This is a genomic window from Solibacillus sp. FSL W8-0474 (genome assembly GCF_038004065.1).
Classification (GTDB): Bacteria; Bacillota; Bacilli; order Bacillales_A; family Planococcaceae; genus Solibacillus; species Solibacillus faecavium.
The window spans coordinates 2,476,004-2,591,346 of sequence record NZ_JBBOQJ010000001.1 but is presented as its reverse complement, the minus strand read 5'-3'; the positions used below and the strand labels follow the sequence as shown (position 1 = coordinate 2,591,346).

Annotated in this window: 124 protein-coding genes, 1 other RNA gene and 2 other annotated features (2 of these 127 running past the window's edge); of the genes, 99 read left to right on the top strand and 26 right to left on the bottom strand. The window is 37.0% G+C overall.

Annotated features, from left to right (window positions below; genetic code table 11):
• From greA to mtnN, 3 genes are all read left to right on the top strand, one after another.
• Nucleotides 1–27, top strand: partial view of a transcription elongation factor GreA gene (gene greA / locus NYE67_RS13085; RefSeq protein ID WP_191700314.1) — the final stretch only. Its footprint begins 459 nt before the window's first position; only the last 27 of its 486 coding nucleotides appear in the window; its start codon lies beyond the left edge, outside the window; it ends in the stop codon at nt 25–27.
• Between the two features lie 158 nt (nt 28–185).
• Nucleotides 186–848 (top strand): YrrS family protein, encoded by a 663-nt coding sequence (locus NYE67_RS13080; protein WP_340728518.1) that lies wholly within the window; start codon nt 186–188, stop codon nt 846–848.
• A gap of 41 nt (nt 849–889) precedes the next feature.
• A complete protein-coding gene (mtnN, locus tag NYE67_RS13075; protein WP_340728517.1) occupies nt 890–1,582 on the top strand; it encodes a 5'-methylthioadenosine/S-adenosylhomocysteine nucleosidase in 693 nt (230 codons plus the stop codon).
• Nucleotides 1,583–1,707: 125 nt separating this feature from the next.
• On the opposite strand, the gene sigK is transcribed toward mtnN, so the two are convergent.
• Nucleotides 1,708–2,409 carry an RNA polymerase sporulation sigma factor SigK gene (sigK, locus tag NYE67_RS13070; RefSeq protein ID WP_340730273.1) on the bottom strand — a complete coding sequence of 234 codons (702 nt, stop codon included), beginning with the start codon at nt 2,407–2,409 and terminating at the stop codon, nt 1,708–1,710.
• Nucleotides 2,410–2,494: 85 nt separating this feature from the next.
• Nucleotides 2,495–3,034 carry a CDP-diacylglycerol--serine O-phosphatidyltransferase gene (pssA, locus tag NYE67_RS13065; protein WP_340728515.1) on the bottom strand — a complete coding sequence of 180 codons (540 nt, stop codon included), beginning with the start codon at nt 3,032–3,034 and terminating at the stop codon, nt 2,495–2,497.
• A gap of 157 nt (nt 3,035–3,191) precedes the next feature.
• Here pssA and NYE67_RS13060 point away from each other — a divergent pair, with 157 nt between their 5' ends.
• The 12 genes from NYE67_RS13060 (at nt 3,192) to NYE67_RS13005 (ending at nt 12,991) form a co-directional block, all read left to right on the top strand.
• Nucleotides 3,192–3,974 carry a phosphatidylserine decarboxylase gene (locus tag NYE67_RS13060; RefSeq protein WP_340728514.1) on the top strand — a complete coding sequence of 261 codons (783 nt, stop codon included), beginning with the start codon at nt 3,192–3,194 and terminating at the stop codon, nt 3,972–3,974.
• A 33-nt stretch (nt 3,975–4,007) separates the two neighbouring features.
• Nucleotides 4,008–4,523 (top strand): YqeG family HAD IIIA-type phosphatase, encoded by a 516-nt coding sequence (locus NYE67_RS13055; protein ID WP_191700308.1) that lies wholly within the window; start codon nt 4,008–4,010, stop codon nt 4,521–4,523.
• A gap of 53 nt (nt 4,524–4,576) precedes the next feature.
• Nucleotides 4,577–5,680 carry a ribosome biogenesis GTPase YqeH gene (yqeH, locus tag NYE67_RS13050; RefSeq protein ID WP_191700307.1) on the top strand — a complete coding sequence of 368 codons (1,104 nt, stop codon included), beginning with the start codon at nt 4,577–4,579 and terminating at the stop codon, nt 5,678–5,680.
• Nucleotides 5,681–5,906: 226 nt separating this feature from the next.
• Nucleotides 5,907–6,737, top strand: a complete 831-nt coding sequence (gene aroE, locus NYE67_RS13045; protein WP_340728513.1) for a shikimate dehydrogenase — start codon at nt 5,907–5,909, stop codon at nt 6,735–6,737.
• A gap of 5 nt (nt 6,738–6,742) precedes the next feature.
• Entirely contained in the window at nt 6,743–7,048 is a 306-nt protein-coding gene (gene yhbY / locus NYE67_RS13040) for a ribosome assembly RNA-binding protein YhbY (RefSeq protein ID WP_191702673.1), read from the top strand.
• Between the two features lie 11 nt (nt 7,049–7,059).
• Nucleotides 7,060–7,653, top strand: a complete 594-nt coding sequence (locus tag NYE67_RS13035) for a nicotinate-nucleotide adenylyltransferase (RefSeq protein ID WP_340728512.1) — start codon at nt 7,060–7,062, stop codon at nt 7,651–7,653.
• On the top strand, nt 7,622–8,182 hold the full coding sequence (gene yqeK / locus NYE67_RS13030) for a bis(5'-nucleosyl)-tetraphosphatase (symmetrical) YqeK (protein WP_340728511.1): 561 nt from the start codon (nt 7,622–7,624) through the stop codon (nt 8,180–8,182). Before NYE67_RS13035 ends, yqeK begins: the two co-directional genes overlap by 32 nt.
• A 6-nt stretch (nt 8,183–8,188) precedes the next feature.
• Nucleotides 8,189–8,542: a ribosome silencing factor gene (gene rsfS, locus NYE67_RS13025; RefSeq protein ID WP_191700303.1), complete on the top strand. Its 354-nt coding sequence runs from the start codon at nt 8,189–8,191 to the stop codon at nt 8,540–8,542.
• Complete coding sequence (locus NYE67_RS13020; protein WP_340728510.1) at nt 8,535–9,272, top strand: class I SAM-dependent DNA methyltransferase; 738 nt, start codon at nt 8,535–8,537, stop codon at nt 9,270–9,272. The genes rsfS and NYE67_RS13020 overlap by 8 nt, the downstream gene beginning before the upstream one ends.
• Before the next feature lie 139 nt (nt 9,273–9,411).
• Nucleotides 9,412–10,047, top strand: a complete 636-nt coding sequence (locus NYE67_RS13015) for a helix-hairpin-helix domain-containing protein (RefSeq protein WP_340728509.1) — start codon at nt 9,412–9,414, stop codon at nt 10,045–10,047.
• Nucleotides 10,048–10,131: 84 nt separating this feature from the next.
• On the top strand, nt 10,132–10,707 hold the full coding sequence (locus tag NYE67_RS13010; RefSeq protein ID WP_340728508.1) for a ComE operon protein 2: 576 nt from the start codon (nt 10,132–10,134) through the stop codon (nt 10,705–10,707).
• 193 nt (nt 10,708–10,900) lie between these two features.
• Nucleotides 10,901–12,991 (top strand): DNA internalization-related competence protein ComEC/Rec2, encoded by a 2,091-nt coding sequence (locus NYE67_RS13005; RefSeq protein ID WP_340728507.1) that lies wholly within the window; start codon nt 10,901–10,903, stop codon nt 12,989–12,991.
• 589 nt (nt 12,992–13,580) lie between these two features.
• On the opposite strand, the gene NYE67_RS13000 is transcribed toward NYE67_RS13005, so the two are convergent.
• The gene (locus NYE67_RS13000; RefSeq protein WP_340728506.1) at nt 13,581–13,754 is read right to left on the bottom strand and encodes a YqzM family protein; all 174 of its coding nucleotides are present in this window, start codon (nt 13,752–13,754) and stop codon (nt 13,581–13,583) included.
• Nucleotides 13,755–13,988: 234 nt separating this feature from the next.
• Here NYE67_RS13000 and holA point away from each other — a divergent pair, with 234 nt between their 5' ends.
• The gene (holA, locus tag NYE67_RS12995; protein WP_340728505.1) at nt 13,989–14,999 is read left to right on the top strand and encodes a DNA polymerase III subunit delta; all 1,011 of its coding nucleotides are present in this window, start codon (nt 13,989–13,991) and stop codon (nt 14,997–14,999) included.
• A 140-nt stretch (nt 15,000–15,139) separates the two neighbouring features.
• On the opposite strand, the gene rpsT is transcribed toward holA, so the two are convergent.
• Complete coding sequence (gene rpsT, locus NYE67_RS12990) at nt 15,140–15,388, bottom strand: 30S ribosomal protein S20 (protein ID WP_191700296.1); 249 nt, start codon at nt 15,386–15,388, stop codon at nt 15,140–15,142.
• Between the two features lie 164 nt (nt 15,389–15,552).
• Here rpsT and gpr point away from each other — a divergent pair, with 164 nt between their 5' ends.
• From gpr to NYE67_RS12920, 14 genes are all read left to right on the top strand, one after another.
• The gene (gpr, locus tag NYE67_RS12985) at nt 15,553–16,581 is read left to right on the top strand and encodes a GPR endopeptidase (RefSeq protein WP_191700295.1); all 1,029 of its coding nucleotides are present in this window, start codon (nt 15,553–15,555) and stop codon (nt 16,579–16,581) included.
• Nucleotides 16,582–16,671: 90 nt separating this feature from the next.
• Nucleotides 16,672–17,493 (top strand): stage II sporulation protein P, encoded by an 822-nt coding sequence (spoIIP, locus tag NYE67_RS12980; RefSeq protein ID WP_340728504.1) that lies wholly within the window; start codon nt 16,672–16,674, stop codon nt 17,491–17,493.
• 336 nt (nt 17,494–17,829) lie between these two features.
• Entirely contained in the window at nt 17,830–19,659 is a 1,830-nt protein-coding gene (lepA, locus tag NYE67_RS12975; RefSeq protein WP_340728503.1) for a translation elongation factor 4, read from the top strand.
• A 121-nt stretch (nt 19,660–19,780) separates the two neighbouring features.
• On the top strand, nt 19,781–20,125 hold the full coding sequence (locus NYE67_RS12970; protein WP_340728502.1) for a hypothetical protein: 345 nt from the start codon (nt 19,781–19,783) through the stop codon (nt 20,123–20,125).
• Nucleotides 20,126–20,199: 74 nt separating this feature from the next.
• A complete protein-coding gene (gene miaB, locus NYE67_RS12965; RefSeq protein ID WP_340730272.1) occupies nt 20,200–21,729 on the top strand; it encodes a tRNA (N6-isopentenyl adenosine(37)-C2)-methylthiotransferase MiaB in 1,530 nt (509 codons plus the stop codon).
• Nucleotides 21,726–22,163 carry a RicAFT regulatory complex protein RicA family protein gene (locus tag NYE67_RS12960; RefSeq protein WP_191700290.1) on the top strand — a complete coding sequence of 146 codons (438 nt, stop codon included), beginning with the start codon at nt 21,726–21,728 and terminating at the stop codon, nt 22,161–22,163. The genes miaB and NYE67_RS12960 overlap by 4 nt, the downstream gene beginning before the upstream one ends.
• A gap of 178 nt (nt 22,164–22,341) precedes the next feature.
• Entirely contained in the window at nt 22,342–24,528 is a 2,187-nt protein-coding gene (locus NYE67_RS12955) for an EAL domain-containing protein (RefSeq protein WP_340730271.1), read from the top strand.
• 337 nt (nt 24,529–24,865) lie between these two features.
• Entirely contained in the window at nt 24,866–25,435 is a 570-nt protein-coding gene (gene cotE / locus NYE67_RS12950; RefSeq protein ID WP_191700288.1) for an outer spore coat protein CotE, read from the top strand.
• A gap of 180 nt (nt 25,436–25,615) precedes the next feature.
• On the top strand, nt 25,616–28,234 hold the full coding sequence (mutS, locus tag NYE67_RS12945) for a DNA mismatch repair protein MutS (RefSeq protein WP_340730270.1): 2,619 nt from the start codon (nt 25,616–25,618) through the stop codon (nt 28,232–28,234).
• A 13-nt stretch (nt 28,235–28,247) separates the two neighbouring features.
• Nucleotides 28,248–30,128: a DNA mismatch repair endonuclease MutL gene (gene mutL / locus NYE67_RS12940; protein WP_339213095.1), complete on the top strand. Its 1,881-nt coding sequence runs from the start codon at nt 28,248–28,250 to the stop codon at nt 30,126–30,128.
• Between the two features lie 22 nt (nt 30,129–30,150).
• Nucleotides 30,151–31,068 carry an alpha/beta fold hydrolase gene (locus NYE67_RS12935; protein ID WP_191700285.1) on the top strand — a complete coding sequence of 306 codons (918 nt, stop codon included), beginning with the start codon at nt 30,151–30,153 and terminating at the stop codon, nt 31,066–31,068.
• Nucleotides 31,061–31,960: a tRNA (adenosine(37)-N6)-dimethylallyltransferase MiaA gene (miaA, locus tag NYE67_RS12930; protein WP_191700284.1), complete on the top strand. Its 900-nt coding sequence runs from the start codon at nt 31,061–31,063 to the stop codon at nt 31,958–31,960. Before NYE67_RS12935 ends, miaA begins: the two co-directional genes overlap by 8 nt.
• An 85-nt stretch (nt 31,961–32,045) precedes the next feature.
• Nucleotides 32,046–32,276, top strand: coding sequence for an RNA chaperone Hfq (hfq, locus tag NYE67_RS12925; RefSeq protein WP_191700283.1), 231 nt, complete (start codon nt 32,046–32,048; stop codon nt 32,274–32,276).
• A gap of 75 nt (nt 32,277–32,351) precedes the next feature.
• Nucleotides 32,352–32,654, top strand: coding sequence for a rhodanese-like domain-containing protein (locus tag NYE67_RS12920; RefSeq protein ID WP_340730269.1), 303 nt, complete (start codon nt 32,352–32,354; stop codon nt 32,652–32,654).
• 125 nt (nt 32,655–32,779) lie between these two features.
• Here NYE67_RS12920 and NYE67_RS12915 read toward each other — a convergent pair whose 3' ends face one another.
• Nucleotides 32,780–33,388 (bottom strand): trimeric intracellular cation channel family protein, encoded by a 609-nt coding sequence (locus NYE67_RS12915; RefSeq protein ID WP_340730913.1) that lies wholly within the window; start codon nt 33,386–33,388, stop codon nt 32,780–32,782.
• A gap of 122 nt (nt 33,389–33,510) precedes the next feature.
• Here NYE67_RS12915 and NYE67_RS12910 point away from each other — a divergent pair, with 122 nt between their 5' ends.
• The 3 genes from NYE67_RS12910 (at nt 33,511) to glnA (ending at nt 36,788) form a co-directional block, all read left to right on the top strand.
• Nucleotides 33,511–34,758, top strand: a complete 1,248-nt coding sequence (locus NYE67_RS12910; protein WP_340730268.1) for a methionine gamma-lyase family protein — start codon at nt 33,511–33,513, stop codon at nt 34,756–34,758.
• 249 nt (nt 34,759–35,007) lie between these two features.
• Complete coding sequence (locus NYE67_RS12905; protein WP_191700280.1) at nt 35,008–35,391, top strand: MerR family transcriptional regulator; 384 nt, start codon at nt 35,008–35,010, stop codon at nt 35,389–35,391.
• 62 nt (nt 35,392–35,453) lie between these two features.
• A complete protein-coding gene (glnA, locus tag NYE67_RS12900; protein WP_191700279.1) occupies nt 35,454–36,788 on the top strand; it encodes a type I glutamate--ammonia ligase in 1,335 nt (444 codons plus the stop codon).
• Between the two features lie 93 nt (nt 36,789–36,881).
• Here the strand turns inward: glnA and NYE67_RS12895 are convergent, their stop codons facing one another.
• Nucleotides 36,882–37,280 carry a gamma-type small acid-soluble spore protein gene (locus tag NYE67_RS12895; protein WP_340730267.1) on the bottom strand — a complete coding sequence of 133 codons (399 nt, stop codon included), beginning with the start codon at nt 37,278–37,280 and terminating at the stop codon, nt 36,882–36,884.
• 225 nt (nt 37,281–37,505) lie between these two features.
• On the opposite strand from NYE67_RS12895, the gene NYE67_RS12890 reads away from it, so the two are divergent.
• The 3 genes from NYE67_RS12890 to NYE67_RS12880 all read left to right on the top strand — a co-directional run bounded on the left by NYE67_RS12890 (nt 37,506) and on the right by NYE67_RS12880 (nt 39,649).
• Nucleotides 37,506–38,213 carry a DNA alkylation repair protein gene (locus NYE67_RS12890; protein WP_340730266.1) on the top strand — a complete coding sequence of 236 codons (708 nt, stop codon included), beginning with the start codon at nt 37,506–37,508 and terminating at the stop codon, nt 38,211–38,213.
• A 76-nt stretch (nt 38,214–38,289) separates the two neighbouring features.
• Nucleotides 38,290–38,835, top strand: coding sequence for a 5' nucleotidase, NT5C type (locus NYE67_RS12885; protein ID WP_340730265.1), 546 nt, complete (start codon nt 38,290–38,292; stop codon nt 38,833–38,835).
• 118 nt (nt 38,836–38,953) lie between these two features.
• Nucleotides 38,954–39,649, top strand: coding sequence for a gamma-glutamyl-gamma-aminobutyrate hydrolase family protein (locus tag NYE67_RS12880; protein WP_340730264.1), 696 nt, complete (start codon nt 38,954–38,956; stop codon nt 39,647–39,649).
• 83 nt (nt 39,650–39,732) lie between these two features.
• Here the strand turns inward: NYE67_RS12880 and lexA are convergent, their stop codons facing one another.
• Complete coding sequence (lexA, locus tag NYE67_RS12875) at nt 39,733–40,356, bottom strand: transcriptional repressor LexA (RefSeq protein ID WP_340730263.1); 624 nt, start codon at nt 40,354–40,356, stop codon at nt 39,733–39,735.
• Nucleotides 40,357–40,518: 162 nt separating this feature from the next.
• On the opposite strand from lexA, the gene yneA reads away from it, so the two are divergent.
• From yneA to NYE67_RS12840, 7 genes are all read left to right on the top strand, one after another.
• Nucleotides 40,519–40,866 (top strand): cell division suppressor protein YneA, encoded by a 348-nt coding sequence (gene yneA, locus NYE67_RS12870; RefSeq protein WP_340728497.1) that lies wholly within the window; start codon nt 40,519–40,521, stop codon nt 40,864–40,866.
• Nucleotides 40,853–41,509, top strand: a complete 657-nt coding sequence (locus tag NYE67_RS12865) for a YneB family resolvase-like protein (protein WP_340730262.1) — start codon at nt 40,853–40,855, stop codon at nt 41,507–41,509. Before yneA ends, NYE67_RS12865 begins: the two co-directional genes overlap by 14 nt.
• Before the next feature lie 172 nt (nt 41,510–41,681).
• Nucleotides 41,682–41,909: a lactate dehydrogenase gene (locus tag NYE67_RS12860; RefSeq protein WP_340728495.1), complete on the top strand. Its 228-nt coding sequence runs from the start codon at nt 41,682–41,684 to the stop codon at nt 41,907–41,909.
• A gap of 414 nt (nt 41,910–42,323) precedes the next feature.
• Nucleotides 42,324–42,560, top strand: coding sequence for a DUF896 domain-containing protein (locus NYE67_RS12855; protein WP_191700270.1), 237 nt, complete (start codon nt 42,324–42,326; stop codon nt 42,558–42,560).
• Nucleotides 42,561–42,696: 136 nt separating this feature from the next.
• Nucleotides 42,697–44,691, top strand: a complete 1,995-nt coding sequence (tkt, locus tag NYE67_RS12850) for a transketolase (RefSeq protein WP_340730261.1) — start codon at nt 42,697–42,699, stop codon at nt 44,689–44,691.
• Nucleotides 44,692–44,906: 215 nt separating this feature from the next.
• Nucleotides 44,907–45,470 carry a DNA helicase gene (locus NYE67_RS12845; protein ID WP_340728493.1) on the top strand — a complete coding sequence of 188 codons (564 nt, stop codon included), beginning with the start codon at nt 44,907–44,909 and terminating at the stop codon, nt 45,468–45,470.
• 14 nt (nt 45,471–45,484) lie between these two features.
• The gene (locus NYE67_RS12840; protein WP_340730260.1) at nt 45,485–46,135 is read left to right on the top strand and encodes an alpha/beta hydrolase; all 651 of its coding nucleotides are present in this window, start codon (nt 45,485–45,487) and stop codon (nt 46,133–46,135) included.
• Between the two features lie 24 nt (nt 46,136–46,159).
• Here NYE67_RS12840 and NYE67_RS12835 read toward each other — a convergent pair whose 3' ends face one another.
• The 3 genes from NYE67_RS12835 to NYE67_RS12825 all read right to left on the bottom strand — a co-directional run bounded on the left by NYE67_RS12835 (nt 46,160) and on the right by NYE67_RS12825 (nt 49,288).
• Nucleotides 46,160–48,340 carry a sensor domain-containing protein gene (locus NYE67_RS12835; RefSeq protein WP_340730259.1) on the bottom strand — a complete coding sequence of 727 codons (2,181 nt, stop codon included), beginning with the start codon at nt 48,338–48,340 and terminating at the stop codon, nt 46,160–46,162.
• Nucleotides 48,341–48,530: 190 nt separating this feature from the next.
• Nucleotides 48,531–48,728, bottom strand: a complete 198-nt coding sequence (locus NYE67_RS12830) for a CsbD family protein (RefSeq protein WP_340730258.1) — start codon at nt 48,726–48,728, stop codon at nt 48,531–48,533.
• 65 nt (nt 48,729–48,793) lie between these two features.
• Nucleotides 48,794–49,288, bottom strand: coding sequence for a 23S rRNA methyltransferase (locus NYE67_RS12825; RefSeq protein ID WP_340730257.1), 495 nt, complete (start codon nt 49,286–49,288; stop codon nt 48,794–48,796).
• Between the two features lie 248 nt (nt 49,289–49,536).
• Between NYE67_RS12825 and NYE67_RS12820 the strand changes: the two genes are divergently transcribed.
• The 13 genes from NYE67_RS12820 to NYE67_RS12760 all read left to right on the top strand — a co-directional run bounded on the left by NYE67_RS12820 (nt 49,537) and on the right by NYE67_RS12760 (nt 62,248).
• The gene (locus NYE67_RS12820; protein WP_191705031.1) at nt 49,537–49,674 is read left to right on the top strand and encodes a hypothetical protein; all 138 of its coding nucleotides are present in this window, start codon (nt 49,537–49,539) and stop codon (nt 49,672–49,674) included.
• A gap of 168 nt (nt 49,675–49,842) precedes the next feature.
• Nucleotides 49,843–50,883: a P1 family peptidase gene (locus NYE67_RS12815; RefSeq protein WP_445683375.1), complete on the top strand. Its 1,041-nt coding sequence runs from the start codon at nt 49,843–49,845 to the stop codon at nt 50,881–50,883.
• 375 nt (nt 50,884–51,258) lie between these two features.
• Nucleotides 51,259–51,942: a M15 family metallopeptidase gene (locus NYE67_RS12810; protein WP_340730255.1), complete on the top strand. Its 684-nt coding sequence runs from the start codon at nt 51,259–51,261 to the stop codon at nt 51,940–51,942.
• The gene (locus NYE67_RS12805) at nt 51,939–52,733 is read left to right on the top strand and encodes a M55 family metallopeptidase (RefSeq protein WP_340730254.1); all 795 of its coding nucleotides are present in this window, start codon (nt 51,939–51,941) and stop codon (nt 52,731–52,733) included. The genes NYE67_RS12810 and NYE67_RS12805 overlap by 4 nt, the downstream gene beginning before the upstream one ends.
• Before the next feature lie 13 nt (nt 52,734–52,746).
• The gene (locus NYE67_RS12800; RefSeq protein ID WP_340730253.1) at nt 52,747–53,832 is read left to right on the top strand and encodes a mandelate racemase/muconate lactonizing enzyme family protein; all 1,086 of its coding nucleotides are present in this window, start codon (nt 52,747–52,749) and stop codon (nt 53,830–53,832) included.
• Nucleotides 53,833–53,856: 24 nt separating this feature from the next.
• Nucleotides 53,857–55,668, top strand: coding sequence for a peptide ABC transporter substrate-binding protein (locus NYE67_RS12795; RefSeq protein ID WP_340730252.1), 1,812 nt, complete (start codon nt 53,857–53,859; stop codon nt 55,666–55,668).
• A 103-nt stretch (nt 55,669–55,771) separates the two neighbouring features.
• Nucleotides 55,772–56,716, top strand: coding sequence for an ABC transporter permease (locus tag NYE67_RS12790; RefSeq protein ID WP_340728483.1), 945 nt, complete (start codon nt 55,772–55,774; stop codon nt 56,714–56,716).
• Nucleotides 56,716–57,702 (top strand): ABC transporter permease, encoded by a 987-nt coding sequence (locus NYE67_RS12785; protein WP_340728482.1) that lies wholly within the window; start codon nt 56,716–56,718, stop codon nt 57,700–57,702. Before NYE67_RS12790 ends, NYE67_RS12785 begins: the two co-directional genes overlap by 1 nt.
• Before the next feature lie 15 nt (nt 57,703–57,717).
• Entirely contained in the window at nt 57,718–58,749 is a 1,032-nt protein-coding gene (locus NYE67_RS12780) for an ABC transporter ATP-binding protein (RefSeq protein WP_340730251.1), read from the top strand.
• A gap of 5 nt (nt 58,750–58,754) precedes the next feature.
• Nucleotides 58,755–59,705: an oligopeptide/dipeptide ABC transporter ATP-binding protein gene (locus NYE67_RS12775; protein ID WP_340730250.1), complete on the top strand. Its 951-nt coding sequence runs from the start codon at nt 58,755–58,757 to the stop codon at nt 59,703–59,705.
• Nucleotides 59,706–59,712: 7 nt separating this feature from the next.
• A complete protein-coding gene (locus NYE67_RS12770) occupies nt 59,713–60,651 on the top strand; it encodes a S66 peptidase family protein (protein ID WP_340730249.1) in 939 nt (312 codons plus the stop codon).
• A gap of 1 nt (nt 60,652) precedes the next feature.
• On the top strand, nt 60,653–61,423 hold the full coding sequence (locus NYE67_RS12765; RefSeq protein ID WP_340728478.1) for a serine hydrolase: 771 nt from the start codon (nt 60,653–60,655) through the stop codon (nt 61,421–61,423).
• Nucleotides 61,424–61,438: 15 nt separating this feature from the next.
• A complete protein-coding gene (locus NYE67_RS12760; RefSeq protein ID WP_340728477.1) occupies nt 61,439–62,248 on the top strand; it encodes a C40 family peptidase in 810 nt (269 codons plus the stop codon).
• Between the two features lie 60 nt (nt 62,249–62,308).
• On the opposite strand, the gene NYE67_RS12755 is transcribed toward NYE67_RS12760, so the two are convergent.
• From NYE67_RS12755 to NYE67_RS12740, 4 genes are all read right to left on the bottom strand, one after another.
• Nucleotides 62,309–62,884, bottom strand: a complete 576-nt coding sequence (locus NYE67_RS12755; protein ID WP_340730248.1) for a hypothetical protein — start codon at nt 62,882–62,884, stop codon at nt 62,309–62,311.
• Nucleotides 62,885–62,902: 18 nt separating this feature from the next.
• Nucleotides 62,903–64,012 carry a flavodoxin-dependent (E)-4-hydroxy-3-methylbut-2-enyl-diphosphate synthase gene (gene ispG, locus NYE67_RS12750; RefSeq protein WP_340730247.1) on the bottom strand — a complete coding sequence of 370 codons (1,110 nt, stop codon included), beginning with the start codon at nt 64,010–64,012 and terminating at the stop codon, nt 62,903–62,905.
• A gap of 130 nt (nt 64,013–64,142) precedes the next feature.
• The gene (locus tag NYE67_RS12745; protein ID WP_340730246.1) at nt 64,143–64,481 is read right to left on the bottom strand and encodes a hypothetical protein; all 339 of its coding nucleotides are present in this window, start codon (nt 64,479–64,481) and stop codon (nt 64,143–64,145) included.
• Nucleotides 64,482–64,556: 75 nt separating this feature from the next.
• Complete coding sequence (locus NYE67_RS12740; RefSeq protein WP_340730245.1) at nt 64,557–65,063, bottom strand: DUF1189 family protein; 507 nt, start codon at nt 65,061–65,063, stop codon at nt 64,557–64,559.
• Between the two features lie 131 nt (nt 65,064–65,194).
• Between NYE67_RS12740 and NYE67_RS12735 the strand changes: the two genes are divergently transcribed.
• Nucleotides 65,195–65,674 carry a DUF456 domain-containing protein gene (locus NYE67_RS12735; RefSeq protein WP_191700255.1) on the top strand — a complete coding sequence of 160 codons (480 nt, stop codon included), beginning with the start codon at nt 65,195–65,197 and terminating at the stop codon, nt 65,672–65,674.
• A 210-nt stretch (nt 65,675–65,884) separates the two neighbouring features.
• Entirely contained in the window at nt 65,885–66,490 is a 606-nt protein-coding gene (locus tag NYE67_RS12730) for a superoxide dismutase (protein ID WP_191704983.1), read from the top strand.
• 131 nt (nt 66,491–66,621) lie between these two features.
• On the opposite strand, the gene NYE67_RS12725 is transcribed toward NYE67_RS12730, so the two are convergent.
• The gene (locus tag NYE67_RS12725; RefSeq protein ID WP_340730244.1) at nt 66,622–67,200 is read right to left on the bottom strand and encodes a TetR/AcrR family transcriptional regulator; all 579 of its coding nucleotides are present in this window, start codon (nt 67,198–67,200) and stop codon (nt 66,622–66,624) included.
• 150 nt (nt 67,201–67,350) lie between these two features.
• Here NYE67_RS12725 and NYE67_RS12720 point away from each other — a divergent pair, with 150 nt between their 5' ends.
• The 13 genes from NYE67_RS12720 to NYE67_RS12660 all read left to right on the top strand — a co-directional run bounded on the left by NYE67_RS12720 (nt 67,351) and on the right by NYE67_RS12660 (nt 79,202).
• Nucleotides 67,351–68,109 (top strand): SDR family oxidoreductase, encoded by a 759-nt coding sequence (locus NYE67_RS12720; protein ID WP_340728472.1) that lies wholly within the window; start codon nt 67,351–67,353, stop codon nt 68,107–68,109.
• A gap of 139 nt (nt 68,110–68,248) precedes the next feature.
• Nucleotides 68,249–68,686 (top strand): universal stress protein, encoded by a 438-nt coding sequence (locus NYE67_RS12715; protein WP_340730243.1) that lies wholly within the window; start codon nt 68,249–68,251, stop codon nt 68,684–68,686.
• 269 nt (nt 68,687–68,955) lie between these two features.
• The gene (locus NYE67_RS12710; protein WP_340730242.1) at nt 68,956–71,166 is read left to right on the top strand and encodes a peptidoglycan D,D-transpeptidase FtsI family protein; all 2,211 of its coding nucleotides are present in this window, start codon (nt 68,956–68,958) and stop codon (nt 71,164–71,166) included.
• Nucleotides 71,167–71,218: 52 nt separating this feature from the next.
• Complete coding sequence (locus NYE67_RS12705) at nt 71,219–71,632, top strand: response regulator (protein ID WP_340730241.1); 414 nt, start codon at nt 71,219–71,221, stop codon at nt 71,630–71,632.
• A 161-nt stretch (nt 71,633–71,793) separates the two neighbouring features.
• Nucleotides 71,794–72,759 (top strand): PstS family phosphate ABC transporter substrate-binding protein, encoded by a 966-nt coding sequence (locus tag NYE67_RS12700; RefSeq protein WP_340730240.1) that lies wholly within the window; start codon nt 71,794–71,796, stop codon nt 72,757–72,759.
• 104 nt (nt 72,760–72,863) lie between these two features.
• Nucleotides 72,864–73,808 (top strand): phosphate ABC transporter permease subunit PstC, encoded by a 945-nt coding sequence (gene pstC / locus NYE67_RS12695; protein ID WP_340730239.1) that lies wholly within the window; start codon nt 72,864–72,866, stop codon nt 73,806–73,808.
• 1 nt (nt 73,809) lies between these two features.
• A complete protein-coding gene (pstA, locus tag NYE67_RS12690; protein WP_340730238.1) occupies nt 73,810–74,688 on the top strand; it encodes a phosphate ABC transporter permease PstA in 879 nt (292 codons plus the stop codon).
• A gap of 84 nt (nt 74,689–74,772) precedes the next feature.
• Complete coding sequence (gene pstB / locus NYE67_RS12685; RefSeq protein WP_445683385.1) at nt 74,773–75,516, top strand: phosphate ABC transporter ATP-binding protein PstB; 744 nt, start codon at nt 74,773–74,775, stop codon at nt 75,514–75,516.
• Between the two features lie 21 nt (nt 75,517–75,537).
• Nucleotides 75,538–76,191: a phosphate signaling complex protein PhoU gene (gene phoU / locus NYE67_RS12680; protein WP_340730912.1), complete on the top strand. Its 654-nt coding sequence runs from the start codon at nt 75,538–75,540 to the stop codon at nt 76,189–76,191.
• A gap of 103 nt (nt 76,192–76,294) precedes the next feature.
• A complete protein-coding gene (locus NYE67_RS12675) occupies nt 76,295–76,792 on the top strand; it encodes a sigma-70 family RNA polymerase sigma factor (RefSeq protein WP_340730236.1) in 498 nt (165 codons plus the stop codon).
• Complete coding sequence (locus NYE67_RS12670; protein WP_340730235.1) at nt 76,785–78,008, top strand: hypothetical protein; 1,224 nt, start codon at nt 76,785–76,787, stop codon at nt 78,006–78,008. Before NYE67_RS12675 ends, NYE67_RS12670 begins: the two co-directional genes overlap by 8 nt.
• Nucleotides 78,009–78,093: 85 nt before the next feature.
• Complete coding sequence (locus NYE67_RS12665; protein WP_340728462.1) at nt 78,094–78,522, top strand: GatB/YqeY domain-containing protein; 429 nt, start codon at nt 78,094–78,096, stop codon at nt 78,520–78,522.
• Between the two features lie 116 nt (nt 78,523–78,638).
• Nucleotides 78,639–79,202, top strand: a complete 564-nt coding sequence (locus NYE67_RS12660; protein ID WP_340728461.1) for an NUDIX hydrolase — start codon at nt 78,639–78,641, stop codon at nt 79,200–79,202.
• A 58-nt stretch (nt 79,203–79,260) separates the two neighbouring features.
• On the opposite strand, the gene NYE67_RS12655 is transcribed toward NYE67_RS12660, so the two are convergent.
• Nucleotides 79,261–80,286: a hypothetical protein gene (locus NYE67_RS12655; protein WP_340730234.1), complete on the bottom strand. Its 1,026-nt coding sequence runs from the start codon at nt 80,284–80,286 to the stop codon at nt 79,261–79,263.
• Nucleotides 80,287–80,346: 60 nt separating this feature from the next.
• Here NYE67_RS12655 and NYE67_RS12650 point away from each other — a divergent pair, with 60 nt between their 5' ends.
• From NYE67_RS12650 to NYE67_RS12640, 3 genes are all read left to right on the top strand, one after another.
• Nucleotides 80,347–80,568 (top strand): phosphate-starvation-inducible protein PsiE, encoded by a 222-nt coding sequence (locus tag NYE67_RS12650; protein WP_191700240.1) that lies wholly within the window; start codon nt 80,347–80,349, stop codon nt 80,566–80,568.
• A gap of 176 nt (nt 80,569–80,744) precedes the next feature.
• Entirely contained in the window at nt 80,745–81,530 is a 786-nt protein-coding gene (locus NYE67_RS12645) for a vWA domain-containing protein (RefSeq protein ID WP_340730233.1), read from the top strand.
• 132 nt (nt 81,531–81,662) lie between these two features.
• Entirely contained in the window at nt 81,663–82,862 is a 1,200-nt protein-coding gene (locus NYE67_RS12640; RefSeq protein WP_340728458.1) for an iron-containing alcohol dehydrogenase, read from the top strand.
• A 262-nt stretch (nt 82,863–83,124) separates the two neighbouring features.
• Here the strand turns inward: NYE67_RS12640 and NYE67_RS12635 are convergent, their stop codons facing one another.
• The gene (locus NYE67_RS12635; RefSeq protein ID WP_340730232.1) at nt 83,125–84,729 is read right to left on the bottom strand and encodes an N-acetylmuramoyl-L-alanine amidase; all 1,605 of its coding nucleotides are present in this window, start codon (nt 84,727–84,729) and stop codon (nt 83,125–83,127) included.
• A gap of 155 nt (nt 84,730–84,884) precedes the next feature.
• Nucleotides 84,885–85,119: a binding site (T-box leader), on the top strand.
• Nucleotides 85,120–85,204: 85 nt separating this feature from the next.
• On the opposite strand from NYE67_RS12635, the gene hisS reads away from it, so the two are divergent.
• From hisS to NYE67_RS12615, 4 genes are all read left to right on the top strand, one after another.
• Nucleotides 85,205–86,473, top strand: a complete 1,269-nt coding sequence (gene hisS / locus NYE67_RS12630; RefSeq protein WP_340728456.1) for a histidine--tRNA ligase — start codon at nt 85,205–85,207, stop codon at nt 86,471–86,473.
• A 14-nt stretch (nt 86,474–86,487) separates the two neighbouring features.
• On the top strand, nt 86,488–88,254 hold the full coding sequence (gene aspS, locus NYE67_RS12625; RefSeq protein WP_340728455.1) for an aspartate--tRNA ligase: 1,767 nt from the start codon (nt 86,488–86,490) through the stop codon (nt 88,252–88,254).
• Nucleotides 88,255–88,401: 147 nt separating this feature from the next.
• Nucleotides 88,402–88,601: non-coding RNA, 6S RNA (gene ssrS, locus NYE67_RS12620), on the top strand.
• Between the two features lie 192 nt (nt 88,602–88,793).
• Entirely contained in the window at nt 88,794–89,555 is a 762-nt protein-coding gene (locus tag NYE67_RS12615; protein ID WP_340728454.1) for a tRNA threonylcarbamoyladenosine dehydratase, read from the top strand.
• Nucleotides 89,556–89,613: 58 nt separating this feature from the next.
• Here the strand turns inward: NYE67_RS12615 and NYE67_RS12610 are convergent, their stop codons facing one another.
• Nucleotides 89,614–91,071 (bottom strand): methyl-accepting chemotaxis protein, encoded by a 1,458-nt coding sequence (locus tag NYE67_RS12610; RefSeq protein ID WP_340728453.1) that lies wholly within the window; start codon nt 91,069–91,071, stop codon nt 89,614–89,616.
• A gap of 174 nt (nt 91,072–91,245) precedes the next feature.
• Between NYE67_RS12610 and NYE67_RS12605 the strand changes: the two genes are divergently transcribed.
• Together NYE67_RS12605 and NYE67_RS12600 are read left to right on the top strand one after the other, a co-directional pair.
• Nucleotides 91,246–91,650: an aminopeptidase gene (locus NYE67_RS12605; protein WP_340728452.1), complete on the top strand. Its 405-nt coding sequence runs from the start codon at nt 91,246–91,248 to the stop codon at nt 91,648–91,650.
• 147 nt (nt 91,651–91,797) lie between these two features.
• Nucleotides 91,798–92,292 carry a GTPase gene (locus NYE67_RS12600; RefSeq protein ID WP_340728450.1) on the top strand — a complete coding sequence of 165 codons (495 nt, stop codon included), beginning with the start codon at nt 91,798–91,800 and terminating at the stop codon, nt 92,290–92,292.
• A 46-nt stretch (nt 92,293–92,338) separates the two neighbouring features.
• Here the strand turns inward: NYE67_RS12600 and NYE67_RS12595 are convergent, their stop codons facing one another.
• A complete protein-coding gene (locus tag NYE67_RS12595) occupies nt 92,339–93,631 on the bottom strand; it encodes a replication-associated recombination protein A (RefSeq protein WP_340730231.1) in 1,293 nt (430 codons plus the stop codon).
• A gap of 131 nt (nt 93,632–93,762) precedes the next feature.
• Between NYE67_RS12595 and cymR the strand changes: the two genes are divergently transcribed.
• From cymR to NYE67_RS12540, 11 genes are all read left to right on the top strand, one after another.
• Nucleotides 93,763–94,182 carry a cysteine metabolism transcriptional regulator CymR gene (gene cymR / locus NYE67_RS12590; protein ID WP_340730230.1) on the top strand — a complete coding sequence of 140 codons (420 nt, stop codon included), beginning with the start codon at nt 93,763–93,765 and terminating at the stop codon, nt 94,180–94,182.
• Between the two features lie 24 nt (nt 94,183–94,206).
• On the top strand, nt 94,207–95,352 hold the full coding sequence (locus NYE67_RS12585; protein ID WP_340730229.1) for a cysteine desulfurase family protein: 1,146 nt from the start codon (nt 94,207–94,209) through the stop codon (nt 95,350–95,352).
• A 59-nt stretch (nt 95,353–95,411) separates the two neighbouring features.
• Nucleotides 95,412–96,530, top strand: a complete 1,119-nt coding sequence (gene mnmA, locus NYE67_RS12580) for a tRNA 2-thiouridine(34) synthase MnmA (RefSeq protein WP_340728444.1) — start codon at nt 95,412–95,414, stop codon at nt 96,528–96,530.
• A 63-nt stretch (nt 96,531–96,593) separates the two neighbouring features.
• Entirely contained in the window at nt 96,594–97,253 is a 660-nt protein-coding gene (locus NYE67_RS12575; RefSeq protein ID WP_340728785.1) for a tetratricopeptide repeat protein, read from the top strand.
• Nucleotides 97,254–97,660: 407 nt separating this feature from the next.
• Entirely contained in the window at nt 97,661–98,302 is a 642-nt protein-coding gene (locus NYE67_RS12570) for an ATPase (RefSeq protein ID WP_339213029.1), read from the top strand.
• Nucleotides 98,299–99,666, top strand: a complete 1,368-nt coding sequence (locus NYE67_RS12565; RefSeq protein ID WP_340728442.1) for a hypothetical protein — start codon at nt 98,299–98,301, stop codon at nt 99,664–99,666. Before NYE67_RS12570 ends, NYE67_RS12565 begins: the two co-directional genes overlap by 4 nt.
• A gap of 50 nt (nt 99,667–99,716) precedes the next feature.
• Nucleotides 99,717–99,920, top strand: a binding site (T-box leader).
• 53 nt (nt 99,921–99,973) lie between these two features.
• A complete protein-coding gene (trpE, locus tag NYE67_RS12560; RefSeq protein WP_340728441.1) occupies nt 99,974–101,362 on the top strand; it encodes an anthranilate synthase component I in 1,389 nt (462 codons plus the stop codon).
• Nucleotides 101,359–101,940, top strand: coding sequence for an anthranilate synthase component II (locus NYE67_RS12555; protein WP_340728440.1), 582 nt, complete (start codon nt 101,359–101,361; stop codon nt 101,938–101,940). The genes trpE and NYE67_RS12555 overlap by 4 nt, the downstream gene beginning before the upstream one ends.
• Complete coding sequence (locus tag NYE67_RS12550) at nt 101,937–102,308, top strand: DUF5071 domain-containing protein (protein WP_339213023.1); 372 nt, start codon at nt 101,937–101,939, stop codon at nt 102,306–102,308. The genes NYE67_RS12555 and NYE67_RS12550 overlap by 4 nt, the downstream gene beginning before the upstream one ends.
• A 111-nt stretch (nt 102,309–102,419) precedes the next feature.
• Complete coding sequence (locus NYE67_RS12545; protein ID WP_340730228.1) at nt 102,420–102,914, top strand: RNA polymerase sigma factor; 495 nt, start codon at nt 102,420–102,422, stop codon at nt 102,912–102,914.
• Complete coding sequence (locus NYE67_RS12540; protein WP_340728436.1) at nt 102,904–103,767, top strand: TIGR04104 family putative zinc finger protein; 864 nt, start codon at nt 102,904–102,906, stop codon at nt 103,765–103,767. The genes NYE67_RS12545 and NYE67_RS12540 overlap by 11 nt, the downstream gene beginning before the upstream one ends.
• A 384-nt stretch (nt 103,768–104,151) precedes the next feature.
• On the opposite strand, the gene NYE67_RS12535 is transcribed toward NYE67_RS12540, so the two are convergent.
• Nucleotides 104,152–104,622: a glutathione peroxidase gene (locus NYE67_RS12535; protein WP_340730227.1), complete on the bottom strand. Its 471-nt coding sequence runs from the start codon at nt 104,620–104,622 to the stop codon at nt 104,152–104,154.
• Between the two features lie 240 nt (nt 104,623–104,862).
• Here NYE67_RS12535 and NYE67_RS12530 point away from each other — a divergent pair, with 240 nt between their 5' ends.
• Entirely contained in the window at nt 104,863–105,714 is an 852-nt protein-coding gene (locus tag NYE67_RS12530) for a DegV family protein (protein WP_340730226.1), read from the top strand.
• Between the two features lie 20 nt (nt 105,715–105,734).
• Here the strand turns inward: NYE67_RS12530 and NYE67_RS12525 are convergent, their stop codons facing one another.
• The 3 genes from NYE67_RS12525 to NYE67_RS12515 are packed head-to-tail and all read right to left on the bottom strand — an operon-like array spanning nt 105,735 to nt 107,935.
• Nucleotides 105,735–106,940 (bottom strand): MFS transporter, encoded by a 1,206-nt coding sequence (locus NYE67_RS12525; RefSeq protein ID WP_340728430.1) that lies wholly within the window; start codon nt 106,938–106,940, stop codon nt 105,735–105,737.
• Between the two features lie 57 nt (nt 106,941–106,997).
• A complete protein-coding gene (locus NYE67_RS12520) occupies nt 106,998–107,489 on the bottom strand; it encodes a hypothetical protein (protein ID WP_340730225.1) in 492 nt (163 codons plus the stop codon).
• Nucleotides 107,486–107,935 (bottom strand): hypothetical protein, encoded by a 450-nt coding sequence (locus NYE67_RS12515; protein ID WP_340730224.1) that lies wholly within the window; start codon nt 107,933–107,935, stop codon nt 107,486–107,488. Before NYE67_RS12515 ends, NYE67_RS12520 begins: the two co-directional genes overlap by 4 nt.
• Nucleotides 107,936–108,159: 224 nt before the next feature.
• Between NYE67_RS12515 and rpmG the strand changes: the two genes are divergently transcribed.
• The 4 genes from rpmG (at nt 108,160) to NYE67_RS12495 (ending at nt 111,455) form a co-directional block, all read left to right on the top strand.
• Complete coding sequence (rpmG, locus tag NYE67_RS12510; protein ID WP_008408521.1) at nt 108,160–108,309, top strand: 50S ribosomal protein L33; 150 nt, start codon at nt 108,160–108,162, stop codon at nt 108,307–108,309.
• A 147-nt stretch (nt 108,310–108,456) separates the two neighbouring features.
• Entirely contained in the window at nt 108,457–109,020 is a 564-nt protein-coding gene (locus tag NYE67_RS12505; protein WP_340730223.1) for a 5-formyltetrahydrofolate cyclo-ligase, read from the top strand.
• 18 nt (nt 109,021–109,038) lie between these two features.
• Nucleotides 109,039–109,239 (top strand): YqgQ family protein, encoded by a 201-nt coding sequence (locus tag NYE67_RS12500; RefSeq protein WP_191700213.1) that lies wholly within the window; start codon nt 109,039–109,041, stop codon nt 109,237–109,239.
• A gap of 317 nt (nt 109,240–109,556) precedes the next feature.
• On the top strand, nt 109,557–111,455 hold the full coding sequence (locus tag NYE67_RS12495; protein ID WP_340730222.1) for an LTA synthase family protein: 1,899 nt from the start codon (nt 109,557–109,559) through the stop codon (nt 111,453–111,455).
• A 93-nt stretch (nt 111,456–111,548) separates the two neighbouring features.
• Here the strand turns inward: NYE67_RS12495 and NYE67_RS12490 are convergent, their stop codons facing one another.
• Nucleotides 111,549–111,725, bottom strand: a complete 177-nt coding sequence (locus NYE67_RS12490) for a DUF2759 domain-containing protein (RefSeq protein ID WP_191700211.1) — start codon at nt 111,723–111,725, stop codon at nt 111,549–111,551.
• A gap of 171 nt (nt 111,726–111,896) precedes the next feature.
• Between NYE67_RS12490 and NYE67_RS12485 the strand changes: the two genes are divergently transcribed.
• On the top strand, nt 111,897–112,541 hold the full coding sequence (locus NYE67_RS12485) for an MBL fold metallo-hydrolase (RefSeq protein ID WP_191700210.1): 645 nt from the start codon (nt 111,897–111,899) through the stop codon (nt 112,539–112,541).
• Nucleotides 112,542–112,618: 77 nt separating this feature from the next.
• Here the strand turns inward: NYE67_RS12485 and NYE67_RS12480 are convergent, their stop codons facing one another.
• Nucleotides 112,619–112,861 (bottom strand): DUF2626 family protein, encoded by a 243-nt coding sequence (locus NYE67_RS12480; RefSeq protein WP_008404362.1) that lies wholly within the window; start codon nt 112,859–112,861, stop codon nt 112,619–112,621.
• Nucleotides 112,862–112,978: 117 nt separating this feature from the next.
• Nucleotides 112,979–113,677 carry a helix-turn-helix transcriptional regulator gene (locus NYE67_RS12475; RefSeq protein ID WP_340728420.1) on the bottom strand — a complete coding sequence of 233 codons (699 nt, stop codon included), beginning with the start codon at nt 113,675–113,677 and terminating at the stop codon, nt 112,979–112,981.
• Between the two features lie 189 nt (nt 113,678–113,866).
• Here NYE67_RS12475 and comGA point away from each other — a divergent pair, with 189 nt between their 5' ends.
• Nucleotides 113,867–114,883: a competence type IV pilus ATPase ComGA gene (gene comGA / locus NYE67_RS12470; RefSeq protein WP_340730221.1), complete on the top strand. Its 1,017-nt coding sequence runs from the start codon at nt 113,867–113,869 to the stop codon at nt 114,881–114,883.
• Nucleotides 114,864–115,343: the start of a competence type IV pilus assembly protein ComGB gene (gene comGB, locus NYE67_RS12465; RefSeq protein WP_340728417.1), read on the top strand. It continues 594 nt past the right edge of the window; only the first 480 of its 1,074 coding nucleotides appear in the window; the start codon lies at nt 114,864–114,866; the stop codon falls past the right edge of the window. The genes comGA and comGB overlap by 20 nt, the downstream gene beginning before the upstream one ends.

Here is a 115,343-nt window from a genome sequence, read left to right as displayed (position 1 = left end):
GAAGTTGTTATTTTAGAAGTAAAATAATTTCTTAGCAGTTAGCATTGAAATCGCTAGCTGCTTTTCTTTTGTGGCAATGAATGGAAGGTATGTAAGGAATTCTGGAAATGATTTTCTTTCGTATGTTTTTAGTGCACAATCTGTTTTTCTAATGCTAAAATAATCTTGCATAGGAGGAGATTGGGATGGAACGTAAACGGCGATTTCAAACACGACAACAGTATGCGGAACAAAAAGCAAAACAGTCGAAATTTCAAAAAGCGGATAAAAGCTTAAACTACCTGATCGCAATTGTTGCTGTATTAATTGTTGCGACGTTGATTTTTATTATTTCTAGGGATCCAGCACCTGATAATGAAGCACAGCAAGACGAGCCCCCAGCTAATTCGGTTGCAGGTGGATCAGAAACAGCAGAAGATGGACAAGTAGATGAAGATGGGCAAGTTGTTAAAGAAGAGGATGAAGATACATCTAATGACGCGGACTCATTACCTGAAGAAACTGAGGATACAGTAAGTACTTCCGATAATCCAGCCGTACAAGAAGTAATTACAAATCCAAATTGGCCGGTGTATCCAACTGCACAAACAGGTGAACATGTATCCACATTCAAAAGTGGACATATTGACTATGAGGAAAAGCTAAAGGCAATCTTCAGTGTAATTGAATTGGAGCAGGACAACAGTATAGTATTACGTGTAAATAATAACGGAAATGCTAAAAGTGCAATTGCTGTTGTGACATCAATGGATAAGGAACAAAAATATCGGGTAAGTATTGAATGGATTGACAATGAAGGATGGAAGCCTACTCAAGTGGAAGTGTTGAACACGCTAGAAGGTATTTAACATTATAATTAAGATAATAGTTTTATTGGAGGAATTAACTAATGAAGATTGCAGTAATCGGCGCAATGGAGCAAGAAGTGGAATTATTACGAGGTGCTCTACAAAATACGAATACAGAAACAATTGCAAACAGTGAATACACAACAGGTACATACGAGGGAAAAGAAGTTATCCTGTTAAAAAGCGGTATTGGAAAAGTAAATGCAGCTATGTCAACAACGATTTTATTGGAGAAATTTAATCCGACGGTTGTAATCAATACAGGTTCTGCAGGTGGCTTTGATGCCGCTTTGAATGTAGGGGATATTGTCATTTCTGATGAAGTGCGCCATCATGATGTAGATGTAACTGCATTTGGTTATGAAATTGGTCAAATGGCTGGTATGCCGGCAGCGTATAAATCAGACGAAAGCTTAATGGAAATTGCAAAAGAGGCTGTAAAAGAAATAGGGGAACATCACTATAGTGTTGGTCTCATCTGTTCAGGCGATGTGTTTATGAGCAATCCTGAACGTGTTGAAGCAGTTCGAAAAGATTTTCCAACAATGAAAGCAGTGGAAATGGAAGCAGCAGCAGTAGCGCAAGTTTGCCATCAGTTCAATACCCCATTTGTTGTTATTCGTGCATTATCCGATATTGCTGGACAAGAATCGGGCATGTCATTTGATGAGTTTTTACCTGTTGCAGCAAAGCATTCGACAGAAGTAGTGTTAAATGCCATCACAAAATTATAAGTAATTAATCTAAACTACAGGGATATTTAAAAACTGCCTAATCGCTTTGATTGGGCAGTTTTCATTAGGGGTCAGTCAATAAAAAACGATGGTTTCCGTGTTCCTATATATTTGTAGAAAAGAACTTATTCTTTTTCACTATGTTTAAATTGCTGGTAAAGCTTAATAAGTGCACGCTTTTCAATGCGGGAAACATAGCTGCGGGAAATATTGAGACGTTTTGCAATTTCTTTTTGAGTGTGCGGGTCAAAGTTCTGTAAGCCATAGCGATAAGAAATAATCTCAAGCTCACGGGGGTCTAACGTATCTAAATATCGATATAGCTGTGCGAAATCTTCCCGTAACTCAATTTTTTCAACTGTTGAAGGTTCATCCAGCTGAAGTAAATCCCGTATTTGCAGCGACTGGCCATCTTTGTCAACCCCGATTGGTTCGAATAATGATACGTCTTTTTGCACTTTTTTCTGAGCTCGCAAATGCATTAAAATTTCATTTTCAATACAACGTGCTGCATAGGTAGCGAGGCGGGTCTTTTTTTCAGGTGTAAAGCTGCTTACTGCCTTCATAAGACCTATCGTTCCAATGGAAATATAATCGTCCAGTAAGTCATGAGGGGGATGGAATTTCTTTACGACATGGGCAACTAAACGCATATTACGTTCGATTAGTTCGACACGTGCATTTTCATCGCCATTAATAAAGCGATTAATGACTTCTTCTTCTTCCTCACGTGATAAAGGTTTATAAAATGTCTGCCCTTTTAAATAGCCCAATAGTGCGGGAAGCTCAAGCCAAAGTTGAAGCAATGCTGTCACAAAACCGCTCAAGCAATAAACATCCTTTCGTCTTTTCGACAGTATATGATAAATTTTGCGGAGAAATGAAAAAAAGTGTAAGAGCTAATTTTTGCTCTTACACTTTTTTTAATGTAAATGTACTTACCATCAGTAGTGCTAATACCGGGAATAAAATCAGGTAAAATGTTTCGGATAAAGAATTTGTAAAGAAATAAGAGAACGTTAGCAATGTACCAGCGGCTGTTATCGGTAACCCAACAAAATATCCAGTTGAATCCATTACATTGAAACGTGCCAATCTTAATGCACCAGCTGCTATAAATAGCACCGGCATCATCATACCTGCAATCCCCGCATCCATTAATACCATTTCATACATTAACAAGGCTGGGGCCACACCGAAGGATATAATATCAGCCATGGAATCAAGCTGTTTTCCTAATTCTGATTCCTGGTTAAATTTGCGGGCAACTTTCCCATCATAACGATCTAAAAAAGCAGCAATAAAAATTAATAAAACACTGTAGCTATAGTATTCATTTAATGTTGCCATAATAGCAGCACCACCAAATGACATATTTGTAATTGTAATAATATTTGCAGCATTTGCTTTTATCTTTTTTAATGTTGAATCCACTTTTTGAAGTAAAAACATTGGTAAAACACTCCCTTGCGCATCGGCTATACTCTATTATACTTCTTCTTTAGAAAAAAAGGTAATAGTTTAATTCTGCATAATACCTTTCCTTGAGCGCCTATACATTATATAATTTATCTTTATTCCATATTTATTATAAATGGGAGGACACAGAATGAAGGAAAAATTATACCGCAATTTGATAGAACTATCAAACGGTAAGCTCTCTTCGAAAGTATTACAACATGTTGCTCAATCACGTATAAGTAAAAATTTTATTCGTAGTTATAGTGAAATATACGGAATTAATATACAAGAAGTTTCAAAATCGCCAAAAGATTTTACAAGTTTACATGATTTTTTTGTTCGTGAGCTGAAAGGTGAGGTTCGCCCTGTAGATATACGGACAAATATATTTGCAAGTCCTGTTGATGCAAAATTAGAAGCATTTGGCGATATTACGGATGGTATGATGTTTTCAGTTAAAAATAAGCCGTATTCATTAGTCGATTTATTGGGAAATGAAACTCAGGCTACAAGGTATAGCAAAGGCAAATATATTGTCTTTTATTTAAGCCCTGCAGATTATCATCGTATTCATAGTCCAATTGATGGTGTCATTAAGCGTCAATACATTTTGGGTAAGAAATCATATCCAGTAAATCAAATGGGCTTACAATATGGGAAAAAACCAATCAGTCATAATTATCGTATGATAAGTGAAATTAACTATGAAAAAGATTTTTGTACAGCCTTTATTAAAGTAGGCGCAACATTTGTGAATTCCATTAAACTTACAAACAAATCAACAGAGTGGAAAAAAGGGGAAGAAGTCGGCTATTTTTCTTTCGGATCGACAGTCGTTATGCTGTTTGAACAGAATGCGATTGAATTTACTGAGAATGTTACTAGCGGTGCGAAGATAAAAATGGGAGAAGCATTTGCTACTATGTTATAATGAGTAAATAAATTTGAGTTAGGGGTAACGGCTTTGTACAACTTTTTATTACCAGATGAATTTATTCGTAGTGTATTTGAGATTACGCCAGAAAAATTAAATGAATTAGGCATTAAAGGAATTATTACGGATTTGGATAATACCCTAGTGGAATGGGATCGTGCGGATGCAACAGATGAGCTTGTGCAATGGTTTGAAATGATGCGTGAATCAGGGATCAAAATTATTATTGCATCAAATAATAATGAAGCACGCGTTCGACAATTTGCAGAACCTCATGGTATCCCTTTTATTTTCAGGGCAAAAAAACCTTTAGGTGCGGCATATTATGCGGCGCTTGTACAGTTACGTCTGCGTCGCCATGAAGTAGCGATGTTGGGAGACCAATTACTAACAGATGTAATGGGAGCGAAGCGTCAGAAGCTGTATACGTTTTTAGTACGTCCAGTAGCGAACTCAGACGGACTAGTTACAAAATTTAACCGTTTTGTGGAACGCCGTGTTTACAATGATTTAAGAAGAAAAGGAAAGTACCCTTGGGAAGACTAATAAGTAGCCCAAGTTGCATAGTTTTTGCAATACCAGTTAGGAGGAAATAGTTAATGAACGAAATGCCACAATGTATTGGCTGTGGAACAGTGATTCAAACAGAAGATAAAAATGGATTAGGGTATGCCCCAGCATCCTCTCTAGAAAAGGAAATGATTATTTGCCAACGCTGTTTCCGATTAAAAAATTACAATGAAATTCAGCCAGTCAGCTTAACAGATGACGACTTTTTACGTATTTTAAACGGTCTTGGACAACAGGAAGGTCTTATCGTAAAAATCGTCGATATCTTTGATTTTAATGGCAGCTGGTTACCTGGTTTGCACCGCTTTGTAGGAAATAACCCGGTACTTTTAGTGGCTAATAAAGCAGATCTTTTACCTAAATCGGTGAAGGAAAAGAAAGTAATTAATTGGCTAAAGCGTGAAGCAAAGGCATTAGGGCTTAAACCAATTGACGTAAAACTTGTATCGGCTCATAAAGGAATGGGCATGCAGGAAGTAGTCGAAGCGATAGAAGAATACCGCAACGGCAAGGATGTATATGTTGTTGGCTGTACAAATGTGGGGAAATCAACATTCATTAACCGTATAATTAAGCAGGCTACAGGGGAAGGTGAAATTATAACAACATCCCACTTCCCGGGAACAACTTTGGACATGATTGGAATTCCACTGGATGACGGTGCATCGTTATTTGATACACCAGGTATTATTAATCATCATCAAATGGCCCACCATATTGATTCAAGCGAATTGAAATATATTATGCCAAAAAAAGAAATTAAACCAAAAGTATATCAGCAAAATCCAGGACAAACTTTATTTATCGGTGCACTTGCCCGTTTTGATTTTATTCAGGGCGAACGTTCTGCATTTACAATACATGCAGCAAACGATTTACCGATTCACAGAACAAAGCTGGAACGTGCAGATAGCTTATATGAAGAACATAAAGGTGAATTATTGGCTCCACCAACTACAAAGCATATTGACCAACTACCACCGCTAGTACGCCACGAATTCTCAATTAAAGAAGCAAAAACAGATGTGGTCATCTCAGGATTAGGATGGGTAACGGTACAGCATGCAAATGTAGTTGTAGCCGCTCATGCGCCAAAAGGGGTAGAAGTATTCATCCGCCCATCGTTAATTTGATAGAATGGACTCTTCACCTAATTAAGGTTGATATTTTATTATTCAAAGTTAGTTGATTGGAATGAAGGGGAGGCGACTCCAGCGGGACAAGCACGATGTCTGAGACTACAGGCTCAGGCCGTGCCCGCGGAAAGCGTCCGACCCGTAATGGAAATCAACGGCATTTAATGACGGAAGCTGATACTTTGTGGTAAATGAAATGGTAGCTGGAAAGAAGGAAAAGATGATGAAAAAGTGGTTTGCGGTTATTGGGGATCCGATTGCACAGTCAAAATCTCCGGAAATGCATAATGCATGGTATGAAGAAGAGAATGTGGATGCGGCTTATATCCCGGTACACGTGAAGCCTGAACATTTACAACAATCTGTAGCATCATTCAAGCTGTTGGGCACAAGTGGCTGGAATGTAACAATACCGCATAAGCAAACGATTATTCCCTTTTTGGATGAACTTGATGAACTCGCTGCAAAGATGGGCGCGGTCAATACTGTCGTTCGTACAGCTGAAGGGAAACTAAAGGGCTATAATACAGATGGTCCGGGATTTGTGAAAGCATTAGAGCAAGTAATTGGCACAAATAAGCGTGATGCACCGGTTTTATTAATCGGCGCAGGTGGGGCAGCACGTGGCATCGCATTCGCCTTACAGCTTATAGGCTATTCAGACATTACTATTGCCAATCGTACAGTTGCAAATGCACAGCAAATTATAGATGAGATGTCTGAAGGCCGGGCTATTTCATTGGAACACGCAGAAAAGAACTTAGATGCTTTCCAAATTTTTATACAAACAACACCTGCAGGAATGTCTACGGGCGACTTTGCTTTGCCATTTTCGCTTGAAAAGTTCCCTGCAGGCGCAATTGCTGCAGATATTGTGTATAATCCATTAATGACGCCATTTTTGCAAGCGGCTGAGCAAAAAGGGGCGACAATTGTTAATGGTTTAGGCATGTTCGTGCATCAAGGGGCGATAGCCTACGAATATTGGTTAGGCCATTATCCAAATACAAATGCAATGATTGCCCGTTTGACGGCGCAATTAGGAGGAAATTAAATTTTATGTTAACAGGTAAACAAAAACGTTTTTTACGTGCTGAGGCACATCACTTAGATCCAATTTTCCAAGTTGGGAAAGGTGGCGTAAATGATGCAATGCTTGCACAATTACGCGATGTATTAGAAGTACGTGAGCTTATTAAAGTACGTATTTTAGATAACTGTGAAGAAGACAAAAATGTTGTGGCAGAAGAGCTTGCAGAAGGAACACGTGCTGAGCTGGTTCAACTAATTGGCTTAACAGTTGTTTTATATAAAGAATCACGCAATAACAAAAAAATCGTATTACCAAAAGTAGCTACGAAATAAGGTGAAGCGAAATGAAGAAAGTCGGTCTTTTTGGCGGTACATTTAATCCACCGCATATCGGACATTTAATGATGGCCAATGAAGTATATGCTGCCCTCGATTTAGCGGAAATACGTTTTATGCCCAATGCAAAGCCGCCACATAAGGATAAGTTGAGTTCTACAACTAATGCACAGCGTCTTCGAATGGTTGAGCTGGCAATTGAAGAAATCCCCTATTTTCATGTGGAGACCTTTGAGTTGGACCGTGGAGGTGTATCCTATACGTTCGATACGATGAAAGCTATGCGTGAGCGTGAGCCGCTAACGGAGTTTTATTTCATTATTGGTGGGGATATGATTGATTCATTACCTACATGGCATCGGATTGATGAGTTAATGGGGCTTGTAACATTTGTAGGAGTGAAGCGTCCAGGCAGTGAAGCGCAAACGTCTTATAATGTACACATGGTTGATGCGCCCCAAATAGACCTTTCTTCAACTTATATTCGAAACCGATTACAGCAACATAAGGCCAATTTGCATTTTATATTGCCTAAGGCTGTTGAACAGTATATTCGAGAGGAAGGTTTGTATGGATCGTCAGATGTTATTAGCAGCAATTAAAGAGCGAATGCCCGAAAAGCGGTATCTTCATACGATTGGTGTTATGGAAACGGCGATTCGTTTAGCCGAAAAATATCAGGAGGATCCGAAAAAAGCAGAAATTGCAGCCATTTTACATGATATTGCGAAATATGCAGATGTCGAATGGATGAAAAAAGTTGTGATTGAGCAGCAATTGGATCCTCGCTTACTTGATTGGGATGCTGAGATTTTACATGGTCCTATCGGGGCATGGATTGCAGAGACGGAATTTCATATTGACGATGAAGCAATTTTAAATGCAATTCGTTACCATACAACTGGGCGAGCGGATATGACAACTTTTGAAAAAATTATCTTTGTGGCAGATATGATTGAACCAAACCGTAAATTTCATGGTGTAGAAAAATTAAGAGCCGATGCAGACATTAATTTGGATGATGCATTCCGGGCATGTATAATTCATACCCTTAGCTTTTTAGTTTCATCACAACAGGCTATTTACCCTGTATCAATTGAATGCTATAACTTTTTAATGAGAGAGGAATAAACATACATGAATGAAACGTTATTAAATATTACGTACAAAGCAATAGATGACAAGCGCGGGGAAGATATTGTTGCCCTAAATATGCAGGGGATTTCTTTATTAGCTGACTACTTCATCATTGCAGAAGGTAGTTCAGAACGCCAAGTACAGGCTATTGCAAGAGAAATTAAAGAAAAAGCTGAAGAAGCGGGCTACACTGTTCGTAAATTGGAAGGCTTTGATACAGCTCGTTGGATTTTAGTTGATATGGGTGATGTTGTTGCGCATATTTTCCACAAAGATGAGCGTGCATACTATAACTTGGAGCGTTTATGGGGAGATGCAGCACAATTAGACGCACCACAAGCTGACAATGAATAGTTATGAGCGTTTTGCAGAAGTATACGATGAATTGATGACAGATATCCCGTACGCGGAATATGTGGAGTGGATTCAATCGCATGCCCCTGCACAGAACTATAAAAATTTATTGGATATTGGCTGTGGTACGGGAACACTTGCTTTATTATTGCATCAAGCAGGCTACAATGTATCAGGTATCGATTTATCTGAGGAAATGCTTTCGATTGCAAGTGCTCGTATGGATGTCAATGGGGTTACAATACCACTTTATGCAATGTCGATGGACGAACTAGACGGTTTCAGTGACTTGGATGTGGCAATCATTCCAATAGATTCGATTAATTACGTAAAAGAAGAACATCAAGTCATCGAAACATTAAAACGGATTTTTGAAAGTCTTCGTACTGGAGGACAATTATTTTTTGATGTGCACTCGTTATATAAGATGGACGCTATTTTCTTAGACGGTCCATTTACGTATGATGACGGAGATATTTCCTATGTATGGCATACAGAGCATGGGGAGTATCCACATTCAGTCTATCATCAAATGACATTTTTCTTACAGACAGAAAATGGTTTATATGAACGATTTGATGAAGAACACTTTCAAAGAACTTTTAACTATGAACAATATATTATTTGGCTAAAAGAAATTGGTTTCTCACATGTCGAGGTTTCGGCTGATTGGACAAAAGCCGAGCCGACTGAAGAAAGTGAACGTATTTTTATCCGTGCTGTAAAATAAATAAAATGCCCGAAAAAGAATGTTTCGGCAGTTTTAGATGAAATACCTTTTCATAAAGAAGTGAAATTTGTATAGTGGAAGTAAGCTCCATATATAAAACCTTCTTTATGAAAGGGTGTTTTTTAATTTGCAGCCATTTGTGGAGAAGTATAAAAAGCAAATCACTATTTTTGGTAGTGTACTTGCGGTAATAGTTGTCTATTTCTTTTTTATTCAAGATTCCTCGAACAGTGCTACAATTGAAACAATTGACCAAATGGCCTTGGCTACTATTGGCTCTACTCCAAATATTCCGGAAACAGAAATGGAAGACACTCCACAAACAATTATTGTTGATGTAAAAGGCGCAGTAAAATATCCGGGTGTTTATACCTTGACAGAAGAGCAGCGAATTGTCGATGCAATTCAAGCGGCAGGGGGCTATACGGATGATGCAAATCCAATACTTATTAACCATGCGCAGAAATTACATGATGAAATGGTTGTCTATATTCCTAATTCTAGTGAAGATGCATTGGAAGAAATGGAGCTGCTTCTGCAAATGACTGAAACAAATTCAACAAGCAGTGGTAACAGCTCTGGAAAAATTAACATAAATAAAGCGGCTGAATCAGAGTTAACCCAATTGCCGGGTATAGGACCTTCAAAAGCTAGCGCAATTATACAGCATCGATCAGAACACGGAAATTTCCAAACAGTAGATGATTTAAAACAGGTAACTGGCATCGGGGATAAAACATTTGAGCAGTTGAAGGACCTTATTGATGTAAAATAAAGTGAAATTTCAAAAAATCATACATTGCGAATGGTTCGAACTATGTATAAACTGATAAGTGATATAATTTTTGGGGGTTATCATATGGAGCGAATTACTTGGGATCAATTTTTTATGGCACAAAGCCATTTACTTGCATTAAGAAGTACATGTGCCCGTCTTGCAGTAGGGGCAACTATTGTGAGAGAGAAGCGTATTATTGCCGGTGGATACAATGGATCAATCTCCGGTGATGAACACTGTATTGAAGAAGGGTGCTATGTAGTGGACAATCATTGTGTCAGAACAGTCCATGCCGAAACGAATGCGCTGTTGCAGTGTGCGAAATATGGTACACCAGCAAATGGGGCGGACCTTTATGTGACGCATTTCCCATGCTTGCCTTGTTCGAAGACGATTATTCAAGCAGGAATTAAAAACGTGTACTATGCCAAAGATTATAAAAATAATGTATATGCTTTGGAACTATTTAAGAAGGCTGATGTCCATGTTCAGCACATCCCATTCGATGAAGCAAAAATAGATTTTCTGCAAGATGAAAAGTTTTCCTTAACATTTGAAATGCTCGAGAAGCTTCGTGAGTTAGGTGCAAGTAATGAACAGTTGCTCCCTTTAGAGGAGAAGATGCATGCTTTATTTGGTAAACTTGTTCAAGCATAAGTGGATATTTTATGCCTTGTCGATTTGTATTAGTGCAATTGCTGCATTTGAATCGATAAGGCTACTTGTATTATTAGTTATTTTGTTGTTATTTTGTCATTATAAGTGTTTCCTCAAAATACATCTCGTCTTTATTTTTTCTACGGGAATTGTGAGTTATCTTTTTTTCTCTCATGAGGTAAACAAGCTTTTAGTGCCGGTAGAACTTCCAGCAATTTTGACATGGTCAGATGAATACAGAATTAATGGCGTTATGCTGCGAGGTTTTATGACCAATGCAGAAGGCGAAAAGCTATATGTAACCTACGAAATAAAAAGTGAACAGGAAAAGCAACTCCTGGAAGCCCAGCAACTCGCTGGTTCGAATTTTTTTGTTGTCGGGGAGCAAGTATCCCCATCTATTCCCGCACACCGCTATGGCTTTTCTATGGCTCATTATTTACAAAGTAAAAATGCTCGGGGAATTATCGAAATTCGCCAACTAACATTTATGGATAAGGAGAACTCATTGTTACAGCCTTTATATGAACAGCGTTTTCAATTAAAACGCCATATAGAAGAGACATTTCCTCCTTCGCTTGTTGCTGAAGCACAGGCCCTTTTAATCGGTTTACAGCATAATGTCGATGATGAATTAAATAGAGCGTACCAAAAGCTAGGGATTACACATTTATTTGCGATATCCGGTCTGCATGTTGCCCTCGTTTCTTTCCTATTTTTTCAGTTATTATTACGCCTGGGCATTCGTAGAGAACCAGCCACAATTCTACTTCTTGCTATATTACCGATGTATGCGATTGTAGCAGGCGGTGCTCCATCAATATGGCGTGCAGTAAGTGTTGTGGAATTTATAATGCTAGCCCGGTATTTCCGGTGGAATATCCCAATGGATGATGCCCTGTCACTAAGTTTTATCTTCTTTGTCCTATTGGAGCCCGGTGTTATTTTTCAAGTAGGTTTCCAACTTTCCTATTTAGCTACATACAGTCTAGTCTATTCTAGTCGGATTTTAGCGCGGTATTCTAATTTTTTGGTTCAATCCTTTTTTATTACCTTTGTTTGTCAAATCCTCGTTTACCCATTGTTACTTTTTCACTTTTTTGAAATCAGTCTTTCTTCTTTAATAGCGAATATCTTTTTCGTGCCACTTTTTTCTTTTGTTATCCTGCCGATTAATCTTATCGTTTTAATTTTTACCTTTTTACCACTCCCGTTTGATTCTTTTATTTTTCTCCTATATGAACCATTGCGAACGGCACTTACAAACTTTATATTCCTCATTCAACAGCCAATTATTCAAATGTGGAACCCGGGAAAACCATCCATCTATTGGTTGATCTTCTTATACAGCTCCGTTTTCATTACCTTTTATTTGCTCGATAAACAAGCAACAGTAAAGGCAATGGTCCTATTGGTTCTACCTGCATTGGTTTTTCACTTCCAGTCCTATTGGCATAATGATTTGAAAATTGCCTTTGTAAATGTAGGGCAGGGGGACTGTATTGTTATTGAATTACCTTATCGGAAATCCGTTATAGTGATTGATGCGGGAGGATTATTGAGATTTGATCAGGAAAAATGGAAAGAGCGTCAAACGCCTTATGAGGTGGGGCGGCAAATAGTAGTACCTTATTTAAAAGGCCGCGGCATACAATCGATTGATACATTTGTATTATCTCATGCCGATGCCGACCATGTTGAAGGGGCTGAAGAAGTTCTGCGAGAGGTGCTTGTGAAAGAGGTACATGTGACACCAGGCTCGATTTCAAAGCCGGTAATGAATGATTTTTTAAAGGAACTGAAGCATACAAATACAAAACTAATTGAAAAGATGGCAGGAGATTACTGGAACGTTGGTACGACGACATTTGAGTATTTATGGCCTGCTGATATTGAATACGAAGGGAATAATGATTCGCTTGTTATTCTGGTAACGTATAATCAGTATAAGGCACTGTTTACAGGAGATCTTGAAAAAGAAGGTGAACAGCAATTAATTCAATTATATACAGAAAAGCTAAGGAATATTGATTTGTTAAAGGCCGGTCATCATGGGAGCAAAACTTCGAGCATTGAAGAGTTTGTTGCGCTGACAAAACCGAAATTTGCAGTGTTTATGGCTGGAGAAAACAATCGGTACAATCATCCGCATATTGATGTAGTAAATCGTTTTGAATCATACAATATCCCACACGCAACAACTGGAATGGACGGAACGATAGAAGTAACGATAAAAAAAGGTGAGATGGCAATAGAAAAATCGAATTCAATTTATTTGCAATAAAAATGGCTCATCACCATAAAATAGGGTTGCTTTCTAATAAAATTTCACTTGAATGATTGCCGTTTGCGAGGCCCACCAACCCCAAAATTTTGCCCACGTTATAAAGTGAAGTAAAAAACACCCAATCAAGCCGCTTGCGCTATCGCGAGGCGGAAGAGAGCGGAAATGCTATGTTTTATATCTTCATTTTTTGCAGAAATTTACTTTATCCCAAGTAGAGTGACACGGAGCGGAAGGTGAGCCGCCAAAATACTCGCTTCAACGAAAAGAGTTGTGCGAAGTGTAGGGGCGGACTCCTTGGCGATTAAGCGTGCGCGGAAAATAGTTGCTCCTGTCGCTGCCGCTTTCGTCGCAAAGCCTTTTTACAAAAGTTTTGGAGCCACGCCGCCCGGAAAGCCTGCCCCGGAACGAAGTACAACGGACGCGAGCTTCAAAAACACTTGCTTCAACGCGTTTTCCCCGTAGCGTAGCAGAACGGACTTAATTAGAAAATATTATTTTTTCAATTTTGCCATCCCCAACTTATGGTGATGAACCATAAAAATGGAGTGATTTCTATTATTTACATAGAAATCACTCCATTTTAGGATTACATACGTGTAGCTGCTTCTACAATAATTGCAATGATAAACATTGTAATAAAGAAACCGCCACCAACTACGAAACCGTAACCAGCATCTGGGAAGTCGTTACCATTCATCGCACGGCCACGACCTTCAAATGGGTTTTCAGTTACATAGTTTGGATCTTGATGTCCTGCCATAAGTATCCCTCCTAATCTCCAATCATTATAGAATAATCTAATTAAAAATGCTATATGAAATGCTAATTATTCCTTTTATTGGTGATAATGATAAGTGTAAATTTCAAGAAAAGTCCACAAAGTAATTAGCTTGTTATTTTATCCAGTTCTTCGGGATTGTAAGTGAATCTGTACATTCTCAATTAATTAAAAAATGTTATACTAAGAAATACGAAAGTAAAGGAGGTTCCCCAGATGATAACAAAAATATGGCAGGATTTTAAAAAAGGGAATTTCGCACCGGTTTACTTGCTTGTAGGAGAAGAATCTTATTTTATAGATGAAACAATAAAGCAATTGAAATCTGTACTTCAAAAAGAGGAAGAAGCAGAAGTGATGACCTTTGATTTAAATGAACAACCGATAGATTATGTCATTGATGAAGCGGACACAATCCCGTTTTTTTCAGAACGCAAACTGATAATCGCCAAAAATACATCTTTTTTAAAAGCCACTGAAAAAGGAAAAGAAAAGATCGAACATGACTTAAAACGTCTTGAAAGCTGGCTCGAGCATCCTACCGATACTGCAATTACGGTATTTATAGCTCCCTACGAAAAATTGGATGAACGAAAAAAAATCACGAAGCTTATGAAGGATAAATGTACGGTTATCCTTGCGCAAACACCTCAAAATAATGATTTAAATGTTTGGGTGCAAAATGAAGCGAGTATTCATGGGAAAGCCATTACGGATGAAGCGATAGGAAAGTTGCTTGAAATGGTTGGACCTAATATGCTTCAACTTCAAATGGAAATAGAAAAGATGGCACTGTATTTAGGGGAAGAGTTAGAAATTACACATGAGCTTGTGGAAGATTTAGTAGCGAAGACACTTGAACATGACGCTTTCAAAATGCTAAATGCCTATTTGGAGCATAATCAGGAAGAGGCACTTAAAATATATCATGATTTATTGCGTCAAAAAGAAGAACCGATCAAGCTTGTTGGGTTACTTGCAAATAATATCCGAACAATGACACAGGTTTTTTATTTACAAAAAAAAGGCTATCATCAGCAACAAATTGCAAAGCAACTTAAAATTCATCCTTACCGTGTTCAAATTATTTCGAATCAAAGAAGCCGTCCAACGGATCAACGATTACTTCAAGCACTGTATAGTCTGGCGGAAGTGGATCTTCAACTAAAAACTACAGGTGGCAATCGCGAACGCCACTTGGAACTATTTTTATTGAAGAAGCTATAGGAAAAGTTTTTTATATATTTTTTGAAGTGGGATATCCCTGTCTTATTATGTATCATAATAGTAGCGTTTTATAAATCTAGTTATATTATACGAAAAAAGCCAACTGCACAAAATGCGCAGTTGGCTTTATAAGTTTACAATTAAGCTTTTTTCGCTAAACGAGACTTTTTACGAGAAGCCGCGTTTTTGTGAATAAGACCTTTAGAAGCAGCTTTATCTAATGCTTTAGAAGCAGCAACTACTAATTCTTGAGTGTTTTCAGCACCTGTAGCGATCGCTTGTTCAGCTTTTTTAACTGTAGTACGCATAGCAGATTTTGCTTGTACGTTAGCAGCGTTTGCTTTTTCGTTAACTTTTACACGTTTAATAGCAGATTTAATGTTTGGCATTTCTTTCACCTCCTAGATTTAGGTACGAGATGAGTATTTTCTCACTGTTTCATGTGTCAATACAACAAAAATCATTCTACCAAAGGATTGAAAGAATTGCAATACATAAACGCAAAGAATATTTACTTGACAGTTTGAACAAACTGGAATGTGGAGGTGCAATTATGAAAAAAGTAGATTGGAATCGCACAGATTTAATTGATGAAACAGCTGGAGTACTGCTTCAACAAACGCCTGCGGATAAGGAAAAATTAAAGCATGAACGTGGCGTTCATATGGAGGAGTCGCAACAAAACCGAGTAAAAATTACAAAGGTTGAAGTAAATGCGGCTGGGCAAGAGCAAATTAGTAAAAAACAAGGAGTGTATATTACATTATCGATACCTACGTTGACTTCGGAAGACCAACATGGCTTTTCGCAACTACAGGAATCACTAATCCATTATTTACATGACTTGCATAAAGATTTAAAAATTACTGCAGAATCAAAAATTTTAGTCATAGGCTTAGGAAATAAGACGATTACACCAGATGCAATTGGTCCATATACTATTGATGCAATGCATAAAAAGCAATCGGAACTGCAGGAGCCTAAATTTATTTTATATGCGCCAGGCGTAACGGGACAAACCGGATTTGAAACGAGTGATTATATTCATGCTTTAACAGAAAAAATAAAGCCATCGCTAGTAATTATAATTGATGCACTTGCAACAAGTGGCAGTGCACGTTTATGTAGGACTATTCAATTAACGGATACTGGTATTCATCCAGGTGGGGGTGTAGGTAACCACCGAAAGGAAATTTCCAAGGAAGTTCTAGGTGTACCTGTTACAGCTATCGGGATTCCAACGGTCGTAGAGGCACCGATATTAATTGCAGATGCAATTGATGTTGCTTTCAGGTCAATCGCAGCAAAAATACAAGAAAAGGGGAAACCTTCCGGGAAGTTATCTGTAACAAATTGGACACCTGTAAATGAAGAAGTGGATTTATCGAAAGTGGAGCCGATTTTCGGACAATGGGCGACTTGGCCGACAGAAGATCGTAGACAATTATTTGAAGAAGTATTTAGTACCCATCCTGAACGACTTATGGTTACACCAAAAGAAGTTGATTTTTGGTTGAGTCAATATGCATTTTTGTTAGGGGAAAGTTTGTTTAAATGGATAGAGCAAAAACAATCTACTTAAAATTAGAAAAGAATAAATTTTAGATACACTAAAAACTAGTTATACGTTCTAAGTTTTGCTCTTTCCCCATATTGTATTGGAGAAAGGGTGATGTGTTTGCGGAAACTAAAACGCTTCTCATTATTGTTCTTATTTTTATTTTCACTGCCTATCATTATTGGGCAATTCCCTTTTCCAAATAATGAAATGTCCACAAAAAAACCTGAAAATACACACGTCGTCTATGCTGCAGCAGAACCGCTACCAATAGTAGTCGAAGAACCGCCGTATAATCCAGATCCATTTAATGTATTACTGATGTTTACACATTCTCACGAGTCGTATAAGCCGATTGTTAAACAAACTAAAGGGATGCAGGCAGTATATGATGAGGAAATGAATATTTTCTCATTACAGCAAATGATGCAGTATTATTTCGAATTAAACGAAATCACACCACATGTTGTTGATGTTGATGTAATGAACGAAATGAAGTTAGTGGATGCAAGATTACCTCAAGCCTACAAAGTTGCTCGCCCTATATTAAAACAATATTTGGAAGAGCGTGAATACGGACTGGTAATTGATTTTCATCGTGATGCAGTTCCGAAAAAGGCTACTACACATACAGTGAATGAGGAAAGCTATGCAAAAGTGGCATTTGTCGTGGGGGCGGAACACCCTGCATATGAAGCAAATTTAGCGTATGCAACTATGCTGGATAAACAGTTAAATAACATGTTACCTGGTATTTCACGCGGCATATTAAAACAACAAGGGGATCATGTGAATGGCGTTTATAACCAGGATCTTGCACCGAATATGTTGCTGATTGAACTTGGCGGTATTGACAATACGGAAGAAGAACTTCACCGAACAATGGCTGTATTAGCGCAGGCCATCCGACTCGCATTTGTTGAAGCGGCGGTGTAATTATTTTAGAGGGAATTTTATAAAATGAAAGTGAGTAGTGCATTCTTAAAAGGAACTTAAACACTACTCCTTACTCAAATATGTAAAAGCGCATTTCGCAGGAGTCTGAGCGAAATGCGTTTTTCCTATGGCAGTTGAAGGTTCGCTGTTGTCGTTTTACTACGATTCATAGTATAATTTAAATTAAGAAAGCCTCTATTGTTCCATTACTTTCAAATTTGATGGATATAGAGGCTGTATTTTAGTAGAAAAGTAAATGGATGATAATCTACATACGTAGTGACACCAACCCATAATGGGCTCAGGTGTTTTTTCTAATTAGGAGAGGAATTATACATGAACCGAGAACAACGTTTAAAACGTCAAGAAAATATCCGAAATTTCTCGATTATTGCACATATCGACCACGGGAAATCAACTTTAGCAGACCGTCTTTTAGAATCAACACAAACAGTTACACAGCGTGAAATGAAATCACAGCTATTAGACTCAATGGATTTGGAGCGCGAGCGCGGAATTACGATTAAATTAAATGCCGTACAGTTAAAATATAATGCTAAAAATGGAGAGATCTATACATTCCATTTAATCGATACACCTGGTCACGTCGATTTCACATATGAAGTATCGCGATCGTTAGCGGCTTGTGAAGGTGCCATTTTAGTTGTGGATGCAGCACAGGGAATTGAAGCACAAACATTGGCAAACGTATATTTAGCATTGGATAATGATCTGGAAATCTTACCGGTAATCAATAAAATCGATTTACCAGCTGCAGATCCTGAGCGTGTTCGCCAGGAAGTGGAGGATGTTATTGGTCTTGATGCATCTGAAGCAGTACTTGCATCTGCAAAAGCTGGTATTGGGATCCAAGATATTTTAGAGCAAATTGTTGAAAAAGTACCAGCACCACAGGGAGATCCTGATGCACCATTACAAGCATTAATTTTTGACTCAGTTTATGATGCTTATAAAGGGGTTATTATCAGCATTCGTATCGTAAATGGAACAGTAAAAGCAGGCGATACAATTAAAATGATGGCAACTGGTGCCGAGTTTGAAGTTATCGAGGTGGGCATTCATACACCTAAAGCAATACCTCAAGCTGAATTAACTGTTGGCGATGTAGGCTATTTAACTGCATCAATTAAAAATGTACAGGACACACGCGTTGGTGATACGGTAACTTATGCCGGCAGTCGTGCAGCGACAGAGCCGCTACCAGGGTATCGTAAGTTAAACCCGATGGTATATTGTGGTCTTTATCCTATTGATACAGCGAGATATAATGATTTACGCGAAGCGTTGGAAAAATTGGAATTAAACGACTCAGCACTTCAATATGAAGCAGAAACTTCTCAAGCATTGGGCTTCGGTTTCCGTTGCGGATTCTTAGGTCTTCTTCATATGGAAATTATCCAGGAGCGTATTGAACGTGAATTTAATATTGATTTAATTACGACAGCTCCTTCTGTTATTTATGAAGTAACAAAAACGGATGGTACAGTATTGAAAGTCGATAACCCTTCAATGATGCCGGATCCACAAAAGATTGACGAAATTGAAGAGCCATATGTTAAAGCAACAATAATGGTACCTAACGATTACGTAGGGGCAGTTATGGAGCTTTGCCAGAAAAAACGCGGAAACTTCTCAGGTATGGATTACATTGATGATAGTCGAGTTAAAATCGTTTATGAAATGCCATTAGCTGAAATAGTTTACGACTTCTTCGATTTCTTAAAATCCAATACAAAAGGCTATGCATCATTCGATTATGAGTTAATTGGATACAAACCATCGAAATTAAACAAGATGGATATTTTATTAAATGGTGAACAAGTCGATGCACTAAGTTTCATCGTGCACAAAGACTTCGCATACGAGCGTGGAAAAGTGATTGTAGAGAAATTAAAAGAACTAATTCCTCGTCAACAGTTTGAAGTACCCGTGCAAGCAGCAATCGGTCAAAAAATTATTGCCCGTTCTACAATTAAGTCAATGGGTAAAAACGTACTTGCAAAATGTTACGGTGGTGACATCTCACGTAAACGTAAACTACTTGAAAAGCAAAAAGCAGGTAAAAAACGTATGAAACAAGTAGGTTCAGTAGAAGTCCCACAGGAAGCATTTATGGCAGTACTGAAAATGGATGATAGTAAATAATGTTTTTAAAAAGGCAGATGGAGCAATCTTTCTGCCTTTTGCTTTTTGGGTGAGAAATATTTACTAATCTGCTACAGTAAGAAGGAAATGAAATCCAATTTTTAAAATGGGGCTATATGCTATGACGGACATTTTAAACTTTCTACAATATAAAAACGAAAAACTTGAGAGCGAACTGACGAAACTGTTCGAGCGTGCCAATTCACCTGCAGGCAGAGTGGATGCTCTAATAGAAAATAAAGAATTACAATTAGAGGATCATAAGCTGTTTTTGGCTTTCCTGGCATATTTAGCACAGCATGAGCTTGATGCAAAAACAGTGTTTCAAGATGTTTTACGTTTGCCAAAACACCAATTTGAAGCAAATTATGAAATGGAATGGACACAAGTAATAAAATTAAGTGTCACATTTCTTACAATTTTGCGGACGAATGATGTAAATAGTTATAAACAATTCATGGACTAACTTGTCGGAACTACTAACAATTCGCTATAATGATGAAATGAGTAAATGTAATAAATGAGAGGGGCTCTGGGTCGATGAATGAGGAACAACGACTAGCTAGTCAGCAGATTAAGCAAGAAGAAAAAGACTATAGTAAATATTTTGAAAAAGTATTTACTGCTCCTTCACTTAAAGATGCAAAAAAACGCGGTAAAGAAGAAGTGAAATATCATAAAGATTTTGATATTGATGAAAAGTATATAGGTATGGGACAAGACCGTAAGTTTTATATCCGCACTTACGGCTGTCAAATGAATGAGCATGATACTGAAGTAATGGCCGGTATTTTCATGCAGCTTGGCTATACACCGACTGAATTAATCGAAGAGGCTGATGTTGTATTGCTAAATACTTGCGCTATTCGTGAAAATGCAGAAAATAAAGTATTCGGTGAGCTTGGCTTCCTGTTAAAATATAAGCGTAAAAATCCAGAAATGTTAATTGGTGTTTGTGGATGTATGTCGCAAGAAGAATCTGTCGTCAACAAAATCTTAAAACAATACCAGCATGTCGATATGGTATTTGGAACACACAATATTCACCGTCTGCCAAATATATTACACGATGCATACATGTCAAAAGAAATGGTTGTAGAAGTTTGGTCAAAAGAGGGTGATGTAATTGAAAACCTTCCGAAGAAGCGCCTAGGCTCAATCAAAGCATGGGTAAATATTATGTACGGTTGCGACAAATTCTGTACATATTGTATAGTTCCGTATACGCGAGGTAAAGAACGTTCACGTAGACCTGATGAGATTATTCAGGAAGTGCGGGATCTGGCAGCGCAAGGGTATAAAGAAATTATGCTTCTAGGTCAAAATGTAAATGCCTACGGGAAAGACTTTGACGACATCGACTATCGTTTAGGTGATTTAATGGATGAACTTCGCAAAATTGATATACCACGTATTCGCTTTACGACAAGTCACCCAAGAGACTTTGACGATCACTTGATCGAAGTACTGGCCAAAGGTGGTAACTTGGTGGATCATATCCATTTGCCTGTCCAATCAGGTTCGAATGAAATTTTGAAAATCATGGCACGTAAATACACTCGTGAGCACTTTTTACAATTAGTAGATAAAATTAAAGCCGCGATTCCAGGTGTAACATTAACGACTGATATTATCGTTGGATATCCAAACGAAACGGAAGAACAGTTCCAGGAAACGCTTGATTTGTATCGTCAGGTAGGTTTTGATATGGCATTCACGTATATTTATTCACCACGTGAAGGCACACCTGCAGCGAAAATGACAGATAATGTAACGGACGAAGAAAAGAAAGACCGTTTACAACGTCTTAATGCAGTTGTTGGAGAGTATTCTGCAAAAGCATTAAAAGATTTGGAAGGTCAAACAGTAGAAGTTTTAGTTGAAGGCAGCAGTAAAAGACGAGATGATGTTTTAGCTGGTTATACACGAAAAAACCGCCTTGTAAACTTCAAAGCAGATCCAAAGTATATAGGTAAGCTTGTACAAGTGAAGATTTTAGAAGCAAAATCATATTCATTGTTAGGTGAGTTTGTAGAAGAAGTAATCGAAGAGGTGGAATTTGTAAAATGACAACAAAATTGTATACTAAAGATGAAATTATTGAAAAAGCAAAAGAAATTGCCCATATGATTGCCAATACAGAAGAAGTCGAGTTTTTCAAAAAAGCAGAAGAGCAAATTAATGAAAATCAATTTGTTCGTGAAAAAATTGCATCTTTAAAAACTTTACAGAAGCAGGCAGTAAACTTCCAGCATTTAGGGAAAGAAAAAGCATTAAAAATGATTGAAGGCAAAATAACAGGTATTGAACAAGAAATTGACGATTTACCAGTTGTTCAACAATTTAAACAATCTCAAACTGAGGTAAACGGTTTATTGCAACTCGTGTCGAATGCGATTGCGAACAATGTTACAGACGAAGTTATTGCTACAACGGGCGGAGATTTATTAAAAGGTGAGACTGGTTCAAAAGTACGTAACAGTACTCCAGGCTCTTGTTCTTAAATTAAATATGAGGGGGCTGTGTTAAAAGTGAAATTAGCTTTTAATACAGCCTCTTTCTTTATATTCAATTTAATAGTGCTGAATTATAAACATAAATTGGGAAGAAAATCCGTCGATATTCCTAACATATTTTGATATACTGTTCAGTAAGTGGTAACTAATAGGAAGGACATTGTCTATGAATGAATTTGATAAACGAATTTTAAGTGATGATGAATTGTTTTTTTGGTTATGTCAGATGGCTTGTCAACTTGATTCAGCGGTCGTGATTATTAATCCAAAAAAAGGTTTTACTATTGAATATGTAAATCATATGTTTATGTATATGACAGGATATAGTGAAACTGACATGATTGGTTCCACGCTTTCTTTGCTCCATGGTCAGCATACGGATCTGTTAAATGAAAAGGATATTCAGGAGAGCATTGAAAAAGGTGTTACATTTAAAACTTCTTCCTTTCTTTATAGGAAAGATGGCTCTTCATTTTGGAGTGATGTAAGTCACTTAGCGATGCGTAATCCTCAAGGAGAACTGCAATATTGCGTGCTTACTTTAAGAGATGTGACGGATTCAATGAATATAGAGTCATTGATTAAACTAGAGCGTGATGTTTATTTTAGTTTGGAAAATGGCGAAACGTTTGAAAGTGTGATGGGGAATATTTGCGATACGGTTGCAACAACCTTTTGGAAAGAATGTTATTGCTCCATTGTTCTAAGAGACGACAATGAACGCTCGCTGAAGATTTATGGAGAACTGTTCAAAGATTTAAATAAGCTTGATGAAAATGCCTTGTTAATGGGAATGAGAACTGGAGACATGGGGCGATTACATAAAACGATTATTCTAGGAGACATAGTACAGTCTGTATATTATGAATCATATCGCGATTTAATGGGGAAATACCAGATAGTATCATTGTGGGGCGAACCTATTTTAAATATGGAAGGCAAAATCATCGGAATATTTACGATGTATTTTAAACAATATATAGAGCCTAAAGATATCGATTTGAAATTCCTAAATCGCATTGCACCAATTGCAACGCTAGCAATGAAATACTTTGACCAAAAAAAAGCGATTCGTCGACTTGCCTATCAGGACGTTGCATCAGGGTTAAACAATTTTGAAAGATTTAAAATCATCTTAAATGAAATGATTGCTGAAGGAAATGCAGGTCATATATATATTGTGAAGCCGGGTGAATATCAAACGATAATCGATTTATATGGTCGACGTGGTGGAGATGAAGTTTTAAGTCAGTTGGCAAACCGAATTCAAAGTTTATCGACATTTGAGGACTCTATAATTGCACGTTATACACATTCCACTATTATTGTGGCAACACGATTATCACTTCGGGAAATGAGTATTCCACAGAAGGAAGTCGATTTAATATTATCGGATCCTTATTATATTGACAGAAAAGAAGTGTACGTTACATTAAAAGTCGGAACTTCTATCTATAGCCCTAAAGTAACGTTAACAGAAGCAGTTCACCGGGCGGACACAGCTTTATCGAGTGCTCTGAAAGTAAATGGCACAGCAATTAAGAAATTTGACCAAAGTTTAATCGAGTCAGTAGAGCAGGAAATGAATGTACTATCCCATTTTTCAAGAGGGATAAAGAACAGTGAATTTTTCCCGGTGCTCCAGCCTAAGGTTAACTTAAGAACTGGCGAAATTGAAAGTTTTGAAGCTCTGGCGCGTTGGGAGTCAGCAGAGCTTGGATTCGTTTCACCTGCTTTGTTTATTCCTGTCGCAGAAAATACAGGCAATATTTATAAAGTAGATCTGGTAATTTTCCAGAAAGTATTGCAGTGGCAAAAAACCCGTCTTGATGCTGGGCTTAAATTGTATCAAGTATCGATCAATATTTCGCCGAGTCATTTTTATAATGCATCGTTTGTGGAAAGTTCAGTAGCGCTCATAAAAAAATATAGTATTGATCCTAAATATATAAAATTTGAAATTACCGAAAGTGTCGAGTTGGACAACGTTTTACGTGCAAAAAAAATCATCAATGAATTGCAGCATTACGGAGTCGCAACTTCAATTGATGACTTTGGGGTAGGGTATTCATCACTCAGTTATTTGCAAGAGTTGCCTTTTGAAGAAATTAAAATCGACAAAAGTTTCGTCGATAATTTATCCAATCCACGGATGAATGCAGTAATTAAAACGATTATCCAACTTTCAGGCAACTTGAATATGATTTCAGTAGCTGAAGGCATTGAAACTGAAGACCAACATAACGAATTAAAAAAGTTAGGGTGCAATATTGGTCAAGGATATTATTATTATAAACCAATGCCTATTGAGCAAATCAATAACTTATTGGCAGACCAAATGACCGTACACTAGTGAAAGATGGGGCTGGGACATAAGTAGAAATTTCTTTGTAAAAGGGAAATACTCTTATTAAGAAATTGATCTTATATGAATTGATTGGAGTGAAGGGGCGACTCCTGGGGGAACAGCACGACGCCTGAGACTACAGGCTCAGGCCGTGCCCCCGGAAAGCGTCCCCGTAACGGAAATCAATTCTGATAGAAGCAGAAAAACATCTATTTTTTCTTTGGAAAAAATAGATGTTTTTCGTTTTGTCTCAGGCTGTTTTTCTTTTGTAAAAACTCATTTCACCCTTTAGGCACCTGCCGCATACAATAAATCGAGTAGTTGAAGAAAGGAGAGATGTTCGGTGAAGCGTTTACGCCAAATTGTGACAAAAGCAGTTATAGCGAAAGGGAAAAAGCGTACCGAATGTGTTGAAACGCTCAGTCCACCGAATGCGCCAACAAGCATTTTAGGTTGCTGGGTAATCAATCATCATTATCAAGCAAAGCGTAATGGTAAATTTGTTGATGTGACAGGGAAGTTCGATGTGAATGTATGGTATGCTTATAGCAACCATTCAAAAACGGCAGTTCATACAGAAACAATCACTTATAAGGATCGTATTAAACTGTCATTCCGTGATGGAGAAGAAGTCGATTCAAATGATGTGAAAACTCGTGTATTACAGCAACCAAATTGTATAGAGGCTGTAATTACGAAGCAGGGGGATAAATTCCAAGTAACAATTGAACGCGAATTTTTAGTGGAAATTATCGGTGAAACAACTGTAGTCATTAATGTGCACCCACTTGACTATGAGGAAGATTGGTCTTACGAGGAAAGCTCACAGCAGCCATCAAGTTCGTCATCTTCCAGCTCGTCTAGTTCATCTAGTTCGTCTAGTGGAGACTATGAATCCTCGTCATTCTCATAAACGATTTAATTAAAAAACTCACTTATTAAAGAGCGAACATTATCAGCATTATAAGCTGGGCAGTTTGGGATTGTTTGAAGATTTCTTTCAAACAATCCTTTTTTCATTGCGGATACAAGGAAAATTACGAGGCTAATGGTATAATACTTGTACAAGTTTTAGCAAGTGAGGGAAATAAACATGACTACATATACACCGATGATGCAACAATACATGCTCGTAAAGCAGGATTATAAGGATGCTTTTTTATTTTATCGTTTAGGCGATTTTTATGAATTATTTTTTGATGATGCTATAAATGCATCACAATTATTGGAAATCACATTAACTGCACGTGCAGGCAATACTGATAATCCGATTCCAATGTGTGGGGTTCCACATCACTCTGCACAGGGCTATATTGAAACACTCGTCGCAAAAGGCTATAAAGTAGCAATTTGTGAACAAACAGAGGATCCAAAACATGCAAAAGGTGTTGTGAAACGTGAAGTTGTCCAAGTTATTACGCCTGGAACAATTACAGAAGGAAAAGCACTTGATGGCAAGTCAAATCATTTTATTGCAGCGGCAGAAAGTATAGGGGAGAACGAAATTGCGTTTGCCTATTTAGATGTATCTACAGGTGAATCTAATTGTTCGATAATTGAAGGCAGTGCGAAACAATTAATTCAGCAAGTACAATCTTATGCAATTAAAGAAGTGATTGTTACAGAGCAGCTACAGTTACTGTTGGCGGAATATGCCGAGGCAGGGGGTATTGTTTTATCATTGGAGATGGAGGAAATGGAAGCAGTACGTGCTGCGCAATATGTAAATCATTTGCCGGCCAATCTGCAAGGAGTGGCTAAACGGCTATTGCAATATGTGGAACGAACACAAATGCGCTCTTTATCCCATATCCAGCCGTTTAATTATACGGAGGCAAACAACTTTTTGCGAATTGATACTAATTCCAAACGTAATTTAGAGCTTATACAGTCAATCCGTAGCGGAGATTCAAAAGGCACGTTATTATGGCTGTTGGATGAAACAGTTACAGCAATGGGTGGACGGAAATTAAAGCAATGGCTACACCAACCATTGGCTAATAAAAAGGCAATCGAATCGCGACAATCAATTGTGACCGAGTTGTTAGAGGATTTCTTTTTACGCGATGAATTAACGGGATTATTAAAAAATGTGTATGATTTGGAGCGATTAGCGGGACGTGTTGCATTTGGTTCTGTTGGAGGGCGTGACTTAGCCCAACTGCGGGAATCTTTACGCCAAGTACCAAAAATTCAGGAAAAATTAATTAATAGTGGTCTTGAAAAATGTAGCATTCTAGGGCAAAAGCTGGATGTTTGTGATGATGTTGAGCAACTATTGGCAGAGGCAATTACGGATCATCCTCCGATTTCGATTAAGGAAGGTGATGTGATTCGTGATGGATATAATAAGCAGTTGGACGAATATCGCGATGCATCACGCAACGGTAAAGATTGGATAGCGCAGCTTGAACAGAAAGAACGTGAAATAACAGGCATTAAAAATTTAAAAATAGGCTATAATCGTGTTTTTGGCTATTATATCGAAATCACAAAGTCTCATTTAAATAATACGGATTTAAGCCGATTTGAACGAAAACAGACCTTAGCAAATGCAGAGCGCTTTATTACGGAAGAGCTGAAAGAAAAAGAAGCACTCATTTTAAATGCAGAAGAACAAAGTTTAGCACTTGAATATAATTTGTTTGTTGCATTACGTGACCGTTTGAAGGTATTTATTCCACGTGTTCAGGCATTAGCCGCAGAAATTAGTGAGCTTGATGTTTTGATGAGCTTTGCAGCGGTGACAGACAAGTATCGTTTTACAAAGCCTGAATTCCATGAAGGGCGCGGACTGCGAATTATTGAAGGACGACACCCTGTCGTAGAAAAGATGCTTAATAAACAAAGCTATGTACCAAATGACTGCATATTGACAGATGATAAAAATATGATGCTTATTACCGGACCGAATATGTCGGGGAAAAGTACGTATATGCGTCAAGTTGCCTTAATTGTAGTATTAGCGCAAATTGGATGTTACGTACCTGCAGATGAAGCGATATTGCCAATTACCGATCAAATTTTCACACGTATAGGGGCAGCGGATGATTTAGTCGCAGGACAATCGACATTCATGGTTGAAATGCTCGAGTCACAGCATGCTATTACACATGCGACGAAGAACAGTTTATTGCTGTTTGATGAAATTGGACGCGGAACTTCAACGTATGATGGTATGAGTTTGGCCCAGGCAATGATGGAATATATTCATGAAGAAATAGGGGCAAATACTTTATTTTCAACCCACTACCATGAGTTGACTGATTTAGAGAACGAACTAGTTCGATTGCAAAATGTTCATGTGAGTGCAACAGAACAAGATGGACGGGTCGTATTTTTGCACAAAGTAAAAAAAGGGGCGGCTGATAAAAGCTACGGTGTACATGTAGCAGAACTTGCAGAAATGCCTGAAGCTATTTTACAGCGTGCCCGTATTTTACTTGAGCAGTTTGAAGCGACACATACTGCGGAAAAATCATCTAAAAGTGATCTTAAACAGACTCCAGCCGTTGTGGAACAGCCCCCTCAAAAACAATCAGACGAAGAATTGCAGCTTTCGTTATTTTCAATTTCTGAGGAGCCTGCTATAGCACCAGAGCAGCAAGAAGTGCTTGATACGTTAACAAAATTAAATGTTATGGGAACGACACCAATGCAGGCAATGACATTACTATACGAACTCCAACAAAAGCTTTTAGGAAATAAATAAGGAGGGAACAGCTTTGGGGAAAATTCAAATAATGGATGAGTGGCTATCCAATAAAATTGCCGCCGGTGAAGTAGTGGAACGTCCCTCGTCCGTCGTCAAAGAATTAGTTGAAAATGCAATTGATGCCGGTAGTACATCGATTGAAGTTTTTCTTGAAGAAGCTGGTCTTAGCTCCATTCAGGTAATAGATAATGGTAGTGGAATGGATGAAGAAGATGCACTTAAATCTTTTTCTCGGCATGCCACATCAAAAATCGAAAAAGAGCAAGATTTATTTAGAATCAGAACACTCGGCTTTCGCGGTGAAGCATTAGCATCAATAGCCTCTGTCTCTAAATTAACATTACGGACATCCGATGGTGAGGGTGGTATGCATTTATATTTAGAAGGAGGACATTTAAAAGAGCATAAACCTGCTGCACTTCGTCGTGGGACAGATATTACTGTAGCCCAGCTCTTTTTCAATACACCGGCTCGACTAAAATATTTAAAGACCATTCAAACGGAACTCGGTCATACAATTGACTTTATTAACCGAATAGCGCTCGGCTACCCAAAGATCGCGATAAAATTGGTGCATAATGATCAAACATTGCTTCAAACAAATGGACGGGGTCAAGTACAGCAAGTATTAGCTGCAATATACGGTGCACATCATGCAAAAAAAATGCTGCCGTTTGAAGCGAGTAATAATGACTATAAAATTCACGGCTTTGCCAGCCTGCCTGAAGTTACCCGTGCATCAAAAAACTATATGTCATTATTCGTCAATGGGCGATGGGTCAAGCACTTTGTTATTCAAAAGGCGATTATTAATGCGTACCATACGTATTTACCGATTGAGCGATTCCCGATTGTCCTTCTCTATGTTGAGGGAGACCCGCAGTTAACCGATGTCAATGTCCATCCTGCAAAGCATCAAGTTCGCTTAAGTAAAGAACCAGAGCTATTAAAGCTAATTGAAGATACAATCCGCTTGGCTATTCGGGAAGAAATACGCATTCCACTGGCAGAAAAAAAGGAAAAGCCAATTCGTCCCGCACAAGAGCAGATGAATATTTGGAATCCTGTAAAAGCATCGGAGCCAGTATTTGATGAGGATAAGCTAACTTCTATTGTGGAAAGATTATCAGGTGATACATCCGTAGTAAAAGAACCGTATGCTCCGCTTTCAGTAGAAAATCAGGATTCCATACAATACGAAGATGCCCATGAAGTGATGTCCCAGATGGAGTTACCTGCAGAACCATTTATGAAATCAGTACCTTCCGAGGAAGAACGGCCAATTGTTCAACCTGAAATAAAACGTCATTTTCCGGATGTTGAAATTGTCGGTCAAATTCACGGGACGTATATAGTGGCACAAATGGAAGACGGCTTTTATTTAATCGACCAGCATGCTGCACAAGAAAGAATTAAGTATGAATATTACCGTGATAAAGTGGGAGAAGTAAATGCAAATGAACGTCAAACATTACTGATGCCTTTAACTTTCCATTATGCTGCAGATGAGGCATTGCGTTTAAAAGAATCTAAAGAAGCGCTTGAGGAAGTGGGCGTTTATTTAGAAGAATTTGGACTTTCTTCATTTGTTGTAAGAGAATATCCGACCTGGTTTCCAAAAGGGGAAGAACAGGAAGTTATTGAAGAATTGATCGAACAGGTTTTAAAAGCTAGAAAAACAGATATCAAAAAATTACGTGAAGATGCAGCGATTATGATGAGCTGCAAAAAGTCCATTAAAGCAAATCATTTTTTAAATAAAGAGCAAATGGAAAGACTGATTAAGGATTTACGAAATGCAGATAATCCATTTACATGTCCACACGGACGCCCTGTTTTAATTCATTTTACATCATATGAAGTCGAGAAAATGTTCAAACGAGTAATGTAAATTCCTAAAAGGGGTGGAGTTTTTGGAACAGCAATCTTTCTTTATAACAATGTCAGATGGGCACGATATATTTGTGCGCACTTTTAAACCAAACCAAGTAACGATGGGGCATGTTCATATTTTGCATGGAATGGCCGAGCATAGTCAACGCTATGAAGCTTTTGCCGAAAAACTCTGTGAAGAAGGCTATTTCGTAACAGCCCATGATCATCGAGGTCACGGATATACAGCACAAAAAAATGGTATGCCCGGTTATTATGGTGATCAGAATGGTTTTGAACGTGTAGTGGAGGATGTATATGAAATACTCGCAAATTTAACAGAAAAAACAACAGGTCGTCCAATTTTATTTGGCCATAGTATGGGCTCATTTATTGCTCGACGCTTCATACAGCAACATAGCGGAATGATTGAACGCTTAGTATTGAGCGGTACAGGTTCTGCAAAATTACTACATGAAGCTGGTCATGCCATTGCAGGTCAATTAGTGAAATTGCAAGGCGCAAAAGAACAAAGTCTCCTAATGCATAAGCTTAGTTTCGCAGGTTTTAACCGGCACATAGAAAATCCAAAAACAAACTTTGACTGGCTCACTACTGATGAAGACGAAGTGAAAAAGTATATTGAGGATCCTTTATGCGGTTTTATCGCGACTCACCAATTTTTTTCAGATTTAACCGGTGGGATTCTTACGTTAAAAAACAAAAATCAAAATGCACGCATTCGTCCTGATTTAAAAATATTGCTCATAAGCGGTACACTTGACCCGATTGCAGATGAAAATGGGAAAAGTGTTCTGCGTACAGGTAAACAGCTTGTGGACGCTGGGCTGGAGCATGTGAAGGTACATTTGCTTGAAGGAATGCGACATGAAATATTAAATGAAAAAAAGAAGGATCAAGTAATGGAAATAATAGTACGGTGGTTAAAAGATGAATAATAAAATTGATGTAGTGGCCATTATTGGCCCTACAGCATCTGGTAAAACAGCGTTGAGCATACGTTTAGCAAAAGAAATAGATGGGGAAATCATTAATGGGGATTCAATGCAAGTCTATCGCCATATGGATATCGGTACAGCAAAAATCACTGTTGATGAAATGGAAGGGATTCCACATCATCTGTTAAGTATTAAAGAACCTACAGAAGCATTTTCCGTAGCAGAATATCAACAGCTAGTCCGAGGGAAAATTGAAGAAATTCAAGCCCGCGGTAAAATGCCAATTATCGTAGGGGGAACGGGACTTTATGTACAGTCAGTACTCTATGATTTTCAATTTACAAAACAAGAAGTCGATGAAGAAGCGCGTCTTAAATATTATGAGGAATTGGAGAAATTAGGTCCAGAAGCGATGCACGCCAAATTAGCAATAATTGATCCAGCTTCTGCAGCAGAAATTCATCCGAATAATACGAGACGCGTCATTCGTGCATTGGAAATGGCAGAGCTTGCCGGTGTATCCCGCGCAGAAGAGCAATTTAACCGCGGTAATATTCCCCTATACAATCATTTAATTATCGGACTGGACATGGACCGTGCGAAATTATATGAACGTATAAATTTACGTGTAGATTTGATGATGAAAGCTGGTCTGCTTGAAGAAGTGCGAGCATTATATAATGCGGGTATCCGGGATGTACAGTCGATTAAGGCGATTGGCTATAAAGAGTTGTATGCATATTTTGATGGTTTAGTAACACTTGAAGAAGCAATCGAACAAATTAAGCAAAACTCCCGTAGGTACGCTAAACGCCAATTGACATACTTCCGAAATAAAATGGATATCTCTTGGATTGGAAATGATTGGGATGCCGTTAGAAGTATAATCTAAAATATTTTAAATTTAAAAGGTAAATCTTACATGAATAACGAATAATTAACTATTGCATGTATACTATGGTAAGGGAGATTAGACGATGATGAAATCACTGAATTTGCAGGATACGTTTTTAAATAATTTACGCAAAAACAATACTTTTGTAACGGTATTTTTACTGAATGGTTTCCAACTAAAAGGCTTAATTAAATCTTATGATAATTTTACTGTTTTACTGGAATCAGAAGGGAAGCAGCAATTAATTTACAAGCATGCCATTTCTACTTTTGTTCCTGCCAAAAATGTTGCATTACTTGATGAAGAAGAGTAATCCGGCTAAACGGTAGCGCAATATTAATTGTTTGATTATAATGACTAAGATGGTACAAGTATTGGAGGAATTATAATGAAAACAATGACGACAGATGAACTGATTAATTTATTGGATGCGAATGAAGATTTGAATGTAATCGATGTACGTGAAAATTTTGAAGTGGAGCACGGAATGATCCCAGGTGCAGTACATATTCCACTTGGTTCTATTCCGGAACGTACAGATGAATTGGATAGTTCGAAATCATATATAGTTGTATGTAAAGGTGGCGTTCGTAGTGCGAATGCTTGTGAATATTTAGCGGAAAATGGCTTTGATGTAACGAATCTCGAAGGCGGTATGATGGCCTATGACGGAGAGTTGGAATTCAAGTAATTATTAACAGGGGAATGTTGGGCAGTGTTTAGGACACGCTCCCTTTCAATTGTAGCCGCACATATTTTCCAACTAAAATAGCTGTATCAAAAGTAAATTTGACTTTTGATACAGCTTTTTTATGCTTATTTTGCTATGCTTATTTTTTTCGAAGGCAATCCCCAGCCCTTTGTATACGATAAAATACGCAAAGCAGTAATTAGGACAAATAAGATATACAAAAATATATCACCTTTAAAGATTTCAAGCCCAAGTAAGAAACCGGCACATGCAGCCCAAACCCCATATATTTCATGACGTAGAACTATCGGTTTTCTTCCAGCAAGAAGATCACGTACAACACCACCACCAGCTCCTGTTAATACTGCTGCTACGATAACAGCGGCAAGGGGCAAATCTAAATGGACAGCATACATCCCGCCCTGAATTGCAAAAGCAGACAATCCAATTGCATCGGTTACATTTCCCCAACGATTCCAATGTTTTATAAAGTGATTCGGTATTAAAAAGAAAATGGTAATAGCAGCTAGTGCAATTTGAAACATCATTTCCTGATTCCATAAAGTCGAAACTGGTAAACCAATCAATATATTACGGATTGCACCCCCACCAAAAGCTGTAACAATTCCTAATATATAAACACCAAATAAATCGTACTCTTCTTCCATAGCTACAATTGCGCCTGATATTGCAAATGCTATGGTCCCGATAACACTGAATACCTCCCAAGCCATATTCATCTCTCCCAATCCAACTAATACTATCGCCATGAGGATAGCAGTTTTTCAAACATTCGTCAAAACTAATTTTTTTAAGGTATAATAGTAACAGTTTGAACAGAATGGAGCAGTAAATCATGGCATTTCAATCATTATTAACACCAGAAACTATAAAGCTAGCGACGAAAGTTGAAGAAAAGGTTCGTACTTATCATCAACAAGTAGATGACCGCGCATTTTTTAACCAACAAAAAGTACTAGCTGCTTTTCGAAATAATCAAGTAAGTGATTTTCATCTGCATCCTTCTACAGGATATGGTTATGATGATGAGGGTCGGGACAATTTAGAGCGTGTATATGCGGAAACTTTCGGAGCGGAAGCAGCAATTGTACGTCCGCAAATTATATCTGGCACACATGCGATAACATTAAGTTTATTTGGCATTCTACGACCTGGTGACGAACTTCTTTATATTACCGGGAAACCTTACGATACACTTCAATCAATCGTTGACGGCGGCGAAAAAGATACGGGATCATTAAAGGATTACAAAATTGGCTATTCTCATGTTGATCTAATCGGAAATAAGGAAATCGATTGGGAAGCTGTGAAAAATGCAGTTAACGAAAATACAAAGATGATTGCAATTCAGCGCTCAAAAGGCTACGCAACACGTCCATCCTTTACAATTGAACAAATTTCACAAATGGTTTTAAAAATTAGGGAAATTGCACCGAATGCAGTTATTTTTGTTGATAATTGTTACGGTGAATTTGTGGAGTTGCTTGAACCTACAGAAGTAGGTGTAGATTTAATGGCTGGTTCTTTAATTAAAAATCCTGGTGGGGGCTTTGCAAAAATAGGCGGCTATATTGCAGGACGCGCAGATCTAGTAGAAAAATGCGCATACCGTATGACTTCACCTGGTATTGGTGCTGAAGCGGGTGCATCATTGAATACGTTAGCAGATTTTTATCAAGGGTTTTTCATGGCACCGCATATTGTTGCGCAAAGTTTAAAAGGTGCGATTTTTACATCGGCAATGTTAGAAGAAATCGGAATGACGACATCTCCTCATTATACGGATGTACGAACAGATTTAATTCAATCTGTAGCATTCCGGACTCCAGAACAAATGGTAGCGTTTTGTCGTGAAATTCAGGCAGCTTCTCCTATCAATGCTCATTTTGCCCCGGAACCTGCATATATGCCCGGTTATGAAGATGACGTTATTATGGCAGCGGGAACATTTGTTCAAGGATCAAGCATTGAATTAACTGCTGATGGTCCAATTCGTCCTCCATATACAGCTTTTGTCCAAGGCGGCTTAACATATGAACATGTTAAATATGCGATTTGCGCAGCTGTCCAAAAATTAACTTAATTTTTAAAAAAAATCGTCTATTTTATGGACGATTTTTTTAATTAAATAATAATATTAGGAAAATATTTAAAATACACGCTGTTTTTATAGAATTTAGGGTAATAGTATATAGTCTGTTCAATTTGTGATGGTCACTTCTCTAAGTCTAGTATGTAAAATGCTGATTTATACAACGTATGTCAGTTTTTCTAACATATAATTGACAATGTACGTAACAAGTCGTAATATAGCGGTAAGGGGGTGAATTAAATGAGTAGTGAAATTCGACGTTCAATGCCACTATTATCGATAAGTATCGTCATGCAATTAACGGATCTTACAGCCAGACAAATCCGTTATTACGAAGAGCATGATTTAATTCAGCCACACCGTACAGAAGGTAATCGTCGAATGTTTTCATTAAACGATGTCGATATCTTATTGGAAATTAAGGATATGCTCGAACAGGGTATTAATATGGCAGGTATAAAGAAAGTATTTGACATGAAAAATGACCCAGCAATACAACAGGCGAGTAAAGAAGTTATTTCGGATTCAGATTTACGTAAAATTTTGCGTGAAGAGATGCGACAAGCTCAGCGCATGCAAAAGACATCTCTTCGACAAGGGGATTTATCACGCTTTTATCAATAGCGTGTAAATTATATAAATTTGATAAAAATCGGTACTGAACAATTATAGGAGTGTGGAATTTAGTGGGTAAATATACAAAAGAAGATATTAAGCAACTCGTACAAGAACAACAAGTAAAATTCATTCGTTTACAGTTTACAGACATTTTAGGGACAATTAAAAACGTAGAGATTCCAGTAAGCCAACTAGATAAAGCGTTGGATAACAAAATGATGTTTGATGGCTCTTCAATCGAAGGTTTTGTACGTATTGAAGAATCTGATATGTACTTATACCCAGATTATGATTCATTTATGATCTTCCCATGGACTGCCGAAAAAGGGAAAGTAGCGCGATTCATCTGCGATATTTATAATCCAGACGGTACTCCATTTGCGGGTGATCCACGTAATAACTTAAAGCGTGTTTTGAAGGAAATGGAAGAGTTAGGTTACACTAACTTCAACTTAGGACCTGAACCAGAATTTTTCCTATTTAAATTAGATTCAAAAGGTGAACCAAGTCTTGAAGTAAATGACCATGGTGGCTACTTCGACTTAGCACCTACAGACCTTGGTGAAAATTGCCGCCGTGACATCGTGTTAGAGTTAGAAGAAATGGGCTTTGAAATTGAAGCTTCACATCATGAAGTTGCACCTGGCCAACATGAAATTGACTTTAAATATGCAGATGCCATTACTGCTTGTGACAATATTCAAACATTCAAATTAGTTGTTAAAACAATTGCTCGTAAGCATGGCTTACATGCTACATTCATGCCAAAACCTTTATTCGGTGAAGCTGGATCAGGAATGCACTTTAACGTTTCTTTATTTAAAGGAAAAGAGAATGCTTTTTATGATCAATCTACTGAATTAGGTCTATCTGAATCGGCAATGCAGTTTATGGCAGGTATACTTGAGCACGTACAAGGTTTTACAGCGATTACAAACCCAACAGTTAACTCTTATAAACGTTTAGTACCGGGCTATGAAGCGCCATGTTATGTAGCATGGTCAGCGCAAAACCGTTCTCCGCTTATCCGTATTCCTTCTTCTCGTGGAGTTTCAACACGTATAGAAGTTCGTTCAGTGGATCCATCGGCAAACCCATATTTAGCGATGGCAGTTATTTTAGAGGCTGGTTTGGAAGGTATTCGTAGAAAGTTAACTCCACCACCAGCAATTAACCGTAACATTTATGTAATGAACGAAGAAGAGCGTAAAGCAAACGGTATCGATAATTTACCAGCAGCATTAGACGACGCGTTAACATTACTTTCAAAAGACGAGGTTGTGCAAAAAGCATTAGGCAACCACATTTATGCAAACTTTAAAGAAGCAAAAGAAATCGAGTTTGATATGTACCGTTCAACTGTTCATCAGTGGGAACGCGATCAATATATGAAGATGTACTAATAGTAGTGTTGGGGCGTTTTGTCCCAACGCTTTTTTTCTTTTTTAAGGAGAAAAACCGGCAATATTAATTGCCGGTATGGGGATGATATTCAATTATTTACCGTTTTGGGAACGATTCTTTGCAAATAATCCAGAAGCTTGCTGCTTTTTGGCTTCAGCTTGTTGGTTTTGCTTTTTGACTTGGCTTACATCTGTTTCCATTCCAAACTCCGCGTTTATTGAACTAAGTTTCTTTTGTAAACCACTATTAGCAAATAAGCCGGAAGCTTGTTGCTTTTTAGCTTCAGCTTGTTGGTTTTGCTTTTTAACTTGGTTCACATTGGTCTCCATTCCAAATTCCGCGTTCATTGAACTAGGGCTTTTTTGTAAACCGTTATTAGCGAATTGACCAGAAGCTTGCTGCTTTATAGCTTCAGCCTGCTGGTTTTGCTTAATAACCTTGTTAACGTCTGTTTCCATCCCAAATTCAGTATTCATGTTTTTGTTTTTCATGAATATCACCTCCTGAATTTATTCTGTTCAGAGGTTGTTTTATTATTCTATGGAATATATTTACTTTTAAATGATAAAAGGGATTTTTATCTGTTATCTTGAATTCATATTACATACTCGTGAAGTGTAAAAACTATACAATGGTTATTATGTACATTTAATTGCAGATGATATATATAAGGGAAAAAAAACCGTTTTACATCCAGATTAAAGGAGCAGATTAATATGGATTTCAATATGATAATACATGAACTAGAAAAATTAGGAAAAGAACGAACGAAAAAAATTTACATGTCTAACGGAGCAAAGGAACCGCTATTTGGTGTAACGATTGGCTCGATGAAACCATATGTTAAGCAAATCAAAATAGACCAGGAACTTGCGGAACAATTATATGCAACTGGCAACTATGATGCGATGTATTTTGCCGGAATCATCGCAGATTCAAAAGCAATGTCGGAAGCAGATTATAATCGATGGATTGAGCAAGCCTATTTTTATATGATATCTGATTATATTGTTGCAGTTACATTAGCGGAATCTGAAATTGCCCAACAAGTAAGCGATAAATGGATTGCAAGTGGAGAAGAGCTGAAAATGTCTGCTGGCTGGCATTGTTATTGCTGGCTCCTCGGTAATAGAAAAGATGAGGAGTTCTCAGTTCAGAAAATGAAGGAAATGCTTGAACAGGTAAAACAAAATATCCACCGAGTACCACCACGTACACAAGTTGCGATGAATAACTTTGTAATGACTGTCGGTATTTCTTTTAAGCCATTACATAATGAGGCGTTGCAAATTGCAGAGGATATTGGTGAGGTAGAAATTAAGCATAAAGGGAAAAAGCCTGGAAAAGTAAACGCGTATGCAGAAATTGTAAAGCAAGTTGAAAAAGGGCGTATCGGATTTAAACGCAAATATGTTCGTTGTTAGTTGTAGAGAGTAATACCTTGTTATTTCACGATATAATTGTATAAACTTAAATTAGAAATTTCAAGGAGGAAATTATATGAAGAAAAGTATTGCGATTGATATGGACCAGGTTTTAGCTGACTTTTATTCTAAGTTACGTATTACTTACAATGAGAATTTTGGCACTTCCTTTACGGACGAGGAATTTTTATTAACTACGCAGCGTGATTTACCACGTGAAGATGCGAAGAAACTATTTGCACTATTAAATGAGCCAGATTATTTCCGTGATTTGGACTTACTGGATGACGATGCAATTGAAGTCATTCAGGAGCTGCAGGAGCATTATGAAATCTTTATAGCTACTGCTGCAATGGATGTACCGGGATCATTCACAGCCAAATATGATTGGCTAATCAAGCATTTTCCATTCATCAAAACACAAAATATTGTATTTTGCGGAAATAAAGCAGTTATACATACCGATTATTTAATTGACGACAGTCCAAGACAACTTGCGGCATTTAAAGGAACAGGACTATTGTATTCAATGCCATACAATCGGGCAGAAGAAGGATATACACGCGTCCATAATTGGAAAGAAATTAAGGAATATTTTATAAAACAACTTGAAATTGTATAGTCAAACAGGGTCTGCATTTAGCAGCCCCTTTATTTGTAAATTTTTGTAGTCATTTAAGGCGATATAATAGTATAATTTAAAATATTTGAATTATTTTTTAACTTTAAGGGGATAGAAAATGAAGCCGATTATTGGATTAACGATGTATGACTTTGACAAGAAAATGGATATTAATAATGTCTATTTAACATCAATTGAACAAGCAGGGGGAATTCCGATTTGTATTCCGAATGCGACGAAAGGCAATGTTGAGGCTTTATTGGATATTGTTGATGGTATTGTATTAATTGGTGGTGCGGATATCGATCCGTTATTATTTAATGAAGAGCCGCATCGTAATATCGGGAGTGTAGTACGAAAGCGTGATGACAGTGATCTTTTATTAATGAATGAAGCATTTAAAAGACAAATGCCCATTCTAGGTATTTGCCGAGGACAGCAGATTTTGAATGTAGCCTTTGGAGGTACGATTATTCAGGATATTCCATCACAGGTAGAAAATATAGTCCAACATAAGCAACCATCCAAGCGCGGAGAATTAGCCCACACTGTTGATGTGAAAACACCAAAGTTTAAAGCGATTTTTGGAGAAGAATCATTTCGTGTGAATACTTTCCATCACCAATCAGTAGGGAAATTAGGGAAAGGTCTGATCACATCGGCTGTTGCAAAAGACGGTATAATTGAGGGAATAGAGCACGAATCCCATCCATATTGTGTGGCTGTACAGTGGCACCCTGAAGAGTTGGCACCAAACGGTGATATTTATGCACAACGTTTATTTAGTAGTTTTATAAATGCATGTAAAAAATAAAGGAGGACCCAGTCGATTTCGGCTGGGTTTTTTGTTTGAAAAAGAAAAAGCTTGCCGATTCTATTAGAATGGCAAGCTTTTAATTAATGAATATTTCGATATAGCCCTACTACTTTACCTAAAATTGATACTTGATTAACAATAATCGGCTCCATTGAACTGTTTTCAGGTTGTAGACGGAAATGAGTTTTTTCTTTGTAGAAACGCTTCACAGTCGCCTCATCTTCTTCGGTCATTGCAACAACAATTTCTCCATTGCTTGCAGTAGAAGTTTTCTTGACGATAACGTAATCCCCATTTAATATGCCTGCTTCAATCATTGATTCACCCATTATTTCAAGCATAAATAACTCATCTTCTGATGATCCATATGCATCGGGCAGCGGGAAATATTCTTGGATATCTTCAATAGCTGAAATAGGTAAACCAGCTGTAACTTTACCGATTAATGGTACGTGAATTACACCTTGCTTAGCTATTGGTAGCTCTTCTTGATCTAAAATTTCAATGGCACGCGGTTTAGTAGGGTCGCGACGTATAAGCCCTTTACTTTCTAATCGAGCTAAATGCCCGTGGACAGTTGAACTAGAAGCTAAACCTACTGCCTCTCCAATTTCACGAACTGAAGGCGGATAGCCTTTTGAACGAACTTCCTCTTTTATAAAAGTTAGAATAGCTTCTTGTCGCTTGGAAATTTTTTGTGTCAACTAACTCACCTCTTTATCATGCTATTTTTCTTAGTGTAAGTATAGCAGTATGCGAACACGAATGCAAACATAAGTTCGAAAAAACGGTTGACAAAAACATATGTTCGTATTATTATGGGAACAAACATTCCGAACGTATATTCGAAAAGAGGGGTTTTTATTATGAAAAAAATTAAGTTAAACAGCTTCACATCAATGTTTCTCATGTTTTCTATTCTATTATTGGTATTAATATTCCATAAAGACAATAATATAGAATTATACGAACAAGTATCTATCGAACAAGGAGATACTTTATGGTCGCTTGCAGACCATTATCGTGGTAAAATGGCAACGCATGATTGGATAAACAAAGTGAAAAAAGAAAACGGCCTACGAGATGGAAAAGTTGTTTCAGGACAAATATTGGTTGTACCAGTTGAAAAGGAAGCCCAATATATTGTTCAGTTGAATGAATCATCCGATGTGTCGACAATTAAGGTAGCGAGAGATAATAATGAAAAAAACTAAAGCAGTAATTTATTGCCGAGTCAGTACCGAAAAAAGTGCGCAAGAAACATCGTTGCAGCGCCAGCAAGAGGAACTTACGAAATATGCAAGAGCATTCGGTTTTAAAGAAGTAGAGATTTTTACGGATCAACATAGCGGCTATGACGTGGAACGTGATGGATTACTGGATATGCTCGATTATATGAGGGAAAATAAGATCAAAGCATTATTTGTTCAGGACGAAACTCGTTTAGGGCGAGGGAATGCAAGAATGGCAGTTCTCCATCTATTACAAAAATACGAAGCGACTGTTTATACATTGAATGATGCTGGTCCTGTAGTGTTAAATGAGATGGATACGATGCTGCTTGAAATATTGGCTGTAGTTGAAGAGTATCAGCGACGTATGCACAATGCTAAAATTCGTCGGGGAATGCGTCGAGCAGTAGAAAACGGGTATCAACCCCAAAATAATTTAAAAAACCGTGGGAATATTGAAGGTCGCGAACGAAAGGATGTACCAGTTGAAGAAATTGTTCAGCTCCGTCAAAAAGGCTTAACGTTTGCTGAAATAGCCACTACCATATCAGGCTTGGGTATACCCATTAGTAAAGCAACAGTACATAGACGATATATTGAATATATGGAGCATTTTGAAGATTAAAATTGTCCTTAAGATATCGCAACACAATTACAGGAATTCTATAGCAATTATAAAAATTAACTAAAGTATTACAGAAGAGTCACGTTCATTTGAGCGTGGCTTTTTATTATGATTTATTTAGTTTGTGGAATGATATGAATCAGAAGGTATTAAAGTATTAGGAGGAGAAATTTTGGACGTATTATTAGAACAAATTCGTAAAGATCTGGACTATTTAAATTCACAAGGTAAGCACGTAAAAAAAATTAAAATGAATTCTAAGGTTTTTGAAAGGATGACTAACAAGCTTACTGATGTTGAAGTTAAGAATGATGCGGTTACTGTATTTGGAATTAGTATTGAAGCAGATGACAATACCGAAAAATTTGCATTTATTTTAGATGAGGCGACTAGGACTTAAGTAGAAAGGCTCTGTAGTGAGCATAATATGTATAAAAACATTTAAATTGGTTGAAGGGAAGGGGCCGACACCAACGTGAACAGCGAAATTTATTTTGCGACGAGTAATCGCAGGAGAACCAACGTCTAAGACGACAGACTCAAGTCGTTCCCATGGAAAGTGTTCCCGGATCGGATACCAATTTTTCACGCATCAGAAAAAGCGTTTTTTATAGCGATGATGAATAAATGAGTGAATATAATCTTAAGTTTAATTGCATTCCATAGTAAAATTTATGTCGTGTTTTTAGCTCAAACCTTATTATTTCAATGTTTTTACGCTGTAAGAGTAGTTACTTTCAAAGCGTTTTTACTTGCCCTTCCAGTCTTTTTTTTATACCTTTGTATTATTGGTATGTAGAAAGGTGAGATTAAGATGTTATCAAAAGAAAAATTAGCTCGAATTAATGAGCTTTCAAAATTAGCAAAAGAAGGAAAGTTAACGGAAGAATTAGCAAAGGAACGTACGGCACTGCGCAAGGAATATTTAGACACATTCCGTTCGACTATGCGCGATACGATAGAGCATATGAAAGTTATTGATGAAGAAGGTAATGATGTAACGCCAGAAAAATTAAAACAAATAAAATCGCAAAAAAACTTTCTAAATTAGAATGTTTAATAATATGACACATTTCTTATAAAGTATGACATATTTTAATAAACTCAATTAGAAAAGATTGTTTTCTTAGGGGAATTTGTCTAAACTATAGGATGTAGAATTATCGTACGAGAAAGGATGTCACACAATGACACAACAGATGGATCAGTTAGCAATTAGCGCAATCCGTACATTATCAATCGATGCAATAGAGAAGGCAAACTCAGGTCACCCAGGTTTACCAATGGGTGCAGCTCCAATGGCTTATACTTTATGGACGAAGCAATTACGTCATAACCCACAAAATCCAAATTGGTACAATCGTGACCGCTTTGTATTATCGGCTGGACATGGCTCAATGCTTTTATATAGTTTATTGCACTTAGGTGGATATGGTTTAGAGATGGAAGAAATAAAAAATTTCCGCCAGTGGAATTCTAAAACTCCAGGACATCCGGAATATGGTCATACAGTAGGTGTTGAAGCAACTACAGGTCCATTAGGGCAAGGTATTGCGATGTCAGTAGGTATGGCAATGGCTGAGCGTCATCTAGCTGCAACATACAATAAGCCAGGTTTAGATATTGTAGACCACTATACATTTGCGCTATGTGGCGATGGTGATTTAATGGAAGGTGTTGCTGCAGAAGCGATTTCACTTGCAGGACACTTGAAATTGGATAAGTTGATTGTGCTATATGATTCAAATGATATTTCACTTGATGGTGATCTGGAAAAGTCATTCTCAGAAAACATCCAAAAGCGTTTTGAATCTTATGGTTGGAATTATTTAAAAGTTCAAGATGGTACTGATCTTGTTGAAATTAATACAGCGATTGAAAAAGCAAAACAAAATACTGGCGGACCAACAATTATCGAAGTTAAGACTGTCATCGGTTTTGGTTCTCCAAATAAATCAGGTAAAGCGGATTGCCATGGTGCGCCACTTGGATTTGATGAAGTTGCTTTAACGAAAGCTGCATATGCTTGGGAACATGAGTCATTCTTCGTACCAAATGAAGTGTACGAAACATTTAAAGCGGCAAGCGAAATACAGGGTGTACAAGCGGAAGCTTCTTGGAATGAACTGTTCGAAAGCTACAAAAATGAATATCCGGAGCTAGCTACACAATTTGTAAATGCAATGGAAAACAATTTACCGGAAAACTTTGCTTCTGAATTACCAGTATACGAAGCTGGCACTGCAGTAGCAACGCGTTCATCTTCTGGTGATGCAATCAATGCCATTGCAAAAACTACTCCTTCATTCTTTGGTGGTTCTGCAGACTTGGCAGGTTCAAACAAAACAACGATTAAAGGCGCTGGAGATTTCTTCGCTGATACTCCAGAAGGTCGTAATATTTGGTTTGGTGTACGTGAATTTGCAATGGGTGCTGCAATGAACGGTATGGCATTACACGGAGGATTAAACGTATTTGGCGGTACATTCTTCGTATTCTCAGACTATGTTCGTCCTGCAATTCGTTTATCAGCATTAATGGGCTTACCTGTAACGTATGTATTTACACACGATTCTATTGCAGTAGGGGAAGATGGCCCTACTCATGAGCCTGTCGAGCATTTAGCATCATTACGTGCAATGCCAAATCTTTCGGTTATTCGCCCGGCAGATGCAAATGAATCTGTTGCAGCATGGAAATTAGCTTTAGAAAGTAAGTCAGTTCCAACTGTATTAGTTTTATCTCGTCAAAATTTACCGGTGTTGGACGTAGCGAAAGATGCTGTATATGAAGGTGTTGAAAAAGGTGCCTATGTCGTTGCTGCATCAGTAAAAGAAACACCGGATGCTATTTTAATTGCAACGGGTTCTGAAGTTGGCTTAGCTGTAGAGGCGAAAAAAGCGCTACTGGAAGAAGGAATTGATGCATCTGTTGTATCAATGCCGTCAATGGACCGTTTTGAAAAGCAATCTAAAGAATACAAAGAGTCTGTATTACCAAAAGTTGTGACAAAACGTTTAGCAATCGAAATGGGTTCATCATTCGGTTGGCATAAATATGTTGGCTTTGAAGGTGACGTACTAGCAATTGATAAATTCGGTGCATCAGCGCCTGGAGAAATTGTTATAAAAGAATATGGCTTCACTGTAGAAAATATAGTTGCTAAAGTAAAAGCACTTTAATTTAAAGTTTAAATGTCACTTGTCTACTAGACCAAGTGGCATTTTTTTAACTTCTTATCGTGTGCATTCCCGGTTATTTTAGAAGAACATACTAACTTACATATTTCCGATACAAACTGCCCAGGTATAATGTATTGGATACGTGCGATATTATATGAGGAATGGTACGATAGTAAATGAAAAAAGAAGCCAATAGATTAAGGAAGTGATTGATTATGACAGCCGAAAATATACAAAAGGACATTGCTACATATATAGAAAAAGCATTATTTTTATTATCCAGTAAAGCAGATCCCCAAAAATTTCAAACGATTATCCAACAAAATATTAATGATAAACGAGAATCGTCCACTTCAACAATAGACTTTTATGATCGTCTTATGTTAAACATGGCCTACTTCGTTGAAAATAAAATGGCATGGACAGATCTTGTTCGTGCTACATTTACTGCTGGGGAGTTACCGACTGTATCATATATTGAAAATGAACTAATGGTACACCAAATGCAGATTCGTAACAGTGTAGCAGAAAAGATGGATGATTATACGAAAGCTTTCCATCAGCAATATGAAGCATTAAAAGTAGAAGATGCAGATGTAATTTATGATTATGCATACGCATCTGTGGAGCATGGATTACGCGTCGATTTTTTAACATTAATTTGTGCGAATAAAGCGACACTTTTAGCACAAGGTGATATTGACGAAACGTTAAAAACGATGGACGGTTATATTGCTTATTTTACCGACCAAATCGTCAATAAAATGACGCTTTCTTAAAAGGAGATACAAAAATGAATACACCATTTACTTATTTACACAAAGCCCCTGTAATGAATGATGCAGAGAAAAAACCTGCAATCTTCTTATTGCACGGTTTAGGAAGTGATGAAAACGATTTATTACAATTAGTTGACTCATTTTCAACACAATGTCATATTTTTAGTTTGCAAGGACCTATTCAACATCGACCTGGCTATGCCTTCTATACATTCGAAGAGGAAGGTAAGCCAAACCGTGCTATTTTTGATAAAGTATTAAAGGGAATTGAAGCATTTATAAAAGAAGCAGTTCAACAATATAATTTAGATGAACAACAACTTTATGTCGTTGGTTTTAATCAAGGAGCTGCATTAGCACAGTCCCTTGCAATGGTAATGGGAGATACGATTCGTGGTACAGCAGCGTTAAGTGGTTATTTGCCGGAGTTTGCTGCACTAGAATACAGTAAAAAAACGATGGATCGTTCTAAAATTTTCATTTCACATGGAGAATATGACTACGACTATCCATTTGAATGGGCAGAGCATGCAATGCGTTTCTTCAATGACTACGGCACGAAAGTTACATTTAAATCATATCCGGTAGGTCATGGTGTCAGTGAGCAAAACTTACACGATTTAATCGCATTCTTATCTGAAGATTTACCGAATAATGTAAACTAAAAAAATAGCTGACGGGAATAAAAACTATTTCTCGTCAGCTGGTTTTTTTGTGTCTAATAATTGTTCGGCATCATTAATCGACATCGGTTTGTAGAAATAGTAACCTTGACCGGCAGGACAGCCGAGTTGTTGAAGCATAGCCAGTTGTTCCTTAGTTTCAATACCTTCAGCAATCGCTCGCATTTTAATATTTTTTGCAAGTAGAATAATCGTTTGTACTATTGCATACATGCCTGGTTCATCCATTGAGCTAACAAAGCTACGGTCAATTTTTATTTCAGAAAAAGGCAATTGAGGTAAATAACTTAAGGAAGAAAAACCTACACCAAAATCATCGATGGAGCATTCAATACCAAGTGCCTTTAATTGATCTAAAATATCCTTTGCTCTCTTGAAATCAACTAATTCAATGCTTTCTGTTACTTCGAGTTTAATAAATTGTGGTGGAACATGGAATTGGTTAAACGTATTCTGAATGTTTTCCAAAAATTGTGGATCATAAAAATGATCCGGTGAAATATTAAGGGAGACAGGCAATATTCTTTTGCCATTATTTAGACGGCTTTGTAGCCAAATGAGTATATTTTTAAAGTTCAGCAGATCGATCTCTTTTATTTTCCCAGTTTGTTCAGCTATTGGAATATACTTATTTGGTGAAATAAAACCGAGTCTGCTTGAATTCCACCTTGACAATGCCTCGAATCCTTCTACTTCAATCGTAGTAAAATTAATTTTGGGCTGTAAATATACTACAAATTCTTCGTGGTGTAGCGCATATGCCAATTGATTGATAATCTCCATTTCCTCTATCAGTTTCTTTGTACTGTTTTCTTCATAAATCTCAAAACTATTGCCGCTTCGTTTACGAGCTTTTGATAAAGCAATATCTGACTGATGGATAATTTGATCTACTGTCAAGGATTGATCGAAAGTTGTATAGCCTATTTTTAATGTAATATAAGTTTCGTTATTATCAATTAAAAAAGGAATAAGTGTAAGTAGCTCAATCTGTTGATAATAAGTTGTGAAACAAATTTCTCCTTTTATCCCTAGAACTATGGAATTTGAAAATCGTGAAATGAGCACATCATCTACTACTAAATACTCTCGTAATCGGTTGGCCATTTGACTTAATAGGTCAGCACCTGCGCAACGCCCATATAAATCCACAATTTTGTTAAATTCGGTAGGGTGGATAATTGCTGCAAATCCTAATTCACCTGTAGTTAACCATTCGGATACTTGTGTCTTAAAGTAGTGTATGTTCGGTAAATTAGTCTCTGCATCATAAAAGGCTAAATGGCGCAATTGTATTTTCTGTTCTGCATATTTAATGGCAAGTTGAATAAGGAGCGTCAAACGATTTAAATAATTAATATCAATTTGTTTTAATTCCGTACTGTCCTGATTAAATAATGTTAAGATACCGCTAACTTCGTTTTGTGGTGTCAAAATCAACTTTGTCCAGGAACCTTTAATCGCATCCAATTCGTAATTTTCTGAAATATCGGCGCACTGTGGAGTAGCCGTAAAATCTTTTAAGTAAACAGCGCTCTTATTAAAGCTGGATTTTGGTGTAATCTCAAGAAGATCTAGTTTATTAATTACGTACTCTGGTAATGTATAAGAACCCATAGATTTAATCTCATAGTTCTTGTTATATAAATGAATCGTACAATAGACATCTCGAATATAAAATAGTTCAATTTTTTCCGAAATTAAATTCAAAATCGATTGCAGGTTATTCTCATTATCGATCGCTTGATATACTTCGTGCTCCAATTTATAAATCATTTTATTTAATGTTTCTTCTGTTGTATCTTCGCATGTTAATAAAACGTATTGAATGATCTTTTCATCATTCCTGATAGGATGAAGGGTAATCGAATTCCAAAAGGCAGAACCTTCTTTAGTGTAATGTAAAATTGTTAATTTTTTTGGAGAACCGGATTTTAAATGTAAATTTAAATCTTCAATTGTTTTTTCATTTGTTCTTTTCCCGTTTAAAATGTTGATATTTTGATTAATGACTTGTTTGTTTTCAAAAGTAGTTAATTTTGAAAAATATGGGTTCGCATGTAGAATGGATAGATTCTCATCGTTAATGTCAATGATGAGCGTTCCTTTCGAAAGTTGGTTACTTAAGGTTTTTAACCAATTAAATAATCGATCTTTTGATAGGGGTATAGATTGATCAATTGTCATAATTACTTCCCCTTTTTAGTTATAATATTTACTTAAAGTATAACAAATTTCCTATAAATAGAAAGTATAATATTGTAATATATAAAAACTTCATTTTACTTGAGCCTTATTTCCTGTTTGAATAAAACAAATGGATGCAAAACAAAAAGAAACTAGTAATGGAAAATTACTAGTTTCGAGAATTAGGACTTTATTTTCTATTGTCCATTCTATTGGAGATACTCTCTTTGGCATCACCGATTTTTTCTTGTGCTTTACCTTTTACTTGGTCACGTTTTCCTTCAGCTTGTAGGGATGGGTCGTTTGTATTACGTCCGACTGACTCTTTTACTTCCCCTTTTAGTTTGTTGCCTGTACCTTTTATTTTATCTGAAAATCCATTTGACATAGTAAAACCTCCTAAAAGTATTTACATATGTCTATTTCCCTTAACATGAAAGAGTAAACAAAATATTAACTTTTCGTGTAGATCGTGTAGAAATGGAGAAGGGCTTCAGTGCCTTTTTGGTCAATAATTGTTTGTCTATTTTGAGACATTCTGACAGTTGTTTTTTCCTCATCTAACACACCATTGTGGAAAAACAAAATGACCTCAATTTTACTATTTTCAATTAATTGTTGTTTCTCGATTTCCGAGAAGTTTTCTTCTCCAAATAGCCCATTATCCTGCCATGTACCTGTTATTTTTAATTGTTGCTCGTTCCCATTTTCGTCATAATACCATTGCACATCGCGTAATATAGTTTTAAATAAGTCATTAATTGTAAAAGTCTGATTGTCGAACTCCATTTCAACTGCCCGGATGGAGTGCACATCAGTTGATATGGCAGTAGCGGCTTCATTTGCCTTAGAATTAATACCAGCTGCCGCCTGTTTAATATCACCAATCGTATCTCCACAACCCGCTAACAAAATTGCTGCAAATAAAAATAATATAGAACTTCTCATTAGAGTCCCTCCAATGTTGTCATTACTATCATTTTACTAAAATGTGTAAAAGGAAACGCATCATTTTTGTAGTAGAATGTGAAATATTTGCAACAGATTGTAATTAGAAATTGAAGAGGAATTTTGCATGGAAATATAAATTTTTTATTTCAATATCTGTTCATGTATACGGTGCTTAAAGTTGGGTCACAATAGTTTATAAATGAATAGTATATCGAATAGGTAGTTTTGAAAAAAGTGGAAAGTGAGTGTTGGAGATGCGAATCGACGATGAGTTACTTGAAAAACTTGGTAGTTATTTTGTTTATCATGAAGTGTATAACCGGTACGGCATTACATTTGAAACTTTTGTAGATCGTTGGACGAGAGGGATTCTTGAATTATAAAAACTTAATACACGTTTGTTCTTAATAATAGCGTATTCATTTTGAATGGACTTTAAAATACACTCCCTACTTAAGAATAGGTAGTGTATTTTTATTTTTGCTATCCTTTTTAGAAAATTATTATTACGATAGATTTATAAAAAATTCCAATACAAAGGAGCAATGATAATGAAAGTACGTGATATGGGCATTAAAATCGGGCAATTACATACAGGCAATAAAAATTGCATTACGGATGTCGAAGGAGTAATGGTCGGTCATGTTACACTGGATTATCCGATAAATGATTCGGGAGATGCGGCATGTACAGGGGTAAGCGCAATTTTACCGCACCCAGGAAATTTATATCGCGAAAAAGTAACGGCAGCAAGCTATGTATTAAATGGATATGGAAAAACAACTGGTCTAGTCCAAGTGGACGAGCTTGGAGTTTTGGAATCTCCAATCATGCTCACAAACACTTTTGGTGTGGCAAACGTTACACAAGGTACACTCCATTATTTACTTGAAAATAATGAAGAAATTGGAGTGACGACCGGGACGTTGAACGTAGTAGTTGGTGAATGTAATGATAGTCATTTAAATTCGATTCGTCACTTTCCTGTGAAACCTGAGCATGCCATAGAGGCGATATATAGCGCTTCAAACAATCGCGCTGAAGAGGGAGCAATTGGGGCAGGCAAAGGAATGATATGCTTTGGTCATAAAGGGGGCATTGGCACTTCATCACGTGTCGTAAATGATACTGATGAAAAGCAATATATGGTTGGCTGCCTCGTATTAAGTAATTTTGGAAAGGCAAACGAATTCTTGAAGGAACGCTATACCACTTCTGCAAACAGCAGCGAACCTACAATGAGTCCCACTGATGGATCAATTATTATAATACTTGCAACAGATGCGCCTCTTAGCAGCCGTCAGCTAAAACGTGTAATTAAACGTTGCGGTATTGGATTAGGACGAACAGGGAGCCATTTCTCAAACGGGAGTGGGGATATCGTAATAGGATTTACAACTGCGAGAAAAATCCAGCACCATTACGATGATACTCTAGAAACACGCCTGCAATTACGCGATGACCGAGAAGTAATGAACTCATTATTTATGGCAGCGGCCGAAGCTACAGAAGAGGCGATTCTTAATTCAATGTCACAGGCTGAAACAACTACTGGGAGAAATAATCATATAGTAAAAAAGTTAATATTTTAATAAATATTTAATTGAAGTTTTCTAATGGGAATACTCCTACAATGATTTGTCTTTCACATTATTATTCTGTGAAAGGCATTTTATTTTAAAGAAAACAAGAAATTTGACGAAAAGTGTCAGATGAAAGAGAATCTTTTGCATGATTAGTAAACTACTAGCAAATTTTCAAGAAAAAACTTTCACTATCGAAATATATGTGATATTTTAAATTTATACTTAAAAGTTTGAAAACTCTAAATTTTTAGATATTATTTTTAGAAAATATTTTCCATATCAAAATTATATTAGGAAATCATTTGAAGTCCTAACAGGTAGGAGGTATCCATCAAGATATATTATTATTCATTTCCAATAACCATAAATGCAGCATCTCAAATGATCCCTGATTTAAAGGAAAACGGGGAGCCTTTAGTAGAAATTAAGCCGATAGCAAATAAATTGTATATCGAGCCGCAATATTTTTTGAAAGGTATTCCGGATAGCCTGAATAAGCTATATTTGCGTCAGGAAGCTGCAAAGAAACTATTAAAAGCACTTCAACTTTTACCGGAAACGATGAGCTTTATTTTATACGATGGGTTTCGCCCACTACAAGTTCAGTCGTTTTTATATAGAGAGATTAAAAATAAAATACGATTAGAATACCCGCATTGGATGGCTGATCAACTTGAACAGGAGACACTAAAGTATGTTGCATTTCCAAGTGTCGAAAACAGTTCTCCGTCGCCACACTTAACAGGCGGGGCAATTGATTTAACGTTAGGCGACGAGCAGGGACGTCCATTGGATTTAGGGACAGCATTTGATGCTACTGAGGAAAAATCGGCTACCGCTTATTTTGAAAAACATCGTTCGGAAAATGAAGCAGCACATATTAACCGGCGAATCTTGTTTCACTGCATGACACAAGCAGGATTTCAAAATTACGAAGAAGAGTGGTGGCATTATGATTACGGAAATAGAGCATGGGCGCGGAAATCAAATAAAGACCAATGCATGTACGGACCAATTATTGCCACTATTGAACAGAACGAATTAAAGGAGTACCAATTCAGATGAAGGTATATATAAGCGCAGATATTGAAGGAATTACAGGAACGACTGTTTGGAGTGAAACAGAATTAAATACTTCCGACTATGCACAGTTTCAGCAGCAAATGACAAAAGAAGTGCTAGCAGCGATAGAAGGTGCAACTGCCGGGGGCGCTACAGAAATATTACTGAAAGATGCTCATGATTCTGGGCGGAATATTTTAATTGAGAACTTACCGGAAAATGTAAAAATAATTCGAGGTTGGACACAAGAGCCAATGTGTATGGTTGCTGGATTGGATGAAAGCTTTGACCGTGCAATTTTTATCGGCTATCACAGTGAGGGCGGAAGTGAAAAAAACCCGCTTGCCCATACGTTAAGCTTACTGGCAGATGTCAAAATTAACGGCGAATATGCAAGTGAGTTTCTAATTAATACATATGCCGCAGCACTGCATGGCGTGCCAGTAGCATTTGTAAGTGGCGATAAAGCATTAACAGAGCACATCGCCCGCTATAATGACGAGATCGTAACGTTTGCAACAAAAGAAGGAATTGGTCATGCAACAATTAGCGTAAGTCCACAAACGACGTTAAAAGAAACGAAAAGACTGATTGAAGAAGCAATGAAAATTGAACGCAGTAAGCTTCAAATCGAATTACCTCAACAGTTTAATGTGGAGATTATTTATAAAGACCATATAAAAGCATATCGTAATTCATTTTATCCCGGCGCTAAATTTAAGGCGCACAATACAGTGCAGTTTGAAACGACAGATTATTTTGAGGTACTTCGACTGCTGCAGTTTTTAACTTAAGGTGGATGACTTTATGAAAATTACAAAAGTAGATGTTGGCTTAGTTGAAGCACCACTTATTACACCTTTTAAAACAGCATTGCGCACTGTATATAATATACGAAACATCGTCGTAACTATATATACGGATAATGGATTTATTGGAATTGGGGAAGCAGCACCAACGCATGTTATTACAGGAGAATCACTTCAATCAATTCGTTATGCAATTGAAGAAGTGATTGCGCCACTCATTATTGGAATCGAAATTGATGAGATTGCACTTCTTAGTGAGCGGATCGATAAATGTATGTATCAAAATACGAGTGCAAAGGCAGCTGTTGAAATCGCCCTATATGACTTATGGGCAAAAAAATACGATGCACCTTTGTATAAATTACTCGGTGGTTATCGAAGTAAGATTACGACAGATATTACAATCAGTGTGAATGACGAAGAAGAAATGGTGAAGGATAGCTTAGAGGCTATTAAACGCGGTTTTTCCATTTTAAAAGTTAAAGTAGGGAAAAATCCACATAGTGATGTTAATAGTATATTGGCTATTCGAAATGCTGTCGGTCCGGACGTTGTGTTACGAGTCGATGCGAACCAAGGATGGACACCGAAAGAAGCTGTTAAAATTATCGGTCAGCTAGAAGATCGCGGAGCTGATATGGAACTGGTTGAACAGCCAGTTCATTATAGTGATATTTCCGGAATGCAATACGTAACGAATCAAACGTATACGAATATTTTAGCGGACGAAAGTGTATTTTCTCCTAAGCAAGCAATCGAAGTTATTGAAAAGCGTGCTGCGGATTTAATAAATATTAAACTAATGAAAACTGGCGGTATTTCAAAAGCACAGCAAATTAATGCTATTGCAGAAGCAAATGGGGTGGAATGCATGATTGGCTGTATGCTGGAGACAAAAATCAGTGTGAGTGCAGCAGCGCATTTTGCAGCAGCAAATAAAAATGTCACAATGGTGGATTTAGACGGACCGAGCTTATGTGTTAAGGATCCTATCGAAGGGGGACCGTTATTTGAAGGGGAAAACATTCAAATGAGCGATGCTTCGGGAATTGGATTTTTAATAGAGGCTTTTATAGCCAAATAAAAAAAGAAAATTGGGGGAAATTACATGAAAAAATATTTATTCATTGTAGTGAGTATGTTTGCTCTATTGTTGGCAGCATGCGGTGATGATTCAGCAGATTCTGGTGAAACGTCGGAATATAGAACGGTTTATTCAGGTGAAATTAAAACGCTAAACTATTTAAAAACGGCTGAAACAAATGAATTTGCTTTATCTGCAAATCTTGTAGAAGGCTTAATAGAATACGATCAGTACGGAGTAGTTAAACCTGGCTTGGCTGAAAGTTGGGAATCCAATGATGATGCGACGGTTTGGACATTCAAACTGCGCGACGGTGTGAAATGGGTAGATCACGAGGGGAAAGAAGTGGCAGATGTTGTCGCTCAGGACTTCGTAGACGGATTAAACTATGTGCTTGATGCAAAAAATGAGTCATCTACGGCATGGATTGCAACTGTTGTAAAAAACGGTGATGCATTTTACAACGGAGAAGTAACTGATTTCTCACAAGTCGGCATAAAAGCAATTGATGAAAAGACAGTGGAATATACGTTGGAAGGTCAAACGCCATACTTCTTATCAATGTTAAACTACGTATGTTTCTTCCCTGTCAGCGGTGAGTTTTTAGCTGAAAAGGGTGAAGAATTCGGTACAACACGTGAAAACATTTTATACAACGGTGCTTATGTTTTAGACAAATTTGAGCCACAAAATGAGCGTGTTCTTGTTAAAAATGATAAATATTGGGATAAAGAAACGGTTAAAATCGACAGAATCCGATATAAGTACAACAAAGAAGCAGCTACTGTAGCACCAGAACTATTTTTACGTGATGAAATCGACGGTGCAGCTATTCCGACATCAATTTTAGATGAATGGTTAAACAGCGAAGACAAAAAAGATTTAGTACGTCAAAACAACAATAACTTTTATACGTACTTCTATGCATTAAACTTTGATCCACAATATGATGCAGAGTATGAGCCGGAAAACTGGAAAGTAGCAGTAAATAACAAAGATTTCCGTAAGTCACTATACCATGCGCTGGATCGTGTATCAGCAATGTTAACAATTGAGCCATACAACCCTCAAGATTTATTATCGAATACAATTACACCGAAAAACTTCGTAGACGTTGAAGGTGTTGATTACACATTATTAGAACCATTAAAAGCAATTACTGAAAGTGATTCATTCGATAAAGATTCAGCATTGCAACATAAGGAAGCAGCTATGGCAGCTTTAAATGGTAAAGCAACATTCCCCGTAAAAGTTGTGCTGCCTTATAACTCGGGTTCACCTGAATGGGCAAACCGTTCACAAGTTGTTGAACAACAGCTTGAAAACTTATTAGGTACAGATTATATCGATGTTGAGTTATATGCAGGTCCAGCGACAGGCTTCCTAGGTGAAATTCGTCGTCCAGGTAAGTTTTCTATGATTGAAGCAAACTGGGGTCCTGACTTTGCAGATCCATCTACGTACACAGATCCATTTACTGAAGGTGGTACGTATAACAAACCGGAATTGGCTGAAGGCTACAACGGTGAGTACGATAAGCTGGTTGCTGCTGCAAAAGCGGAAATAGATCCGGCAGTTCGATATGAACTTTTTGCAAAAGCAGAAGCATTTTTAATTGATGAAGCATTTGTCATTCCATACGCTGTTGGTGGCGGTGGCTATGTTGCTTCAAAATTAAATCCATTTGAATCACAATATTCACCATTTGGTGTAACATCCGAGAAATTTAAAGGTCAGTCTATCCTAGAAAAGCCAATGAGTAATGAAGAATTTAAGTCTGCTAAGGAAGCATGGGAAAAAGAACGTGCTGAAGCTTTAGCGAATGCTTCTAATTAATAAGTCATTAATTTAAGCGCTTTTCAAATGCATGGAGATTAGGAGATGACAGGAATATTTCTGCATCTCCTTTCTTATTTTATATTATAAGGAGGAGACACGTTTGATAAAGTATATTGCTAAACGTTTAGCACAATCAATTTTGACATTATTCATTATTGTTACAATTGTTTTCTCCCTGTTACGATTAATGCCTGATGAGGGCTATTTAGGAGCAGCAGCGGAAAAGATGTCGCTGGAGCAACAAGAAGTTTATTTAACAAATCTAGGTTTACGGGATCCTTTATTAATTCAACTTAAAAATTTCTATATCGGTCTATTTCAAGGGGATTTAGGAAAATCGGTTACATATCGTACTGATGTACCAGTCTTGGACATTATACAAGATAAAATGATGTATTCGATTATGTTTGGGTTAGGAGCCGTTGCATTATCTCTTCTTATCGGTGTGCCACTTGGTATCTTTATGGCTCAGTTTAAAGGACGATGGCTTGATCGTCTCGGAACAGGATATATCGTTTTTGTTGTAGCCGTACCAGCCATGGTTTATTTCTTAATGATACAAATGTATATTTCTGATTGGTTTAATTTACCGATGCTATTTGATGAATACAATCCTAAGAGTTTTATATTACCGTTATTCTGTTTAGCGTTGGGACCGATCGCATCCTATGCAATGTGGATGCGTCGTTATATGGTAGATGAATTGAATAAAGATTACATTAAACTTGCTCGCGCAAAAGGGGTTACGGAGCGCACAATTATGTTTAGTCACGTAATGCGAAATGCTTTTATCCCAATGGCTCAGTATTTACCAGCAACCATTTTATTTACAATTACAGGTTCGATTTATATTGAATCGTTATTTTCAATCCCTGGTATGGGTGGTTTGTTAGTTGATGCGATTCAGCGTCAAGATAACAATGTTGTACAAGGGCTAGTTTTAGTATTTTCTTCGCTAGGTATCATAGGGTTAATTTTTGGGGACATATTAATGGCGATTGTCGACCCTCGAATTAAGCTAGGGAAAGGAGATAGTGTACGCTAATGGGATTATTTACGAAAGAGATTCAGAATATTTCGGAAAAGTCGAATGAACAGTTGAATGATCACTTATTTGAGTTTGCGACAGTTGATGATGCAAAAGCAGAGGAGACAGCATATTCAAATTATTCCTATTGGCGATCTACTTTCCGTTCCTTCAGGAAAAATAAAATAGCTGGTTTTTTATTGATATTTGTAATCGTATTAATAGCATTTACATTTATTCAACCGTATTTACCGGACCAAAAATCACCTACACAAATTTATATAAATGCCGAAACGGGAATGCAGGATCGGAATGTTGCACCGAACGAAGAATATATATTTGGTACAAATTCAATTGGTCAAGATTTATGGTCACGTATTTGGGAAGGAACTCGAACGTCTTTATTTATCGGCTTTGCTGTAGCAATCATTGAAGTGATCATTGGCTTTTCCGTCGGAGCATTATGGGGCTACTCTCGAAAGCTAGAAGTGCCGATTACGCAGCTTTACAACATCGTAGATAACATACCTACAACAATTGTATTAATATTAATGGCCTACATTTTAAGACCTGGTATTTCGACTATTATTATCGCAATGTGTATTACTGGGTGGGTAGAAATGGCAAGATTTTTAAGAAACCAAATCGTTATTTTACGAGATCGAGAGTATAATTTAGCTTCAAAAACGTTAGGGACACCAGGCTATAAAATAATTATTAAAAACCTGCTTCCTTATTTAATTTCGGTAATCATGCTGCGTATGAGTTTAGCGGTGCCAGCTGCAATTGGTGCGGAAGTATTTTTAACTTATATCGGTTTAGGTTTACCAGTAAGTGAGCCATCTTTAGGGAATTTAATTAATGAAGGACGCGTCTTGATGATGTCACCTGATTTACGTTACCAGCTTATTTTCCCAAGTATTGTGCTGAGTGTCATTACAATTGCCTTTTATATTATCGGAAATGCATTTGCAGATGCAGCAGACCCGAAAAATCACGTTTAAGGAGGAGGGCGTTAAATGGAACAAGAAAAAATATTATCCATCGAAAATTTAGTTATTAAATTTAAATTGCGCGGTCAAACATTAACAGCCATCCGTGATATTTCACTGGATTTATATAAAGGGGAAAGCCTTGCAATTGTAGGAGAATCAGGATCAGGCAAATCTGTTTTAGTAAAATCCATTATGGGCTTACTCGATAAAAACGGCTATATTGACTCAGGACAAATCATTTTTGATGGGCATGACTTATCAAAATTTAAAACAGAACAGGATTGGCTTAAAGTGCGCGGCAAAAAAATAGCGATGGTGACACAAGATCCGATGACATCGCTTAATCCTCTGAAAACGATTGGCAAACAAATTGAAGAAAGTGTCATTTTACATCAAGGATTAAAAGGAAAAGACGCCTATGAAAAAACATTGCAGCTGCTACGCGATGTTGGAATTCACGAGGTAGAGAGACGCTATAAGCAATACCCGCACGAATTTTCAGGAGGTATGCGTCAACGTATTGTTATTGCAATCGCAGTAGCCTGCAATCCACAGGTTTTAATTTGTGACGAGCCGACAACCGCTTTAGACGTTACCATTCAAGCGCAAATTTTACAGCTATTGACTAACTTGCAGGAAAAATATTTGTTGACGACAATATACATTACACATGATTTAGGTGTAGTCGCAAAAGTAGCTGATCGAATTGCTGTCATGTATGCAGGGGACATTATCGAAGTTGGCCAAGCGAACGAGGTATTTTTCAATGCAAAACACCCGTACACGTGGGCACTTATTTCATCCTTGCCTCAGCTAGGGATAAAAGGGGAAGAGCTATACTCGATTAAGGGAACACCACCGAATTTATTTAAGGAAATTAAAGGGGATGCGTTTGCACCGAGAAATCAATATGCTTTAAAAATTGATTTTGTTGAACGTCCACCTTTCTTTAAAGTGAGCGATACACATTTTGCACGCACATGGCTTCTTGATCCAAAAGCACCAAAAGTAAGTCCTCCAGAAGTGTTGCAGGCGTTTTTCAAAGGGGAGGGGTAAGAGTAATGAGTAACAGTACTAGAGAAAAACTAATAGAAATTAAAAATATCGACATCATTTTCGGTACAGGAAAGAAAAAATTTAAAGCGGTTGATAATGTTAGCTTCGATATTTATAAAGGAGAAACATTCGGTCTTGTAGGGGAATCAGGATCTGGTAAAACAACGATAGGGCGTGCAATTATGCGTCTCAACTCAATTGCGAACGGAGAAATTCTGTTCCACGGTAAACCGATTAATGGTCGTATTCCAAGCGCTTGGGACCGTGAAATTACACAAAAAATCCAAATGATTTTTCAAGATCCAGGTGCTTCGCTAAACGAGCGTGCGAAAGTGGATTATATCGTTTCAGAAGGATTAATAAATAATAAAAAATACAGCAGTGAGCAAGAGCGTATTGAAAAAGTTAAAAAAGCATTGATGGAAGTAGGGCTCCTACCGGAATTTGCTTCTCGTTTCCCTCATGAGTTCTCTGGTGGTCAACGTCAGCGTATCGGTATTGCCCGTGCGCTAGTAATGGAGCCTGAATTTATCGTGGCGGATGAACCGATTTCCGCTTTGGATGTTTCGATTCGTGCACAAGTATTGAATTTATTATCAAACTTGCAGGAAGACCGTGATTTAACCTATTTATTCATTGCCCATGACTTATCTATCGTACGGTTCATTACAGATCGTACTGCTGTAATTTATAAAGGGAAGATTGTTGAACTGGGAGAAACGGAAAAGCTGTTTAACAATCCACTTCACCCTTATACTAAAGCACTTTTAGCGGCTGTACCTGAGCCGAATCCATTAAAGGAACGTCAAAAAAAGCTGCAAGTTTACGATCCATCCGTTCATCAATACGACATGGATCCCCCTGAATTTGTTGAAATTGAAGAAGGTCATTACGTATTGGCAAATAAAGAGGAACAGGAACAATATAAAGCTGTTCTTGTAGGAAAAGGAGTGTAATTAATCAATGGGATTAACGATTCCGAAGGCGTTAAAAAAGGGCGATACTGTTGCGCTTATAAGTGCATCAGGTGCTACACCGACTGAGCGTTTGCAGCCTGCTATTAAAGCTGTAGAAAAGTTAGGGTTTCGTGTAGTAGTAGGTGAAACTTGCCGTACACGTCACGGCTACTTCGCAGGAAATGATGCATTACGTGCAAAAGAACTGAATGAAATGTTTGCCAACCCTGAAATTGACGGCATTTTCTGTATCCGAGGGGGGTACGGCGCTACACGAATTTTACCAATGCTTGATTTAGATATGATTACCAAAAATCCGAAAGTTTTCGCAGGCTATAGTGATGTAACTGCATTGCACATTGTCTTTAATCAGCTATGCGGGTTTGTTACATACCACACGCCAATGCCTTCAACCGAATTCATTAAAGATAAAATGGATGAATATACTTGGGATTATTTCATTAAAAGTGTTACAAATACCGAGTGGTGCGATTATTTACTTGAAAATTCAAAAGGCGAGCCACTGGATACACTTGTTTCCGGTACTGCTACTGGACAATTGGCAGGTGGTAATTTAACACTTGTAACAGCATCTTTAGGGACACCTTTTGAAATTGATTTAAAAGGAAAGATTTTATTCCTTGAAGATATCGATGAAAATGTACAGCGTATTGACCGAATGTTAACACAGCTTTCAATGTCCGGGAATCTGAAGGAATTGAAGGGTATTCTACTTGGAGCCTGGACAGATTGTGGACCAATGGATACAAAAAATCCTGAAAATAATTTGGATTTAAAAACCGTGTTTGAAGAAATTTTAGTACCATTGAATATCCCCATTTTAATGAATGTCACATGTGGGCATGTTTTGCCGACAATGTCGTTGCCATTGGGAAAAACAATTACGATGGACGCAACGAATAAAACGATACGAGTAATCGGGTAAAATGATGAAAAAACGAATTGAGAAAATAATTGAACAATGTCCTTATAAAGTGCATGTCAGTATTCAGGATTATAAAACAACCGAATCGGTTTTTCAATTACGGGAACATGAAGTGTTTAGCAGCGCAAGTGTAATAAAAGTACCGATTTTGGTCGCTATTCTGGCACATTTACAAGAAACTAATGGCTCCCTGCAGCAAATAGTTAAAATCGCGGAGGAGAATATTGTCGACTTTAGCGTACTCACAGAACAAGAGCAAACGAGTTCTACATTATATGAGTTATTAGTGTGGATGATTATTACGAGTGATAATACTGCCACCAATGCTTGTATCGATTTTTTGGGCATGGATACGCTGAATAAGTATTTTAATGAGATCGGACTAAAGAGTACACGAATACAACGAAAGATGATGGATTTTGAACGACAAAAGCTTGGATTGGATAATGAAACAAGTGCTTATGATATACAGTATTTATTCCAGCAAATTTATAACGGTCATTTACTTTCAAAACAGTGGAATGACATAGCCATCGATATATTATGCCGTCAGCGCAGTCATGAATCATTAAAGCGTTATATTGTCGATCATGTAAAAATGGCCCATAAAACAGGTGGTCTTGATACAGTTGATCATGATGCTGGAATTGTATATACAAACGACCGGGACTATTTTATCGGTGTGTTTATTACGGAAGTGGAAGATAACGATAAGGCTAAGCAATATATTGGAGCAATTTCAAAAGTGGTGTATGAGCATTATACAAAATAGCGAGGAGGGGAAACTTTGAATGCGATAGTAAAAGTAATGATTGCAAATCTGCACGAGAGTACAGATATAAGTACGGAGTTAACCGATGAAGCGTTATATGGGATGCCAGTTGAAGTGTTAGAAGATATTGATGATAATTGGGTAAAAATTCGAACGTTTTATCGCTATGAAGGCTATACATTAAAAGCGAATTTACACATGGAAAGTGAAGATATACTGACATGGGTTGATGCTAATTATGTAGTAATTCAAAACTTTGCCGATGTGCTGGCTCGACCTAAAATTCAAAGCAGTAAAATTATAACATTAACGCGCGGTGCTTTTATTCAAGTTGTGATAGAAGCTGATTTGGATGCAGAATGGACAAAGGTACAGCTAGTTACAGGAGAGGTTGGCTATGTACGTTCATATTGGCTTCAGGAGCGGAAGAAAGTGTATACGATAGATGAAGTAGCTTTCCGTGAACAAGTTGTCCAGGATGCGTTTCGATATATTGGCACACCGTATCGTTGGGGTGGGAAAACTCCTTTAGGCATCGACTGTTCAGGTCTTGTGTCTATGGCATATATGTTGAACGGTGCGTATATTTACCGGGATGCGAAAATATTGGATGGCTTCCCAATTCGCAAAATAGAAAAAGCTGAACTAAAGCGCGGCGATTTAATTATGTTCCCTGGCCACGTAGCGATGTATATCGGCGAAGACTTGTATATCCATTCTTCTCTTGGTGGCAATGAAGTGAACGTTAATAGTTTAAACCCACAGCATTCAGAGTACCGCCACGACTTGGCCACTACGATTACCGAATACGGGAGTATATTTTAAAATCAATAAGAGGCGAGTTAAAAGCAGATACTTTTAACTCGCCTCTTATATGTGTTAATTTTAAAAGTTCTTTTGAATCCATTCGTTTGCTTCTGTCCAATTATAAACACGAATAACGTTATTCGGTACGCTCAATTGATTGTAGGGGGTATCAAAAAGAATTACAGGGATTTTAAGTTCCTCGGCAATTTCCACAGCATTATCATGTTTATCCTCGAAAAAGGCTTCTACGCGATGCTTTTTTGCCACTTCTATTTTGTTGTGACTACCGATACATTCAATATGGTCGTAAGGTACTTTGTAGTTTTCAAACCATTTTTTTGTGATATCGAAAACATTTTCCCCACGTGCCGAAATGTAATAAAGTTCATATTGGTTTTGCCAGGCTGACAATATACGATGTGCATCAGCAGCAAGTTCACTCACTTCATAAAGGCGAGGTTCATTTTCCTGAAACCAGGCCTGGAATTGAGCTCGATCAACTGGATATGGAAACCCGCTTAAAAAATCATATTCCGTTACATCCTGTAGCGTCATATTAATATTATATTGTTTATTAATATGTGGAATTAATGTGGCAGGACATGTAACTGTCCCGTCAATATCAATACCGAATCGATGCTTTAAGTTTGTCATTTCCATTGCTCCATTCCTCTACACGCTGGCATTTGCTTCTGCTTCACGCTTTGCAACCATTTCAGCAGCTAATTTATCGATTTCTTTTTTCAGTTCTTCCACCATTGTTTCTTCGGGTACTTTACGAACTGTTTTACCTTTCATGAATAAAAGTCCTTCCCCACGTGCACCGGCAATACCTATATCCGCTTCACGAGCTTCACCAGGGCCGTTAACAGCACAGCCAAGTACAGCTACTTTTAAAGGAACACTCAATTTAGAAATATATTCTTCCACTTCATTGGCAATCGAGATTAAGTCGATTTCAATACGACCACAAGTCGGGCATGAAATTAATGTTGCCATATTTGAAGCTAAACCAAATGATTTTAATAATTCACGAGCAACTTTAATTTCTTCAACAGGATCAGCTGATAAAGAAATACGTAAAGTATTACCAATACCTTTAGATAAAATCACGCCTAATCCAGCAGCGGATTTTACTGTTCCAGCAAATAATGTACCAGACTCAGTAATGCCTAAGTGTAGTGGGTAGTTAAATGCTTTTGAAGCTTTTTCATACGCTTCGATCGCAAGGTTAACGTCAGACGCTTTCATTGATACGATTATGTCATGGAAATCTAAGTCTTCTAGAATTTTGATATGGTGTAACGCAGATTCAACCATACCATCTGCAGTAGGGTAGCCGTATTTTTCAAGAATATGGCGCTCTAAAGAACCGGCATTTACACCAATACGAATTGGAATCCCTTTCGCTTTAGCAGCATTTACTACGGCTTCTACTTTTTCGCGTCGCCCAATATTACCCGGGTTGATTCGAACTTTATCAATACCACCTTCAATAGCTTTTAATGCTAATTTATAATCAAAGTGTATATCCGCAACTAAAGGTATATTGATTTGTTTTTTTATTTCCGGTATTGCATCAGCTGCACGCTCATCCGGTACTGCAATACGTACGATCTGACACCCAGCTTCTTCTAAACGTTTAATTTCAGCAACAGTTGCTTCGACATCATGTGTTTTTGTCGTACACATACTTTGTATTATGACTTCGTTATTCCCACCAATTGTTAAGTTACCGACACGTACAGGACGCGTTTTCGTACGGTGAACGATTTCACTCATGAAAAATTCTCTCCTTCTCAGGCTTGTTAATGTTGTTATATCACCTAAAAGATATAACGATATGTAAGCCGTCACTGTTCCTTATTTTATCAGTGTATGAAAAGAAGAACAAGGAAGAAACGTTACGAATTCAATTTGTACAATTTTCTTTCGCATTTGAGATTATTGGAATAAATACTGTATCACCCGGAACTAGTGGCTGTAGGTTCAAATGTGGGTTCAATTTATAGAAATGTGCAAGTCGTTCAGGGAAAGTTGTTTTTACGGGAGAGGGCGTTGCTGAGAATAGGCTGTAAATTGTATCGCCTTGTTGGATTTTTACGACAACATAGCTTTCTTGCGGTATTTCATCACACGACGGTATGGAAGAAGCATAAAAGGATGCTAAGGGCAGAGAGCCTTCTTGTAAATCTACTTTAATGACAAAAGCAATTAATAAAAGCACAATGGAAGCTATTAAAAAGCGCAAAAAAATCCTCCTTATCTCTACAATTTAACTCACAAAAACAAGTTGTTAAACTATATGATTCATAAGGAGAATTTATTATTTTTCGATCGGATATTTCGTTAGGGCAATTATAATAAACAGCATTGTAATAAATATACTAATTAAGGTAGCAATTGTAGGGGAAATGGGGAATAGGTTACCGAACATCGTTATAAATGTTCCCCAAGTACTGGCAAATACAGCTGTCCGCCATACTTGTCGATATTCTCCGCGACGCTTCATCGGTTTAATAAAGAACTGTCCTGCAAGCGCAAATAGACTTACTTTAACAAAATAGATTGAAGTATTTAAAACGAATAAAAAAATAATAGCAATAGGGTAAACAATCCATTGCACATCCTGGGCATACTGTTCGATTTCAGAATAACTGAAAATTTCGTCCGTTCCGCCATTAATAAACTGACCGAAAGAAAATGCCGTTACTAGCGCAATCATTAAAAAGGCATATTGCATTACTTTTCCTATTGAAAGAATTCGATAAGGTCCTAATTTTTTAGGGTTAGTTAAGCTATGAATAAATAGTTGCATGTGAGAAATTTTCATATGTATGAGGCTCCTTTAAACAGTAGTTTAACATGAACAAAACGTTATTTGAACTTTATAAAGTGAAATTGAATCTTTTCGTTATTTTTTTCGTATAATTTGTGAATATACTTTTAAAAGGATGTGAACATATGGATATCATTGCATGGGTGCTTATTATAGCTTTATTTGTCATCGCTTTTATTGGTTTAGTATATCCGATCATACCCTCTGTCATATTTTTACTAGGAGGGTTCATTGTTTATGGTTTATTTTACGGCTTCAGTGAATTACCTTGGTGGTTTTGGTTAATTGAACTATTATTTGTAGCTTTATTATTTGTCGCTGATACGATTTCTAATTTAGTGGGAGTCAAAAAATTTGGTGGCTCTAAAGCAGGGATGTGGGGGAGCACAATCGGTCTTTTAATAGGACCATTCGTCATTCCATTCGCTGGTATTATTGCGGGACCCTTTATCGGAGCTGTTATTGGAGAGCTGATTGTTACACGCAGTAATTTACAGCAGGCCATTCAAGTAGGTATTGGCTCTGTAGTAGGATTTTTAACTTCTGTTGTTACAAAAGGGATTATACAAGTAGTCATGATTGTATTATTTATTATTGCGATTTAAGGAAGAGCAAATATTTGTAAATACGAACTTATATCGCTTACACTAGTAATGAAGAGGTTACAGACAAAGGTGAAGCAAGAAATAGATGGTTGTCGGTCAAAAGGCTGAAATGTTATTATTACTGTTTTTTTTGATTGAATGACGAATCATTTTTTGATAACCTAGTATTGTAATCAACATTAATTATATGTTCCAGGGAGGAATAAAAACATGGCTTTCAAATTACCAGAATTAACTTACGCTTACGATGCATTAGAACCACATATCGATGCAAAAACAATGGAAATTCACCATTCTAAACACCACAACACTTACGTAACAAACTTAAACGCAGCGGTAGAAGGTACTGAATATGCTGACAAAGACATCAACGAGTTAATCGCTAACATTGATGCTTTACCAGCTGACAAACAAACTGCTGTACGTAACAACGGTGGCGGACATGCCAACCACACATTATTCTGGGAATTAATCGCTCCAGGCGGTTCAAACACTCCAGTAGGCGAAGTTGCTAAAGCAATCGACGCTAAATTCGGTTCATTCGACGCTTTCAAAGAAGAGTTCGCTAAAGCTGCAACAACTCGTTTCGGTTCAGGCTGGGCTTGGTTAATCGTTGAAGGTGACGGTGTAGCTGTTACTTCAACTCCAAACCAAGACTCTCCAGTAATGGAAGGTAAAACACCAATCTTAGGCTTAGACGTTTGGGAGCACGCTTACTACTTAAACTATCAAAACCGTCGTCCAGATTACATCGGTGCATTCTGGAACGTAGTGAACTGGGACGTAGTAGAAGCAAAATTCCAAGCAGCTAAATAATTAAATTTGACCACTCAAATTTAATTATTACTGCACCGAAAGCGAAGCGACAGGTGCAGTAATATTCTAGAAATTTACGCATGGGAAGAATTAATCTTCCCATGTGTTTTTTATTTTCTCTCTCAAATTAGTTAACTTTTTATTTTCTTCTGCAATACCTCTCTTAAACGATGAAAGTCATAAATATATTGATTCAACGTTTCCGGTAAGAGAATATAATTTTCTTTATGCCACTGAAGGAGTAATCCGATAATAGAGTTTGCGGTATAGCTTGCTAAATATTCAAGCTGCTGTTTGGACATATGCCCTGTCTCTTCTGTATGTGATTCCATAACGAACGAGCGAATCGTCTCTAACAATTTATGATAATAAAGCATCGGTGTTTTTTCATCAAAAACTATACGGTAGAAAGCTTCATATTTTTTGACGTGGTGAAAAATTTGAATCATTTCAGGTGTTAACATGGCTAAATTATCTTTTGTAATGTCATATGGAAAATCATAAGAAAGTTTTAAGTCTTTTACAATTTCGTTAAAGTAGCGTTCAAATACACCGTGGACATTTTTATAATGCAAATAGAATGTTCCTCGATTAATTTCGGCAATACGGCATAATTCTGCAACCGAAATATTTTCTAAAGACTTTTGATTTAATAGTATTATTAATGCCTTTTGTAGATTGTCATGTGTTTTCTTTACACGTAAATCCATAATATTTTCCCCTTTAATGAACATAAATTTCAAAAAGTGTTGAATAATAAACTGAAGTTCATATAACTGTCGTTTGTACGTTTTTTTTCTTTCAATTATAATTTTTATTGAACAGTTGTACAATAACTCAATTTTAAAGGAGAGATTTAATTGAAATTACAGGATAAAGTAGCGATCGTTACAGGAGCTGCATCTGGTATGGGAAAGGCAATTGCTGAAGCATATGCTAAAGAAGGTGCAAAAGTAGTTGTTTCCGATATGAATGAAGAAGGCGCAAAAACGGTTGCAGATGAAATTACTGCAAATGGTGGTACGGCATTTGCCATTGCGACAAATGTTACTAAAGATGAAGACTTACAACAATTATTTGATACAACAATTGAGAAATTTGGTCAATTAGACATTTTAGTAAATAATGCTGGAATCATGGATGGTTTTGAGCCAGTAACTGAAATTACAGATGCTCGTTGGGATATGATTTTTGCCGTAAATACAACATCTGTTATGAAGTCGATGCGTATTGCGACAGATATGTTCCTAAAACAAGGTCATGGTGTCATTGTAAACAATATTTCTGCAGGTGGTTTAAATGGTGGCCGTGCAGGAGCTGCTTACACTGCTTCAAAGCATGCTGTAGTAGGTTTAACAAAAAATACAGCGTTCATGTTTTCTCAATCAGGCATTCGAGTAAATGGTATTGCCCCTGGTGCAGTAATGACAAACATCCAACAATCTATGCAAAATATAAGTCAGTACGGTGCTGGGCAACAGCAAAAAGGTTCTGCATTAATTCCACGTGTTGGTAATCCGGAAGAAATCGCAAACTTAGCGGTATTTTTAGGTTCTGAGGATTCAAGCTTCATTAATGGTCAGATTATAACAGCTGATGCGGGTTGGACAACTTACTAATAGTTTTTATTTAAACAGTTTTGGAACTTCGGTTTCAGAGCTGTTTTTTTTTGAACTTAAAAGCGCTCTTTTAGAGAAGAAAGTACATATAAAGCAATTGTTCATGAATAAAGTGTAAAGAGGTGAGGATTAGATGAGCATGACGTATAAAAATATATTGGTTGCTGTGGATGGGTCGATTGAATCGATGATTGCTTTTAAAAGAGCTGTGCAAGTTGCAATTAACAATGTAGGTAGTTGGCTTTATATCATTCATGTAATAGATACTCGTTCCTTTGCGTTTTCAGAAGGATATAATTTCGATTTAGCAGATCGATATTCTAAAAGTAAAAAGGATATGCTGGAAGGATATGAAGAAGTTGCAGTAAAGTTGGGATTCGACAGGACTTATAAAATAATGGAGTATGGGACACCAAAGCATATCATAGCAAGGGATATTCCGAAGCAAAAACAAATCGATCTGATTATTTGCGGTGCCACTGGTAAAGGTGATGTAGCGCGTTTCTTCCTAGGTTCCGTATCTGAAGCAATTGTACGAACTGCAAAATGTGATGTACTTGTTGTGAGAAATCAATAAATGATATAGCGAGGTGATGTAAGGACAGGGTTTCCTTACATACCTCGTAACTTATTAATAATTCTTATGAATGAAGGCTGTGTTAAATGTCATTTGGACCTTTAGCATAGCCTTCATCTTTTCCTATGAAACTTTACGACAACAGAACCGTCTAAAAGATGAATGATATAAATCTGAAGTCTTTTTTCAATAGGTTTTCAGTGTTATACTAATAGGCATGACTAAGCATTCATGTATAATCTACATAAAGCAAGAAAGGGGAGTTTCAGTTGCGCAAAATTATGCCAAATCGTCAGCAAAATCCGAAGGCAAAGCAACGGTCAAGTTTAACGTTTCGGATGAACATCCTTTTCTTTTCCATATTTGTTCTGTTCTCTGTACTAATTTTTCGTCTAGGATATTTACAAATTGTTAAAGGTGAGGATTATGTGCGTGAATTGGAACGCACTGAGGAAGTGCGTGTTAATACAAGTGTACCGCGCGGGAGAATCTTTGACCGCTATGGCCGCATATTAGTTGATAATCAGCCTGAAAACGCAATTACTTATACAAAAATGCAAACAACAAAATCTCCTGAAATGCTTGAAATAGCAGAAAAGCTTGCACATTTAATCGAGCAGCCTACTGATAAAGTAACACATCGAGATAAATTGGACTTTTGGATTATACGTAACCAGGAAGCTGCACTCAAAAAAGTATCACAAGAGGAAATGACAAAATTCAGAAACGAAAATGAAGAGCTAGAAGAAAAAGAAATCAACCAAGAATTCGACCGTCGAATACGTGATCGAATTACAGAAAAAGAGCTTGAGCAATTAACTGAGTTTGATTTAGAAGTTCTGGCGATTTACCGTGAAATGATGACAGGGTATAATTTATCTCCACAAATTATTAAAGGAGAAAATGTTACACCTGAAGAATTTGCACGAGTTTCTGAACAATTGGCTGATTTACCTGGTGTGAATACAACAACCGATTGGAAGCGTGTTCGCCAATCACCTTTAGCTATTTTAGGGCGTACAACTGTCCCAAGTAAAGGTGTTCCAAAATCAAAGCTGAACTTTTATTTGGCACGGGACTATTCTCGAAATGATCGTGTAGGAGAGAGTTATTTTGAAGCCCAATATGAGGAAATTTTACAAGGTGAAAAGTCGGTAGTAAAAAATATTACGAACAAAAAAGGTCAAGTAGTAGAAACTGTAACGACTTTCGATGGTTTGCCAGGGAAGGATTTAGTCACTACATTAGATGTAGAACTTCAGCAAAAAGCGGATGAAATTTTAGAACGTCAGCTACTGGATTTAAAATCAAAAAGAGGGTCGGAATTATTAGATCGTGCCTTCTTAGTGGCGATGAGTCCAAAAACAGGGGAATTATTATCTGTTGTAGGTAAAAAAATAGAAAAAGATAAAGAAACAGGAAAACCTTATATTGTCGATTATTCATATGGTACGTTTACAACTGCCTATGAAGCAGGGTCAACAGTAAAGGCAGCAACTGTATTAATGGGCTATAACGAAGGAGTTATAAAACCAGGAACAAGAATGCTCGATTCTCCAATGCGTATCGGGAATATTACATTAAATACATTATTTAATAAGCATGGTAGTGTCATTTTAGATGATTTAACAGCATTAGAGCGATCTTCTAATATTTATATGTTCAAAATTGCGATGGGGATTGGCGGGCGTACGTATTCACCGGGTATGCGTTTTAGTCTAGCTCCAGGAACGCTGCAAACGATTCGTAATGAATATGCACAATTCGGTTTAGGTGTGCCAACAGGCCTTGACTTACCAGGAGAAACAGTTGGTTATCAGGCAGAGCCGGATACTGATGTGAAATTGCTGAACTTAGCTATTGGACAGTTTGATACGTACACAACGATGCAGTTGGCACAATATATTTCCACAATTGCAAACGGCGGGTACCGTATTCAACCACGGATGCTGAAGGAAATTCGTAACCCTTCAAAAGATGGTAAATATTTAGGGCAAGTGGTTGAAGAAGTTTCACCAAAGATTTTAAATAAAATTGAAAACAGTGAAGCAGAAATTGCTCATGTCCAAGAAGGCTTGCGCCGGGTATACTTTGGAGCAAATGGCTCAGCTAAACGTCAGTTTGAAACAGCCGATTATACAGGGGCGGGTAAAACTGGTACAGCAGAGGTAGTTTATTACGGGCCTCATCAAGATAAATGGAGAACCAACACGATTAATATTGTACACGTGGGCTATGCACCATTTGAAAACCCTGAAATTGCCTATGCTATAATTTTCCCATGGGCAACTACAATCTTTGAAAATAACTACTTGCCACATGCAAATTTAACAGCTCGTGAATTAGTCGATTCCTATTTTGAATTAAAAACAAAATATGCGGAAGAGGGTTTATCTTCAAGTAAAGTAGAAAAATCGATTATTAAGCATTCGGACGAAAAGCTGGATGAAGATGAAGAAGTTGAAACAGTAAATGAATAAAAAAAGTTCCCGTAGTTAAATACTACGGGATTTTTTAAAGGAGAAATATAAAATGAAAAAAAAGATTATGCATACAGTAGTTATTATTGGTGCATTAAGTAATGCAGTTATATTAGCCATTATGGACATGCCACCTTGGTTAATTATTTTAATGTCTGTGATTTACGTCGTTATTTTTGAAGGGCTTCTACTATTATTAGAACCTAGACTAGTACGAGCAGAAAGAGAGCGAAATGTAAAAGCATATCCTTTTTTAAAGGAGCTAGTGGATGCAAAAAAAGCTACTGTTACATTACGAGACGGCACAGTACTTTACAATGTAACGTTTGAAGGCTATGCGAATCCGAAAGACGCAAAAACAATTTTATTGCATGTACATACTGTAAAGACAAAAAAGGATAAATCTACATTTACGGAATATCCTGTTAAACTTATTAACATAAAGAATGTAAAAAAAGTTCAATAATAAGAAAATGAGACAATTTGCGGAAAGATACTGCAAATTGTCTTTTTTGTTTACAAAGCTTTACGGTCAATTAACGAACGAAATATATGCGCTCAACAAATTTTCATTATAGTTGGAATTGTAAGAAAAAAACATTTAATAAACAAGCGGAGGAATAACAAATGAAAAAGTGGCAGTACTTAACATCAACAGCTTTAATTAGTTCAGCAATTCTTTTAGGAGCATGTGGCCAGGAAGAAGATGAAGCTTCGACATCAGCAGAAACTCAAACAGAACAGGCTGAGTCAGGCAGTGCAATATTATCCGGTAACGTAGTAGGCGATGGCTCGTCAACAGTTGCTCCGATTACAGAAGCATTAGTTGAAGAATACGCAGCAGTACAAAAAGATGTACGTGTGGCAGTTGGTGTATCAGGTACAGGCGGCGGATTCGAAAAATTCATAAATGGAGAAACGGACTTCTCTAACGCATCCCGTCCAATTAAAGAGTCGGAAGTGGAAGAGCTAAAAAAAGCTGGTGTTGACTACACGGAATTTGAATTGGCATATGACGGTTTATCGGTAGTTGTACATCCGGAAAATACATGGGCGAAAGATTTAACGATTGAACAATTAAAGCAAATTTGGATTGAAGATGGGTCGACTAAAAAATGGTCTGATATTGATCCATCGTGGCCGGCAGAAGAAATCGTTTTCTATTCACCAGGCTCCGATTCAGGAACTTTCGATTACTTTGATGAAGTAATTTTAGATGGAGAGGACATCGTAAAATCTGCAACGTTATCCGAAGATGATAACGTCTTGGTACAAGGGGTAACAGCGGATAAAAATGCGATTGGCTACTTCGGTTATGCCTATTACCTGGAAAACAAAGACAAGTTGCAAGTTGTCACAGTGAACGGTGTTGAGCCAACAAATGACACGATTGAATCGGGTGAATATTCTCCTTTGTCCCGTCCGTTATTCATCTACGTGAAAAACAGTGCGGTAAAAGATAAGGAAGCAACTTATGATTTCATTAAGTTTACTTTAGAGAATGCTGGGGAAATGGCGGAAGTTGTTGGATATGTAAGTTTACCTTCCGAAAAGTATGATGAAAGTTTAAAAGTTTTGGAAGGATTAAAATAAGTATTTAAATAGTGTGGGGGATCGCATGCCCCGCACTTTTTAATGAGGCTAACCACTATAGAAAAAAGTTTATCCGTATAGATGACTGGGGGGAATTATCGCTCATGGCTCTTAAACAACAGGAGCAAGTAAGTGTCCAACAATTAATTGAGCGGTCACGCAATCGTAAAGGAAAGAAAGTAATTGAAAAGTTAGTGCCTCTAGGATTGTTTCTCGCAGCGGCAATTTCGGTTCTTACAACGTTTGGGATTGTGTTTACATTAATTTTTGAAACGATAGAATTTTTCTCGCGCGTGTCGATAACGGATTATTTATTCGGCACAGAGTGGCTGCCATTCTCGGGAAAGGAGCCATTGTATGGAATCTTACCGTTAATAATAGGGACTTTTAAAATTACATTTATTGCAATTCTAGTAGCGGTACCATTTGGTTTAGGTGCAGCAATTTATTTAAGTGAATATGCTTCAGAGCGTGTACGAAAAATCATTAAGCCTATTTTGGAGGTACTCGCAGGTGTTCCGACAATTGTTTACGGGTTCTTTGCTTTAACGTTTATTACCCCGATTCTGCAAGCACTTATTCCGAATCTTAAAATTTTCAATGCTATCAGTCCAGGTATTGTTGTTGGAATTATGATTTTACCAATGATTACGTCCATGTCGGAAGACGCGATGAGCTCAGTACCTCGGTCAATTCGCGAAGGTGCTTTAGGCTTAGGTGCCACAAAGTTTGAAGTGGCAATTAAAATTGTGCTGCCAGCAGCATTATCCGGAATTATTGCTTCCATTGTACTAGGTATTTCCCGCGCAATAGGAGAAACAATGATTGTCTCTTTAGCAGGAGGATCTACACCAAAATTCGACTTTGGATTTACAGATTCCATTCAAACGATGACAGCCTATATTGTTCAAGTGACAACAGGTGATGCGGGATACGGCACGACAATTTACTACTCAATTTACGCGGTAGGATTCACATTATTTATTTTCACTTTGGCGATGAATTTGCTTGCAACTTACATTTCAAAACGCTTCAGAGAGGAGTATTAAAATGCGCTATATACAGGAAGACCTAGTTATGAAGCGAATGAATAAACGTCTCATTTCAAATAAAATGTGGAAGGTAATTTTTATTATTGCCACAAGTTTTGCCCTCGTTTCATTAGGAATGCTGTTATACCGGATTATATCTCAAGGAATCGGCTTTTTAGATTTAAATTTTCTCACAAACTTTGCTTCTCGCATTCCCGAAAATGCAGGAATTAAAGCTGCTTTAGTCGGCTCGCTCTGGCTGATGAGCGTTGTGGCGCCTGTATCGATTGTTTTAGGCGTAAGTACGGCAATTTACTTAGAAGAATATGCGAAGCAAAATAAACTAAATGATTTTATTCGAATGAATATCTCCAATTTAGCAGGTGTTCCTTCGATAGTATTCGGTTTACTTGGATTAACAATATTCGTAAGATTATTTGGTTTTGAAAAAAGTATATTAGCTGCTGGTTTGACGATGAGTTTATTGATATTGCCAGTTATTATTGTTGCGGCTCAAGAAGCAATCCGAGCAGTACCGAATGAGCAGCGGGAAGCTTCATTTGGTATGGGGGCGACAAAGTGGCAAACCATTGTTCGTGTAGTTCTCCCGGCGGCGATTCCTGGTATTTTGACAGGCAGTATTTTGGCCTTATCTCGTGCAATTGGGGAAACGGCTCCATTAGTCGTAATTGGTATTCCTGTAATTCTACAATTCTTGCCAACCGGCTACTTGGATACGTTTACGGCATTGCCAATGCAAATTTTCGACTGGGCAAAACGTCCACAGGAAGCATTCCAATATGTCGCATCAGCGGGCATTATTGTTTTGATGATTGTGCTATTGACGATGAATTCGGTCGCAATCTTTATTCGGAATAAGTTCCAAAAACGTTATTAGGAGTGAAGTAAAATGGTACAAATTTTAACTAAATATAATGGAACACAGCATGCGGTACATGAAAAAAATAACAGATCCATTGTAATGCAATCGAATAATTTTAACTTATGGTATGGTGGGCATCATGCTTTAAAAGATATTAATTTAAATATGCAGGAGAATGAAGTGACAGCGATTATCGGTCCTTCAGGGTGCGGGAAATCTACCTATATTAAAGCATTAAATCGAATGGTAGAGCTTGTACCTATTGTTCGTACAACGGGTGAAATCAATTATAGAGGACGTAATATTTTCGGGAATGGATATGAGGTGGAAGAACTACGGACAAAAGTTGGCATGGTTTTTCAAAAGCCAAACCCATTTCCAAAATCGATTTACGATAATATTGCTTACGGTCCACGGATTCACGGTATAAAAAATAAAAAGATTTTAGATGAAATTGTAGAAAAGTCATTACGAGGTGCAGCCATCTGGGATGAAGTAAAAGACCGTTTAAATCAAAATGCATATGGTCTATCGGGTGGTCAACAACAGCGTATTTGTATTGCTCGTTCCTTAGCGATTGAACCAGATGTAATTTTAATGGATGAACCGACGTCAGCACTTGATCCAATCTCTACATTGAAGGTAGAGGAACTTGTGCAGGAAATGAAAGAACAATATTCAATCGTAATTGTCACACATAATATGCAACAAGCAGCACGTATTTCAGATAAAACGGCATTCTTCCTAAACGGAGAAGTGATTGAATTCGACCAAACAGATACGATTTTCTCCACACCGTCAGATCAGCGCACAGAAGATTATATATCAGGTCGATTCGGATAGGGGAAGGGGGTTAAAGTGAATATGATACGGGAGCGTTTTGAACATGATTTAATTGCTGTGCAGCAGGATTTAATGGAAATTTGCGATTTAAGCATTGATTCATTGCAAACTGCATTTAAAGCTTTTGTGAACAAAGATATCGATTTAGCCCTTCAAGTGATAAAAACAGATCTTAAAATTAATCGGTTAGAAGAAACAATCAATGATCGTGTAATTTTACTCATTGCAAAGCAACAGCCTGTTGCGACTGATTTACGCAGATTAATTGTAGTAATTAAAGCAGCAGCCGATATGGAACGAATAGGAGATCATGCGGTCAATATTGCAAAGGAAACAATTCGAATCGGCAAAGAACCATTTGTATCGAGTATTGAACCAATAGAGGAAATGTTCCATAAATCGATATCGATGTTGCGACAAATTACCGACGCATTTTTGGAAGAAAATACGACAAAAGCTAAAGAAATCGCAAAGCTTGATGACGAGGTTGACGAGTTGACCGGCAATACAATCAGCAATTTAATGAAACTAACGGTTTCCAATGAGCAAGTGGCCCAAATAACGAGCCTATCCTATGTATGCCGTTGTATTGAACGCTCAGCAGATCACGCAACAAATATTGCAGAGCATTTATTCTATCTCTTAAAAGGCAAGCACTATGAATTGAATAACTAATTTTAAAGTATAAGGAGATAAAAACTTCTTATACTTTTTTTGTTTTTTGAAACGTCAACTATTTGGCAATCGTTTACAATGTTAGAAAGGGGGCGGGCGTAAAATGAATGAGAATATCGAGCGAATTGTAGATGATTACAGTACGCATTTATTGCGAATCGCCTATTTTTATACTAAAAACCGTCATGCAGCAGAGGATATCGTGCAGGATGTTTTCATTAAATTTTTGCAATCCGACTATTCAGAGCAAGGCCAACTCCGTGCTTATTTAACAAAAATGACGGTGAATCGCAGCAAAGATTATTTAAAAAGCTGGGCGTATAGAAAAATACAATTTGAAACGAAATGGTGGATGAAAACTTCTGACCATGATCATATCGTACAACAAGAAGAGCGCTCTAACATTGGTGCCGCCATTTTAAAGCTACCACTAAAATATCGGGAACCGCTTATTTTGTATTATTATGAAGAAATGTCGGTTATACAAGTTGCAGATTTATTACAAATTAACGAAAACACAGTAAAAACTAGATTAAAGCGTGGGCGGGAACAGTTACGACCTGTACTTGAAGGGGAATGGGAGGTACTACGTCATGAATGATTTTAAAAAAGCGTTAATTAAAGTTGCAGGAGATTTATCCGAAAGTGAAAAGGCTGTGAAAAATGCAGTGCTATATAAAAAAAGCAAAAAGAAATACAGTAAAATCATCATTATCCCGGCTTTTCTCATTGTACTTTTCTTCACAGTAGCCCTTTTGCTAGTTCCAAATGAAGTTGAACAAAGACAAGCGGACAATATGTTTTACAATGATTATTTATACGATTATTTTGTTGCCATAGAAATGATGACTACTTCCGAGGATGAAATAACACAGTTTCATAAAGAAGCAGCATTTACTAAATATATTAGAATAATTGGTGTAGAGCAATTGGCAAAAGGTTATCAGGTAGAGGTTTCAGAACAGGAAATATCGGAGAGAAAAATTCTATCTGATCAGATAATGAATAAACAGCAGCTTCAGCAAGTTTTATCTAAAGTAAATTTAACATTTGAACAATATGAAAAATATGTGCGACCTAAGTTAATCGAAAATTATGTTTTGGTAGAGAAGTTAAATAAAATTTGGCTAAAGGAAAATCCCCCGATGCTTCCTGATTTTGCTACTAGCTATACGAATCAGTTAGCTGAACATTATTTGCTGGAACATTGTGAGGAGCAATATTATGCACTTCAAAAAAAGTACAATGTAAATCACGGAAACACAATGGGAGTGCCGAAGTCAGGTGTAATTGCAGCGATTGAAGGCAATATGCTGTTCTTTATTCAAAATAGTACGTTTGAAGAACTTCAAGGTTTATCAGAAGAGGAGAAGTACCGTTTAGAAGAGGGGAAATTTAAATCCTGGATTGTAAATTCAGATGGAATTCCTGTTGACATAGGAGATTTTGTAAAAGTATCAATTGGTCAAGAATACCGGTCTCATAGTGAAAATTCAGCGAATGCTCAGAATGAAGGTTTGGAGGTGATTTTACCGGTGGAGGAGTCGAAAATAATTCCAAAAATCCAGTTAGCACAAATAAATGTAGCACAGTGGAATGAACTTTTAGGCGATGTTTCATGGGAATTTCAAGAGGTTGTTAATAACTTTTCAAAACCGCTATATATTGTCGAAGCAGGTGGGAAAACATATACTATTTTCAAAAATGATTACAAGAATTTATTAATCGTACCTTATGGTGAAGCAAAAATCGCAAAAGTTACTCAAGGGAGAACCGAAAAAATAGAAGAGTTTCTTCAGCCATACCTAGCTAAATAATTCATGTATTACTTGGATACATGTTACAATAAAGGCAATACGAATAAGCGGAATTTTGCTTATAAATTTAAAGGAGTTTGACAACATGTTAAAAACAATTGTATTTGATCAATTAAAACAAGCGATGAAAAATAAGGACACATTGGCTAAAGGTGTTTTAACACTCGTAAAATCTGCATTGGATTCAGCCGAAAAAGAAAAAGGTTCTGAATTAACACCGCTAGAGGAAACGGCAATTATTAACCGTGAGATTAAACAGACGAATCAGTCACTAGACGGAGCAAAGCAAGCGGACCGTGCAGACCTAATCGAAAAAGAAGAAGCAAAATTAGTGATTTTAAAAAGCTTCTTACCAAAACAATTATCAGAAGATGAAATTGTTGCAGAACTTCAGGCAGCCGGTATTGTATCAGGTATGAATATGGGGGATGCAATGAAAATTGCGAAGCCTTTATTGGACGGTAAAGCAGATGGCGCAACAATTTCAAAAGTTGTTAAATCACTGATTTCTTAATTTAAAAATATAGGTTGGAGTGTCTGAAATTTTATTTTAGGCGCTCCTTTTCACTATGTTTTTATATTTTCATCCCTTACAATATAGAAAAGGGAAATTAATAGGGGGAAACCATTTTGAATTTACATGACCAAATACAATTATATGTACCTTTTAATGAACAGGAAGAAACCGATAAGGATATTATGTTGCGTGCGATGGTTACGTTATCGGATGTACTCACACGAAATAATGAAGTGTTGCATTTTACTGCTTCCGCCTTTGTATTTAATCCTGCCCGTACACATGTTTTAATGGTTTATCATAATATTTATAATTCATGGGGATGGACTGGCGGTCATGCAGATGGGGATCCGAATTTATTTCATGTAGCAAAAAAGGAACTCATGGAAGAAGCGGGCCTTACGGAAGTAAATCCTCTTCAAGAAGAAATGATTTCCCTGGATATATTGCCGGTAATTGGACATATGAAAAATGGAAAATATGTGGCAGCGCATTTACATTTTAATGCAACCTATGTATTTGAAGTGTCTGATGAAGCAACTCTCCAATCAAAACCCGATGAAAACAGTGCTGTAGGATGGATTGCCATCGATGAAGTTGCTCAAAAATGTTCTGAGCAGCATATGATACCTATTTATGAAAAGATAATTGAAAAAGTAAAGAAAATAGAAGGTTAAATTTTAAAGATGAGTTGATTGGTCATTCAATCAACTCATCTTTTTTAATACCGGAACTCTAAATTAAATCAACAGGTCTTGTTCTTATAAATTCTTGAAATCTGCGAACTTCACGGTAAGGTAGGAGCCGCTGTTGATTTCGAAAATCCTCTACATCCATCTGGAAAGGCTCAATTCGTCCCTTTTGCAAATAGATGAGACGCTGAAAGGGATTAATCGCAATTGCTTTCGAATATTTTCCGAACAAAGTCAAATTATGACCCTTCATAAAATAAAGATTTAAAATTGCACGATTATGAGCAATGGCGTGCGGTGTATCACATCGATACCAAACATCTTTAAAGGTTATCCCCAGCAAAACAGCATACTCTATATCTTCATCAATTGGAACTTCAATATAACCTGTATGATGATTGTTTATTAATTTGTAAATTGCTATCGTGGGATCGAAGGCATTCAATTCATAATATATGAGTGAAATAGGTGTTGATTTACTGCGATCTCTTACCATTAAGTTTGATGGGGGACGTTTTGAACATAAAAATAAATTATTTTTCGCATAATAGGAAATATCTTTCCCAATCACTTGTTGATGCTGCGAATTTTCATAAACAACGGCATAATATTGATCATAAAATTTAATGACACGATATAATTCGTTGTCATAGTTTGTTGAGTAGATGTATGAGAGACAATCTTCCATTGTCTCAAAGCCTTCGTAAAATGAATAACTTTTATAAATGGATAATAACCATTCCCGGCATAGGCTATCTTCAGTTACGAAACCATATGTATCATCTGAAATGGCCCGGGAAGTTGCCAGTTTTCCGTTAAATGGTCGTAAAAAACGGATGGATAATAACTGTTTCACTAAACGAATTTCGTAATCCATTTGAGGAATATTTGGTAGCAAATCAATCTTCCTTTCATCAAGCCAAAGCCGATTAATAGAAATACCTATTTTATAGGTAAAAGTAATTATAGCATATGTATAAATATCATTAGGAATAATTTGCCTATGTATTGTTTGCTGTAAAATTACTAAAAATGTCTGAATGGCTCTATGATTTTGAAATAAATACACAAAATTAAACAAGCATATGCTAAAATAACGTTGTATAAACAAAAGGGAGGCTGTTTTTAAATGGCAAAAAAAGTGAAAGAATATACAATTAATCCTGATCGTGTGGAAGAAGCATTATTAATTCAAAACCGTATGCTTCTTGAATTATTAGTTCAAGTGTTAGATGAGCAATTAGTAATTGAGCGTCCAATTTTGCATGAACGATTAGCTAACTTAGTTGAGCTTTCAAATCATGATCGCGAGTTAAAAGATACATTACACGGTTTAACTCAAAAATTATAATTACATACTTTATGTATGGCGCGGCATCCTCAATTATGGATGTCGTTTTTTTATGGACATGGGCTGTTCACACAACCAAAAATTTGTTGGACTTTGTCAGTTTGAATTACTACTTTTTCATTTTGTTTTTCGCTATACTATCGATATTGATTTGAAAACAGATGGAGGAGTTTCGCATGACAAAAGAACATAGGCCTATTTTAACCGATGAAATTCTTCATTTTTTATATCGTAATGCATCTTTTCAAGCTTTGGAAGAAAAGCAGCAACAAATACTTTTCGCTAAATTTAAAAACGAACCATTATTTAAAGAAGTAATTGAAATATCCATCGCGCTTGAAGAAATGATTGAAGAAGTAGAGGCAACAATGCCCAAAATACAGGATAAAGACTTTTTATTCCCACAAGAACAGCAAAAACTACTGTTAAAAAATCGAACAGTGTCCCGTGGAAATGTATTGTTTGTACCGTTTGAGGAACTTGAAAAAATTTATTCACCTATGATTGTGATGATCCAGCAATCTGATTCAATGAGTGAATATGAAGCGTTTAGTAAAGGTACCATTATGCCCCTGTTTAATCTTTGTGCTTTGCAAAAGAGAGATTTAATCATTCTTCCGTTCAGTCATACAACTGCTGAACCTCTTTTGTTTAAAAATGGAGCTCTGGATGTTTCGTTATTTGAACGCTTTTTATACAAACTCTTAAATGGAACTGCACAAATCGTTCCTGCTTTAGAAAAGGTACTTGAACTATTCTCAGAAGACAGTATCAATAATCAACGTGATTTAATGATTATAACAGACAATCAATTTAATGATTTCCAACCTTTCATTGAATCTGATTTCACGGAGCGTTTACTCGAACTGTCTGTAGATACTTCTGTTATAGCAATAAGTGAAGCTGATTTTGAAGTACAGCCTATACCATTTGCAGATAAAGTATTTTTTGCAAATGAATAAGTATTGAAATGACGAATCCGAAAAGGGTTCGTTTTTTTATTTGGGAATTTTTGTGAAAATCAAGGAATTTCCAGCAGAAATGCGGAATATTAAATGGAGGGATACATAAATAGAGAGAAATGGAGTGTTACGATGTATACAGCTTATTGTAGAACATTTCAAAGTTCGATGCGTATGGGTATGAAGCTGATGAACTGGAGAAAGCCTGATTTACTGCAAGGCGAAAACAGTATATTAAAATTACCGGTACTTATCCAGAAGTTAAATTTGAAGACTGTCCTGATTATTACAGATGAAGGGATTAATAAGCTCCAATTGATGGATTCATTATTAGAAGAAATGAATGAGCAAAATATTGAATTCGTCATCTACAGTAAAACTGTGCCTAATCCGACATTCACTAATATTGAGGAAGCATTGGCACTTTATTATCTACATGATTGTGAGGGAATTATTGCCTTTGGAGGGGGGTCGCCGATGGATTGTGCAAAAGCGGTCGCGGCTCGTATCGCACAACCTACAAAGTCTATTCCTGATTTGAAAGGCTTATTTAAAGTAAGAAAAGAAATGCCACCATTTTTTGCTGTTCCTACAACGGCCGGTACCGGAAGTGAAGGAACGATTGCAGCGGTTGTTTCAAATAGTGATACACATGAAAAGTTTGCTATTATGGATCCTGTACTTATACCGCATTATGCCGTTCTGGATCCCGTTTTAACGGTTAATTTACCGCCACATATTACTTCTACAACAGGGATGGATGCCTTAACACATGCTGTAGAAGCCTATATAGGGAAAAGTAATACAGCGGAAACGAGAAAATATGCCCGTGAAGCTGTTATTCTTATTTTTAAATATTTGGTACGGGCATATGAAGATGGTTCAGATATGAAAGCGCGCGCGGAAATGCAACGCGCCTCCTATTTAGCAGGGTTAGCATTTACTCGTGCCTATGTTGGCTATGTTCATGCAATTGCACATACGTTAGGTGGTTTTTATCAAATTCCCCACGGCTTTGCAAATGCTGTAATTTTACCGCACGTCCTTCGATTTTACGGAGAAAGTGCAACAAAGCCCTTAGCCGAACTTGCCAATATTGTAGGGATCGGGACCATTAACGATAATGATGAAAGAAAAGCCCAGCTATTTATTGAAGAGATAGAAGCATTAAATCGGAAAATGAATATACCTTCAAAAATAAAGGGGATTATCAACAGGGATGTTCCTGTAATGGTCGAGCGTGCTATACAGGAGGCGAACCCTTTGTATCCTGTACCACGAATTTTAAATGAAGATGAATTGTTTTATTTGTATCAAACAATTCAGGAATAATTAAAAAATAGCGAATGGGACATAACTTAAAAATGCCATTCTCCTTGAGAGAAATGGCGTTTTTTTGCTGGCATAAAAAATTGATTTCCATTTCGGGACGCTTTCCGCGGGCACGGCCTGAGCCTGTAGTCTCAGGCGTCGTGCTGTTCCCGCTGGAGTCGCCCTCCATTCCAATCAATTTTTAAAGTATCCGTTTTTAATAAGGGTCTTTTCCTTATCTAATGAAATTTCTACTGCAGTCCCGGCCCCTATTTTCACTTTGTTACATTTCAAGCTGGGCATCAAAGTAGTTGAGTAAACCTTGATAAATTCCCAGTGTTGCTTGCTCCCGGTAGTAATCTGTCGTGATTGCACGTTCTTCGGATGGATTACTTAAATAGCCCAGCTCCAATAAAATAGCATTTTGACGGTTTTCACGCAGCACTAAGTAATCACCAAATCGTGCTCCACGGTCTTTTAGATCAACTTTGGATGCGAGTCCTGCATGTACATATTCGGCAAGCTCCTGCTGATAGCTATTCGTATAATAAGTTGTAAAACCATTAACTGAACTATCTTCAATTGCATCATAGTGAATGCTAATAAATGCATCGGCATTTGTCTGGTGTGACACAGCGACACGTTTTCGCAAGTCGACAAACACATCCGACTCACGTGTCATTACAACATTTGCACCAGCAGCCTGAAGCTTAGACCTGAGCAATTCTGTTGTCATAATGTTAATATCTTTTTCATCTGTTCCGCGAACACCTGTAGTTCCGCGATCATTTCCGCCGTGCCCAGCATCCAGTACTATTGTTACGCCTTTTAGAGTCCCTTTTTTCCGATCTTCCGATTGATTTTCATGGTTTTGAGAAGTTTGACCTGTTGCGTTGTTGTTCTCAGTTACAACCCAGTTTGCAACGTAGGCTGTTCTTTCATCATTTAATGCGATTTTATACCAATCGCCTTCGTTGTCTATAATCGGATATGTATTACCGGCATCTGCACGAGTCACAACATTTGAAGATGTTGATGCAGATTCACGTAGATTTGTCCCGTTATAAATTACAGTGACAAAGTTATTTGTTTGTTCTTTTTTTGAAGATTGTTCAGACTTCAGCTGTTTTGTAAATGTTCCATAAAAGCTATAAATCCAACCTTTAGCGCCTTTTTTATATTCAATTTCAACCCAGTTATGATCACGGCTAATTACTTTGAATTGCTGACCGTTTGTTGCAACCCCAAGTTTTTTTGCGGTTAGATCAGGCTTTTTTCGAATATTTACAGCATTTACATTGATGGTGAATGTATTTGGATCAAATTGCTGAGGTGTTACATTCGACTCTTCATTGTTATTTGAAGGAGTAGAGGGTGTTTCCAATATTGTTTCTTCTTTAATCGTCACATATTTTTCGAATACCCAACCAACCAGGTCTCCATTTTGAATTTGAATCCAATCTTGTTCTTGATGTAAAAACTTACTTTCTGTCCCCGAAGAAAGCTTTGTTAATACCGGAGAAGATAATGATGGACCAGCTCGAAGATTTAAATCATTTACTTGAGCAATAACAGTTTTTTCGGATTTGGCAGCAGATCTATTGTCGGCCGATTTGACAAGCCATGCTGCAACCCAACCTTCCATCTCACCATATTTGACATGTTGCCAATCTCCTTCTTTCTTTATCGACAGCAGCTCTGTTCCTTCTTTTAATGTTTCAAGCACAGGATAGGAAAGACCAGGACCTTCACGCAAATATAATTTTTCTGCTTTTACAAATAATTGCTCGCCATTTGCCGCCACTTGGCTAGTGGAAAAATTATACGGAAAAATGCTTGTAAATAGTATTAAAAGTGATAGACCTATTAATATTTTTCTTTTATTCATAGCTTCCTCCTTTTAGTGGGATTTGTAATTTTACAATACTTTCACATATATCCTCTATTATAAAAGGAAATATGACAAAAAATATAGCGTTTTATTGAAAATGGTTGACAACTTGTCATGACATCATTAAGATTAGTGTTAATTTAACAAAAGTAACATTGCCAATGACCAAAAAAGTAGCGGTTGCCAATGCTGAAAAGAGAGGGAGAGACTTAGGCTGTAATCTTTCCTACAGTAAGTAACATGTGAACAACAGTTGAGAGGCGTTTCCTCGAAAAATTTTTTCTAGTAGGGGAAGACGGAATCGGCCGTTATCCGAATACGAGAGGATGTAGCAATACATCAATTAGGGTGGAACCGCGGAAGAGTATACAAGCTTTCGTCCCTTGCATTTTTGCAAGGGGCGGGAGCTTTTTTTATTTTCTCTTTGTTCAGCTCGCGAACTGTTTGGTCAACTAAGAAAGGAGTGCTTTTAATGAATTTTAAAGTACCTAAAGGGACACAGGATATTTTACCGGGTCAATCAGAAAAATGGCAGTATGTAGAGCGTGTCATTCGAGATTTATGTGATAAATATCGTTATAACGAAATTCGTACACCGATGTTTGAAGCGACAGAATTATTTCAACGTGGTGTAGGCGATACAACAGATATCGTACAAAAAGAAATGTACACGTTTACGGACAAAGGAGATCGCTCGTTAACATTACGTCCAGAAGGAACAGCTTCGGCGGTACGTGCATATGTCGAGCACAAAATGTTTGGACAAGTAGATCAACCGGTCAAGCTATACTATACAGGTCCAATGTTCCGTTATGAACGTCAACAAGCAGGGCGCTATCGCCAGTTCGTACAGTTTGGTGTTGAAGCAATCGGCTCAGCTGATCCGGCAATAGATGCAGAGGTAATGGCACTTGCGATGGATGTGTATACAACACTTGGTTTGAAAGATTTAAAATTAGTTATTAATTCATTAGGTGATAAAGATACACGTGATGCACACCGTAGTGCATTAATCGCGCATTTCACACCGGTTATTGGAGAGCTTTGCAGCGATTGTCAAAGCCGTCTAGAGAAAAATCCTTTACGCATTTTAGATTGTAAAGTAGATGCAAAACACCCGGCAATGGCAACTGCACCGGCTTTAACAAATTATTTAACAGATTCATCAGCGGAGTACTTTACAAAAGTAAAACAATATTTAGATGTATTGGGTATTTCGTATGAAGTGGATCCAAACTTAGTACGTGGTCTTGATTATTACAACCATACTGCGTTTGAAATTATGATTACAGGTGACGGTTTTGGGTCAATTACGACACTTTGCGGTGGTGGTCGCTATAACGGTTTAGTTGAAGATATCGGTGGTCCGGAATCACCTGGTATTGGATTTGCACTTTCAATTGAACGTTTATTATTAGCGCTTGAAGCAAAGAATATTGAACTTCCAACGGAAAATGATCTGGAAATGTATGTAGTGGCGATGGGGGAAGAGGCAAAACTAAAAGCAGTTGAGCTTGTAAGTTCATTCCGTGCTAAAGGCATTTCAGCAGATATGGATTATTTAGATCGTAAAATGAAGGCACAAATGAAAGCAGCGGACCGTGCCAAAGCAAAATTTGTTATTGTGCTAGGTGAGACTGAGATAGAAGAGCAAGTAGTAAATGTAAAAACAATGGCAACTGGTGATCAAACAAAAGTTGAATTTGGTCAGCTAGTACAATACGTTTTAGAAAACAAATAGGTGGAGGAATAACAATGGCACAAAGAACACATGCATGTGGCTTAGTAACAGCTGCAGAAGCAGGGCAGGAAGTTGTTTTAAAAGGATGGGTACAAAAACGACGTGATTTAGGCGGATTAATTTTCGTGGATATGCGTGACCGTGAAGGCATCGTACAAGTAGTTTTCGGTGATCAGGCAAAGGATGCATTGGAAATAGCGGAAAAAATCCGTAATGAATATGTAATCGAAGTAAAAGGGAATGTTGTTTTACGTGATGCTTCCCAAGTAAATAAAAATATGCAAACAGGTGAAATTGAAGTGGTAGCTTCTGAGTTAACAATTATTAATGAAGCAAAAAACCCTCCTTTCGCCATTGATAACAATGTAGAAGTTTCGGAAGAGTTACGTTTAAAATACCGCTATTTAGATTTACGTCGTCCAGTAATGTATGACACATTCAAAATGCGTTCAGATGTAACACGTACGATTCGTAACTTCCTACAAAATGAAGGCTTCCTTGAAGTGGAGACACCAATCTTAACAAAATCAACTCCAGAAGGTGCACGTGATTACTTAGTGCCATCTCGTGTGCATGATGGTGAATTTTATGCGTTACCACAATCACCTCAGCTATTTAAACAGCTACTTATGGTAGGTGGTTTTGAAAAGTACTTCCAAATTGCTCGCTGCTTCCGTGATGAAGATTTACGTGCAGACCGTCAACCAGAGTTTACACAAGTTGACATCGAAACTTCATTCTTATCGATGGATGAAATTATCGAAATGAACGAACGTTTGTTAACTCAAGTTATGAAAGATGTTAAGGGAATTGATGTTGTAACTCCATTCGCGCGTATGAGCTATAAAGAGGCAATGGATCGTTTCGGTTCAGATAAGCCAGACGTACGTTTTGGACTAGAATTAAAACAGCTTTCTGACATTGTAAAAAATTCTGCATTCGGTGTATTTGCAAATGCTGTAGCAAATGGCGGGGAAGTTAAAGCGATTAATGTAAAAGGCGCAGCTACTAATTACTCTCGTAAAGACATTGATGCATTAGGCGAATTTGCAGGTCGTTATGGAGCAAAAGGTTTAGCTTGGTTAAAAGTAACTGAAGAAGGCTTAAATGGTCCTATCGCGAAATTCTTTGAAGGCGAAGCGGCAAACGGCATTATCTCTGCAACAGAAGCAGAAGCTGGCGACTTATTATTATTCGTTGCAGACAAATCTTCTGTAGTAGCAGATGCACTAGGCGCACTACGTTTAAAACTAGGAAAAGAATTAGGATTAATCGATGAGTCGAAATTTGAATTCTTATGGATAGTTGATTGGCCATTATTCGAATACGATGAGGCGGAAGGTCGCTATTATGCAGCACACCATCCATTCACGCGTCCATTCGATGAAGATTTAGAGTTAATGAATACAAACCCTAAAGAAGTTCGTGCACAAGCATACGATATCGTATTAAATGGTTATGAGCTTGGTGGTGGTTCATTACGTATTTATGAGCCAGATTTACAAGCAAAAATGTTCGAACTACTAGGCTTCTCTGAAGAAGAGGCGCGCGCTCAATTCGGTTTCCTACTGGAAGCGTTTGATTACGGTGTTCCTCCACATGGTGGCTTAGCAATGGGACTTGACCGTTTAGTAATGCTGCTTGCAGGCCGTACTAACTTACGTGATACAATTGCATTCCCTAAAACGGCAACGGCAAGCTGTTTATTAACAGAGGCACCATCACAAGTTTCAGATGCACAGCTTGAAGAGTTAAGTCTTCGAGTAGCTTTAAAAAAATAAAAATAGGACTCGGCAGTTTGAAAAGGACTTTCAAGCTGTCGAGTTTTTCTAAATATTTCAATTAATATAGTACATTTTTAATATTTTACTTAAAAAATGACATTTTAATTGAATTATCAGAAATTAGGTGTTAATATTTGTTTAACACGAATCCTAAAGTGTTCGTCGCTAAATTTGTTACTTAACACTTTTGACCGAACATTAAATCGTTGGGAGCTACTTATTACCGTAGCCGCAAACATGCCCCATTGGAGCGGGACGTTTAAAGCTACGACTAGTGCACCCCCTTGCTATTCATGCGGGATCAAAACGATGTTTTTTAGCAAGACGGCACATTTGGGATTCGTATTTAATTTATCTACTCTTCGACTAATAAGTTGGAAGGGTATTTTTTTGTTGAAAAAGTCTCGATCTTATTTATCAAGAATGTAAATTAAAACAACCTCAACACTATTACACTTTTAATATGTTGCTTGCATATAAGAATTGTTGTCGTTATAATGCCTAGTAGAATGATAAAGATTGAGGGGTAAAATTAGATGTTACATCAATTTTCACGAAATGAGCTAGCTATTGGTACAGAAGGTTTACAAAAATTAAAAGATACAACAGTCGCAATTTTAGGTGTAGGAGGGGTTGGCTCTTTTGCAGCTGAAGCGTGTGCACGGAGTGGGATTGGCCGAATTATTTTAGTCGACAAAGATAATGTTGATATAACAAATGTAAACCGTCAATTAGTTGCGTATTTATCAACAGTAGGGAAGTCCAAATCGGCTGTTATGAAAGAACGTATCGCAGATATTAACCCGGAATGCGAAGTTATTGATATGCATATGTTCTACACGGAAGAAACGTATGAAGAGTTTTTTGCTCAGGGGATTGATTATGTTATTGATGCATCGGACACTGTCATGTACAAAATTCATATTATGAAAGAATGTTTAAAACGTGATATTCCAATTATCTCGAGTATGGGTGCAGCTAATAAGATGGACCCAACACGTTTCAAAATTGCTGATATTTCGAAAACACATACAGACCCGCTTGCAAAAGTAATTCGTACTAAGCTCCGTAAAGAGGGGATCAAAAAGGGTATAACTGTCGTATTTTCAGATGAATCACCAATTGTTGTGCGTCCGGATGTCGCGCAATATGTAGGCAAGCCGGAAGCAGAAATTCGTAAAGCAAAATTACCACCTTCTTCAAATGCATTCGTACCTTCTGTTGCTGGATTAATTTCAGCAAGCTGGGTGATTAATACCATTTTGAAAGATGTGGAAATTAACCGCGTTCAAGGGTAATATAAGGAAAAGGCAGTGATGAAGTCAATTTGACTTTTCATCACTGCCTTTTTCGTTCTTAGTGAATTATTTTTAATGCTTGTTGATAAGTTTCTTCAATATTTTTTGTTACATCAGTTTGGTCTTTAGTAATTTTCTCTAAGACGTTGCATAGTTGATCGATGGAGCTTGTACTTTGCTCGATTATTGCAGCAAATTCGTTTGTCGCAACTTGTACTGATTCCCCATTCTTTTCGATCGATTTTACGCTCGTTGAAAACTGGGTTAAATTCAATTGTAAATTATTCATAGCTTTAAATAAATTTGTAAAAGTATTATTCGAGCTTTCAACCATGTGCACTTGTATTTCTACATGATTTAAGCCATGCGTTAATCGATCAAGCGCAAGTTTATTATATGAATTGACTTGTGCTAAATTTTCATCAATCTTTAGTACCGTATCATCTGTCAAGCTTGCCAATTTACGAATTTCTTGGGCAACTACCGCAAACCCTTTTCCATGTTCCCCTGCACGTGCAGCTTCTATTGAGGCATTTAACGCCAATAAGTTTGTTTGTTCAGTAATTTTATGAATTGAATAAGCGAACTGATTTGTTTCATTTATTTTATCTGATAAAGACATAAAAGTTGTATTGAGTTCATTGAAAAATGCAGTAAACTGATCAATTTCCTGTTTGAGCTTTGTCATGGAATTAACTCCCTCTACTGCACTCACACTTCCATCTTCCGCTTCAGTAACAATCTTGTTGAGCTCGGAAACGATGGAATGTAGCTCTCTATGCGTTAAATCTGTACTTTCAACAATAGATTGCACGTGGTCGGATTGTTTATGTGCCCCGATGCTCACTTCTTTTAGTGATGCCAACATTTGTTGATGTGCAGCACTTGATTGATTAGTGCTGTCAGTTATAAGCTCAAGTTTTGAAGTGATACCTTGAACGGAAGATTCCAGACGCTGATGCAGTTGTTCTTCGTGAACAGCACGCTCGTTCGCCTGAGTCATATAGTTTTCAATATTATTGAACATTTTTTTGTTTTGTCGCACTTGTAGAAGAATAGCGACAAACATTAAGGTTTGAACTACAAAAACATTTGCAGGATCAACGGCAAAACCACCAGTATCCATAGTGAAATTAAATATCAAACCAAGAGTAGAGGCAATATATCCCGCGCACAGAACTTTTATCCGATTGTGGACACTACTTAAAATTAGTACAAAAACACTTAAAATAATTGTGGCTAATGTTACTTTATTGGTAATGATTGTACCGTACACAGTCAAGACTGAAGCAATAATAACGACATATGGAAAATATGGATGCAATGCAACTATTTTTCTTTGAATAAAGTAACATATAAGTGTAATTGTCAAAGGGATAATTAACGATAAGGCGACTCCAATGGGACGATCAATAAAAAGTTGTGCAATGCTGCCTAAGAAAGCAGCCATGCCATAGACAATCATTAAAATGGTGTTTTTTTCATGTAAATCTTTTGCATATAATTGATGAATCATACAATCACCTTTCCATAAAATGTCGTTATTTTGTAACATATTACATGCTTTTATTAATTTATACAGTATTTTCCTCACAATGTCACGTCTTTTTGAATCGTTATTCATTAATACTTTTAGGGTATTATTATTGTGATAAAATAATGAGAAGATGGGTGAAAGGGGGCTAACACAATGCCAATTCAACAATTGGAGTACCGCGGGCTTAATCTATACGATGTGGTGGGAACAGTGGAGGTTGCGATTGACGCCGATTTGAAGCAGATTCATATTTATGATACGCAACATATTGTAGAACCCGAGTATGATTTCTTATCGAAAAGTTACATATTAAGTGAAGGGTTTTGGAAGATGGCAAAAATCATAAAAGAAAAACAACTTTTTCTTGAAAATGATGAAAGTAACTTGAATTTGTGGATTACACCTTTTAAATGGGTTTTTTATAGTTCAAATCAAACAATTAAAGTATTTGAAGAAGGAAAGATGAAAATACAACCTATATCATCATGTGCAGAAGATATGCTATTGTATGAAAAGTACTTTTCCCGTTTGAAGGATGAATCTTTGGGTGGCAAATGACATAATATTCTATTAAAGGGGTTAATTATGGCAAAATTATGGCAGGATTTGCGTTAATTCTTCGTTTTTGCCGTATAATACCTTTTTTTTGTTATAGTTAAGGTACGTATTGATTATAATGCATGGGGATGCAAGGAGGACATTAGAATGACAATCGAAATGAAGAATGAATTGCTAAACTTACCGAGTTTACAATTAAAAATGGATAATATCGTTTTTGATAATATTGATACAAAGCCAAACTGGTCTAAGGCATATGAGCAGCTTGATGAATTATTACAGAAGGTAGCTTTCAATTTTAATAATTATATTGAAAAAAATAATGGAGAAATGCCATCATCAACAACTTATTGGACATTATATATGGACATTACTTCAAAACTTCTCTATTTTACTGGTTTAGCTCATTCGAATTTAATCGCAGAAGATGATGTGGACGCACGCGCACATGTTATTGAGCTTTATCATATTAGCGCAGGCTGTATTCCAAATGCACTTTTAGAAAATAACGAAGAATTGATTTCCGAAATTAAAAAGAGTATCCAACAATTAAATGGTCAACAAAAGGTAGATTTGCAAGTTGCTGAAAATTTAGAAAACTGCATGGAGAAATTCTATACTTTTACAAAGACCTACCAATAAAACAAAAGAGCCATTTTCACCTAAACTGAAAATGGCTCTTTTTAAGTTAACTTTTCGTATTGTTGTGAAATGATTTTAATTTTTCATAAATGGCAGCCATTCTTTTTTCTTCCCCTGCAATGACAGGATGATAAAATTCTGTTCCGACTAGTTCATCCGGCAAGTATTGCTGTTGAACCCAGCCACCAAATGTACCGATCGGGGAGTCGTGCGGGTATTTGTATCCGACATGACCGAGGGTAGCCGCACCCGCGTAATGTGCATCCTTAAGATGGTTTGGTATGGCGCCTGTTTTGCCATCATGGATTGTAGCGATTGCTTTATCAAGCGCTTTATATGCTGAATTTGATTTGTCTGAAAGGCACATTTCCACTACAGCTGTTGCTAGTGGGATACGGGCTTCAGGTAAACCGAGCTTCACCGCTGCCTCAGTGGCAGCCTGGACATGTGCACCTACGCTTGGATTTGCTAGGCCGATATCTTCATATGCCATGACGAGGAGTCGTCGGCATACTGCAATTAAATCTCCACTTTCTAATAAGTGGGCCAAATAGTATAATGCTGCATTTGGATCACTACCTCGCACTGACTTTTGAAGGGCTGATAATAAATTATAGAAATTTGAGCCACCTTTATCACCAAAAACCCCAATGCGTTTAGCGAGCGCTTCTATCGCATTATCATTTAAGCTTGTTACGCCATCAACTTCATCTGATGCATAATATACAGATTCAAGCAATGTTAAAGCTTTTCTCGCATCTCCGTTGGAAGCATTCGCAATATTCTCGATTTGTGTATTTGTTGCTTCTATTTTTTCATTCCCTAAACCACGTTCTTTATCATCAAGTGCCATGTAAAGTAATTGTTTCACATCTTCTATAGTAAGCCGTTCTAACTGTAGAATCTCCCCGCATCTTGAGCGAATAGCAGGGTTAACATCGTGAAATGGGTTTTCAGTTGTTGCACCAATAAGGACAATTGAACCTTTTTCAACATGCGGCAACAATGTATCCTGCTGTAGTTTGTTGAAGCGGTGAATTTCGTCCAGAAACAAAATAACCTTTCCGCTCATTCGTGCGTCCATCACAACTTGTTCAATATCTTTTTTCCCGGCATGAGTTGCATTTAAAGCGAAAAACGGTAGCTTTGTACTACCGGCAATGGCATTTGCTATAGAAGTTTTGCCTACTCCTGGAGGACCATATAGCAGCATAGAAGGAATATGGTCTTTTTCAATCATTTTAAAAAGTGGAGTATGTGGACCAATAATATTTTGTTGTCCGACAATTTCCCGAATGGTGCGAGGTCTCATTTTATAGGCGAGCGGTTCGTTCTGCACAATTGTTCGCTCCTTTACTTTTTTATAGAACTTAAACTTTATATCATTTATAATAAAGTATTTCCGAGTGGTTTAAAAGGAGTTATGGTATAATAGACGTTATAAATGGACTAGAAAATAGAGGTGTGACAATGAAAATTTCAACAAAAGGTCGTTACGGTTTAACAATAATGATAGAACTTGCTAAACAATATGGAGGAGGACCGATTCCATTGCGCCAAATTGCAGCAGACAAAGAGTTATCTGAAGCATACTTGGAGCAGTTAGTATCACCACTCCGTAATGCAGGACTTGTAAAAAGTGTTCGTGGCGCTTACGGCGGTTATATGCTGGCACATAAGCCAAACAAAATTTCAGCTGCAGATGTTATTCGTGTATTGGAAGGTCCGATCCAACCGGTCGAAGGAATTGAAAATGAAGAGGCTCCCCAACGTGAATTATGGATGCGTATCCGGGATGCTGTAAAAAATGTATTGGACACAACTACAATTGAAGATTTAGCGAAATATACAAATAATGAAGTAACTGATGGCTATATGTTTTACATTTAGTGTTATTTAAAGGAGTTAGTTAGTTTGAAAAATACAATTTACCTCGATCATGCAGCCACATCACCAGTAGCACCGGAAGTTATTGATGTGATGGCCCGTGCAATGGCGGAGGAAAGTGGAAATGCATCAAGTATTCATGCAGTAGGACGACGGGCGCGTAAAGCATTGGATGAGGCAAGAACAAGCTTGGCGCAAAAAATAAATGCAAAACCTTCGGAAATAATTTTCACAAGTGGGGGTACAGAAGCCGATAATATGGCGATTTTCGGTACTGCCTATGCCCGCCAAGATGAAGGCAAGCATATTATTACGACTCAAATCGAACACCACGCCGTTTTACATGCATGTGAAAAGCTTGAAAAAGAAGGCTTTACAGTGACTTATTTACCTGTCGATCGCACAGGTCGAGTAAGTGCAGATCAAGTAAAGGCTGCTTTACGTGAAGATACGATATTGGTAACGATTATGTATGGCAACAATGAAGTTGGTACGATTCAGCCAATCGCTGAAATTGGAGAGGTTTTAAAAAACCATATAGCAACATTCCATACTGATGCAGTCCAAGCTTTTGGCTTAGAAAAGTTGGATGTCGAAGCACTCCATATCGATTTATTAAGTGTTTCTTCACATAAAATAAACGGTCCAAAAGGCATCGGTTTTTTATATGCAAAAACAGGTGTGAAAATTTCGAGTATACTGTATGGTGGCTCCCAAGAGAAGAAGCGTCGTGCAGGAACTGAAAATGTACCTGCTGTTGTTGCGTTTGCAAAAGCAGCGGATATAGTGGAAGAAGAGCTTCAGCAACGCAAAGAAAAATATAATGGTTTTAAAAATATTTTAATTGAACAGTTCCGGGAGTCAAATATCGATTTCCATATAAATGGTAATCAAACAGACGTGTTGGCTCATGTGTTTAACGTGACATTCCCAGGGACAGATGTAGAGTCATTTTTAATTAACCTGGATATGGCTGGAGTACTTGTATCGAGTGGTTCGGCATGTACAGCAGGTTCAATTGATCCTTCTCATGTACTAGTGGCAATGTTTGGACAAGATGCGCCTGAGCTTCGTAGTTCCATTCGTTTCAGTTTTGGGTTAGGATTAACAGATGAGTTAGTTCGAGAAGCAGGGAAGCGGACTGCTGAAATTGTGAAACGACTAACTTCGTAAATATATAAGGAAGACTTCGCGCCTTTTACGCGATTTGTCTAAGAAAAGGTGAATAGTAAATGGTAGAAACAAGAGATCCATCTCAAATCAGAGTTGTAGTCGGTATGAGTGGTGGAGTAGATTCATCAGTTGCCGCTTATTTATTAAAGCAGCAAGGCTATGATGTAATCGGTATTTTTATGAAAAACTGGGATGATACAGATGAATTTGGTGTATGTACTGCAACAGAAGATTATGATGATGTAATCGCAGTATGCAACCAAATCGGCATTCCATATTATGCTGTCAATTTTGAAAAACAATATTGGGATAAAGTATTTACGTACTTCCTGGAGGAATATAAAGCAGGTCGTACACCAAATCCGGATGTTATGTGTAATAAAGAAATTAAATTTAAAGCCTTCCTGGAGCATGCACTAGCACTTGGCGCGGATTATTTAGCGACAGGCCACTATGCACGTGTAGCACATGACGAAAACGGTGTGAAAATGCTTCGAGGCATTGATAATAATAAAGATCAAACGTATTTCCTGAATCAGTTAACTTCAGAACAACTTGAAAAGGTTATGTTCCCAATCGGACATTTACCGAAGCCTGAAGTTCGTAAAATTGCGGAAGAAGCAGGTTTAGCTACAGCGAAGAAAAAAGATTCAACAGGGATCTGTTTCATCGGTGAACGTAATTTTAAAGAATTTTTAAGCCAATACCTTCCTGCACAGCCAGGCAATATGGAAACATTTGATGGTGAAGTAAAAGGTACACACGATGGTTTAATGTACTATACATTAGGTCAACGTCACGGCCTTGGAATCGGCGGAGACGGCGAACCTTGGTTTGTTGTAGGTAAAGATTTAACACGCAATGTATTATATGTTGGCCAAGGCTTCCATCACGATGCACTGTATTCCGATGCATTGACTGCCGTAAAAATGAGTTTTACAGGGGAAGCAAAAACGGGCACATTTAACTGCACGGCTAAATTCCGCTATCGTCAGGAAGACTCACCGGTAACAGTAACAATGCGTGAAGACGGTACAGCTTATATTGAATTTGCCGAGCCGGTTCGAGCGATCACACCAGGACAAGCTGTTGTTCTGTATGATGGCGAAGAGTGCCTAGGTGGCGGTACAATCGATGGCGTGTTTAAAAATAGCGAAAAGTTAACATATGTAGGGTAATTTACGGTAGACGTTCATAATAATTGAGCGTCTATACTTTTGTTTTGAGGTGGAATAATGGATATAAACTATAATGAAATTGGAATTAAAGCATTCCAGGAGAAGCGTTATGAAGAAGCTGCACAAGCTTTTACCGAAGCAATTGAATCAAATCCAAATGATGCAATCGGTTATGTGAATTTTGGTACACTCCTTGCAGCTATGGGAGATATCGAAAGATCAGAGCGATTTTTCCAAAAAGCGATAACGGTTGATGAAAAAGCGGCCACGGCATATTATGGCTTAGCAAATCTATATTATGAAGCAGAGCGTTATACGGAAGCTGCAAAACTGTATCAAAAGTCGATTGATTTTGGTATTGAAGGAGCAGATGCGTATTATATGTTGGCGAAATCTTTTGAGCGTGAACAGCAATTTAAGTTGGCATTGCCTTTCATGCAACGTGCTGCTGAGCTTGCCCCAAATGATCTGCAAATTCGTTTATCATATGGTATTTTACTATGTTCCTTAGAAATGTTTGACTTTGCAAAACCTGAACTGGAATATGTAATTGAAGAAGATTGGAATAATGCCGATGCACACTATAATTTGGGTGTATTATATGCAGTTTCAACAACAGATACAGACAAAGCAAAATATCATTTAAAACAAGCGTATACATTACAGCCTGAATTCGACCAAGCAAAATATTTATATGATATGATTTGCCAACGTTCAAACTAATCATATTTAGTTTTATATAAAGTATAAGGAAGCGGAGTTGGGACATAAGTAGAAATTTCTTTGTAAAAAGGAAATACACTTATTAAGAAATTGATACTATATGAATTGATTGGAGTGAAGGGGCGACTCCTGGGGGAACAGCGAAATTTATTTTGCGACGAGTAACCGCAGGAGCACCGACGCCTGAGACTACAGGCTCAGGCCGTGCCCCCGGAAAGCGTCCCCGTAACGGAAATCAATTATGGCAGAAGCAGAAAAACATCTATTTTTTCTTTAAAAAAATAGATGTTTTTCATTTTGTCCAAGGCTCTTTTTTTGACTCTATAATGATAAATAAATGAAATATATACTAATAATACATATATGATATGATGAATTAAACTGACAATTTGAGGTGGGGATTTGACATGCAGGCTAAAATAGATAAAGCAGATTGTATGTTTTTAATTTCTGATGAGAAGTTGTATGAATTTCAACAATTAATAGATGAACTTGATTTATTTACACTAATCCTTCCGTTTGTTGAAGAATCCTATCAACGATCTGTTTCTATATTGGATATTTGGTATTTAATATCAAATGAAGAGATTAACCGTATATCCAATCCTGAAAATACGATGATATATGCTTATCGGAATTCTTTATTGGAAATTATTAAAAACTTTCAAATAAAACGCTATGTTCAGCTAGCTCTTTATGAAAATACGAAATTAGCATTTATATGTGCAATACATATTTATAATACATTAGATAGTTTTATTAATGAAAAAATGGCATTAAATGAAGAGGTATTACAAAATTTTAATCAATTAAAAAGATACAGCCATAAAAGTTTAAGACCTTTTTATGATACAAAATATATTGAATATGAAAATTATCCAAAACAATTAGCTACGTTGCAAAGTAATGTAGTAACGCAATTGCAGGAAATTAAACAACAATTCGATATACCATTGGCTTGGACATTAGAGCAGGCAATTGATGAGGCTAGTAAAATGTATGAAGCTGTATTCGGATTGATCAATGATTGGGGTGGTCGTGTGCCATGATTATATCAAACCAAGTAGAACATTTAAGAAGTCTGTATAGAGAACTGAACTATTTTGAAGTAATTCACTTTGGCACGATAACATTACCGATTTCACTTGAAGAAAAACGTTATGATGAGGCGCTTATTTGTTATGAGTATTTAGCTTCAGCTTATTATGAAACAGGTAAATATGAGAAATTCCTCGTCGTTATGAATGACTATGAAAAGCTATGTTTAACATATGGAAAAGATGAAAATAAAATGTTTTTTTACTATTTATACAGTCTTTTACAAGTAGTTGTTAAAAACTTTGATGAATCAATTGATGCGACCAAAAAATCAATTAAATATGCGTATTATTTAAACTCCTATGAACTAATTTCTATTAATTATTATAATTTTGCTGCCCAATTAGTCCATATAAACCAATTTGAGAAAGCAAGAATAGCGATTAGTCTAGCGGAGTTTTATAAAAATAAGATTCCGAAACAAGATTTAACAATTGCTAAAGGTTATATAGGTGCGCTCTATTATTTTGCTACAATAGCAGATAATGAGGGGTATCAAAATGTGAAGCAGGAATTTGTAGAACTTTTAAAGAACAAACACAGTTTATATAACGCCAAGATTTTATTTGCTGATGCAATTTTAGCATTCAATATGGGGAAAAAAGAGAAAAGCACTTTATTATTTGAACAGGCTTACATTGAATTCAAAAATCAGCAAAATATTATGTTTTTAATAACGGTGGATTACCATATTAAAACCTTTAAACTGTATGATACATTTCAATATACAAATGAGCTGCGTGAAATCATTGAAAATTCTAACCGTGAACCATTGGACGCAAATAATGTAAAAAGTTTGTTATCTGATTTATTTATTGATGAGGATGTTTCCGCCCTTTCTATAAAGTATCCGAAGGTCATTTCAAAAGAATTAATCGTACAACATGTTGAACAGGCACTTCAAAATAATGAATCATTGTATTGTATTCATTGGTGCTTCATAACAACGGAAATTGAAAGCTTATTTGGTGATAAATTCGTTGAACATTTGCTGTTTACAATGTTTGAAACAATTTATCATTTCATTTTTAAACATGATGCAGAAGTAAATGTCCTTTCAAAGAATGAAGGGGAAGCTTTTATAAAAGATATATCCGAACCGAAATTTTTTGAACTGTTAATGGAATTGGAAGAAAAGCTTCAATCTTCAGTTGTACATTCTACAATGGGCATCATGGAAATTCCTGTACATTTCGGATTTATTCATTCAAACCAATTACCTAAAGATCAGGCTTCGTATGAACAATTGGCCGCTTATGCTGATGCCAATCTATATTATGCAAAGTCACATGGTCAATTATATATTTATAATTAATTCGAAATAGTTTGAAAAAAATATCGTTAAGCATTACAATATAACGTATAGTAAAAGCGATGATGAAAAAAGAGTAGTAAAGTTTTGTTTTCCAGAGAGCTAACGGTCGGTGGAAGTTAGTAAACGCACTTTATGAATGGAATTTCTAGCTGCACGAAGGAAATGTCGTGCCGTAGCTCTCACGTTACGAGATTTGAGTGGACTAAATACTTTTTAGTCAATAAAGGTGGCACCACGGCTCTTTCGTCCTTTAATAACGAAAGGGCCTTTTTGTATGCATTTTTAGTTGAGTTGAGGAGAGATGAGCATGGTAGTTGAGATGAGAAGTTATGTAGTAAAGAAAATAAATGGAGATACGCATACACCGATTTCCATTTATGAATCTGTGCAGGGAACGAAAAAAGTATTATTTGAATCAAATGCTAAATTTAAACATAATGGGCGCTATTCGTTTATTGCGTTCAATCCTGTAGGGGAGCTAAAAGGCGATGGAGCAACAAGTACATTCCAGATTCATGACGAGCCATTGGAAACCGAGCGGCTGCCTGTGCTGGCAAAGTTAAAACAATTACTGCCGATTTGTAATGAGCAATTTCCGTTTGCCTTTTTCGGAGGAGCAATTGGCTACTTCGGATATGAAACAGCCTTCCATTTTGAAAACATAGGGGAAATTGTAGGCGATAAATATAATATGCCCGATGTTCATGTATATTTTTACGAAACATTTATCGTAATTGATCACTTATTGCAGGAGATATCGATTATTGCCCTCGATCTTTTTGAAAAAGGCTATTCTGCTGAACAATTGCAGCAAAAAGTGGATGTAATTGAACAGATGATTACTAAAGCGACGCAGTTAACACCGAATAACCCGGTTGAAGTGAAATTCACTCCAACAATTGAAAAGGACAGCTTTATCGAAATGGTGGAAACGGCGAAAGAACATATACGTAAAGGTGATATTTTCCAAGTTGTTTTATCTCAAACTTTTGAGGCGGAATACAATGAAAATCCATTTACACTATATAGGAAATTACGTACGTCCAATCCATCTCCATATATGTTTTATATCGATTTTGATGATTATACAGTTTTAGGGACATCACCCGAAAGCCTGGTAAAAGTTCAGGATGGGATTGTGACAACTAATCCAATCGCAGGAACAAAGCCTCGGGGGAAAACAGCACAAGAAGATGAAGCATTGGCGACAGCTCTTTTACAGGATGAAAAGGAAATAGCTGAGCATAAAATGTTAGTCGATCTTGGGCGAAATGATGTTGGACGTGTTGCACAAATCGGAACGGTGCAAGTGACTAAATATATGGAAATCGAAAAATATAAATTCGTTATGCATATCGTGTCTGAAGTGTCTGGTAAATTGCGAGATGATGCACATTTAGTTGATGTTCTTGCATCAAGCCTGCCAGCTGGAACGGTTTCAGGAGCTCCGAAAATCCGGGCGATGCAAATTATTAATGACTTGGAACGTCGTAAGCGGGGCATATATGCTGGAGCAATTGGTTATTTATCCACTTCAGGAAATATGGATTTGGCACTTGCGATTCGGACGATGATTGTAAAGGATGGAAAAGCCTATGTCCAGGCAGGTGCCGGGATCGTGTATGACTCAGTGCCAGAGATGGAATACGAAGAAACGCTCAATAAAGCAAAGGCATTGTTGGAGGTGCGCAAATGATTTTACTCATCGATAACTATGATTCGTTTACGTATAATTTGTATCACCAAATTGCAATGTTAGGTGAAGATGTAAAAGTTGTCCGGAATGATACCGTAACAGTTAATGATATTCGTTCTATGAAACCGAAAGCCATTGTTATTTCACCTGGCCCGGGTGAGCCTAAGGAAGCGGGCATTGTAATTGAAATGATTCAACAGTTATACTCTGAGTTTCCGATTTTAGGTATTTGCTTAGGACATCAATCTATTGGAGAAGCTTTTGGCGCGGCAGTGAGCAGGGCGAAAAATATAATGCACGGTAAAACGAGCAAGCTTCGATTTGAAAAGAAAGGTTTGTTTGAACATTTTGAAGAGGAAATTGAAGTGATGCGTTATCATTCGCTTATTATCGAAAAAGAAACATTGCATAAGGATTTTGAGATTGTTGCAATAAGCGCGGATGATGAGGAAATAATGGCAATTCAGCATTGTAAGTATCCTGTATACGGTTTACAGTTCCACCCTGAGTCTATCGGAACTAAGCTTGGTTCCGATATGATCAGGAAATTTCTTGAAGAGGTGGAGGTACGTGTATGATTCCAAAAGATAAACATGATTTAGCCGCAGTTGAACAGTTAAAAGAAGCAGATGCTGAATTGATCATCCCAATATTGCCACAGCTACTTGAGTGGGTTCAGGATATGAACTGGCCGGTAGCTGAGCCAATGGTCGAACTATTGCTTCAGTACCCAAATGAGATAACTCCACTTGTTGAAGAGGTTCTTCGTGGAGACGATGATATGTGGATTTACTGGTGCTTAGTCAGAATTGTCCCGAAGCTGCCGTTTTATTCAAAGCTTGTATTGGTAGATGCAGTAGAGAAGATTGCTGCAATGGAGGAAACCCCATTTAATGAAGATAATATTGAAGCTGCAAAAGAAGCATTACAAAGTTTCGAACCCTAAAACTTTCGCCTAATCAGACATCTGGTTAGGTGATTTTTTTTAAAAAACTAAAAGGAAAATGAGTCCAACTTTAAATTAGATCCGTCTATAAGGTGGAAAGGGGGCCGGCAAGTGAATATTGAGCAGCTTATTGTTACATATAGTGATTACTTGTACCGAATTGCCTTTATATATACGAAGGATCGCTTAGCAGCAGAAGAAGTTGTCCAGGACGTATTTTTAAATTTTTATCATAAATCAGATCAATTTGAACAGAAGGCGTCGATTAAAACATATTTAGTAAAAATGACGATAAACCGCAGCTATGATTATTTGAGAAGCTGGAAGAACAAGAAATTTGTTGTTTTTCAGTTGTTTCAGCCATATGAAAAGGGTGCAGAGCAGGTTTATGTAGAGAAGGAGTTACAAGGGAAAGTAACTGCTGCAGTTCTTGCCTTACCCGTCAAAGATCGGGAAGTATTATTGCTCTATTATTATGAAGAGATGACAGTTATCGAGATAGCAGAGTTATTACAATTGGCGGTATCGACGGTTAAATCACGTTTACAGCGTGCAAGGGCGAAGTTAAAGCCAAAGTTAAGTATGGAGGTGATGAATGATGAATAAAGAAAAATGGCAAAAAGAGTTAAGTAAGCTGCAACTAACAAAACAACAGAAGATGAATATAAAACAAACGATTATTCATTCAAAACGCCCGAAACGTCAGATGAATTGGACAATGGTGATTGCACCGATTTTTGTTTTTACAGCATTGTTTTTTTTGTACCTAATTAGTAATGATGATTTTGTTTCACCTATCAATCAAGCATCTAAGCCAGTAACAGATAGTTATGAAACAGAACATTTAACTGAATTAATAAGAAGAGGCAAACATGTAGCCATTATTAGTGTATTGCTAATTATTAATGTTATCCTCACGACAATTGTATTTTTTACGATGAAGCGATGGCAAAAACCGAAAATACTTAAATTACGAAAAACGGTTTATAGTTGGCGATATGTGCTTATCTTTATTGCGCCATTTATCATCTCTGCAATAGGTGGAATGCTTCAGATGTTAGAATTGGACATTCAGTGGCTGAAGTTTAGTATTTTCATCCTAATTATTATTTTTCAAATCTTACTTTCATTTTATTTTGCCCGCAATACAACCGGTACTGTATCCTGTCCGCATTGTAGCCATTCATTTTCAAAAAAGGAGCAAATTAAAATGGTATGGCATTTTAAAATGGAATTGCATTGTCCCTCATGTAATGAAAAATTGTTTTACACAAAAAAATACCGTCAAATAATAGGGGTATTAACGATGCAAACAACGGCAACTTTAATCTTCTCGCCTTATTTGGGCTTACCGCTTCCATTGAATATTCTATGTGTTGCTATTTTTATAATCGTAATGTGTTTGGTGATTATGCCATTATATCTGGATTTAAAAAAGGAAGAAGAGTTTTTGTTTTAAAAAAACTGCAGCCGAATTCAAATATTCGGCTGCTGAGACTGTAGACAAACTCTTAAAACCGTTGATTTCCATTCCGGGACCGATGCTTTCCCCGGGCACGGCTCCAGCTAACTAAATGGTGCCAAGAGCGGCTGGCACCATTTAGTGGATCTTCCACACGTGCGGTTCCCGGTGGAGTCACGGTCCCTCCATTCCAATCAACTTATTCATCCCTTTAAATAAAGCGAGGTACGAACGATGACTAGCAATAAATTCAATGAACATGAACAACTTGTTCCTGCTAAGCACCTAATTAAAATTTATAATAAAAAGACAAAAGGTTTTTCGAGACCTTTTGTCGACAATCTGTGTAGCCGAATTCAAATATTCGGCTGCTTTTACACGTTAAAGTAATTTGGCAATATCGCTTTCTGCTTTTGTCGGGGAATCTTGTGGTGCATAACGTTTAATGACGTTTCCATCCCGATCGACTAAAAACTTCGTGAAATTCCATTTAACTGATTGGCCTAAAAGTCCTTTTGCTTCTGAAGATAAATGTTTAAATAATGGGTGAGCGTCCACACCGTTCACTTTAATAATCTCGTGCATTGGAAAAGTTACGCCGTAGTCCATGCGACAAAATACGGCAGCATCTTCACTTGAAGATAATTCCTGCTTAAATTGATCGGATGGGAATCCGAGTACGACAAACCCTTCTTCTTTATATTTTTCATAAAGTTCCTCAAGCTGTGAAAATTGATTTGTAAAGCCGCATTTACTCGCTGTATTGACAATCATCATGACCTGTCCTTTATAACGGTCCAATTCATATTGTTCCCCTTTTTCTGTTTTAACAGGGATGTCATAAATATTCATTAATATTCTCCTCCTAAAAAACTATTCATATTAAATTTTGTATTATTATCGTACGGAAAAAATGCCATTATGTAAAATAATCCATTTCATCGGAGTATAAAAATAAAATAAAATTCTTGTCGAAAAAATGTCGAACGGTAAATTTTATTAAGTAAAACGTGACAGTTGTCACTGTGTGGGAAATATGTTTGCGCTTACATTATGTGGAGTAAATAATTTTATATATCAAGGGGATTTAGAATGACAAAAAAGATTGCATGGGTTACAGATACAGCAGCACTATTATCGCCGGAATTTATAAAGAAGCATAACATACATGTGCTTGCATTAAATATTGTATTTGAAGAAGGCGCACTACGCGAAACAATTGATATGACACATGATGAATTTTACGATAAATTAAAAAATGCAAAAGCACATCCGAAAACATCCCAACCTGCTTTTGGTGAGCATGTAGCATTATATGAAGAATTAAAACAGGAAGGCTATGATTGTGCAATTGCCATTCATACATCCGAGCAATTATCAGGAACAGTATTAAGTGCTCCAATGGCTGCAGAGCAGGCAGGTTTTAAAAATTATGTTATCGATGCAAAAATTGGCTCCTACCCAATGCAATATATGTTGGAGTTAGGATTGGAACTTGAAAAAGACGGCCTGAAACCAGAAGAGATTGTGAAGAAAATTGAAGCAATGCGTGGAAATGCAGAACTAGCTTTTATACCAGCGAGTTTAGAACAGTTGCATAAAAGTGGACGAGTTTCAGGGACAGCTATGTTTCTAAGTAATTTATTAAATATTAAATTAGTCATTGAATATAATAAAGAGGGCGGCGTAGAGGTAGCGCAAAAAGTTCGTGCAGATAAGCGTGCGAAAAAAGCCGTAATTGAAAAACTGCAACGCGCCATTCAGAAATCACCTGTAAAAGAAGTAGCAGTTATACATTGTAACAATCTTACAGGAGCAAATGAGTGGAAAAAGGAACTGGAAGAGAAGTTTCCTACTATTATATTTACGCCGACGCCATTATCTGCATGTGTAGGTGTTCATGCAGGTGAAGGGACATTAGGTTTAACTTGGGTACGTGAATAATTAAAATGCAGGGCATCCATTTAGATGCCCTGCATTTTTTTGTTATTCAAATATAAATAATGAATTAAGACAGCGAAAATCAAAGTAATTAATAGGGAAGATACCATAAAGGTTACCGTTCCTATCCAGCCGTATTTAGACCAAAATAATCCTCCAATTGTCCCTCCTATACTAGAGCCCATATAATAAGCAAATAAGTATAAGGAAGAGGCCTGTGCTTTATCACTTTCTGCCAACTGGCTTACCCAACCGCTCGCTATAGAATGGGATCCAAAAAAACCAAATGTAAAAATAATAAGACCAATAATTTTTAAAGTTAAACTCACCGGAAATGTCAAAAGTGCCCCTGTCAGCATAATAAGAATACCGCTGTATAAAACCTTTTGACGTCCATATGTATCGGATAAGCTGCCGAACCAGGCAGAGCTCCATGACCCGACTAGATATACGATAAAAAGCCAACTAATAATTGTCATACTTAATAAATAAGGAGGCTCGACTAATTTGAATCCAATATAATTGTACATTGTGACAAAGCTGCCCATTAATGTGAAACCAATTCCAAATAATAAAACGAGCTTTTTGTTCTTAATATGCTGAAATAATGTTTTTGATAATAGTTTAAATTGTAATGGGCGTGGGTTGAAATGTTTCGATTCCGGAAGTGCCCAGACGAAATAACAACTTATAATGATGCTTAATACCCCAAGAACAATCATTCCTATTTGCCAACTGTACAGATCGGACATGGTACCAATAATGATACGACCGGATAATCCTCCTACAGCATTTCCACTTATGTAAAGCCCCATTGCAGCTCCAAAGCTTGAGGGATCCATTTCCTCTCCTAAATAAGCCATCGCAATAGCTGGAACACCTGCAAATACAAAACCTTGCAGAATTCGCAGGACAAGAATTGCCTCGAAATTAGGTGCAAAAGCCAATGCGAAAGTTAGGAAAGATGCTGCAAAAATCGAAATCGTCATCAACTTTTTCCGTCCCCATGCTTCGGATAATGAACCGAATAGTATGAGGCTAAATGCTAGGACTGAAGTAGCTGCAGATAGCGACAAACTTGCTGTAGCGGGGGAAACATTATAGTCTTTCGAAAACTGAGGCAGAAGTGGCTGTGTAACGTAAAGATTTGCAAAGGTAATAAAGCCCGCGGAAAATAGAGCGATATTCGTCATTGTAAATGCTTTCGTTCCTTTTTTTATGTAATCCATAATACCCCCCACTCATGAATAGCTGACCCGAATGTCAAAAACAGCTTTTCGTATTCGCTATTCAATTGGTTGTCCTGTTAATACTTTAGCCATTTGTTCAATTGTCATGTCAGAACTTAAATCAAACGCACCTTTTTGAATAGAGCGCGCATAATCCGGCTTAGATAAAAACAGCTCAAGTTCGCGTCCATTTGCAACAATGCCCAAATCTTCTGCCTGCTGTCCGATTGTATAAATGGAAACATCTTCATATATAAAAATCGTCGCTTCGGTAACTTTCTTAGTATTCGATTTTTCTTCATTTATAGAAGAGGAATCACTTGTTTTTTCAGCTGTTTGGTTTTCAGAATTTACATCTGTGTGAGAATTTTGCTTGTCCAATTGTTCGGTTAACAAAGTTATTTGATTTTCATAATCTTTTAACTGCTGTTCATATAGTGCTATGTCTTTTTGTTTGGATTCGGTTTCACCAGAAGATAAATCAACTAAAGCGATGCTTGCACCCGCGACAAATAGACCGATTCCAAATGCTCGCAACGAGGTTTTCATTGTTTACCTCCATTTGCCAAAATCGACTGGATTTGGGCATGTGATAAAGTAGAAAGTTTACTGATTTCATCAATTGATAAACCTTGATTGTTTAATGCCAAAACCTGGCTTACTAAAATGCCATTAATTGGCTTAGTATTCTTTTCAGATTTCACGCTAGATTGGGTATAACTGCTTTGGCCTGTCTTGACTTGAGCCGCCACTTTCTGAAAAGAAGTAAAAGGATCGGATTTATCAACTTCAGGATGCTTAACCTGGAAGTTAGGTTCTACTAGCAACTCTTCCTCTAGTAATTTAATCCGGCGTTTTAAAGCATTTGTTTCTTGATAAATATTAATTGATAAATCTTCTACATCTTTTTCAACCTGAACGGACTTATCTTTTAAAAATAACGATAAGATAATGACGATAATTCCTACAATCATTAATATCGAAGAAAGTTCCATATGTAGTCCTCCATTTTAATTACTAATCTTATTGATGATGTAATGAAACGTGTATTGTTCGTATAAAAACTTCCCACCTCATTACAAATTACCTTTATTTTAGCATAGTAAAACTTAATAATAAATCATACTAGATTTTTTGAGAGAGTGTGTTATAATAGGTAAGTCGTATAAATCATGCTCAAATAAATTTATATTCTTAATTTAGAGTGGGAGGGTTAATGATGCGCGTAAACATTACTTTAGCTTGCACAGACTGCGGCGAACGTAACTACATTTCAAAAAAGAACAAGCGTAACAATCCAGAGCGTCTTGAACTTAAAAAATATTGCTCTCGCGAGAAGAAGTACACTCTTCACCGTGAAACAAAGTAATAATCGCTCAGTTAGCCAAAACCACTTGTGGGTTTTGGCTTTTTACTTGGAACATATGAACATTGTTGAACGTTGTTATGATAGATGGATTTAAAATTGATCTATGATAATAACTGTTAACCTATATGGGGAAAGTAGGGGGATTAGTTGGATAAAAGGGATTATCGTAAACAAGTGCAGGAAAATTTGGCACGAATGACTTATCAAACATATCGTGAGCGCTCATTCAATATAGCCCGACAGTTATTACAAGAACCTTCTATTAAAAAGGCTAGTACTATTGCACTCACTATATCAAATCAACCTGAAGTAGATACTACGTTTATAATCGAGCAGTTTTGGCTATTAAATAAGAAAGTTGTCGTTCCAAAATGCAATCCGAAAGACCGTTCGATGCAATTTTATAAAATAGATAGCTTTGCTGAAACGGAACGGGCATACAAAAACATTTTAGAACCTATTCCGGAGATGACTCAAAAAGTCGATAAAGAGGAAATAGATGTGATAGTTGTTCCAGGGGTAGTATTTGATCGTCAAGGCTACCGAATTGGTTTTGGTGGTGGTTATTATGACCGCTTTTTGGTGGGGTACAGCGGAAAACGCATTTCCCTCGCTTTTGAAGAACAGCTTTTAAATGAAGTACCGAGAGAATCACATGATCTTCCGGTACATATACTACTTACAGACAAAGAGCGCATAATTTGCGGATAAATGTTGGAGGAACGACAAATGAAGTCAATGTTAGACATAATTGGATTACTGAAACAATACGGAATCTACATTTATACAAAGGATCGTATTGGTGATCTATATTTGATGGAAGATGAAATAAAGGAATTATATAAAACGAACGTTCTGGATATAAAAGATTTTCAGATGGCGTTGTTAATTTTACGTCAAGAAGAGCAAAGGCTAAAAGCAGGAAAATAAAATTTATTTAGTGTATAATAATAGGTAGCGTTTACGGGACTGCTTGTGTAACTAGGGTTTTTAAACGTTCTAATCAATTATACCCTTAGTCAAACAGCGGAAGTTAACCGCTGTTTTCATATTTTACGAAACCTTTTCGTTTGTAATACGTACTAACTAATAGTGTATTTTCAAAAAGCTTTTTCATAATTTTTCCAACAGAATACTGTTGCGTATTAGACTGAAAAGCTTTAAGATATATTTTGTTTCACTGGAATTTACACAAATAAAATAATATATTTAAAAATTTGAATATGTAAAGAGAGGATGTATAGGATATGAAAGATTTTAAATGGCCTAAACATTCGATATTAGCGATTGCCGTAATAGCAACATGGATTAAAACTGTAATTGTTTATGAAACAAGTTTTGATATGAAAATAGAGAATGCAATGCAATTATTAATTTTAATCATCAATCCATTAAGCTTTTTGCTATTTTTCTATGGATTGGCATTATTTTTAAAATCTCCAAAGGCACGAAATCGCTTTATCGTTGGCGGTAGTATATTACTGGCATTTGTCTTATATGGAAATGTAGCGTTCTACCGTTTTTATAATGACTTTGTCACATTACCGGTATTATTTCAAACAAGCAATTTCGGAGAGCTTGGAACATCTGCGGCTGCAATTATCAACTGGACGGATATTTTATATTTCGTCGATGTAGCGATTATTTTAATTGCACTAAAGCTTATGCCTAAATCTGTTGAATTCACGCCAATTCGCAAAGATGCACGCAAAGCATATTTTGTTATGACAGCTGCTGTATTATTTTTGAATTTGGGATTAGCGGAAACAGAACGTCCACAGCTATTGACGCGTGCGTTTGACCGTGAGCTATTAGTTAAGAATATCGGAACGTATAACTACCATTTATATGATGTGTATGTACAATCTAAATCATCTGCTCAACGTGCTTTAGCAGATGGTAGTGAACTTGTGGAAGTGAATAACTATATACGTGCCAATCAGGCAGAGCCAAACATCCAAATGTTCGGCAAGTATGAAGGACGTAATGTCATTGCTATATCATTGGAATCATTGCAATCCTTTGTTATTAATAATGAAATGAATGGGGAAGTTATTACACCTTTCCTGAACTCATTAACACAGGATAAAGATACGTATTACTTCAACGATTTTTATCACCAAACAGGATTAGGGAAAACATCCGATTCTGAATTTATCTTTGAAAACTCGTTATATGGTCTAGGTCGTGGAGCTGTATTCTTTACGCATGGTGAAAATACGTATAACTCCTTTGCAGAGCGTTTAGGAGAAAATGGCTATTTCACGAATGTTATGCATGCGAACAATAAATCATTCTGGAACCGAGATATGATTTACAAATCGTTTAATTTAAATGAATTTTACGATATTGAGTCATATGAAGTAACAGAAGAAACATCAGTAAACTGGGGATTAAAAGATATTCCATTCTTTGAACAATCTGCAGCATTGATGAAGGAAATGCCACAGCCGTTCTATAGTCGATTAATTACATTAACAAACCATTATCCATTCTACTTGGATCCGGAAGATGTCATGATTCCAGAATATGATTCAAACTCTGGTACATTGAATCGTTATTTCCAAACGGTTCGCTATTTGGATGAATCCGTGAAGGAATTCTTCGATGATTTAAAAGAACAGGGCTTATATGAAAACTCAATTATCGTTATGTATGGTGACCACTATGGAATTTCGGAAAACCATAATAAGGCGATGGCAAAGTATTTAAATAAAGAAGAAATTACACCTTATGACAGCGCATTATTACAGGCTGTACCATTATATATTCACATTCCGGGCGACAATGAGGGACAAGTGATGGATAATGTATCTGGACAACTGGATATTCGTCCGACACTATTGCACCTTCTAGGTATCGAAACATCTAAAGATATGCAGCTTGGTGCAGATTTGTTTTCAGAGGAACATGAAGATTTCGTTATATTCCGTGATGGACGTTTTATTACGGATAAAGTAGTTTACGCAGGGGAAGTATGTTATGACCGTGCTACAGGCGAATCAATTGAAATTGATGCTTGTCAGCCATATATCGACAGAGCTACCCAGGAATTAGAGTATTCCGATCAGATTATCAATGGCGATTTATTACGCTTCTATGATTCTGAAACAGGTAATTTACTAACAGATCAAAATTATAAATAACAAAAAGCTGTTCTTGAACATTTCAAGAACAGCTTTTTTTACTTTACAGAAAAAAACGCATCGCTTAGATAGCGACACGTTTTCCCATTGCAATTAGTGTGTTGGTGGATAGCCTTGATTTAAAACTGTCATGATAACAAACCAACCAAATACTCCTGCTGCTAAAGCATTGAATGCTACAGCTAAAAGGTTTTTTTCTTTGATTGATTGGAATATGCCAACTACGCCAAGAATTGCAACTAGACCAAAAATAACCATTAATAAGTTCATAAAAAATTGACACTCCTTTAAGACATTCCAAAAAATGTCGCAACAATATTCCTCTTTTATTGTAAAGGTTTCCAATTCGTTTGTCGAGGACTAAAAATGACGTTTGTTTGAACGTTAGTTTTCACTATCTAGTAGGAAGAAAAAATGTATAATGAGAATTGAGGTGATTAGATGTTAAATATAAGAAAATATAGTTTAGGGCCAGTTCAAACAAACTGTTACATTGTAAGCAATAAGGAGAAAGATTGTCTGATTTTTGATCCGGGTGAAGAAGCAGGACGCATTATTGGTGAGGTACGAAAAAACGGATTAAGACCTTTAGCGGTTTTATTGACGCATACACATTTTGATCATATTGGTGCAGTGGATGCTATAAGAGAAAAGTATAATATACCGCTATATGTACACGTAAAGGAAGTTGATTGGTTAGCAGATCCGTTGAAAAACGGTTCAGGAAAATATGCGGAGTTACCAAATTATATAGTGGGGAAACCTGATGAAGCGCACGTTATTCGTAAAGAAGGCGAGCTGGCAATTGGCGAATTTAAAATTGACGTTGTACATACACCAGGGCATTCACCAGGTAGTATTTCTTTTATTTTTAAAGAAGATGGCTTTGCTATTGTTGGGGATACGTTATTTGAGCAAAGTATCGGTCGAACAGATTTAATTGGTGGTTCAATGGAAGTATTGCTTAAATCAATACATGAGAAATTATTATCTTTACCTGAAGATACTATTATATATCCGGGGCATGGAGAATATACAACTCCTGCAGCAGAAATGAATTCGAATCCTTTTTTAAACGGATTTTAAGCGTATTTTCTATATATAGTACGATTTAAATTAATATAAAAAAACGACCGCTCTTAAACTAAGAGCAGGTCGTTTTTTTAGTGTCCACCACCAGGTGTGTGGATGAAAGTTGTATAATATGTGAATCCGGCGAAGAATACTGTTAAATATGCTCCGAAAATGTACATGTACATGCGTTCTGAAAGATTTAAGAAGCCTAATAATAAGAATAAACCTGTATTACCTACGAATAATAGCGAAACCTCGTTCATACCACCAAGGTAGAACATAACGGCGAAAATAGCAGTCCAGAATGCCATAACTTTATACATATTGCTCATGAATTTCCCTCCTTTTGCAAAAAAATAGAGTAATCTCTTAACCATTATAAATCAAGTTTCTTAATAATGTAAACTGGAAGTTATGGAAGAGTTGTGACAATCGCGTGATTTTTGCCATTAATTGTGAACAGAGATTTTATATTTACAGAACGAACACGCATTCATCATACTTTCTACTTGAGAAATTTCATTTTTGCCAAACAATATATCAACTTGTCCTTTTAAGTAAGATTCGTGAAGTTGGCATACAATATTTCCGTGTTTTTCTAATTGGTTATGGAATGGACAGTTGAAAATTGAAAATATAATTGATTTTGTTTGTTCATTTTCAATAACTTCAGGAACATAGCCGATTAATTTTGCGCTTTTTGTTAACAAGGCAATTTTATCTTCGAAAGTTAAAGGGGATTTCCTTTTTATATCATCGAGCATTTCCTGCATAGACTGTTTTCCATCCTCATAACTAATTTCCCGCGCTTTGCCCAATGCTTCGTCACCTAGTTCATATATAAGTTCGAGTGACCATCTGATGAGGGAAGCAGGATCTCGTCTAGGGAAGCTTAGGTTAATACCTTCATCATTAACTTTATAAACTCGTCCAGGCCGTCCACCTTTTCCAGTTTTTAAATATTCCGCTGAAATTGCATCGATTTCCGACAGCTTTGTTAAGTGTAAACGTGCCACATTTGAATGAATGTTAAACTGTTCAGCAATTTCCTGAACCGATACAAATTGTTTGTACTGTAACATATACTCATAAATGGAAAAGCGAGTTTCATCTGCCAATGTACTAGTAATTTTAATAGGATGTAGCATTTTTCCACCTCCATCAAGCTAAATATAATATAAAATTGCCTACTTTTCTATTATTCTACATGAAATGCCATTGAAATTGTTAATATTCATACAAAAAATACCTTAAAAAGAAATTATTTCACCATTTCTATTAATTTTGTATAGTCGGTTTTATAATATAAATAGATAAAAGATATCAAGTTAAAAGAGGTGATTATTATCGAACAGCAATCTATAATTGAACAAAAATGTTTAGAGCTATTGTCGAATGCAGCAAAGCTTGATGCAACGGATATTCATTTAATTCCAAGAGAAGAGTGTTTTGATGTATTGCTCAGAAAGTATGGCCGGTTTGAAAAGACTAATGAAATTCCCAATGATCTCGCCTTACGAATGATTTCCTACTTTAAATTTTTGTCATCCCTCGATATTAGTGAAAGGCGAAAACCCCAAAGTGGTGCGTTTCAAAAATTTATCGGCCAATCGATGTATGCATTCCGAATTTCTACATTACCTTCCAGTTTTTACAAAGAGAGCTTGGCAATTCGTTTATTGCGTCAAAATCACACAGTCCCCTTAAAAACATTATGTCATTTCCATGAGAGTGTTCGACAGCTAGATAGGCTGGCCCGTATGGATAGCGGGTTAATATTGATTAGTGGGGCGACTGGCAGTGGAAAGACGACCACTTTATATTCAATGTTGCAATACTGTGCTCAGCATCTTTCACGACATGTTATATCAATTGAAGACCCGGTGGAAAGTACACAGGATCATCTGCTGCAAATTCAAGTTAATGAACGGGCTGGTATTACGTATTCAGCCGGTTTGAAGGCAGTATTGAGACATTCACCTGAAGTCATCATGCTTGGAGAAATCCGTGATCAGGAAACAGCGAAGGTTGCGATGGAAGCCGCATTTTCAGGGCATTTAGTTATCTCAACAATTCATGCGAAAGATACTGTTAATTGTTTATATCGGCTTCAGGATTTGTCTGTTTCTTTGGAAGAGATGAGGCAAATGCTTAAAGCCGTCATTTCACAGCGTCTTATCGAAACTGATGAACAGGGCTATAAAGCAGTTTTTGAATTTTTGACAGATAAACAATTACAGCGGGCGATAGAATCTATAATAGAAGGCAATCGTTTTACACTGCCTTATGAACAAACAATAGCTGGACAAAAGGCACTATTAAAAGGAGAAGGCTATGAATATATCTCTCATTAAAAACCTACCGACCACCCCGTTATTTCACAAAACAATTATTAAGCCTTCCGAATTCCCTACATTACTTCAACGCATTTCAACATTATTAAATGAAGGCTATACATTTGCCCATAGTATAGAAATGCTGCTTCCTTATCATGTGAAACATTATGAACCGGTACAACAGGAAATATCAAATATCCTGCACAATGGAGGGAATGTGACACAAGTTTTTCAGTTCCTCCGGTTGGACAATCAGTATTTAGTATCAATAGAAATGGCCGAAGTAACCGGCAGATTGAGCGAAGCAATAGAAATAGTATCAAAGCAACTTACCTTCCAACAACAAGCGAAACTGAAATTGTTAAAAGTAATTTCTTATCCAATAGTGTTATTTTCCTTTTTAATACTGCTGTTTTTTGCGTTCCGTACGTATTTTTTGCCGAATATGGCTTCCGTCGTAGCTTCGCGTGGTCAAGTT

What these genes read in the sequence shown, in the direction of transcription:
- NYE67_RS13080 (WP_340728518.1), top strand. Translation starts at nt 186, where the DNA reads ATGGAACGTAAACGGCGATTTCAAACACGACAACAGTATGCGGAACAA.
- mtnN (WP_340728517.1), top strand. Translation starts at nt 890, where the DNA reads ATGAAGATTGCAGTAATCGGCGCAATGGAGCAAGAAGTGGAATTATTA.
- pssA (WP_340728515.1), bottom strand. Translation starts at nt 3,034, where the DNA reads ATGTTTTTACTTCAAAAAGTGGATTCAACATTAAAAAAGATAAAAGCA.
- NYE67_RS13060 (WP_340728514.1), top strand. Translation starts at nt 3,192, where the DNA reads ATGAAGGAAAAATTATACCGCAATTTGATAGAACTATCAAACGGTAAG.
- yqeH (WP_191700307.1), top strand. Translation starts at nt 4,577, where the DNA reads ATGAACGAAATGCCACAATGTATTGGCTGTGGAACAGTGATTCAAACA.
- aroE (WP_340728513.1), top strand. Translation starts at nt 5,907, where the DNA reads ATGAAAAAGTGGTTTGCGGTTATTGGGGATCCGATTGCACAGTCAAAA.
- yhbY (WP_191702673.1), top strand. Translation starts at nt 6,743, where the DNA reads ATGTTAACAGGTAAACAAAAACGTTTTTTACGTGCTGAGGCACATCAC.
- NYE67_RS13035 (WP_340728512.1), top strand. Translation starts at nt 7,060, where the DNA reads ATGAAGAAAGTCGGTCTTTTTGGCGGTACATTTAATCCACCGCATATC.
- yqeK (WP_340728511.1), top strand. Translation starts at nt 7,622, where the DNA reads ATGGATCGTCAGATGTTATTAGCAGCAATTAAAGAGCGAATGCCCGAA.
- rsfS (WP_191700303.1), top strand. Translation starts at nt 8,189, where the DNA reads ATGAATGAAACGTTATTAAATATTACGTACAAAGCAATAGATGACAAG.
- NYE67_RS13020 (WP_340728510.1), top strand. Translation starts at nt 8,535, where the DNA reads ATGAATAGTTATGAGCGTTTTGCAGAAGTATACGATGAATTGATGACA.
- NYE67_RS13010 (WP_340728508.1), top strand. Translation starts at nt 10,132, where the DNA reads ATGGAGCGAATTACTTGGGATCAATTTTTTATGGCACAAAGCCATTTA.
- NYE67_RS13000 (WP_340728506.1), bottom strand. Translation starts at nt 13,754, where the DNA reads ATGGCAGGACATCAAGATCCAAACTATGTAACTGAAAACCCATTTGAA.
- holA (WP_340728505.1), top strand. Translation starts at nt 13,989, where the DNA reads ATGATAACAAAAATATGGCAGGATTTTAAAAAAGGGAATTTCGCACCG.
- rpsT (WP_191700296.1), bottom strand. Translation starts at nt 15,388, where the DNA reads ATGCCAAACATTAAATCTGCTATTAAACGTGTAAAAGTTAACGAAAAA.
- gpr (WP_191700295.1), top strand. Translation starts at nt 15,553, where the DNA reads ATGAAAAAAGTAGATTGGAATCGCACAGATTTAATTGATGAAACAGCT.
- spoIIP (WP_340728504.1), top strand. Translation starts at nt 16,672, where the DNA reads ATGTGTTTGCGGAAACTAAAACGCTTCTCATTATTGTTCTTATTTTTA.
- lepA (WP_340728503.1), top strand. Translation starts at nt 17,830, where the DNA reads ATGAACCGAGAACAACGTTTAAAACGTCAAGAAAATATCCGAAATTTC.
- NYE67_RS12970 (WP_340728502.1), top strand. Translation starts at nt 19,781, where the DNA reads ATGACGGACATTTTAAACTTTCTACAATATAAAAACGAAAAACTTGAG.
- miaB (WP_340730272.1), top strand. Translation starts at nt 20,200, where the DNA reads ATGAATGAGGAACAACGACTAGCTAGTCAGCAGATTAAGCAAGAAGAA.
- NYE67_RS12960 (WP_191700290.1), top strand. Translation starts at nt 21,726, where the DNA reads ATGACAACAAAATTGTATACTAAAGATGAAATTATTGAAAAAGCAAAA.
- NYE67_RS12955 (WP_340730271.1), top strand. Translation starts at nt 22,342, where the DNA reads ATGAATGAATTTGATAAACGAATTTTAAGTGATGATGAATTGTTTTTT.
- mutS (WP_340730270.1), top strand. Translation starts at nt 25,616, where the DNA reads ATGACTACATATACACCGATGATGCAACAATACATGCTCGTAAAGCAG.
- miaA (WP_191700284.1), top strand. Translation starts at nt 31,061, where the DNA reads ATGAATAATAAAATTGATGTAGTGGCCATTATTGGCCCTACAGCATCT.
- hfq (WP_191700283.1), top strand. Translation starts at nt 32,046, where the DNA reads ATGATGAAATCACTGAATTTGCAGGATACGTTTTTAAATAATTTACGC.
- NYE67_RS12920 (WP_340730269.1), top strand. Translation starts at nt 32,352, where the DNA reads ATGAAAACAATGACGACAGATGAACTGATTAATTTATTGGATGCGAAT.
- NYE67_RS12915 (WP_340730913.1), bottom strand. Translation starts at nt 33,388, where the DNA reads ATGGCTTGGGAGGTATTCAGTGTTATCGGGACCATAGCATTTGCAATA.
- NYE67_RS12910 (WP_340730268.1), top strand. Translation starts at nt 33,511, where the DNA reads ATGGCATTTCAATCATTATTAACACCAGAAACTATAAAGCTAGCGACG.
- NYE67_RS12905 (WP_191700280.1), top strand. Translation starts at nt 35,008, where the DNA reads ATGAGTAGTGAAATTCGACGTTCAATGCCACTATTATCGATAAGTATC.
- NYE67_RS12895 (WP_340730267.1), bottom strand. Translation starts at nt 37,280, where the DNA reads ATGAAAAACAAAAACATGAATACTGAATTTGGGATGGAAACAGACGTT.
- NYE67_RS12890 (WP_340730266.1), top strand. Translation starts at nt 37,506, where the DNA reads ATGGATTTCAATATGATAATACATGAACTAGAAAAATTAGGAAAAGAA.
- NYE67_RS12885 (WP_340730265.1), top strand. Translation starts at nt 38,290, where the DNA reads ATGAAGAAAAGTATTGCGATTGATATGGACCAGGTTTTAGCTGACTTT.
- NYE67_RS12880 (WP_340730264.1), top strand. Translation starts at nt 38,954, where the DNA reads ATGAAGCCGATTATTGGATTAACGATGTATGACTTTGACAAGAAAATG.
- yneA (WP_340728497.1), top strand. Translation starts at nt 40,519, where the DNA reads ATGAAAAAAATTAAGTTAAACAGCTTCACATCAATGTTTCTCATGTTT.
- NYE67_RS12865 (WP_340730262.1), top strand. Translation starts at nt 40,853, where the DNA reads ATGAAAAAAACTAAAGCAGTAATTTATTGCCGAGTCAGTACCGAAAAA.
- NYE67_RS12855 (WP_191700270.1), top strand. Translation starts at nt 42,324, where the DNA reads ATGTTATCAAAAGAAAAATTAGCTCGAATTAATGAGCTTTCAAAATTA.
- tkt (WP_340730261.1), top strand. Translation starts at nt 42,697, where the DNA reads ATGACACAACAGATGGATCAGTTAGCAATTAGCGCAATCCGTACATTA.
- NYE67_RS12845 (WP_340728493.1), top strand. Translation starts at nt 44,907, where the DNA reads ATGACAGCCGAAAATATACAAAAGGACATTGCTACATATATAGAAAAA.
- NYE67_RS12840 (WP_340730260.1), top strand. Translation starts at nt 45,485, where the DNA reads ATGAATACACCATTTACTTATTTACACAAAGCCCCTGTAATGAATGAT.
- NYE67_RS12835 (WP_340730259.1), bottom strand. Translation starts at nt 48,340, where the DNA reads ATGACAATTGATCAATCTATACCCCTATCAAAAGATCGATTATTTAAT.
- NYE67_RS12830 (WP_340730258.1), bottom strand. Translation starts at nt 48,728, where the DNA reads ATGTCAAATGGATTTTCAGATAAAATAAAAGGTACAGGCAACAAACTA.
- NYE67_RS12825 (WP_340730257.1), bottom strand. Translation starts at nt 49,288, where the DNA reads ATGAGAAGTTCTATATTATTTTTATTTGCAGCAATTTTGTTAGCGGGT.
- NYE67_RS12815 (WP_445683375.1), top strand. Translation starts at nt 49,843, where the DNA reads ATGAAAGTACGTGATATGGGCATTAAAATCGGGCAATTACATACAGGC.
- NYE67_RS12810 (WP_340730255.1), top strand. Translation starts at nt 51,259, where the DNA reads ATGATCCCTGATTTAAAGGAAAACGGGGAGCCTTTAGTAGAAATTAAG.
- NYE67_RS12805 (WP_340730254.1), top strand. Translation starts at nt 51,939, where the DNA reads ATGAAGGTATATATAAGCGCAGATATTGAAGGAATTACAGGAACGACT.
- NYE67_RS12800 (WP_340730253.1), top strand. Translation starts at nt 52,747, where the DNA reads ATGAAAATTACAAAAGTAGATGTTGGCTTAGTTGAAGCACCACTTATT.
- NYE67_RS12795 (WP_340730252.1), top strand. Translation starts at nt 53,857, where the DNA reads ATGAAAAAATATTTATTCATTGTAGTGAGTATGTTTGCTCTATTGTTG.
- NYE67_RS12785 (WP_340728482.1), top strand. Translation starts at nt 56,716, where the DNA reads ATGGGATTATTTACGAAAGAGATTCAGAATATTTCGGAAAAGTCGAAT.
- NYE67_RS12780 (WP_340730251.1), top strand. Translation starts at nt 57,718, where the DNA reads ATGGAACAAGAAAAAATATTATCCATCGAAAATTTAGTTATTAAATTT.
- NYE67_RS12775 (WP_340730250.1), top strand. Translation starts at nt 58,755, where the DNA reads ATGAGTAACAGTACTAGAGAAAAACTAATAGAAATTAAAAATATCGAC.
- NYE67_RS12770 (WP_340730249.1), top strand. Translation starts at nt 59,713, where the DNA reads ATGGGATTAACGATTCCGAAGGCGTTAAAAAAGGGCGATACTGTTGCG.
- NYE67_RS12765 (WP_340728478.1), top strand. Translation starts at nt 60,653, where the DNA reads ATGATGAAAAAACGAATTGAGAAAATAATTGAACAATGTCCTTATAAA.
- NYE67_RS12755 (WP_340730248.1), bottom strand. Translation starts at nt 62,884, where the DNA reads ATGACAAACTTAAAGCATCGATTCGGTATTGATATTGACGGGACAGTT.
- ispG (WP_340730247.1), bottom strand. Translation starts at nt 64,012, where the DNA reads ATGAGTGAAATCGTTCACCGTACGAAAACGCGTCCTGTACGTGTCGGT.
- NYE67_RS12740 (WP_340730245.1), bottom strand. Translation starts at nt 65,063, where the DNA reads ATGAAAATTTCTCACATGCAACTATTTATTCATAGCTTAACTAACCCT.
- NYE67_RS12735 (WP_191700255.1), top strand. Translation starts at nt 65,195, where the DNA reads ATGGATATCATTGCATGGGTGCTTATTATAGCTTTATTTGTCATCGCT.
- NYE67_RS12730 (WP_191704983.1), top strand. Translation starts at nt 65,885, where the DNA reads ATGGCTTTCAAATTACCAGAATTAACTTACGCTTACGATGCATTAGAA.
- NYE67_RS12725 (WP_340730244.1), bottom strand. Translation starts at nt 67,200, where the DNA reads ATGGATTTACGTGTAAAGAAAACACATGACAATCTACAAAAGGCATTA.
- NYE67_RS12715 (WP_340730243.1), top strand. Translation starts at nt 68,249, where the DNA reads ATGACGTATAAAAATATATTGGTTGCTGTGGATGGGTCGATTGAATCG.
- NYE67_RS12705 (WP_340730241.1), top strand. Translation starts at nt 71,219, where the DNA reads ATGAAAAAAAAGATTATGCATACAGTAGTTATTATTGGTGCATTAAGT.
- NYE67_RS12700 (WP_340730240.1), top strand. Translation starts at nt 71,794, where the DNA reads ATGAAAAAGTGGCAGTACTTAACATCAACAGCTTTAATTAGTTCAGCA.
- pstC (WP_340730239.1), top strand. Translation starts at nt 72,864, where the DNA reads ATGGCTCTTAAACAACAGGAGCAAGTAAGTGTCCAACAATTAATTGAG.
- pstA (WP_340730238.1), top strand. Translation starts at nt 73,810, where the DNA reads ATGCGCTATATACAGGAAGACCTAGTTATGAAGCGAATGAATAAACGT.
- pstB (WP_445683385.1), top strand. Translation starts at nt 74,773, where the DNA reads ATGCAATCGAATAATTTTAACTTATGGTATGGTGGGCATCATGCTTTA.
- phoU (WP_340730912.1), top strand. Translation starts at nt 75,538, where the DNA reads ATGATACGGGAGCGTTTTGAACATGATTTAATTGCTGTGCAGCAGGAT.
- NYE67_RS12675 (WP_340730236.1), top strand. Translation starts at nt 76,295, where the DNA reads ATGAATGAGAATATCGAGCGAATTGTAGATGATTACAGTACGCATTTA.
- NYE67_RS12670 (WP_340730235.1), top strand. Translation starts at nt 76,785, where the DNA reads ATGAATGATTTTAAAAAAGCGTTAATTAAAGTTGCAGGAGATTTATCC.
- NYE67_RS12665 (WP_340728462.1), top strand. Translation starts at nt 78,094, where the DNA reads ATGTTAAAAACAATTGTATTTGATCAATTAAAACAAGCGATGAAAAAT.
- NYE67_RS12650 (WP_191700240.1), top strand. Translation starts at nt 80,347, where the DNA reads ATGGCAAAAAAAGTGAAAGAATATACAATTAATCCTGATCGTGTGGAA.
- NYE67_RS12645 (WP_340730233.1), top strand. Translation starts at nt 80,745, where the DNA reads ATGACAAAAGAACATAGGCCTATTTTAACCGATGAAATTCTTCATTTT.
- NYE67_RS12640 (WP_340728458.1), top strand. Translation starts at nt 81,663, where the DNA reads ATGTATACAGCTTATTGTAGAACATTTCAAAGTTCGATGCGTATGGGT.
- NYE67_RS12635 (WP_340730232.1), bottom strand. Translation starts at nt 84,729, where the DNA reads ATGAATAAAAGAAAAATATTAATAGGTCTATCACTTTTAATACTATTT.
- hisS (WP_340728456.1), top strand. Translation starts at nt 85,205, where the DNA reads ATGAATTTTAAAGTACCTAAAGGGACACAGGATATTTTACCGGGTCAA.
- aspS (WP_340728455.1), top strand. Translation starts at nt 86,488, where the DNA reads ATGGCACAAAGAACACATGCATGTGGCTTAGTAACAGCTGCAGAAGCA.
- NYE67_RS12615 (WP_340728454.1), top strand. Translation starts at nt 88,794, where the DNA reads ATGTTACATCAATTTTCACGAAATGAGCTAGCTATTGGTACAGAAGGT.
- NYE67_RS12610 (WP_340728453.1), bottom strand. Translation starts at nt 91,071, where the DNA reads ATGATTCATCAATTATATGCAAAAGATTTACATGAAAAAAACACCATT.
- NYE67_RS12605 (WP_340728452.1), top strand. Translation starts at nt 91,246, where the DNA reads ATGCCAATTCAACAATTGGAGTACCGCGGGCTTAATCTATACGATGTG.
- NYE67_RS12600 (WP_340728450.1), top strand. Translation starts at nt 91,798, where the DNA reads ATGACAATCGAAATGAAGAATGAATTGCTAAACTTACCGAGTTTACAA.
- cymR (WP_340730230.1), top strand. Translation starts at nt 93,763, where the DNA reads ATGAAAATTTCAACAAAAGGTCGTTACGGTTTAACAATAATGATAGAA.
- mnmA (WP_340728444.1), top strand. Translation starts at nt 95,412, where the DNA reads ATGGTAGAAACAAGAGATCCATCTCAAATCAGAGTTGTAGTCGGTATG.
- NYE67_RS12570 (WP_339213029.1), top strand. Translation starts at nt 97,661, where the DNA reads ATGCAGGCTAAAATAGATAAAGCAGATTGTATGTTTTTAATTTCTGAT.
- NYE67_RS12565 (WP_340728442.1), top strand. Translation starts at nt 98,299, where the DNA reads ATGATTATATCAAACCAAGTAGAACATTTAAGAAGTCTGTATAGAGAA.
- trpE (WP_340728441.1), top strand. Translation starts at nt 99,974, where the DNA reads ATGGTAGTTGAGATGAGAAGTTATGTAGTAAAGAAAATAAATGGAGAT.
- NYE67_RS12555 (WP_340728440.1), top strand. Translation starts at nt 101,359, where the DNA reads ATGATTTTACTCATCGATAACTATGATTCGTTTACGTATAATTTGTAT.
- NYE67_RS12550 (WP_339213023.1), top strand. Translation starts at nt 101,937, where the DNA reads ATGATTCCAAAAGATAAACATGATTTAGCCGCAGTTGAACAGTTAAAA.
- NYE67_RS12540 (WP_340728436.1), top strand. Translation starts at nt 102,904, where the DNA reads ATGATGAATAAAGAAAAATGGCAAAAAGAGTTAAGTAAGCTGCAACTA.
- NYE67_RS12535 (WP_340730227.1), bottom strand. Translation starts at nt 104,622, where the DNA reads ATGAATATTTATGACATCCCTGTTAAAACAGAAAAAGGGGAACAATAT.
- NYE67_RS12530 (WP_340730226.1), top strand. Translation starts at nt 104,863, where the DNA reads ATGACAAAAAAGATTGCATGGGTTACAGATACAGCAGCACTATTATCG.
- NYE67_RS12525 (WP_340728430.1), bottom strand. Translation starts at nt 106,940, where the DNA reads ATGGATTACATAAAAAAAGGAACGAAAGCATTTACAATGACGAATATC.
- NYE67_RS12520 (WP_340730225.1), bottom strand. Translation starts at nt 107,489, where the DNA reads ATGAAAACCTCGTTGCGAGCATTTGGAATCGGTCTATTTGTCGCGGGT.
- NYE67_RS12515 (WP_340730224.1), bottom strand. Translation starts at nt 107,935, where the DNA reads ATGGAACTTTCTTCGATATTAATGATTGTAGGAATTATCGTCATTATC.
- rpmG (WP_008408521.1), top strand. Translation starts at nt 108,160, where the DNA reads ATGCGCGTAAACATTACTTTAGCTTGCACAGACTGCGGCGAACGTAAC.
- NYE67_RS12500 (WP_191700213.1), top strand. Translation starts at nt 109,039, where the DNA reads ATGAAGTCAATGTTAGACATAATTGGATTACTGAAACAATACGGAATC.
- NYE67_RS12495 (WP_340730222.1), top strand. Translation starts at nt 109,557, where the DNA reads ATGAAAGATTTTAAATGGCCTAAACATTCGATATTAGCGATTGCCGTA.
- NYE67_RS12490 (WP_191700211.1), bottom strand. Translation starts at nt 111,725, where the DNA reads ATGAACTTATTAATGGTTATTTTTGGTCTAGTTGCAATTCTTGGCGTA.
- NYE67_RS12485 (WP_191700210.1), top strand. Translation starts at nt 111,897, where the DNA reads ATGTTAAATATAAGAAAATATAGTTTAGGGCCAGTTCAAACAAACTGT.
- NYE67_RS12480 (WP_008404362.1), bottom strand. Translation starts at nt 112,861, where the DNA reads ATGAGCAATATGTATAAAGTTATGGCATTCTGGACTGCTATTTTCGCC.
- NYE67_RS12475 (WP_340728420.1), bottom strand. Translation starts at nt 113,677, where the DNA reads ATGCTACATCCTATTAAAATTACTAGTACATTGGCAGATGAAACTCGC.